The 114626-nt window shown below is 53.4% G+C and carries 108 protein-coding genes (1 of these 108 only partly in view); 58 read left to right on the top strand and 50 right to left on the bottom strand.

Features of this window, described 5'->3' with window-relative positions; all coding sequences use genetic code 11:
- On the top strand, positions 1 to 839 hold the end of the coding sequence (locus tag FIV00_RS19795; protein WP_152502369.1) for a GumC family protein. The gene continues 1648 nt to the left of window position 1, outside the view; only the last 839 of its 2487 coding nucleotides appear in the window; the start codon falls outside the window, past its left edge; it ends in the stop codon at positions 837 to 839.
- A 26-nt stretch (positions 840 to 865) separates the two neighbouring features.
- Here FIV00_RS19795 and FIV00_RS19790 read toward each other — a convergent pair whose 3' ends face one another.
- Positions 866 to 2035 carry a GNAT family N-acetyltransferase gene (locus FIV00_RS19790; RefSeq protein WP_209006630.1) on the bottom strand — a complete coding sequence of 390 codons (1170 nt, stop codon included), beginning with the start codon at positions 2033 to 2035 and terminating at the stop codon, positions 866 to 868.
- A gap of 192 nt (positions 2036 to 2227) precedes the next feature.
- Here FIV00_RS19790 and FIV00_RS19785 point away from each other — a divergent pair, with 192 nt between their 5' ends.
- Positions 2228 to 3328 (top strand): polysaccharide deacetylase family protein, encoded by a 1101-nt coding sequence (locus FIV00_RS19785; RefSeq protein ID WP_152502367.1) that lies wholly within the window; start codon positions 2228 to 2230, stop codon positions 3326 to 3328.
- Here the strand turns inward: FIV00_RS19785 and FIV00_RS19780 are convergent.
- On the bottom strand, positions 3288 to 3503 hold the full coding sequence (locus FIV00_RS19780) for a DUF2842 domain-containing protein (protein ID WP_152502366.1): 216 nt from the start codon (positions 3501 to 3503) through the stop codon (positions 3288 to 3290). The genes FIV00_RS19785 and FIV00_RS19780 overlap by 41 nt on opposite strands.
- A gap of 344 nt (positions 3504 to 3847) precedes the next feature.
- On the opposite strand from FIV00_RS19780, the gene FIV00_RS19775 reads away from it, so the two are divergent.
- The 3 genes from FIV00_RS19775 to FIV00_RS19765 all read left to right on the top strand — a co-directional run bounded on the left by FIV00_RS19775 (position 3848) and on the right by FIV00_RS19765 (position 7200).
- Entirely contained in the window at positions 3848 to 5197 is a 1350-nt protein-coding gene (locus tag FIV00_RS19775; protein WP_152502365.1) for a hypothetical protein, read from the top strand.
- Between the two features lie 207 nt (positions 5198 to 5404).
- Positions 5405 to 6511 (top strand): COX15/CtaA family protein, encoded by a 1107-nt coding sequence (locus FIV00_RS19770; protein WP_152502364.1) that lies wholly within the window; start codon positions 5405 to 5407, stop codon positions 6509 to 6511.
- 155 nt (positions 6512 to 6666) lie between these two features.
- Complete coding sequence (locus FIV00_RS19765; protein WP_152502363.1) at positions 6667 to 7200, top strand: dihydrofolate reductase family protein; 534 nt, start codon at positions 6667 to 6669, stop codon at positions 7198 to 7200.
- A gap of 56 nt (positions 7201 to 7256) precedes the next feature.
- Here FIV00_RS19765 and FIV00_RS19760 read toward each other — a convergent pair whose 3' ends face one another.
- From FIV00_RS19760 to FIV00_RS19750, 3 genes are all read right to left on the bottom strand, one after another.
- Positions 7257 to 8537 (bottom strand): O-acetylhomoserine aminocarboxypropyltransferase, encoded by a 1281-nt coding sequence (locus tag FIV00_RS19760; protein WP_152502362.1) that lies wholly within the window; start codon positions 8535 to 8537, stop codon positions 7257 to 7259.
- 389 nt (positions 8538 to 8926) lie between these two features.
- Positions 8927 to 9238, bottom strand: coding sequence for a hypothetical protein (locus FIV00_RS19755; RefSeq protein WP_152502361.1), 312 nt, complete (start codon positions 9236 to 9238; stop codon positions 8927 to 8929).
- Positions 9239 to 9242: 4 nt separating this feature from the next.
- Positions 9243 to 9773: a CoA-binding protein gene (locus tag FIV00_RS19750; RefSeq protein WP_152502360.1), complete on the bottom strand. Its 531-nt coding sequence runs from the start codon at positions 9771 to 9773 to the stop codon at positions 9243 to 9245.
- A gap of 180 nt (positions 9774 to 9953) precedes the next feature.
- Between FIV00_RS19750 and FIV00_RS19745 the strand changes: the two genes are divergently transcribed.
- Positions 9954 to 10829 (top strand): GyrI-like domain-containing protein, encoded by an 876-nt coding sequence (locus FIV00_RS19745; protein ID WP_152502359.1) that lies wholly within the window; start codon positions 9954 to 9956, stop codon positions 10827 to 10829.
- Between the two features lie 17 nt (positions 10830 to 10846).
- On the opposite strand, the gene FIV00_RS19740 is transcribed toward FIV00_RS19745, so the two are convergent.
- Both FIV00_RS19740 and FIV00_RS19735 read right to left on the bottom strand, forming a co-directional pair.
- Positions 10847 to 11281: a DUF3052 family protein gene (locus tag FIV00_RS19740; protein WP_152502358.1), complete on the bottom strand. Its 435-nt coding sequence runs from the start codon at positions 11279 to 11281 to the stop codon at positions 10847 to 10849.
- 33 nt (positions 11282 to 11314) lie between these two features.
- Positions 11315 to 12136: an enoyl-CoA hydratase gene (locus FIV00_RS19735; protein WP_152502357.1), complete on the bottom strand. Its 822-nt coding sequence runs from the start codon at positions 12134 to 12136 to the stop codon at positions 11315 to 11317.
- A 169-nt stretch (positions 12137 to 12305) separates the two neighbouring features.
- Here FIV00_RS19735 and FIV00_RS19730 point away from each other — a divergent pair, with 169 nt between their 5' ends.
- Together FIV00_RS19730 and FIV00_RS19725 are read left to right on the top strand one after the other, a co-directional pair.
- Positions 12306 to 13133: a DUF1194 domain-containing protein gene (locus tag FIV00_RS19730; protein ID WP_152502356.1), complete on the top strand. Its 828-nt coding sequence runs from the start codon at positions 12306 to 12308 to the stop codon at positions 13131 to 13133.
- Between the two features lie 203 nt (positions 13134 to 13336).
- Positions 13337 to 14458 carry a thioesterase domain-containing protein gene (locus FIV00_RS19725; protein WP_173006066.1) on the top strand — a complete coding sequence of 374 codons (1122 nt, stop codon included), beginning with the start codon at positions 13337 to 13339 and terminating at the stop codon, positions 14456 to 14458.
- A 24-nt stretch (positions 14459 to 14482) separates the two neighbouring features.
- Here FIV00_RS19725 and FIV00_RS19720 read toward each other — a convergent pair whose 3' ends face one another.
- The 7 genes from FIV00_RS19720 to FIV00_RS19690 form a co-directional block, all read right to left on the bottom strand.
- Complete coding sequence (locus FIV00_RS19720; protein WP_152502354.1) at positions 14483 to 16516, bottom strand: ASKHA domain-containing protein; 2034 nt, start codon at positions 16514 to 16516, stop codon at positions 14483 to 14485.
- 230 nt (positions 16517 to 16746) lie between these two features.
- Positions 16747 to 17709 (bottom strand): methyltetrahydrofolate cobalamin methyltransferase, encoded by a 963-nt coding sequence (locus tag FIV00_RS19715; protein ID WP_152502353.1) that lies wholly within the window; start codon positions 17707 to 17709, stop codon positions 16747 to 16749.
- Entirely contained in the window at positions 17710 to 18603 is an 894-nt protein-coding gene (locus tag FIV00_RS19710) for a methylenetetrahydrofolate reductase (protein ID WP_152502352.1), read from the bottom strand.
- On the bottom strand, positions 18596 to 18898 hold the full coding sequence (locus tag FIV00_RS19705; RefSeq protein WP_152502351.1) for a virulence factor: 303 nt from the start codon (positions 18896 to 18898) through the stop codon (positions 18596 to 18598). The genes FIV00_RS19710 and FIV00_RS19705 overlap by 8 nt, the downstream gene beginning before the upstream one ends.
- A 115-nt stretch (positions 18899 to 19013) precedes the next feature.
- A complete protein-coding gene (locus FIV00_RS19700) occupies positions 19014 to 19682 on the bottom strand; it encodes a DUF1638 domain-containing protein (protein WP_152502350.1) in 669 nt (222 codons plus the stop codon).
- A 9-nt stretch (positions 19683 to 19691) separates the two neighbouring features.
- Positions 19692 to 20393: a B12-binding domain-containing protein gene (locus tag FIV00_RS19695; RefSeq protein WP_152502349.1), complete on the bottom strand. Its 702-nt coding sequence runs from the start codon at positions 20391 to 20393 to the stop codon at positions 19692 to 19694.
- Positions 20394 to 20646: 253 nt separating this feature from the next.
- On the bottom strand, positions 20647 to 22317 hold the full coding sequence (locus FIV00_RS19690) for a formate--tetrahydrofolate ligase (RefSeq protein ID WP_152502348.1): 1671 nt from the start codon (positions 22315 to 22317) through the stop codon (positions 20647 to 20649).
- A gap of 386 nt (positions 22318 to 22703) precedes the next feature.
- On the opposite strand from FIV00_RS19690, the gene FIV00_RS19685 reads away from it, so the two are divergent.
- Positions 22704 to 23267, top strand: a complete 564-nt coding sequence (locus FIV00_RS19685; RefSeq protein ID WP_209006629.1) for a hypothetical protein — start codon at positions 22704 to 22706, stop codon at positions 23265 to 23267.
- Positions 23268 to 23312: 45 nt separating this feature from the next.
- On the opposite strand, the gene FIV00_RS19680 is transcribed toward FIV00_RS19685, so the two are convergent.
- Positions 23313 to 23555, bottom strand: coding sequence for a hypothetical protein (locus FIV00_RS19680; protein WP_209006628.1), 243 nt, complete (start codon positions 23553 to 23555; stop codon positions 23313 to 23315).
- 144 nt (positions 23556 to 23699) lie between these two features.
- Here FIV00_RS19680 and FIV00_RS19675 point away from each other — a divergent pair, with 144 nt between their 5' ends.
- Positions 23700 to 24260, top strand: a complete 561-nt coding sequence (locus FIV00_RS19675; RefSeq protein ID WP_152502347.1) for a helix-turn-helix domain-containing protein — start codon at positions 23700 to 23702, stop codon at positions 24258 to 24260.
- Positions 24261 to 24297: 37 nt separating this feature from the next.
- Here FIV00_RS19675 and FIV00_RS19670 read toward each other — a convergent pair whose 3' ends face one another.
- Positions 24298 to 24720 carry a VOC family protein gene (locus FIV00_RS19670; protein ID WP_247649260.1) on the bottom strand — a complete coding sequence of 141 codons (423 nt, stop codon included), beginning with the start codon at positions 24718 to 24720 and terminating at the stop codon, positions 24298 to 24300.
- 127 nt (positions 24721 to 24847) lie between these two features.
- A complete protein-coding gene (locus FIV00_RS19665) occupies positions 24848 to 25378 on the bottom strand; it encodes an Lrp/AsnC family transcriptional regulator (RefSeq protein ID WP_152502345.1) in 531 nt (176 codons plus the stop codon).
- Between the two features lie 80 nt (positions 25379 to 25458).
- Here FIV00_RS19665 and FIV00_RS19660 point away from each other — a divergent pair, with 80 nt between their 5' ends.
- The 6 genes from FIV00_RS19660 to FIV00_RS19635 all read left to right on the top strand — a co-directional run bounded on the left by FIV00_RS19660 (position 25459) and on the right by FIV00_RS19635 (position 31564).
- Positions 25459 to 25845: a RidA family protein gene (locus FIV00_RS19660; RefSeq protein WP_152502344.1), complete on the top strand. Its 387-nt coding sequence runs from the start codon at positions 25459 to 25461 to the stop codon at positions 25843 to 25845.
- Between the two features lie 42 nt (positions 25846 to 25887).
- Complete coding sequence (locus FIV00_RS19655; RefSeq protein ID WP_152502343.1) at positions 25888 to 26514, top strand: LysE family translocator; 627 nt, start codon at positions 25888 to 25890, stop codon at positions 26512 to 26514.
- 113 nt (positions 26515 to 26627) lie between these two features.
- Positions 26628 to 27815 carry a glycine C-acetyltransferase gene (locus FIV00_RS19650; protein ID WP_152502342.1) on the top strand — a complete coding sequence of 396 codons (1188 nt, stop codon included), beginning with the start codon at positions 26628 to 26630 and terminating at the stop codon, positions 27813 to 27815.
- Positions 27812 to 28852 carry an L-threonine 3-dehydrogenase gene (gene tdh / locus FIV00_RS19645; RefSeq protein WP_152502341.1) on the top strand — a complete coding sequence of 347 codons (1041 nt, stop codon included), beginning with the start codon at positions 27812 to 27814 and terminating at the stop codon, positions 28850 to 28852. Before FIV00_RS19650 ends, tdh begins: the two co-directional genes overlap by 4 nt.
- 167 nt (positions 28853 to 29019) lie before the next feature.
- Entirely contained in the window at positions 29020 to 30084 is a 1065-nt protein-coding gene (locus FIV00_RS19640; RefSeq protein WP_152502340.1) for an NUDIX domain-containing protein, read from the top strand.
- A 70-nt stretch (positions 30085 to 30154) separates the two neighbouring features.
- The gene (locus tag FIV00_RS19635) at positions 30155 to 31564 is read left to right on the top strand and encodes a nicotinate phosphoribosyltransferase (RefSeq protein ID WP_152502339.1); all 1410 of its coding nucleotides are present in this window, start codon (positions 30155 to 30157) and stop codon (positions 31562 to 31564) included.
- A gap of 168 nt (positions 31565 to 31732) precedes the next feature.
- On the opposite strand, the gene FIV00_RS19630 is transcribed toward FIV00_RS19635, so the two are convergent.
- From FIV00_RS19630 to FIV00_RS19615, 4 genes are all read right to left on the bottom strand, one after another.
- Complete coding sequence (locus FIV00_RS19630; RefSeq protein WP_152502338.1) at positions 31733 to 32695, bottom strand: DoxX family protein; 963 nt, start codon at positions 32693 to 32695, stop codon at positions 31733 to 31735.
- A gap of 54 nt (positions 32696 to 32749) precedes the next feature.
- Complete coding sequence (locus FIV00_RS19625) at positions 32750 to 33145, bottom strand: hypothetical protein (RefSeq protein ID WP_152502337.1); 396 nt, start codon at positions 33143 to 33145, stop codon at positions 32750 to 32752.
- Positions 33146 to 33306: 161 nt separating this feature from the next.
- Positions 33307 to 34035, bottom strand: a complete 729-nt coding sequence (locus tag FIV00_RS19620) for a hypothetical protein (protein WP_152502336.1) — start codon at positions 34033 to 34035, stop codon at positions 33307 to 33309.
- A gap of 145 nt (positions 34036 to 34180) precedes the next feature.
- Positions 34181 to 35395 carry a winged helix-turn-helix domain-containing protein gene (locus tag FIV00_RS19615; protein ID WP_152502335.1) on the bottom strand — a complete coding sequence of 405 codons (1215 nt, stop codon included), beginning with the start codon at positions 35393 to 35395 and terminating at the stop codon, positions 34181 to 34183.
- Positions 35396 to 35641: 246 nt separating this feature from the next.
- Between FIV00_RS19615 and FIV00_RS19610 the strand changes: the two genes are divergently transcribed.
- Both FIV00_RS19610 and FIV00_RS19605 read left to right on the top strand, forming a co-directional pair.
- Positions 35642 to 36415: an ABC transporter substrate-binding protein gene (locus FIV00_RS19610; protein ID WP_173006064.1), complete on the top strand. Its 774-nt coding sequence runs from the start codon at positions 35642 to 35644 to the stop codon at positions 36413 to 36415.
- A 16-nt stretch (positions 36416 to 36431) separates the two neighbouring features.
- A complete protein-coding gene (locus FIV00_RS19605) occupies positions 36432 to 37202 on the top strand; it encodes a sulfite exporter TauE/SafE family protein (protein ID WP_152502333.1) in 771 nt (256 codons plus the stop codon).
- Positions 37203 to 37254: 52 nt separating this feature from the next.
- Here FIV00_RS19605 and FIV00_RS19600 read toward each other — a convergent pair whose 3' ends face one another.
- Complete coding sequence (locus FIV00_RS19600) at positions 37255 to 38292, bottom strand: GlxA family transcriptional regulator (protein WP_152502332.1); 1038 nt, start codon at positions 38290 to 38292, stop codon at positions 37255 to 37257.
- A gap of 479 nt (positions 38293 to 38771) precedes the next feature.
- On the opposite strand from FIV00_RS19600, the gene FIV00_RS19595 reads away from it, so the two are divergent.
- Complete coding sequence (locus FIV00_RS19595) at positions 38772 to 39584, top strand: ferredoxin--NADP reductase (RefSeq protein WP_152502331.1); 813 nt, start codon at positions 38772 to 38774, stop codon at positions 39582 to 39584.
- Between the two features lie 89 nt (positions 39585 to 39673).
- Here the strand turns inward: FIV00_RS19595 and FIV00_RS19590 are convergent, their stop codons facing one another.
- Entirely contained in the window at positions 39674 to 40603 is a 930-nt protein-coding gene (locus FIV00_RS19590) for a polysaccharide deacetylase family protein (protein ID WP_152502330.1), read from the bottom strand.
- A gap of 266 nt (positions 40604 to 40869) precedes the next feature.
- On the opposite strand from FIV00_RS19590, the gene FIV00_RS19585 reads away from it, so the two are divergent.
- The 8 genes from FIV00_RS19585 (at position 40870) to FIV00_RS19550 (ending at position 49314) form a co-directional block, all read left to right on the top strand.
- On the top strand, positions 40870 to 41943 hold the full coding sequence (locus FIV00_RS19585) for a long-chain fatty acid--CoA ligase (protein ID WP_209006627.1): 1074 nt from the start codon (positions 40870 to 40872) through the stop codon (positions 41941 to 41943).
- On the top strand, positions 41940 to 43151 hold the full coding sequence (locus tag FIV00_RS19580) for an acyl-CoA reductase (protein ID WP_152502329.1): 1212 nt from the start codon (positions 41940 to 41942) through the stop codon (positions 43149 to 43151). The genes FIV00_RS19585 and FIV00_RS19580 overlap by 4 nt, the downstream gene beginning before the upstream one ends.
- 67 nt (positions 43152 to 43218) lie before the next feature.
- Positions 43219 to 43458, top strand: coding sequence for an acyl carrier protein (locus FIV00_RS19575; protein ID WP_209006626.1), 240 nt, complete (start codon positions 43219 to 43221; stop codon positions 43456 to 43458).
- Complete coding sequence (locus tag FIV00_RS19570) at positions 43458 to 43946, top strand: 3-hydroxyacyl-ACP dehydratase FabZ family protein (RefSeq protein WP_152502328.1); 489 nt, start codon at positions 43458 to 43460, stop codon at positions 43944 to 43946. Before FIV00_RS19575 ends, FIV00_RS19570 begins: the two co-directional genes overlap by 1 nt.
- Positions 43943 to 45724 carry a thiamine pyrophosphate-binding protein gene (locus tag FIV00_RS19565; protein ID WP_152502327.1) on the top strand — a complete coding sequence of 594 codons (1782 nt, stop codon included), beginning with the start codon at positions 43943 to 43945 and terminating at the stop codon, positions 45722 to 45724. Before FIV00_RS19570 ends, FIV00_RS19565 begins: the two co-directional genes overlap by 4 nt.
- An 18-nt stretch (positions 45725 to 45742) precedes the next feature.
- On the top strand, positions 45743 to 46783 hold the full coding sequence (locus FIV00_RS19560) for an N-acetylneuraminate synthase family protein (protein ID WP_152502326.1): 1041 nt from the start codon (positions 45743 to 45745) through the stop codon (positions 46781 to 46783).
- Between the two features lie 35 nt (positions 46784 to 46818).
- Positions 46819 to 48249, top strand: coding sequence for an AMP-binding protein (locus FIV00_RS19555; protein WP_152502325.1), 1431 nt, complete (start codon positions 46819 to 46821; stop codon positions 48247 to 48249).
- A gap of 36 nt (positions 48250 to 48285) precedes the next feature.
- Complete coding sequence (locus FIV00_RS19550) at positions 48286 to 49314, top strand: hypothetical protein (protein ID WP_152502324.1); 1029 nt, start codon at positions 48286 to 48288, stop codon at positions 49312 to 49314.
- A 41-nt stretch (positions 49315 to 49355) separates the two neighbouring features.
- Here the strand turns inward: FIV00_RS19550 and neuC are convergent, their stop codons facing one another.
- The 3 genes from neuC to FIV00_RS19535 form a co-directional block, all read right to left on the bottom strand.
- Positions 49356 to 50477, bottom strand: coding sequence for a UDP-N-acetylglucosamine 2-epimerase (gene neuC, locus FIV00_RS19545; protein ID WP_152502323.1), 1122 nt, complete (start codon positions 50475 to 50477; stop codon positions 49356 to 49358).
- Positions 50478 to 50490: 13 nt separating this feature from the next.
- A complete protein-coding gene (locus FIV00_RS19540) occupies positions 50491 to 51522 on the bottom strand; it encodes an N-acetylneuraminate synthase family protein (RefSeq protein ID WP_152502322.1) in 1032 nt (343 codons plus the stop codon).
- Between the two features lie 113 nt (positions 51523 to 51635).
- Positions 51636 to 53498 carry a lipopolysaccharide assembly protein LapB gene (locus FIV00_RS19535; RefSeq protein ID WP_152502321.1) on the bottom strand — a complete coding sequence of 621 codons (1863 nt, stop codon included), beginning with the start codon at positions 53496 to 53498 and terminating at the stop codon, positions 51636 to 51638.
- A gap of 316 nt (positions 53499 to 53814) precedes the next feature.
- Between FIV00_RS19535 and FIV00_RS19530 the strand changes: the two genes are divergently transcribed.
- Genes FIV00_RS19530 through FIV00_RS19520 form a run of 3 tightly spaced genes read left to right on the top strand, consistent with a single transcriptional unit; the run spans position 53815 to position 56235 of the window.
- Entirely contained in the window at positions 53815 to 54768 is a 954-nt protein-coding gene (locus tag FIV00_RS19530; RefSeq protein ID WP_152502320.1) for a Gfo/Idh/MocA family protein, read from the top strand.
- The gene (locus FIV00_RS19525; protein WP_152502319.1) at positions 54765 to 55460 is read left to right on the top strand and encodes a cytidylyltransferase domain-containing protein; all 696 of its coding nucleotides are present in this window, start codon (positions 54765 to 54767) and stop codon (positions 55458 to 55460) included. Before FIV00_RS19530 ends, FIV00_RS19525 begins: the two co-directional genes overlap by 4 nt.
- Positions 55453 to 56235, top strand: a complete 783-nt coding sequence (locus FIV00_RS19520; RefSeq protein ID WP_152502318.1) for an SDR family oxidoreductase — start codon at positions 55453 to 55455, stop codon at positions 56233 to 56235. Before FIV00_RS19525 ends, FIV00_RS19520 begins: the two co-directional genes overlap by 8 nt.
- Positions 56236 to 56283: 48 nt before the next feature.
- Here the strand turns inward: FIV00_RS19520 and FIV00_RS19515 are convergent, their stop codons facing one another.
- Positions 56284 to 56970, bottom strand: coding sequence for a class I SAM-dependent methyltransferase (locus FIV00_RS19515; protein ID WP_173006062.1), 687 nt, complete (start codon positions 56968 to 56970; stop codon positions 56284 to 56286).
- A gap of 348 nt (positions 56971 to 57318) precedes the next feature.
- Between FIV00_RS19515 and FIV00_RS19510 the strand changes: the two genes are divergently transcribed.
- On the top strand, positions 57319 to 57543 hold the full coding sequence (locus FIV00_RS19510; RefSeq protein ID WP_152502316.1) for a hypothetical protein: 225 nt from the start codon (positions 57319 to 57321) through the stop codon (positions 57541 to 57543).
- 398 nt (positions 57544 to 57941) lie between these two features.
- Here FIV00_RS19510 and FIV00_RS19505 read toward each other — a convergent pair whose 3' ends face one another.
- Positions 57942 to 59087: a hypothetical protein gene (locus FIV00_RS19505; protein WP_152502315.1), complete on the bottom strand. Its 1146-nt coding sequence runs from the start codon at positions 59085 to 59087 to the stop codon at positions 57942 to 57944.
- Between the two features lie 447 nt (positions 59088 to 59534).
- On the opposite strand from FIV00_RS19505, the gene FIV00_RS19500 reads away from it, so the two are divergent.
- Positions 59535 to 61496: a DUF4139 domain-containing protein gene (locus tag FIV00_RS19500; RefSeq protein WP_173006060.1), complete on the top strand. Its 1962-nt coding sequence runs from the start codon at positions 59535 to 59537 to the stop codon at positions 61494 to 61496.
- Here the strand turns inward: FIV00_RS19500 and gph are convergent.
- Both gph and FIV00_RS19490 read right to left on the bottom strand, forming a co-directional pair.
- Positions 61483 to 62163 carry a phosphoglycolate phosphatase gene (gph, locus tag FIV00_RS19495; RefSeq protein ID WP_152502313.1) on the bottom strand — a complete coding sequence of 227 codons (681 nt, stop codon included), beginning with the start codon at positions 62161 to 62163 and terminating at the stop codon, positions 61483 to 61485. The genes FIV00_RS19500 and gph overlap by 14 nt on opposite strands.
- 104 nt (positions 62164 to 62267) lie before the next feature.
- Positions 62268 to 64040, bottom strand: coding sequence for a methyl-accepting chemotaxis protein (locus FIV00_RS19490; protein ID WP_152502312.1), 1773 nt, complete (start codon positions 64038 to 64040; stop codon positions 62268 to 62270).
- Positions 64041 to 64272: 232 nt separating this feature from the next.
- On the opposite strand from FIV00_RS19490, the gene rpiA reads away from it, so the two are divergent.
- The 3 genes from rpiA to gor all read left to right on the top strand — a co-directional run bounded on the left by rpiA (position 64273) and on the right by gor (position 67162).
- On the top strand, positions 64273 to 64965 hold the full coding sequence (gene rpiA, locus FIV00_RS19485) for a ribose-5-phosphate isomerase RpiA (protein WP_152502311.1): 693 nt from the start codon (positions 64273 to 64275) through the stop codon (positions 64963 to 64965).
- A 54-nt stretch (positions 64966 to 65019) separates the two neighbouring features.
- On the top strand, positions 65020 to 65535 hold the full coding sequence (locus FIV00_RS19480) for a DUF2059 domain-containing protein (protein WP_209006625.1): 516 nt from the start codon (positions 65020 to 65022) through the stop codon (positions 65533 to 65535).
- 250 nt (positions 65536 to 65785) lie between these two features.
- Positions 65786 to 67162, top strand: coding sequence for a glutathione-disulfide reductase (gene gor / locus FIV00_RS19475; RefSeq protein ID WP_152502310.1), 1377 nt, complete (start codon positions 65786 to 65788; stop codon positions 67160 to 67162).
- Positions 67163 to 67205: 43 nt separating this feature from the next.
- On the opposite strand, the gene FIV00_RS19470 is transcribed toward gor, so the two are convergent.
- From FIV00_RS19470 to FIV00_RS19460, 3 genes are all read right to left on the bottom strand, one after another.
- Positions 67206 to 68798, bottom strand: a complete 1593-nt coding sequence (locus tag FIV00_RS19470) for a diguanylate cyclase domain-containing protein (RefSeq protein WP_209006624.1) — start codon at positions 68796 to 68798, stop codon at positions 67206 to 67208.
- Between the two features lie 149 nt (positions 68799 to 68947).
- On the bottom strand, positions 68948 to 70483 hold the full coding sequence (locus FIV00_RS19465; protein ID WP_152502309.1) for a diguanylate cyclase domain-containing protein: 1536 nt from the start codon (positions 70481 to 70483) through the stop codon (positions 68948 to 68950).
- 72 nt (positions 70484 to 70555) lie between these two features.
- The gene (locus FIV00_RS19460; protein WP_152502308.1) at positions 70556 to 71767 is read right to left on the bottom strand and encodes an aminotransferase class V-fold PLP-dependent enzyme; all 1212 of its coding nucleotides are present in this window, start codon (positions 71765 to 71767) and stop codon (positions 70556 to 70558) included.
- Positions 71768 to 71820: 53 nt separating this feature from the next.
- Between FIV00_RS19460 and FIV00_RS19455 the strand changes: the two genes are divergently transcribed.
- Entirely contained in the window at positions 71821 to 72411 is a 591-nt protein-coding gene (locus FIV00_RS19455) for a gamma-glutamylcyclotransferase family protein (protein ID WP_152502307.1), read from the top strand.
- A gap of 32 nt (positions 72412 to 72443) precedes the next feature.
- On the opposite strand, the gene FIV00_RS19450 is transcribed toward FIV00_RS19455, so the two are convergent.
- Positions 72444 to 73175: a VIT1/CCC1 transporter family protein gene (locus tag FIV00_RS19450; RefSeq protein ID WP_152502306.1), complete on the bottom strand. Its 732-nt coding sequence runs from the start codon at positions 73173 to 73175 to the stop codon at positions 72444 to 72446.
- 274 nt (positions 73176 to 73449) lie between these two features.
- Between FIV00_RS19450 and FIV00_RS19445 the strand changes: the two genes are divergently transcribed.
- From FIV00_RS19445 to gltX, 6 genes are all read left to right on the top strand, one after another.
- Positions 73450 to 74832, top strand: a complete 1383-nt coding sequence (locus FIV00_RS19445; RefSeq protein WP_152504340.1) for a class II 3-deoxy-7-phosphoheptulonate synthase — start codon at positions 73450 to 73452, stop codon at positions 74830 to 74832.
- Positions 74833 to 75079: 247 nt separating this feature from the next.
- A complete protein-coding gene (locus tag FIV00_RS19440; RefSeq protein ID WP_152502305.1) occupies positions 75080 to 75631 on the top strand; it encodes a response regulator in 552 nt (183 codons plus the stop codon).
- A gap of 177 nt (positions 75632 to 75808) precedes the next feature.
- On the top strand, positions 75809 to 76207 hold the full coding sequence (locus FIV00_RS19435) for a GFA family protein (protein WP_152502304.1): 399 nt from the start codon (positions 75809 to 75811) through the stop codon (positions 76205 to 76207).
- 213 nt (positions 76208 to 76420) lie between these two features.
- Positions 76421 to 78088, top strand: coding sequence for an NAD+ synthase (locus FIV00_RS19430; protein WP_152504339.1), 1668 nt, complete (start codon positions 76421 to 76423; stop codon positions 78086 to 78088).
- A gap of 34 nt (positions 78089 to 78122) precedes the next feature.
- Entirely contained in the window at positions 78123 to 79340 is a 1218-nt protein-coding gene (locus tag FIV00_RS19425; RefSeq protein WP_152502303.1) for an MFS transporter, read from the top strand.
- Between the two features lie 184 nt (positions 79341 to 79524).
- On the top strand, positions 79525 to 80886 hold the full coding sequence (gene gltX, locus FIV00_RS19420; protein ID WP_152502302.1) for a glutamate--tRNA ligase: 1362 nt from the start codon (positions 79525 to 79527) through the stop codon (positions 80884 to 80886).
- Here the strand turns inward: gltX and FIV00_RS19415 are convergent.
- Together FIV00_RS19415 and FIV00_RS19410 are read right to left on the bottom strand one after the other, a co-directional pair.
- The gene (locus tag FIV00_RS19415) at positions 80849 to 82189 is read right to left on the bottom strand and encodes a DUF2865 domain-containing protein (protein ID WP_152502301.1); all 1341 of its coding nucleotides are present in this window, start codon (positions 82187 to 82189) and stop codon (positions 80849 to 80851) included. The two genes, gltX and FIV00_RS19415, sit on opposite strands and share 38 nt — an antisense overlap.
- Positions 82190 to 82323: 134 nt before the next feature.
- A complete protein-coding gene (locus tag FIV00_RS19410) occupies positions 82324 to 82824 on the bottom strand; it encodes a MarR family winged helix-turn-helix transcriptional regulator (RefSeq protein WP_152502300.1) in 501 nt (166 codons plus the stop codon).
- Between the two features lie 370 nt (positions 82825 to 83194).
- On the opposite strand from FIV00_RS19410, the gene FIV00_RS19405 reads away from it, so the two are divergent.
- Both FIV00_RS19405 and FIV00_RS19400 read left to right on the top strand, forming a co-directional pair.
- Positions 83195 to 84451 (top strand): MBL fold metallo-hydrolase, encoded by a 1257-nt coding sequence (locus FIV00_RS19405; protein WP_209006622.1) that lies wholly within the window; start codon positions 83195 to 83197, stop codon positions 84449 to 84451.
- 130 nt (positions 84452 to 84581) lie between these two features.
- Entirely contained in the window at positions 84582 to 85097 is a 516-nt protein-coding gene (locus FIV00_RS19400) for a CreA family protein (RefSeq protein WP_152502299.1), read from the top strand.
- A 28-nt stretch (positions 85098 to 85125) separates the two neighbouring features.
- Here FIV00_RS19400 and FIV00_RS19395 read toward each other — a convergent pair whose 3' ends face one another.
- The 3 genes from FIV00_RS19395 to FIV00_RS19385 all read right to left on the bottom strand — a co-directional run bounded on the left by FIV00_RS19395 (position 85126) and on the right by FIV00_RS19385 (position 87529).
- A complete protein-coding gene (locus FIV00_RS19395; protein WP_152502298.1) occupies positions 85126 to 85467 on the bottom strand; it encodes a metalloregulator ArsR/SmtB family transcription factor in 342 nt (113 codons plus the stop codon).
- A gap of 69 nt (positions 85468 to 85536) precedes the next feature.
- Positions 85537 to 85725, bottom strand: a complete 189-nt coding sequence (locus FIV00_RS19390; RefSeq protein WP_152502297.1) for a sugar transporter — start codon at positions 85723 to 85725, stop codon at positions 85537 to 85539.
- Between the two features lie 139 nt (positions 85726 to 85864).
- Positions 85865 to 87529: a murein L,D-transpeptidase gene (locus FIV00_RS19385; RefSeq protein WP_209006621.1), complete on the bottom strand. Its 1665-nt coding sequence runs from the start codon at positions 87527 to 87529 to the stop codon at positions 85865 to 85867.
- A 277-nt stretch (positions 87530 to 87806) separates the two neighbouring features.
- On the opposite strand from FIV00_RS19385, the gene cysS reads away from it, so the two are divergent.
- The 5 genes from cysS to rarD are packed head-to-tail and all read left to right on the top strand — an operon-like array spanning position 87807 to position 92786.
- On the top strand, positions 87807 to 89222 hold the full coding sequence (cysS, locus tag FIV00_RS19380; protein WP_152502296.1) for a cysteine--tRNA ligase: 1416 nt from the start codon (positions 87807 to 87809) through the stop codon (positions 89220 to 89222).
- 2 nt (positions 89223 to 89224) lie between these two features.
- Positions 89225 to 89716 (top strand): GFA family protein, encoded by a 492-nt coding sequence (locus FIV00_RS19375; RefSeq protein ID WP_152504336.1) that lies wholly within the window; start codon positions 89225 to 89227, stop codon positions 89714 to 89716.
- Complete coding sequence (locus tag FIV00_RS19370) at positions 89713 to 90207, top strand: GFA family protein (protein ID WP_152502295.1); 495 nt, start codon at positions 89713 to 89715, stop codon at positions 90205 to 90207. Before FIV00_RS19375 ends, FIV00_RS19370 begins: the two co-directional genes overlap by 4 nt.
- Positions 90208 to 90239: 32 nt before the next feature.
- Entirely contained in the window at positions 90240 to 91838 is a 1599-nt protein-coding gene (cimA, locus tag FIV00_RS19365) for a citramalate synthase (protein ID WP_152502294.1), read from the top strand.
- Positions 91839 to 91874: 36 nt separating this feature from the next.
- Positions 91875 to 92786 carry an EamA family transporter RarD gene (gene rarD, locus FIV00_RS19360; RefSeq protein WP_152502293.1) on the top strand — a complete coding sequence of 304 codons (912 nt, stop codon included), beginning with the start codon at positions 91875 to 91877 and terminating at the stop codon, positions 92784 to 92786.
- A 23-nt stretch (positions 92787 to 92809) separates the two neighbouring features.
- Here rarD and FIV00_RS19355 read toward each other — a convergent pair whose 3' ends face one another.
- Complete coding sequence (locus FIV00_RS19355; RefSeq protein WP_152502292.1) at positions 92810 to 94063, bottom strand: diguanylate cyclase; 1254 nt, start codon at positions 94061 to 94063, stop codon at positions 92810 to 92812.
- A gap of 123 nt (positions 94064 to 94186) precedes the next feature.
- Entirely contained in the window at positions 94187 to 94822 is a 636-nt protein-coding gene (locus FIV00_RS19350; RefSeq protein WP_247649258.1) for a TIGR00730 family Rossman fold protein, read from the bottom strand.
- 198 nt (positions 94823 to 95020) lie between these two features.
- On the opposite strand from FIV00_RS19350, the gene FIV00_RS19345 reads away from it, so the two are divergent.
- From FIV00_RS19345 to FIV00_RS19335, 3 genes are all read left to right on the top strand, one after another.
- Positions 95021 to 96682, top strand: coding sequence for a LysM peptidoglycan-binding domain-containing protein (locus FIV00_RS19345; protein ID WP_152502291.1), 1662 nt, complete (start codon positions 95021 to 95023; stop codon positions 96680 to 96682).
- A gap of 138 nt (positions 96683 to 96820) precedes the next feature.
- Positions 96821 to 97216, top strand: coding sequence for a helix-turn-helix transcriptional regulator (locus tag FIV00_RS19340; protein WP_152502290.1), 396 nt, complete (start codon positions 96821 to 96823; stop codon positions 97214 to 97216).
- Positions 97217 to 97325: 109 nt separating this feature from the next.
- Positions 97326 to 99209, top strand: a complete 1884-nt coding sequence (locus FIV00_RS19335; protein ID WP_209007053.1) for an ABC transporter ATP-binding protein/permease — start codon at positions 97326 to 97328, stop codon at positions 99207 to 99209.
- Between the two features lie 41 nt (positions 99210 to 99250).
- On the opposite strand, the gene FIV00_RS19330 is transcribed toward FIV00_RS19335, so the two are convergent.
- Complete coding sequence (locus FIV00_RS19330; RefSeq protein WP_152502288.1) at positions 99251 to 99436, bottom strand: hypothetical protein; 186 nt, start codon at positions 99434 to 99436, stop codon at positions 99251 to 99253.
- Between the two features lie 229 nt (positions 99437 to 99665).
- Positions 99666 to 99854: a hypothetical protein gene (locus tag FIV00_RS19325; RefSeq protein WP_152502287.1), complete on the bottom strand. Its 189-nt coding sequence runs from the start codon at positions 99852 to 99854 to the stop codon at positions 99666 to 99668.
- 96 nt (positions 99855 to 99950) lie between these two features.
- On the opposite strand from FIV00_RS19325, the gene FIV00_RS19320 reads away from it, so the two are divergent.
- From FIV00_RS19320 to FIV00_RS19305, 4 genes are all read left to right on the top strand, one after another.
- Positions 99951 to 100901 carry a LysR family transcriptional regulator gene (locus tag FIV00_RS19320; protein ID WP_152502286.1) on the top strand — a complete coding sequence of 317 codons (951 nt, stop codon included), beginning with the start codon at positions 99951 to 99953 and terminating at the stop codon, positions 100899 to 100901.
- 140 nt (positions 100902 to 101041) lie between these two features.
- On the top strand, positions 101042 to 101746 hold the full coding sequence (locus FIV00_RS19315; protein WP_152502285.1) for a phosphatidylserine decarboxylase: 705 nt from the start codon (positions 101042 to 101044) through the stop codon (positions 101744 to 101746).
- A gap of 95 nt (positions 101747 to 101841) precedes the next feature.
- On the top strand, positions 101842 to 102627 hold the full coding sequence (locus tag FIV00_RS19310) for a phosphatidylcholine/phosphatidylserine synthase (protein ID WP_152504334.1): 786 nt from the start codon (positions 101842 to 101844) through the stop codon (positions 102625 to 102627).
- A 100-nt stretch (positions 102628 to 102727) separates the two neighbouring features.
- Entirely contained in the window at positions 102728 to 103477 is a 750-nt protein-coding gene (locus FIV00_RS19305) for an SDR family oxidoreductase (protein ID WP_152502284.1), read from the top strand.
- A 129-nt stretch (positions 103478 to 103606) separates the two neighbouring features.
- Here FIV00_RS19305 and FIV00_RS19300 read toward each other — a convergent pair whose 3' ends face one another.
- From FIV00_RS19300 to FIV00_RS19285, 4 genes are all read right to left on the bottom strand, one after another.
- A complete protein-coding gene (locus FIV00_RS19300) occupies positions 103607 to 104557 on the bottom strand; it encodes a bifunctional helix-turn-helix transcriptional regulator/GNAT family N-acetyltransferase (protein WP_152502283.1) in 951 nt (316 codons plus the stop codon).
- Between the two features lie 127 nt (positions 104558 to 104684).
- Positions 104685 to 108650, bottom strand: a complete 3966-nt coding sequence (locus tag FIV00_RS30330; RefSeq protein WP_152502282.1) for an efflux RND transporter permease subunit — start codon at positions 108648 to 108650, stop codon at positions 104685 to 104687.
- Positions 108647 to 109750, bottom strand: coding sequence for an efflux RND transporter periplasmic adaptor subunit (locus FIV00_RS19290; protein WP_152502281.1), 1104 nt, complete (start codon positions 109748 to 109750; stop codon positions 108647 to 108649). Before FIV00_RS19290 ends, FIV00_RS30330 begins: the two co-directional genes overlap by 4 nt.
- Positions 109751 to 109772: 22 nt before the next feature.
- Positions 109773 to 110324, bottom strand: a complete 552-nt coding sequence (locus FIV00_RS19285) for a PadR family transcriptional regulator (protein ID WP_152502280.1) — start codon at positions 110322 to 110324, stop codon at positions 109773 to 109775.
- 305 nt (positions 110325 to 110629) lie between these two features.
- Here FIV00_RS19285 and FIV00_RS19280 point away from each other — a divergent pair, with 305 nt between their 5' ends.
- The gene (locus FIV00_RS19280) at positions 110630 to 110998 is read left to right on the top strand and encodes a hypothetical protein (RefSeq protein ID WP_152502279.1); all 369 of its coding nucleotides are present in this window, start codon (positions 110630 to 110632) and stop codon (positions 110996 to 110998) included.
- 35 nt (positions 110999 to 111033) lie between these two features.
- Here the strand turns inward: FIV00_RS19280 and FIV00_RS29855 are convergent, their stop codons facing one another.
- Positions 111034 to 111183, bottom strand: coding sequence for a hypothetical protein (locus FIV00_RS29855; protein WP_173006059.1), 150 nt, complete (start codon positions 111181 to 111183; stop codon positions 111034 to 111036).
- 310 nt (positions 111184 to 111493) lie between these two features.
- Here FIV00_RS29855 and FIV00_RS19275 point away from each other — a divergent pair, with 310 nt between their 5' ends.
- Positions 111494 to 111970, top strand: coding sequence for a hypothetical protein (locus tag FIV00_RS19275; protein ID WP_152502278.1), 477 nt, complete (start codon positions 111494 to 111496; stop codon positions 111968 to 111970).
- Here FIV00_RS19275 and pcaF read toward each other — a convergent pair.
- Both pcaF and FIV00_RS19265 read right to left on the bottom strand, forming a co-directional pair.
- Positions 111878 to 113083: a 3-oxoadipyl-CoA thiolase gene (gene pcaF, locus FIV00_RS19270; RefSeq protein WP_152502277.1), complete on the bottom strand. Its 1206-nt coding sequence runs from the start codon at positions 113081 to 113083 to the stop codon at positions 111878 to 111880. The two genes, FIV00_RS19275 and pcaF, sit on opposite strands and share 93 nt — an antisense overlap.
- 125 nt (positions 113084 to 113208) lie before the next feature.
- Positions 113209 to 114609: a mannose-1-phosphate guanylyltransferase/mannose-6-phosphate isomerase gene (locus tag FIV00_RS19265; protein ID WP_152502276.1), complete on the bottom strand. Its 1401-nt coding sequence runs from the start codon at positions 114607 to 114609 to the stop codon at positions 113209 to 113211.
- Positions 114610 to 114626: the final 17 nt, after the last annotated feature.

Here is a 114626-nt window from a genome sequence, read left to right as displayed (position 1 = left end):
ATCGTTTCGATGGCAAGGGCGAAACGTCAGCACAGACAGACCGTGAGAATAAGCGCAAGAGGCGCAGCCTTCGTGACCGTAACAGCTATGATCATGACGTCGCGCCTGACTGGATCGGGAGCATGCGTGGCAACGAGGTGGATGAAGACCCGAAACCAGTCACTGACGATGTTCCACCGCGCGATTCGAAATCTGCCTTCGATACGGCGAAGGGGGCGATTGCAGCTGCAGCGCTTGGGAAAAAGCGTCGCCTGAAAAACGAAGAAGACGACATTACGGCAACCTATGCAGACGAAGTCGAACCAAGTGGCCGTATTGTCGTTCTGAGCGTCGACGATGACGCGTTGTCTCACGACCTGGCGTTTGATCTTGTTCGCAAAGCTGCAGGCTCCAGTCGGTCCGCATTGATCATGGAAGTCTTTCCGGAACAGTCCAATCCGAAAGCTGCTGAAGGCTTTGCCGATATTGTTGCCGGCCATGCACCGTTCGCAAAGGTCGTCTACCGGGACGCGGGATCCAAGGCCCATATCATTGAAGCGGGACGAGAAGTCATCACCGACGACATGGTCAACGCTGAGCGGTTTAAGCTTGCTCTGGAAGCGATTGATTCTACTTACGAAACCATCGTTGTTGACCTGGGCGCCATTGACGGAACCCTGGCCAGCGCGCGGATGCTGAGCTTTGCGGACAGGGTGCTGATCGCCGCCAGTGCTCCTGACCAGGGACACGAATTGCAAAGCGCCGCCAATCTCCTGGCGCACAATACCGGGGCCAAGGTGGAAGTGGTGATTGCAGGTGGCAAGGGACCACGCCGGAATGGAGACGGCCACGCGGCCTGAGGATAATATGGTTCCGAGGGAGCGGCCTACCCGCGATTGCCCAGTCCGGCTTTCAGTTTTCTTAGACGCCTGACCAGAGGCCAGAGAGCGTCCGAGTTTCGGATGCCCGTTTTGATGCGTAGCCGGAGCGCATCCTGCTTTTGCCGCAAGATCCCTTTCCAGGTAAACGCCAACGCAAGGTCTTTGAGCGGAACAGCCTTGGTCCAGGCTGTCTTGTATCGTTCCTCGCCGAGGCCAAGGTCGAGAACCTCTATTTGCGGCGATCCGCAGGCATATTCAATGATTTCCTTGATTAGCACCAGACCAGGGCTGTTCGGCAGCATGTCATCGTGTGCAACGCTGTTGCTGTAGGCGTAAAGCGTGCTGTCCTGTTCCACACACAGATAGGTCGCGCGAATGGCCCCCCCTGTTTCCAGGAACCAGATGTCCATCGATTTTGTCGCTTCACCGGACGCGGATGGTTTCAATCCCAGAAGCTGCGCCAGAAAATCCTGTGCTACGGGATTTGAAAACGCATTTGGAATTCCTGCTTCGCCAGCCCGTTTCTCACGCTGGTCCAAAAAGGCGCGAAAGGCACGATTGATCTCGTCAGGCTCGACGGCCTTTCCAACGCGATAGTCGCCGGTTGCCTGCAGATGCCTTTGCTTGCGGAGCAGGTTCTTGCGCGACGATTTGCTGTGCGTTTCCCGAAAGAAGGTGTCGAAGGTCTCAGGAAGATCCTGAACGAAGATGGGGCTCGGACTTTGTGTCGCAGCTGCGCTCAAAAATGGGTGTGGCCGTCCGTGCCAGTGTTCGGGAATGTTCGAAAGACTGAATACGTCCGCATCAGTCTGTTTCTGGACGTTTTGCAAAATGTCTTCGATCTGGGTCTTGGTCACTTCACAATAAAAGCTCGGATCCCATAAACCTGTGTTTTGATTGCCATTTTGATGACCCAGAAACGTAAGCGTATTGGCAAGTCCACCACGTTCCAGCGCAAAGGGCAGGATCGCGACAGGCTTTTCCTCTATCTGAACCACCGCGATGGCGACCTCGATCTTCCGTTCTTTGCCAATGGTTTCAAACCATGAGGAAAGCCACTCGGAAGACTGATACGGGTTTCTACAACCTGCAGTTCTTAAGTGTTGCCAGTATGGTAGCGCTTCGCTAAGGCTATTGAGAACAGTGAGGCGCCAAGGGCAGGGAGCTGAGGTCACAGGCTTTTCCTCGACCTCATCAAAGATCGTTTGAACAGGATTGTTACACTCGGATAAACCATTTTGAACGATCATGGAGCCTAGACCGTATCGCACGCTAGAAGATCAGATTAAGTCTCGATAGATTTAGCAATAATTGTTAAAGAAACCGTGCCTAAGTGGCACCTTCTTCACAAATGGGCATCACGCCAGATGAAAGTTCGGCACAAGTCAGTTTCACGCGCGTTCCGGGTCCTGAAAGGGACCGGACTTGACCGTGTGTTGGCGCCGTTCACGCAGGGCTGCGGTGCAGTCTTCATGATGCACCATGTCAGACCTACCCGCACGAATGCTTTTCAACCAAATCGGCATCTGGAGATCACACCGGAGTTTCTGCGCCAGGCTGTGGAGCGGATCAGGGCCAACGGATATGAAATCATCGCGCTGGACGAGGCTGTCGATCTTTTGAAATCAGGCTACGGCAACCATCGCTACGCCGTTTTGACATTTGATGATGGATACAAGGACAATCTTGAGGTTGCCTATCCGATCCTCAAAGAGTTGGGGGCACCGTTTACTGTCTTCATCACCAGCGGTCTGATTGATAGGACATGCGAATTATGGTGGTTGGCGTTGGAGCGGATCATCGCTGAGAACGATGAGGTGATTTTCACCCAGGCTGGTGAAGCCAGCGGCCTTCCCTGCGCAAGTCTTGACGACAAGATCGCCTGTTTCGACAAGATCGTCGACTACCTCACCTTGGAAATAGGTGAGTACGATCAGCGAAAAATCATTCGTGCCCTGGCTGAGAAATACGGACTGGACCTCGCCGCGATAGCCGATGAGCTGGTGATGACATGGGATCAGGTGCGAGAACTCTCTTCTGATCCACTGGTCTCGATTGGCGCACACACGCATGAGCACTACGCAATGGCCAGACTTGAGGCTTCTGTCGCGCGCGCAGATGTTCTCAAAGGTTTGAGCCGGCTCGAAGAAGAGCTTGGCCGGCGTCCGAAGCACTTCGCCTACCCATATGGCAAATCGCACGCGGTCAGTCTGCGGGACGCCGAAATCGTCAGGGAAATAGGCTTTGCGTCTTCGGTGACCACACTGCCCGGGGTTCTTCAGTCCGCCAATGCACGCGACCCCATGATGTTGCCACGGGTGTCGCTCAATGGCCGGTTCCAGGATCCGGGTATCGTGGATCAGTATCTGACGGGAGCGCCATTCGCGCTTTATCGGGCTGCGCGATGGGCTGCCTCTGGATTTGGCGTCAGGTCCGGTTTTTCCCGCCTTTTTCCATCCACCAGATGATGGCACCGGCCGGAACTACCCAGATCAGACCGGCAATCGCAAAGTAAATCAGTCGTACGACGGATGAGGCGTTCTGCAGCGTGATGTCACCAATCACCATCGCGACGAGTGCGTAGATCACAACGAACACGACCAGCAGCACCATGCCAACGAATTTTCTGAACGAGGGGACCATTTGCAAGGGTTTCCATTTTCTTTCGATGGATTGTGATGGCTGTCACAGACACGTCCAGCGAGTGTCCCGTAAATCTTGTTTCATAACGGAAGACATCCGGCGCAGCTTATAGCCCGGATCTGCTTTTTGCGGCAAGCGGCCCCTTGTGTTTGACCGGATCGCTCGCCGCCACATTGAGACAATTGAAATTTCTGACTTGGCGAAGGGCGATTTTGGGCCCGAGCGCGCTGACCCGCAAAACGATTTCGCGGGAGCAGATGCACTTTGATTTGCGCACAAAAGCAATGGTCATTTGATCTTGGCCTTGCGATCCGGACCAAGTCGTGAACGGCAAGGTGTTTGACATGATCAATTCTTCCATAGGCATTACAGGCTCTGTCGGGCGGTGGGGAAAGAATGACCAACTCGACGTGGTCGCGGTGCAGACGCGGCTGAACGAGCTCATGGGCGGGTCGCGCACAAACCTCGTTCCAGATGGTATCAGCGGAAGGAAGACGCGCGGAATGATCGCTGATTTTCAGATCAGCGTGGTTGGATTTCGGAAGCCCGATTCCCGTGTTGACCCGGCAGGGCGCACAATAATCGCGATGAATGATCCGAATTCTGCATCGGTGTGGCAGAGGATGAGTATTCCGGATCTGCCGGACGACAACGGTCCGTCAGGTGGCGGTTCTTCCGAAAAACCGAAAGTGGATCCCAAACCGGCAACACGCCCGACAATGGTGCCGCGCGCCTTGACCGACAAGGAAATTGCCGCGACCAAGCCAGGTGGGTTCTTGAGGTTTGCAGATGCGGCATCGCCGGGTGGGTTTGCCACCGTCAAGGCTGGTGAAACCTGGCTGGCACCGGAAGGCAAACGTCTGATCATTCATGCCATCGAATATGAGACGCGGGAGGACGGTAAACTCAAGCCCAACGGCATCATTACCTACCAGCAAATCACATCGGACATTGCGACGGCGAAGGAGGGGGTGATCTACCGGCAAAATCGGGAAGGTTTCGTCACAGATATTCTTTATGCTGGGATTGCGCATGCCGGGAAGAAACTGAAGTCCACCCAAGTTCTGATCGAGATGGAAATGGAGTTTCTGCTTGCGGTAGCTTCTGCCAATCCGTTCGTTTTTGCCGCAGATGTCGGGCTCAAGGTTGCCGAGTGGACTGCAAAGAACAAGGACAACTTTCCAAAATGGGCAAAGGCCATCAGTCTTGTTCTTGCCGCGCGAAAAACACTGAAAACCTATGCTCCAACCTTGTGGGACAAGATCGTGGACGCCGCCCTCTTTGCGGCATGGAAAGGAACAAAGGCAGCTGTTGCCATGTTCGGAGAAGACGTCGCACGCAACATTCCGGATGCGATGGCAGGGGACACCAAAAAGATCACCAAACTTGCAGGATCTCTTTTGGGCTCTATTGGCAAGAGCGGCTTTAACGCGCGTATGACGGCACTTCGTCTGGTTTGGACCATCTTGTCGACTGTTGCCATGAAGGCACTGACGTCTATTCCGGCGGCGGTCAAAATCACGGCTGCCGAAAAGAAAAAGGCCGCTCTGGATCTGGTCTTGTCCCTCAAGAAGGCAGGTGTTGCCCTGACTGAAGGCGATGCTGCGACAATCGTTGAGGAGGTGGTGAAGAACGCAGACGAGGTGAACGACGCAATCAAGAAGCTCAAAGCTGGCTACGATGCCATTCGCTAGCGGTTGGTGAACCTGTCGCCAGCCGTGGATAAATTCGGCTTGCAGAAAGCTCTAAGCGCGCGTGCCGGTTGAGCGTCAGGTCTGAACTAAATGATATGACCATTGGAATTGACACAAAGTGTCTCAGGCTCCTTGCCGACATGCTGCTACCCCTATATTTCGGCAACCAAGGGATTTTTCGGAAACGCGACGGGCCGGGGCTGGTTTATGAATGTCATTGCAGACAGCGCTAAGGAAAGCACAGGACAATTGATTCCAGCCAGAAGACAGAGGATCCAGCAAAGCCGGGCGATGATCCGGTGGTGGCTCTATGTAGTGTGCGCGCTGATCCTGGCAATGGTTGTTGTCGGCGGGGCCACCCGGCTGACGGAATCGGGTCTGTCCATCACCGAGTGGAAGCCCATTCACGGCGTCATTCCGCCCTTGAGCGAAGCCGAATGGGAAGAAGAGTTAGAAAAATACCGGCAAATTCCCGAATATCAGCTCATCAACAAAGGAATGAGCCTGGAGGAATTCAAGTTCATCTTCTGGTGGGAATGGGGACACAGGCTGTTGGGCCGCTTCATTGGTGTCGCTTTCTTTGTCCCAATGGTTGCGTTCTGGGCAGCGGGAAGAATTGAGCCGTGGCTGAAGCCGAGGCTCTTGTTGGGACTTGCTCTGGGTGGATTGCAGGGGTTTGTCGGCTGGTGGATGGTGGCCTCAGGTCTGGTTGAGCGTGTTGACGTCAGTCAATACAGGCTGGCAGTACACCTGACGCTGGCTTTGATTATCTTTGCCTATCTGTTCTGGATTGCACGACGACTGACGCCACTTTCGCAACCAACCGAAACAGAAACGGCACGTTTGTCCGGACTGAGCAAACTCGTGTTCGCGTTTGTTTTCCTGCAAATGTTCCTGGGCGGTTTGGTTGCAGGCCTGAATGCGGGACTGACATTCAACACCTGGCCATTGATGGACGGTCAAGTGATCCCGAAAGGGCTTTTCGTGATGGATCCGATCTGGCTCAATTTTTTTGAAAATGTCATGACGGTCCAGTTTCAGCACCGGGTTACAGCATATATTCTGGTCTTCATTGGCCTGGCGCTAACAGTTGCCACATTCCGCGTCAGCAGCCGTCCGGCCTTGAGACGGGCTGGCGCACATGTTGGTGGCTTCATTTTGCTTCAAGCAATTTTCGGAATATTGACTCTGATCTGGCAGGTTCCGCTTTCAATTGCACTGGTCCACCAAGGGTTTGCAGTCATCGTGCTTGCGGCCATTGTTGATCACATGGCCCTGTTGAAAGGGCCTTACCCGTTGCAAAGCAAGGCCTAGTCTGCAAAAAGTAGAACACTTGCGCTGACGGTTTGACAATCGAGTGCAGTGCAACCCAGACTTGCCCATCAAAGAGGAGTGCTCCGACAGTGATCAAGTAGAGGCCAACTGAAAAAACGCCTTCGGGCTATTTGGACTTACTTGCGGAGCACATCATGCAACCCATCATCTATGACGTGGCTGTCTCAGTTGACGGCTTCATTGCCGGTGCAGGCGACGACATCACGAAATTCGCTCACGAGGGCCAGGTTGTTGAGGACTATTTCGAGCGCCTCAACACATATGCCATCGCAATCATGGGGCGGAAAACATACGAATTTGGCTACCGATTTGGGCTCGAGCCGGGCGCCAACCCGTATGAGAACATGAAAACCTTCGTTTTTTCCAGATCATTGGAGCTTCCGGGAGAAAGCGCGGTTGAAGTGATCGACAAAAACGAGCTCTCTAAAATCAAGGATCTGAAGGCCAACGCGGACGGTCCGATTTATGTGTGCGGGGGAGGGGAGTTCGCTGGCCATCTCATGAGCAATCGCTTGATTGATATCCTTCGTTTGAAGCGGGCCCCGATCCTTCTGGGCAGCGGCGTCAGGTTGTTCGGGGATTTTGGCGACGGTCGTGAAATGATCAACACGACAACGCGCATTTACGATGGCGGTTACCTGTTTCAGGAGTTTCAGGTCAAACCTTAGAAAGACAACAAAAAAGCCCGCCAATCGGCGGGCTTTTCATGACCCGGTAGGAAAATCTATCCGGAAAGTGCCTGGTCGAGATCTGCAATGATGTCATCGACATCTTCCAGTCCCACAGAAATACGAACCACGTCAGGTCCAGCTCCGGCTGCGACCTTCTGATCATCTGACAGCTGACGGTGTGTTGTCGATGCCGGGTGGATGATCAGGCTACGGGTGTCGCCAATATTGGCCAGGTGCGAGAACAGTTCCACCTTTGATACGAGATTGACACCCGCATCATAGCCGCCTTCAACGCCGAAGGTGAACACGGCGCCAGCACCCTTGGGCAGATATTTCTGCTGCAAAGAGTGGTGCTTGTCTTCGGGTAAGGCTGCATAGGACACCCAGTTGACCTTGTCGTGACCCGACAGATGAAGCGCAACCTTCTTGGCGTTGTCGGAGTGTCTCTGCATGCGCAGTGGCAAAGTTTCGATACCGGTCAGGATCATGAACGCGTTGAACGGCGAGATCGCAGGGCCGAGATCACGCAGTCCAAGAACGCGACAAGCGATGGCAAAGGCGAAGTTGCCGAATGTCTCATGCAGCACGATGCCCTGATACTCCGGACGAGGCTGCGAGAGCAGGGGATAGTTGCCGCTGGCAGACCAATCAAAGCTACCGCCATCCACGATAATACCACCCATGGAGTTACCGTGACCGCCCATGAATTTGGTCAGGGAATGCAGCACAATATCGGCACCATGCTCGATCGGACGGCAGAGATAGGGACTTGCCATCGTATTGTCGACGACGAGCGGAATGCCTTTTGCCTTTGCAAGGGCCGCAATGGCTTCGATATCAACAACGATGCCACCCGGATTGGCCAGGCTTTCGATGAAGATCGCGCGGGTCCGATCGTCAATTGCAGCCTCAAATGAGTTGATATCGGCAGGATCGGCCCACTTTACGCCCCAGCCGAAGCTTTTGAAGGAGTGATTGAGCTGGTTGATTGAGCCGCCATACAATTTGTTGGCTGCAACGATGTTGTCGCCGGGTTGCATCAGCGAGTGGAAGCACAGAAGCTGAGCGGAGTGGCCGGACGCGGTCGCCAGCGCAGCAGTTCCGCCCTCAAGAGCGGCGACACGTTCCTCAAGCACAGCGGTGGTCGGGTTGGTGATGCGCGTATAGATGTTGCCAAAGGCCTGCAGACCGAACAGGGAGGCCGCGTGGTCAACATCATCAAAGACAAAGGATGTTGTCTGATAAATCGGTGTCGCCCTGGCACCGCTCGAAGGGTCGGGTGCAGCGCCGGCGTGAATGGCAAGCGTGGAAAAGCCCGGAATGTTTTCGCTCATTAATTAACCTCCCTTTTGGATTGGCGGCCAGTTTGACCGAAGGCCTCGGGGAGGTCAAAGCAGGATTTTCCGATTTCCGGACGAGAGCAAAAATTGTAGTTCTGAAAACGCGAACAATGCGCAATGCGGACTACTGATTAGAGATGTCATCTCCTTGGTTCAGTCTCATCAGAAAATAGACACCGAACACCAGGGCGATCGCCAAAATGGGGAGGCACAGCGCCAAGAGGACTGTATCACTTACCATAGTAAACATGAGCACCTCCTGTGCTTATGAATGCGGACCTGCAACTGCGAGTGTTGACCCGCCAATATGGAGAAACAGGAAAATCAGTTCTCTGCATTTGTGCAAAGATCAACGAAACATCTCATCAAACAAGCTTCAATCTTTAAGCGCGTTTGGTTTGCGATGAACGCCTATTCGACCCTTTGCCCTGCCTTTGGAAGCCTTTTTCAGACCAGCTTTCGTCGCGGTCGGCGAAAGGCGATCCAGGTTTTGCGCGGTTTGAGATCACAAACAAAACGAATGACACCAAGCCAGCCATCGCCATCAAAACCAGTTCAAACGCCGTAAACAGGGTCGGTTCCTGCATTCTGTCCCCCTCTTCGAACATGTTTCCGGACTTGATGTCCGGTTGAAAGGGTTTGGTCGACGAGACGCCATCCAAACCAGTCACATGCAATGTCGAAGCTGGCGGCATTTTTCTAACCGTCTTTGTCCCCGGATAGTCCACGGTGTTGGAACCCGGATTTCAGGGATGGGCGCTTCGAGGACAGAGTCCTCGAGTTGACACCCGCCCAACCGATCTCACCGGACAACCGACCATATTCGATCTTGGGACAGCGGTTCATAACCACCTTTATCCCGGCATCTTCAGCTCGTTTTGCGGCCTCATCATGGCGAACCGTCAATTGCATCCAGATTACCTTCGGCAACTTCTGGTTCGAGATCACCTGGTCGATAATTTGTCCCGCCGCTTCTGAATTTCTGAAGATGTCGATCATGTCGGGAATGGCTGGCAGGTCATCCATCGACGCGTACACCTTCTGGCCAAGAATTTCTTTGCCAGCCTGGCCGGGGTTGATCGGCCAAACGTCATAGCCTTTAGACAGCAGATATTTGAGCACAAAAAAGGACGGACGTACGGAGTTGGCACTCGCCCCGATCATGGCAACAGTTTTGACCTCGTCCAGAATGCCTTTGATGTAGGCATCGGAATATCCGTCGTGGTTCATCGTCAAAGTATCCCTTTTGTGTCTGGCGCCATCCAATGCGAAACCGGAGGATGCTGCAAGGGCGTCAGAGAGCACAAAAGGTCACAACTTTGAAAAAGCGCACGTACGGTCAGGCAACTCTGTTGGACAGCGTCTAGACAAGTTGAGTCAGAGGCAAGAGACAGGCTTGGGAAACACCAGATGAACGCAATCAAGAAGCGTTTAGAAGACACGCTGGAAAAAATCGATGCAACACTCGATGCGCCCTTGGATATTGCTGCATTGGCGACCGCTGCAGCCTGTTCAAGGTTCCACTTTCAGCGGCAGTTTTCTGCATTTGTCGGTATGGGGGTTGCCGATTATCAGCGTCTTATGCGGTTTAGGCGCGCTGGTCTGCAACTTGCCTTCCGACATGAGACACCCATCACCGAGGTTGCTTTCAACGCCCACTACGAAAACCTGGAGAGCTTTTCCCGTGCCTTCAAACGTGTCTTCGGTCAAAGCCCGAGCGCGTTCCGAAAGTTGCCCGACTGGTCACGCTGGCAAGAAACTTATCAACCGATATTGGATTTGAAAGGAGAGATTATGCGGAACGTCGAACTTAGTGCCGAAAAGGTGCGCATCGTCACATTTGAAGAAACCTTGGTCGCGGGTCTGGAGCACCGTGGACCGCCAGCACAAATTCCGGCATCCGTTCGAAAGTTCATTGCCTGGCGCAAGGACTTCGGCACACCGCCCTCAAAGAGTGCGACGTATAACCTTTTTTACGATGATCCAAAGACAGCGCCAGCCGAGGCCTTTCGGTTCGGCATTTGCTGCAAGGTCGAAAGGCCTGTTGAGAAAAACACTTTTGGGGTCGAAACCGGTATCATTCCCGGTGGGCGTTGTGCGGTGTTCCGGCATAGAGGGCCGCTTGAAAATGCCGATGATGCAATTCGCGAATTCTATAGGGACTGGCTTCCGGCAAGCGGAGAAACCCTTCGAGATTTTCCACTCTTTGTCGAACGCGTCAACTTTTTTCCGGATGTGGCCGAGCATGAGGCGATAGCAGATATCTATTTGCCGCTTCAGCAGTGAATCGGACTTTCACCTCTTCAAGAGAGATTTTCTGCCTGTTGAGCGCGCAGTTCCTTGCGGATTACCAACTTCAATCCTGACCAGGTTGCATCGACAGCGCAGACTTTTATGTCGACAAAACCGATCGGCAAGCAGACATCACGAATGACGTCTTCTGTGACGTTCGTCGGCACCTTGCTGGCTTTCTTGGGCCAGGAGATCCAGATCATGCCGTTCGGTGCAAGGGAGTCTCTGAGGTGCAAAAGTTGAGTTTCCAGGTCATCTCGTTCGGTCACGAAGACATGGGCACAATCCAGTCCTGGTTCAGCGCTTGTGAGCAGAGTTAGAGCTGGCTCCTGCGCCTTCAGTAGCTCGGCAATTTCCTGAGGCATGCCCTGTCGCCAGCAAGTCATTCCGGGCTTCAGTCCGAGCTTTGCCGAAAGGGGGCGACCGGAATAGCCAACTTGTGTCATGGTCGTTCCCACTTCACTGAAACAACTGTCACCTCAGGTGTCGGTCCATTCGGGTTTGCGCTTTTGCAGAAAGGCTGAAATTCCTTCCTCTGCATCTTTGGCCATCATGTTTTCCACCATGGTTTCGGCAGCAAAGTCGTAAGCCTCGGTAAGCGGCATCTCCAGCTGGCGGTAGAAGGCTTCTTTCCCGATCTTGAGAGTCTTTGCAGACTTGGATGCGATGACTTCGGCGTATTTCTGGACAACCTGCTCCAGATAGTCACCAGGAACGATGCGGTTGATCAGGCCGAAGTCCTTGGCCGTCGATGCGTCTATGCTTTCTCCTGTTAAAAGCATTTCCATAGCCTGTTTCGGAGCCACATTTCTCGACAGGGCAACCATGGGCGTAGAGCAGAACAGACCGATATTGACACCCGGCGTGCAGAAGGTCACCGTGTCGGTCGCAATTGCAAGATCGCACGAAGCAACCAGCTGACATCCGGCGGCCGTTGCAACGCCGGTTACCACCGCTATCACGGGTTTTGGATGTCGGACGATCTGCTGCATCAGGTCCGAACACTGCCGCATGATCACCTGGTAAGTTTCTTTTCCGCCGTCGCTTTCGGCCCGTGCCGCGGTCAGTTCCTTCAAATCGTGACCAGCACAGAACACCTTGCCTTCCGCTCCAAGCAGAACAACACGAACATTCGGATCGGCTTCTGCTTTTGTCAGCTCATCCGATAAAGCGCTCATCATCTCTTGCGAGAGCGCATTCATACGTTCCGGACGCTGCATGACAATGCGATAGACACCTTCGTGAAGAAGTGTCGAAAGCAGGGGCTTTTGGGCGTCGTCATTCGCTGCGGCTTCGGACATGGGGCACTCCGTGAACTGATCCTTTGTTGGTCTTATACCTGATACAATCCCGGCTTCCATAGTGGTGTGTTCAATAGGGCCGGCTTGCGAGGTTTCCGATCACAGATCGTTTATCAGGTCCCTGAAGCAGGCAGCTGACGGTTTGCGCCGGATCGGTTATCCTCGGTCGATGTGGAAGATTGCCCCATTCCGGTCCTGGACCGGCGCATTGCTGGGACTTCTTGCCCTTCTTGCTCCAGCTTCTGGGCAGGAAAAAGTCGATGTTGCGCTTGTTTTGGCGGTCGACGTCTCCCGCTCCATGTCTCCGGAAGAACTTGAGATCCAGCGCAAAGGCTACGCGGCGGCAATCTCTAGTCCTGAGGTCGTTCGCGCAATCGAGCTTGGAGCTCACGGTCGGATCGCACTGATGATGTTCGAATGGGCCAACGAAAATCACGCCCGCGAAATCGTCGGCTGGTCTGTTATCGAAACGCAGGAAGATGCGTTGACCTTCGCCGACAAGATTCTGAATGACAGGTCTTTCGGACAACGCCGTACGTCCATTTCGGGTGCAATTCGGCATGCAGCCTCAATACTTGACGACGTGCCTTTCGAAACGGATCGCAAGGTCATCGATATTTCAGGCGACGGACCGAACAATCAGGGGCTTCCGGTGACACCTGTGAGAGATGCCGCGGTGGAGGCGGGGCTTGTCATCAACGGGCTCCCATTGATGACCAAGGGCGGCATTGGGTTTCAGTTCAATATTCCGGATCTTGATGAGTATTATCGCCGGTGTGTAACAGGTGGGCCGGCAAGCTTTGTGATCCCGGTAATCGAATGGGCACAGTTTCCGGATGCCGTGCGCCGCAAGCTTATCCTGGAAATCGGTGGGCGGGTGCCAGCTGAAGCGCCCAAGGTTCTCAAGGCGCAGATCCGCTTTGAGGAACCCTATGATTGTCTTATTGGCGAAAAGATCTGGCGACGGTTGCGCGAGCAGTATTTTTGGGATCCGTGAAGACTGGATTTACGCAAACAACAGCGAACAAACTTCACAAATGGCGTGCTGAGAGTTGTCTTCGTTTCACGCCAGTTGCCTGCAAGCAGTGCTTGCTTGCCATTCGTTTACCATAACGGAAATTCGAGCGTCGTTTCACGCGGGGGTTGTGCTATGTATGCATCAAAGGGGTCCAGCAGGTCGTATCGGTTTCAGGGGGAAGGGTGTCGCTCGACATCGAAAAAATATTGACAAGAGAAGCGTCCAACGTACTTGGGCGCATTGTCACGTCTCGTGAAGACCTCAATGATCATTTCAACATCAACAAAGTTCTGAAGTTCGTTCAAGGTGTTTACAAGAGCACCGGCATCGAACTCGATGTGAATTGTTTTTATGTCTGGCCGAACATCAAGTCTCTCGCCAGGGCCGTTCGGCAAAGACAGTACCAGGACATTCCCAAGCTGATTTTGCTCAAGGAAGGCGACGAAAGTGTGCCGCTTTTTGTCTTCGCCGGAGGGGCAAGCTGCTTTCTGGAGTTGAAAAACATCTTGGCGGGTCTCGATTTCAGAGGTGCCATCTACGGTGTCCGCCAGACACAATTCGGAAGGCATCATACTGCGCCTGCTGTTGTTGAAGACGAAGTGGAAGCCTGCTGTCACGTCATTGAACAAAGGTTCAAGGGCGTGCCGGTTCGTTTGCTCGGCTATTCGTTTGGAGGTGTTGTTGCGCTTGAGCTGGCGCGAAAGCTAAAGGCTGCAGGCTCGGAAGTCAGTTTTCTCGGGCTGATCGATACACATCAAAGTGAACATGCGTGGCCACTCGGGATCTGGGCGCGCGTTGTCGGCAGGAAAATTCTCAGCCGTCTGGGAAAAATCAAAGCCGCCTTGACGTCAAGCCAACGCAAAACGAGCCCAGCCGTTTCCACAACGGTGTCATTGCCCAGAAAAGTCCTGGCGCGGCGGCTGAGCCCGATACTTTTCAGGTTTTACAGGCCTACATCTCTCAGGTACCCGGAAATGGCGCCGGAGTGGGTCTACGGTCACACACCAAAATATGAAAACGCCGGAAAGCAATTGCTGCGAATGCGCGGTCTTTATCAACCAGAAGCCTATGGTGAGCATCTCGTCTTCTACAGGGCAAGCGGCCTCAAACCGCAAAGCTGCGATCCATGGGACACTTGGCATCGATTTTTGCCGAAGGCAGAGTGGTCAAGCGTACGGGGCAATCATCTGAGTGCAGTTGCCGGTAAAAACGGCTTTGCCATTGGCAAGGACGTTGCCGATCGCCTGAACATGACGATGACAGAGGCTCCAGCCTGGGACGTCCGTCTGGCAGGCGCAGGATAAACCTGTTCCAACACGCGTTGCCGACTATCCTCTTCGACGGCGTCTGCGCCGCTCGCCGGTTCCGGTCTCTGGTGACGAGGTTTGCAACGGCTCAGGCAGTTCGACAGCGGAGCGCAGGTGCGGGAAGCTGTCTGCCTTGTTCGGCAATGCCATTGCGTTGACGAAATGCTCCTGAAATTTCGGTTCCAGTGCGGTTTCAATTTTCTCGATATCGCGCACCGTCTGTTCGATTTCCCGACGATAGCCGCGGTTGAGCAACGCCATGCGTGCCCCGGTGCCTGCGGCGTTGCCGACGCCGGTCACACCTTCAAGAGAGCAGTCGGGTATCAGTCCGAGGATCATCGCATATTTGGGATCGATATAGCTGCCGAAAGCACCCGCCAGGCGAATACGGTCAAGGTGATAGGTACCGAGTTTGTCCTGCAGCAGCTTTACGCCGGCATATAGAGCGCCCTTGGCAAGCTGTATCGCGCGAATGTCGGTCTGAAGGATTGAAATTTCGACACCATCTTCGGCGATCGAATAGGAAAAGGTGCGGCCTTGCGACCGAATGCGCGTTGTTCGTGCAGCCATATTGCCGTTGATGACGCCGTCTTCGGTGATCAAACCGGCAAGAAACATTTCCGCAACGGCCTCGATGATACCCGAGCCGCAAATGCCAGTGACGCCGACACTATCGATTTTCTCGGCAAACCCTTCCTCGTCGGACCACTCGTCGACGCCAATGACCTTGAAGCGCGGTTCCAGCGTCTCCTTGTCGATCCGAATGCGCTCGATCGCGCCGGGAGCAGCGCGTTGGCCGGACGAGATTTCTGCTCCTTCAAAGGCCGGTCCCGTCGGGGAGGAGGCTGCAAGCAGGCGATCCTTGTTTCCAAGGACGATTTCCGCATTGGTGCCGACGTCGACGAGCAGAGTGATCTCGTCGTGTGAATAGGGGCTTTCAGACAGGGTCGCTGCCGCAGCGTCAGCGCCAACGTGCCCGGCGATACATGGCAGCATGTAGACACGCGCCCCTGGATTGAGTTCCAGATCAAGATCACGCGCAACCAGGTTCATCGCATCGGAGGCGGCGAGTGCGAAGGGGGCTCCACCAAGCTCCACCGGATCAATTCCAAGAAACAGGTGATGCATCACAGGGTTGCCGACAAAGGTCGCATCAAGCACGTCGGAACGGTCAGCGCCGACATCGCCAACAAGTTTGCCAACAAGCGCGTTGACCGCCTCGCGAACCGCCTTCGTGAGGTCGGGTAGTTTCGCCGGGTTCATCTGAACATAGGACACCCGGGACATCAGATCTTCACCAAAGCGGATCTGCGGATTTGATGTGCCGGCTGAAGAAACTGTTCGACCGTTTTGCAGATTGCACAAATGAGCTGCAATGGTCGTGGAGCCGATGTCGACCGCGAGACCGTAGACAGCTTTCTTTTCACCCGGCCAAAGGGCAATCAGTGTTGGTAAAGTTCCAAGATCCTGATGAATGGCTGCCGTTACGTTCCAGTTTGCCTTGCGCAACAGGACTTGAACGCCAGGAAGCAGGGCGGGATCAAAGACGAGGTCAGCAAGGCCAGTTGCAGCGATCAGCGCATCGCGAAGGCGGTCGATGTCTCCTCGTGGTGTTTCCATGTCTGGTTCGTCAATGGAAACGCTCACGAGCGAAATTGCGCTATCCGCCTCGATCTGTTTGGCTTCGGCGCGCTTACGGACCACCTGCCGGTTCGTTTGCGCGTCGGTCGGAATGTCGACCACCAGGTCCCCGAGAATTTTCGCCTGGCAGGAAAGACGCCGATCCTCGGGCAGTTTGCGCAAGGTGGCATAGCGGGTTTCGGCCTCAGTCGCACCTTCCAGGTGTTCAGCCGAGCTGATGACGTTTTCCTTGGCAAATTGCCCTTCGGACACGGCCACCTGGCACCGCCCGCAAATGCCACGTCCACCACATACAGATTCCACATAGACGCCAAGTGAGCGAGCTGCATCAAGCAGGGGGGTGCCGACGGGAAAAGTGCCGCGTCGCCCGCTGGGCTGAAAAACAACTTTGGCGTTTTGAGGTGTCTCGGTCATGGCTTTGGTTCAGTCACCACAGGGATTTCTCAATTCTCAGTAATCGTTTTGCCTATCCACTCACTGCGGGAGAGGGAACGCATATCAGTAGCAGCAATTCTTCGCCACGGTCGTGAGCGGCTGCGCCTATTTCAACGGCTCCGCGATGCACAAAACCCCTCCCGTTAGCGGGAGGGGACTGACGCAGCGATTCGACCCGGTCACTGACCTCATCTGGTCTTTCTGATCCCTCAGCCTGCAGACCGCCGAGCCGCGCGACCTCCACGGCGACGTCCGCCGCCGGCAGATGCTCCGCCATCCGCTGGAGTTGAAGATGCGGCGCTCGCTGCCGCCGGCTGATGGTCCCTGTAAGTCATGATCCATTCCTGGCAGTTAGGATCCGTTCCATTCAGAACATTGGCAGCGCGCACGGCTTCCATTTCCTGTGGGCGGCAGGGGTTCATGATTGCTGAAGTCATGCCGGCGCCGATCACCATCGGAATGAAACCGGCATTGATGCCGTGTCTGTGTGGCAGACCAAAGGAAATGTTGGAAAGGCCGCAGGTCGTGTTCACCTTCAGCTCGTCGCGCAAGCGGCGTAGGAGTTTGAACACTTGCTGACCGGCAGTTCCCATTGCACCGATTGGCATGACCAGAGGATCGACGACAATGTCATGTGACGGGATGCCAAAATCAGCCGCCCGTTCCACGATCTTCTTGGCAACGGCAAAGCGCACATCCGGGTCTTCGGATATCCCGCTTTCGTCGTTTGAGATTGCAACAACCGGGACGTCGTACTTCTTGATTAGCGGCAGGATCGCTTCAAGCTTTTCTTCTTCACCTGTTACCGAGTTGACAAGCGGACGGCCCTTGGCGACCTCCAGCCCGGCTTCGATTGCCGCGGTTACAGATGAATCAATTGACAAAGGAACGTTCGTAAGCTCTTGAACAATCTCAAGAGTTTTAACAAGAAGCGGAGGCTCGGTCTCGTTCGGGTTAACTGCGGTAACGCCAGCATTGACATCGAGCATCGTTGCACCGGCTGCAACCTGCGCCAGTGCATCGGCCTTGACGGTTTCGAAATTGCCTTCGATCATTTCCGCGGCCAGTTTCTTGCGGCCGGTCGGGTTGATCCGTTCACCGATCACACAAAACGGCTGGTCGAAGCCTATGATGATTTCCTTGGTGGCGGAGGCGACAACAGTGCGGGTCATTTAGGCGCTTTCGTTGGCTGTCAGTGTGGAGGAGGGGGATTGAAAGGACCAGCTCCCGCGGTTGTGGAGCCAATCCGCGGTTTTCTGGACCCCGCCAAACGGATAAACATGGATTTGAACGAGCTGACAGGAGGGCTGACTGACAACACGGTTCTCAAGCGGCTCAACCATGGTGTCCGGGTCATAGCCGGAGAGCATGGAGACGACTGCACCACCGCGTTTTTTCAGGAAATTGAGTGAATTCTCGACACCGGCAAAGGCTGCGTATTTCAAAAGCGTCGTCATCTTTGCAGGGCCGGCCACCCCTATATGTACCGGAAAGAGGTTGCCCCAGTCGCGCAACTCGTCAAGCCAAAGGCTGACCCGGTGAGGGTCGAAACCGAACTGGGTGACGATGCGGAATTCCGCATCGCTTTGAGCAGCAAGTTCATGCTTGCGGTTCAAAAATTCCCGGATGACATCAGGTGAGATGTCGGGAGCGCCTTCCGGGTGACCCGCGACGGCAATTTTTTTTATGCCAAGCTTGTCGAAAAGACCGGTTTCCAGAAGGGAGACTGATGAAGTCAACGGGCCGGACTTTTCGGCTTCACCCGCAATCGCCAAGACTTCTGTGACGCCTGCCTCTTGCGTGAGCCGGTGGATGCGTCGCTCAAAGGCTTCATAGGAGGGGTACCGGCGTGCCGCCATATGCGGAACTGGCGTCAGCTTGTGGCTGGTCAGTGTGCGGGCAGCGGCAACAATGGTGTCTTCCGATGCATTGCCGAGGTCTGTCACATAGACCTGTGTTCCGGTGGGAATGCTGGCAAGCAACTCCGTTTTTTCGATCACCTGTTTGGGTGACATTTCGGTCGAGGCGGGAAGCCGCCCATTCGCCAAAAGACGCTGTTCAGTCATTCTCGCTGCCTCCACTTGCCAAAAGGGTTTTCAGACGGTCCTTCGGATAGGCCGTTACCAGCTCACTCAAGGCTGTCTCTGCTTCAGATTCCAGGTCGTCAGAAACCTCAACCGGGTCTGCACGGCGCCACTCGGCCATATAGGCCTCGCTGTCTTTGGCCCCGACCCTCATGGCGCAGGCGTCGATTGCCTCCATGAACATGGCTGGCAGTTCCCTGCGGGCAGATTTCCGTCCCTTTTTCACCAGGATCTGTGCCGGGATATCCCGCCAAAATACGATGATCTTCTGCGCCATGGCCTCTTTCTCCACCTGACAATCTATCTTTGAAGGAAGGGCTGATCTTCAGGCCGCCTGATAGCGGCATCATCACGTGAAAAACCGACTTATCCCACGGTGGGAACGACGGAATTCATTTTGGAAGATCTTTGCCGACAAAAGGTGCCAGCATTCCATAGCCGGTCTTTTTGATTTCGAACGGTAGGTCCAGGCGTTCCGCGGCGCGCCTAGCGGCTGCTTCCAGGTCCGGATCGTCGGTCTGAGCAAGGTAAAGCAGGCGCGTATAGTGCGCGAAATACATGTCTCTCAAATGCGGATGCCAGTCGAGGCCAAGCGGTTCGATAACCATTGTCTGGAAGTGTCTTGCAAGAAAGTCAGTCAGGTAGAATGTGCCCAACTGGTCCTCCTCCATCTGATCAAAGGCCTCCAGACCGGAAAAGAAGGCATAGCAATGCGCGCCTTCGATACGACGGGCACCCGTTTCTTTTAGTACTTTGTCCAAAAGGCCGCCGGTTCCACAATCGCCATAGGCGACCAGAATCTCGGAATAGACATCGTTGTTCATGAGGATGGTCCTGCGAACCTCCTCAGGAATCTTGTCCGGCGTATTGTGCAGCTTGGCGGGTAAGCAAGTAAGATCGATATGATCGAGATTGTTCTGGTCTCTGATCGCTATGATTTCACGTGCCAGAGCTCCGCAGGCAATAACGAGCACGCGGCCGATCTTGTCGCCCGCGTCGCCTTCCGTCTCGATTGGGAAGAGAGGCTCGCCCGCCTGCATATCGGCAGCCTCCTTGAACATGTCTCAGCCTCAGCCTTTAGCCAGCTGGTTGTGGCGCCGGGCGATCAGGTCCTTTGCCATTTCCACGGCAACGGCTGCGTCCCGGCAATAGCCGTCAGCTCCGACCGCCTCGCCGAATTCCTCGTTGAGAGGCGCGCCGCCGACGAGCACAATGTAATCGTCCCGAATGCCCTTTTCCTTCATCTCGTCGATCACGACTTTCATGTAAGGCATCGTGGTCGTCAGCAGTGCTGACATGCCGAGAATATCCGGTTGATGCTCTTCGAGGGCAGCCAGGTAGTTTTCGACCGGATTGTTGATACCGATATCGATCACCTCAAAACCGGCACCTTCCATCATCATGGAAACGAGGTTCTTGCCGATATCGTGGATGTCGCCCTTCACCGTGCCGATCACCATCTTGCCAACCTTTGGAGCGCCTGTTTCGGCGAGCAACGGGCGTAAAATGCCCATGCCGGCTTTCATGGCGTTGGCGGACAAAAGCACTTCCGGCACGAAAAGGATGCCGTCCCGGAAATCTATGCCGACGATACGCATGCCTTCAACGAGGGCTTTGGTCAGGACGTCGTAGGGTGTCCAGCCGCGACCAAGAAGGATGTTCACTCCTTCTTCGATCTCTTCCTGCAGACCGTCATAGAGATCATCATGCATCTGTTCGACAAGTTCGTCGTCGGACAGGGAGGCGAGATCGATATCGTCTTCATCGGACATAAGGCAGCTCCAACCTGGCGCTAAGGGCCAACAACTTAGTGAAAAACCTTATGCCCCAAGGTGGAATCGTCGATATCTCCAATGCGACACGGCAAGTCGTTTACGCGACAGCCGTGCTTGGAAGGGCGCATCTCGAGTTGTTTTGCATGCCGGATTAGCCTTTAGACACCGCAGTTTACCCTAGGTATCGCTTCAAAAAGAAAAGGCGGATCGAATGATCCGCCTTCAGTTTGTCGTTCCGATCCGGACGTGGTCAGAACAACCCTTCAATCTGTCCGTTGTCATCAAGGCGGATATGGTTGGCCGAGGGCACGCGTGGCAGACCCGGCATAGTCATGATCTCGCCGCAGATAACGACAATGAAGCCGGCACCAGCGGACAATCTGACTTCACGAACCGGCAGACTGTGACCGGTCGGTGCACCGCGCATTTGCGGATCCGTTGTGAAGGAATACTGTGTCTTGGCCATGCAGACCGGCAGATCACCGAAACCGTCGGCCTCCCAGCGCTTCAACTGGTCGCGCACGGACTTGTCGGCGAGTACTTCATCAGCGCGGTAGATCCGCTTGGCGATGGTCTCGATCTTTTCAAAAAGAGACAGGTTGTCGTCATAGAGCGGGGCAAACTGTGCCGCGCCGCTTTCAGCTAGTTCAACCACACGGTTTGCCAGTTCTTCCGTCCCGGCAGAACCATTGGCCCAGTGCGTAGCCAGGATGGCATCGACACCGAGGTCTGCGCAGTAGTCTCTGACCGCCTGAACTTCCGCGTCTGTATCAGCAGTGAAGTGGTTGATCGCAACAACCGCTGGAACGCCGAACTGCTTCACGTTCTCAATGTGCCGGCCAAGGTTTGCGCAACCCTTGGCGACGGCATCGACATTCTCGGCACCCAGGTCTTCCTTGGCGACGCCGCCATTCATCTTCAGGGCCTTGATCGTAGCAACGATGACGACTGCATCAGGGGAAAGACCGGCTTTGCGGCATTTGATGTCGAAAAACTTTTCTGCACCGAGATCCGCACCGAAACCGGCTTCGGTCACAACGTAGTCGGCAAGTTTGAGAGCTGTCTGTGTGGCAACCACGGAGTTACAGCCATGCGCGATATTGGCGAACGGACCGCCATGGATGAAGGCCGGGTTGTTTTCCAGTGTCTGAACCAGGTTCGGCTGCATCGCCTCTTTCAGCAACACGGTCATCGCGCCGTCCGCTTCAAGGTCGCGTGCCCGGATTGCCGTGCGGTCACGGCGATAGGCCACGATGATGTTGCCAAGGCGCTTTTGCAGGTCGTCCAGATCAGTTGCCAGACAGAGGATCGCCATGATCTCGGAAGCAACGGTGATGTCGAAACCACCTTCCCGAGGAAAGCCATTGGCGACGCCGCCGAGCGAACAGACGATGGAGCGCAGAGCACGATCATTCATGTCGAGCACCCGGCGCCAGGTGACACGGCGCTGGTCGATGCCGAGCTCATTGCCCCAGTAGATGTGATTTTCAATCAGGGCAGCCAGCAGGTTGTGAGCTGAGGTGATGGCGTGAAAGTCACCTGTGAAATGCAGGTTGATATCTTCCATCGGCACGACCTGTGCGTAACCGCCGCCTGCTGCGCCGCCTTTCATGCCGAAGCATGGGCCAAGCGAAGGTTCACGCAGGCAGATCATGGCATTCTTGCCGATCCGGTTCAGACCGTCGCCGAGACCAACAGTCGTTGTTGTCTTGCCTTCACCGGCCGGCGTCGGGTTAATGGCCGTGACCAGGATCAACTTGCCGCTGTCGCGCCCATCCAGACTGTCAATATAGTCAGCTGCGATCTTGGCCTTGGTGCGGCCATAGGGCAGCAGGGATTCGTCTGGAATGCTCAGCCGCTCGCCGATGTCCTGAATAGGTTTCATCTTGGCTGCGCGGGCAATCTCAATATCGCTGGCCATCTTCATGTCTCCGGGGCGTGTCCAATATTGCGGTCTGCTCAAGCAGACGGTTGCTGCTCAAGTCGTTGAGGGAACGCTATTTGAGAGCGCGGTACCTGAACTGTTCCGAATACGACAGGATGCGCCCCGGAAGCGACGACACATTCAGTCCCTTTGAACAGGAGGGCACGAGAGTGGAAAAACAGCAGAAACTGAGCAACGATTGTCGGCAATGGCGACACTCTCGGCGCACGTGCTACCGCCGCTTGCTATTGACTGCGAGAAGTCGAGCGCCAGGTCAGCACTAACAACTCAGCAAGTAATTGCAGGGTGCTATCCGGTCAACGCCAGCAAGTTAACACGGACAAAGGCCAGTTGGTGCCTCTACTTTTTGAAAGGCCACTAGTGTGCAAAGGGCAGACAGGACTTTTGATGAAAGCGCGGCCGCCACAACGGATTTCGGCCCCTATTTCCTTCTTGCTGATGCCGATCTCAAAATCTTTTCCGTATTCGATGATCTGAAATACGACCGCTCAGATGCCGAGATTATGAGCCCCGCAATGCGGCGCCACGCTGTTGCAAAACTGGCAAATCTGGGCTTCAGGCAGACGTCTGGTTCTGTGTTGCACAACAAGGCAAAGGACGTTTCTTGCTACATTCCAAAGCCCCAGGTGCTGGGGGCCTCTCCCTTCGATGTGACGCGCTATACGCCCAAAAGGGACAAAGATTTCTACATCCTCACGCCAACGCAGACAGCTTGCCAGTTCATTGATACCTATCCTTATGATCTTACCGTCGAAAAGGTGATTTCACTTATTCAGAAACAGCCAATCAATCTCTACCGAATTCTTGACTATCTGGAACACAAGCCGGCTCACGAGGCTATTCGCCCGGCATTGGGTTACTTCAAGTCGGTTCAGCGAAAGGCGGTCCAGTCAGAACCATTGTGTCGAAGGCGAGCGCTTGGGTAATGGAGCTGTGCAGATGCGGCATAGACCGCCTTTGAGGGCAGGGCGTCAGTGCAAACTCAACAGAACTTCAATGTCTCTTTGAGAGAGAGGTTCCAGCAAGGCTCTTTCTTCAGTGTTCAGCTTGGCATCGCCTTGGATGTAGTCCTTGATCTGAAGAGCGATTGTGCTGGTTGACTGGTAGTATAAATCACCGTGCGAACGGCTGATCTCGAGAAGCAGTCGTTCGATCAGCTTCTTGCGTTTGACTGAATCAAGGTCAATTCGCTTCTCTCTTAGCACTTGCTGCACGTCCGGTGTTTTCGCGTTGAACCGCTTCCACTCGGTTAGGTAGGTCAGGAGCGTCTCACTTCCAGAGGCAATGCTCGCTCAATCTCCTCCTGCTCCAAAACCAGACGTGACAAGGCTGTATTTTCGGTAGATCCTCTCAACACCATGACTGATTCAGAAATTCTCTCACGTTTGCCGGAACGCCTGAAGAAAGCGCGCCGCGCCCAAGGACTTTCGCTTGAGGCTGTTGAAAAGATCTCGGGTGTTTCTCGATCCATGGTCAGTCAAATTGAACGCGGAGAATCAAATCCAACCGTTGCGACATTGCTTAACCTGACCAGGGCCTTGAATGTCGATTTTGCAGGGCTTTTGGGCGAGGACACGCCAGAAGATCGGGTGGAAATTCTGCACGAGCATCAGACACCCGCGCTTGATAGGGCAGGCGACGGGTGCAAAATCCGAATACTGTCGCCGCCGCAGGACACCGGCCGGTTTGAAGTCTATGAGCTTATTTTCGCAAAAGGCGGCAAACTGGAGAGCAAACCTCACGAACGCGGAACCCGCGAGCAGTTGATCGCGGAGGAAGGACGGCTTGAGGTAACATCTGGCGTTGCCAAGGGTGTCATCGATAAGGGCGATACTGCACGCTATGCCGCCGACGTTCCCCATTGCATAGAAGCGATTTCAGGTCCGGCCCGTGCAATTTTGATGGTCGTGAAGTTCTGAGGTTTGACGATCAGCAGCGATAACGCGTGTCGACCTGTCACGGACGGCGCTGCTCAATCTCCAGTATGTTGCCTTCCAGATCGCGCATATAGACCAAGAGAATTGGTTCTTCAGTTGATCCGAAATTCGTCACTTCGCCAAGGCGCGTGCCGCCAGCCCGGACAATTGTGTCCATCGCCGAATGGATATCAGCTATTTTGAAGGCGAGGTGCCCAAGTCCGGGTTCATTCACTCTTGGGACCTGCCGCTCTAGGCCATTGCTGTATTCATGAATTTCCAAGAACGGTCCATCGTCGCCGGGAAACTGCAGCCAGATAGATCTTATTTCGGACGAGGGAAGACCATTGCCTTTTGAAACTCTTTCACCCGAGAGCAGACGAGGAGGTCTTAGAAAGACCAAGCCAAACGCTTCCATATAAAACGCCGCCAACGCGTCTGCGTCTCGCGCGACGATGTTCACATGGCTTAACCTCGGCAAATGCATGACGGTACGAAGCACCCCTATTGAAAATGAGCGTGGTGTTTGTCCGCAATGGAAGCCGCATCAGCATAGTCCCTCAATCCAGACATACACATGTTTTGCGCGCCTACTCCTTTGGCATCGGGACGTCTGGCCATTCTTCGGTCACTTCGGCCTGAACAGGACGGTCCAGATATGTCGTCAACACAACGTAGCTTCGCGTCGCCCTGACGCCGGGGAGGGCATAGACCTGGGCCAGGAAGTTTTCCATTGCGTCCGCGTTGGCCGTCCTGACCTTTAAGATCACGCAGGTGTCGCCTGTGACGGAATGGAGCTCTTCCACTTCTGGAAAGTCCCTGAGGCGCATCATTCGCTCGCTCTTGCCCCAGCCGCTTGCATCAACATGAACAAAGGCCAGGAAAGGCTTGCCGACGGCCATGGCGTCAATATCGGCGTTTGTGCCTTTGATGATCCCCGAGGCGGTCATGCGTTTGACCCGTTCATGCACCGCTGGTGCCGACAAGCCGACTTCACTACCGATTTCAGCATAGGTCTGGCGCGCGTTGCCGACCAGTTTGCCTAATATATTTCGGTCGAAGGCGTCCAATGGCTTCTTCGGCAGCCTGTTTTTCTGAATGTCTTCTCTATTTGATATCATTCGGCTCTTCATGGATTGATCAAAAGAAAATTCAGCATAATGCTCTCATGAAAGAAGAAATTCGGCAAGGAGAGTTTGTCATGCATGAGCGAGTGATCAATCCGGCAACCGGAATTTATCCGGCAACGCCAGACTACATTCACGCGCTGGAAGTTCAGCAAACAGGCCGTCTGCTTTTTGTCAGCGGCACGATGGGGCTCGACACTTCCGGCCACGCTCCTGAGGGACTGGACGAGCAGCTTGAGCTGATCTGGAACAATCTTCGGCACATCCTGAACACTGCCGACATGACAAGCGACAATATCGTGCGCGTCACGAGCTATCTGACAAGCGTCGACTTTGCAGAAAAGAACCAGAACGCGAGGCTCAAGGCCCTCGGAGACCGGCGTGTGCCGACAACTGCCATCGTTGTGAAGACCCTCACACCTGAATGGCTGGTTGAGATCGAAATCGTGGCAGCTGCCTGACGGCATCCAATACGCATTCCATTGCAGAAATCGGAGACCGAAATGCAATTCGATGTCTTTTTGGTTTTTTTCATCACCACGGTCGTGGTCGTTTTCACACCAGGCGCTGCAGCGATAGCCGTTGCCTCGCAAGGCGCGGCAAACGGCGGCAAAAGGGCGCTTGCAGGTGTTTTCGGGATCGCCTTTGCCAATGCGCTTTACTTCGTACTATCGGCGACCGGGATCGCATCCTTGCTCGTCGCATCCAACCTTGTGTTTTCAATCATCAAATGGGCTGGGGTTACTTATCTGGTATGGCTCGGACTGACGTCGCTTCTGGCTCCTTCTGGTGCTCTGAGCGTAAAGCGCGACGGACAAATGTCGAGTTTGAAGAGCTTGTTTGCAAAAGGCTTTGTCATCGAGTTCGCCAATCCGAAAGCGCTCTTGTATTTCGCAGCAATACTGCCTCAGTTTCTTAACGTCGATCAGCCTCTTCTGCCCCAGATCCTGATCATGGGTAGTATGACCTTCCTTATCGACCTGACATCCTACACCGCTTACGCCTTCCTCGGAGACAGGCTGACAAGGGGCGGTGTTCAAAACTGGATTGTCTCTCTTTTCAACAAATGTGCTGGAGGTGCGTTGATTTACGCAGGCATTCGAATGGCCAGCGTAAGCACGCCCCGGTGAGTTGGAATACTCGTACGAACGTCAAAATTTCCGTGATATCGGAGGCAGCCTCTTCTATTTCGAATAAAAATCCGGCATAGTGGATGAAATATCCATTTTGCCGGAGAGATGCCGTGTCCGAGGCCTTCCTGTTACATATCCGTGAGACCTTGAAAGAAATTGAAGCAGAAGGGCTTTATAAGCGCGAGCGCCAGATCACGTCGCCGCAGGGCGGTTTGATAACGGTTGGCGGTCGCGATGTGATCAACCTGTGCGCCAACAACTATCTTGGCCTGGCTGACCATCCAGCACTCGAAGAAGCTGCCAGAAAAGCGCTGGAACCCAAGGGGTATGGCATGGCATCGGTGCGCTTCATTTGCGGAACTCAGGACATCCACCGTCAACTCGAACAGCGCCTGGCCGGGTTTTTGGGTAAAGATGACGCCATCTTGTTCGCAGCCTGTTTTGACGCGAATGGCGGCTTGTTTGAGCCTCTTCTCGGGCCTGAGGATGCGATTATATCGGACGCGCTAAATCATGCGTCGATCATTGACGGCATCCGCCTTTGCAAGGCCAGACGCTTCCGTTATGCAAATTCCGATATGGCGGATCTGGAAGCGAAGCTTCAGGAAGCTCGCGAGGGTGGCGCGCGGCACCTCATGGTCGCCACTGACGGTGTCTTCTCTATGGATGGCTATCTGGCCAAGCTTCCCGAAATCACTGCTTTGGCGAAAAAATATGGCGCTGTCGTCATGGTGGACGATTGCCATGCAACTGGTTTCATGGGTCCAAAGGGCGAGGGCACCCCAGCTCATTTCGGCGTGGATGTCGACATTCTGACCGGAACGCTAGGCAAAGCGCTGGGCGGTGGCATTGGCGGATATATTGCCGGACCGCAGCCCGTTATTGACTTGCTGCGTCAGCGGGCGCGGCCTTACCTGTTTTCCAATTCATTGCCGCCGGCGGTCGTAATGAGCGGACTGGAAGCCATCCGCCTTGTCGAAGAAGGGGATGATCTGCGCCAGGCTCTTTTTGACAATACCAGCTATTGGCGAGCGGGCCTTGAAGGTCTCGGCTTCAGGCTGCTCCCGGGCGAGCATCCAATTGTGCCGGTCATGCTGGGTGACGCGAAGCTTGCTCAGGCTATGGCCGCAGAACTCTTTGAAGAGGGCGTTTTTGTTTCCGGTTTCTTCTTTCCAGTCGTTCCACGGGGACAAGCGCGCATCAGAACCCAGATGAACGCCGCTTTGTCCCGCTCCGACCTTGATCGGGCGCTGGAGGCCTTTGCCAAAGCTGGCAAAGCAACAGGGGTTCTGTCATGAACAGCAATCAGATGAAGGCGTTGTGCAAGGCCGAGCCGAGGGAAGGGCTCTGGATGACCCGAGCACCCGTTCCCGAAATCGGTCCTGATGATGTTCTGATCCGCATTAACAAGACAGGCATTTGCGGAACGGACATCCATATCTGGAATTGGGATGACTGGGCATCTAAGACTGTTCCCGTGCCGCTGATCACCGGACACGAGTTTGCCGGCGAAATCGTCGAGATCGGCAGCGCTGTAACGGATCTTGAAATTGGCCAACGCTGTTCAGGTGAGGGACACTTGATCGGCAAACACTCTCGGCAATCGCGGGCTGGCAAGTTTCACCTTGATCCCGAAACCCGTGGCATAGGGGTCAACGAACAGGGTGCCTTTGCGGAATACCTGCGTCTGCCGGCTTTCAATGTGGTGCCTCTTCCTGACGAGATAGACGATGAAATTGGCGCTATCTTAGACCCGCTTGGCAATGCCGTGCATACGGCGCTGAGTTTCGACCTTGTCGGCGAAGACGTGCTTATCACGGGCGCAGGACCCATTGGCATCATGGCTGCCGCCGTTGCGCGCCATGTCGGTGCCCGCAATGTGGTGATCACGGACATCAATCAGGCGCGCCTGGACCTCGCGACACGGGTAGCCGACGTGGTTCCGGTGAATGTTGCCGAGGAAGATCTCAAGGGCATCGAACATAAACTCGGTATGAAAGAGGGCTTCGATGTCGGTCTGGAAATGTCCGGCAACCAGATAGCCCTCGACCAGATGGTAGAAAATCTTGTGATGGGCGGGCGCATTGCGCTTCTGGGAATACCGCCGGGAAAGTCTCCAGTGGACTGGTCTCGAATTGTCTTCAAGGCGATCACGATCAAGGGTGTCTATGGCCGCGAGATTTTCGAGACCTGGTATAAGATGATTGCCATGCTTCAAAACGGTCTCGACGTCAGGAATGTCATCACTCACCGGTTCACGGTTGATGAGTTTCAGCAAGGCTTTGCGGCAATGAAATCGGGGGAGGCCGGGAAGGTCGTCTTGAGCTGGACCTGAGTCGGAGCTCAATTCGCGAGTTGTGCTGGAGCTGGGCCTGAAACTCTCTCTCCTTTGACAATCTACCCAAAAATTCTTATTGCATCTTGAATATACTCAAAATGAGTATTAATATCGGATCAGTCGAGGAGTTCGACTGACCATCCATCAATTCGAGGGAGACTCGAATGTCCAAATTTGACTACGGTGTATTTATCGGCCGTTTTCAGCCGCTGCATATCGGCCATGAGGCTGTGATCCGCTCGGCGCTTGAAAAGGTCGATACCTTGATCGTGCTGATCGGCTCCGCACGACAGGCACGCACCCCCCGCAATCCGTTCACGTATTCCGAGCGCGAAGACATGTTCGCAAAGGTCTTCAAGCACGAATTGACGACCGGGCGACTTGTCCTGAAACCTGTTCAGGATCATCCTTATTCCGACACAGCGTGGTGCACGGAGGTGCAACGCGTTGTTAACGAAACCGTTCTTGAGCACTACAACAAGGGCGGGGTCGTTTTGCATGGATTGCAGGACCTCCGGATCGCCTTGGCCGGCTATGGCAAGGATCGGAGCAGCTACTATCTGAAACTGTTTCCCGAGTGGGGCAATGTTCAGCTTGCGAGCCAATACGGCACGTTTTCCTCAACAGATGTCAGGAAACAGCTCTTCCAGCGCATTCCCGTGATTTCGCAATCTGTCCTGTCCGACGAAGTAGCGGAATGGCTGAAAGCCTTTGCTCTGTTAGATCCTTTCCGAGAACTGCTGGAAGAAGCCGAATTTCTGGATGCCTACCCGGATGAGTGGGGACGAGGTCCCTTTGTGACCGTCGATGCTGTGGTCATACAGTCTGGCAATATTCTGCTGGTGGAGCGTGGTGAAGCGCCTGGCAAGGGGCTGCTGGCTTTGCCTGGAGGTTTTCTCGATCCGCGAGAAAGCATTCGCGACGCGGCTATTCGGGAGCTGAAGGAAGAAACCAGGATCAGCGACCACAAGGGCGAGATACCACCCGCGATGCTGGCCTCTTTCATCGATGGTGCGAAAACGCGGGTTTTCGACCATCCCGAAAGATCTTTGCGTGGCCGCATCATCACCCATGCCTATCTTTTCAGGCTGCCCGAGCGGCGTGAGCTGTTCTCGGTCACGGGCGGAGATGACGCCAGAACGGCGAATTGGCATCGCCTGGGGGATCTGAAACCCGAGCAGTTCTTCGAAGATCACTGGTCCATCATCGATCTGATGGCAGATCTGTGACGCGAGACCGTTCACAAGCCTGAGGGGGAGCCCCTCTGGCACGTTCACCTTGTCGCGTGAGGAGTTCACAATGACAAATCCACTGTTGGCAACCGACAGCTACAAGCAATCTCACTTCAGACAGTATCCGCCTGAAGCACGTCAGATCTCGGCCTATGTCGAGGCGCGCACCAATCCATTTTCGGATGATGTGTTGTTCTTCGGCCTGCAGGCCTATTTGAGGAAGGTGCTTCAACGACCGATATCGGACAAGGACATTGAGCGGGCCGCTCAAATCTGTTCGGCACACGGCGTCCCGTTCAACCGGGAAGGCTGGCAGCAGATCGTTGACGATCACGCTGGCCTGCTGCCATTGGAAATCAAGGCACTGCCTGAAGGTTCTCTGGTGCCAAGTGGTGTGCCGCTGGTCCAGCTGGAAAACACCGATGACCGCATGCCCTGGTTGACCACGTGGGTCGAAACCGCGCTGCTCCGCGCAGTCTGGTATCCCTCAACGGTCGCTACAATGTCCTTCAAATGCAAACAGGTCATCTATCGCGGATTGCAGGCGACATCCGAAGAACCGGACCAGCAAATTCCATTCAAGTTGCACGATTTTGGCGCTCGCGGTGTTTCGTCGTCCGAAAGTGCTGCTCTTGGAGGGATGGCACATCTAGTGAATTTTGCGGGAACCGACACGATGGAAGCCCTGGAGGCTGCCTCGGAATTCTATGATGCAGAGGTTGCCGGCTTTTCCATTCCAGCTGCCGAGCACTCGACAATGACAAGCTGGGGCCCTGAGCGGGAGACGGCTGCTTACGCCAACATGCTCGATCAGTTTGCGCGAAAGGACAAGTTGGTCGCGGTTGTCTCTGACAGTTATGACATCCACAACGCCGTAAGGAATATTTGGTGCGGTACCCTGAAGGATCAGGTACTGGCATCTGGTGCAACGGTTGTCATCAGGCCGGATTCCGGCAGTCCTGTTGAAACACCCCTGAAGGTTCTTGAGACGCTTTGGCAAAGCTACGGCGGTACGGAAAACGCCAAGGGAGCACGGTTGCTCAATCCTGCTGTCAGGGTCATTCAGGGTGATGGAATGACACTGGCGACGATCGAACAGCTTGTCGCCGAAATGGTCCGTAAACGCTGGTCTCTCGACAACATCGCCTTTGGCATGGGCGGCGGACTGCTGCAGCACGTCAATCGGGACACGATGCGTTTTGCCATGAAAGCAAATGCGATGAAAACTGAGGACGGCCAATGGAAGGACGTTTTCAAGATGCCGGTTTCCGATCCGAACAAGGCCTCCAAGGCCGGGCGCCAAGCGGTAGTCTTCCAAAACGGTCAGCTCGTTGCCAGAAAATTTGACGAAGTGGACCCGGCGGATGACCAGTTGAAAGTGGTCTACCGGGACGGGAAGCTGCATGAATCGTCAAGTTTTGATGACGTGCGTGCACGCGCGAATGACGGTCTGAAACAAAGTCTGTCCTCAGGATAGCCGAAACGAGCCGATGTCTCGAACTGAGTTCTCGTTCGGCCGTGCAACCTGGGAGTCTGCATCAAATCTGAGGAGACGCCGACTGACGGCGTCTCCTTTTTCATGATCCTTTGCTGAAGCGAAACACCAAGCTTTTCAGCATCCTGAAACCACTCGGTGTGTTGATGATCAGTTGCGCAGTTTTCCGAAAAACACTTCTCGCGGTGCGGACAGCAAGTCAGAAACTCTGAAGCCTGCGCCACCTGCGTAGCGGATCAGGACCAAAGAGGCCGCCAAAAAGGCAAACTCACGTTTGATGGCGTTCAAATTGTCCCAAGGTGTCTTGTCGAAACTGATCTTGCCGACGCAATAAACCACGAGGATCAAAAAAGCTGATGCCGCCGCGATCCGAACCCCGTGTCCTGAGGCAAGCATCAAGCCGACAAGAATGAGCAGCAAGGGCATGCCGGACCAGCTTTTGACATGGTCGAGGCCATAGAAAAATCCACCTGCCAGAAAGGCTATGGCGACCGAGAGACGAAGCAGCAGGCCAAGTGACGACCAGTCGGCCTCTTGTGCGCCGGCTCCTCGTCCGGTCAAACGTTCATCGAGGCTCCAGCTGCCAGACCCGAGAACTGCAAGTGTGAAACACATTCCGGACAGACCGATGTCACGGATTTGGACAATCATCGCCGGGGTAAAGAAGGTGCTGGCCGAAGTGTCTTGACCAGGTACTGTTGCAACGGGAAGGGCGGCAACGAACGACCACATCATCAGGCCAAAGACAATAGCAAGGGGCCGGACAAGAAAGCCGGCTACAAGCGCTGCTCCCGCGACGAGTTCAAAGGCAGAGAGTGCTGTCAGGAACCCCCAGGCGGACAGCCAGTTACCACTGAACAGGTACGACTGGAAAAAGTCATTTATGTAGCCGTTTGAAGCGGTATATTTTTCAACGAGATCGCTCGCTCTGCTGGCGTCGATCGCCCGTTGAAGTTTCCACCAGCCACCGACAACAAAAACGGATCCAAGCCCGAGCCTGAGAAACAAGGCGACTTGGTCACTTTGACGGACAGTCAAATGATCAGGTCCAGCGAAAAAGGCAGGTTTAATTTGCGCGGCAAAACCGCTTGCATGTGTAGAATTGGAAGACATTCGTCTTACTCCGGAGTTCATTAAACAAGATCCCGGTTTGGCCGGGGGACGGAGTTAGATGAAAGCTTTGGGTGGTGTGGGGTCGACAGGCACTTCAACACCGTCGAGCACATTCGGCAGGTCTCTGACAGCGCGCTGAATTCTCCAGTCGCGAACCGTGTCTGCAGGGTATATGGCAAGTGTCGCCGAACAGTGGCTTGAACAAAAGTCAGTATCGGAAAAGCAGGTCAGAAAACAGGCCCTGTTGTCTTGCTGTTCCGAAGTTCCTGACGTCATGTGCATTGCGGCCGAGTCACGAGAAGCACCCGGAAGCGACGATGTTTCAGCTGTTGAGTAGGTGAGCGTTACGTTGCCGACCGACAAGGCGAACGAAACGGTCTGGGCTGAGGTCCAGAACGCCAACAGGACAATGGCAAGCACAGGCAGGTGACTGTTAAAGAAACGGGACATGTTTCGACTCGATCAGCTTCTTGCGATGCAGCATGCATTTCGCGCTAAAGGCGATCAAGAAAAAAATGCAATCTAAAGTAAATGTGTTCTCTTTTCAAAACCGCTCGAGAACGATGCGTCGGCGACTTGCGTTTTCGGAGTTTCAACTTAAGCAGCTGTCCTTACGACATGACCGACTTACGAAAGAAATTGGACTTTTCTGGGTCTCTCAATGTGTTGAAAAACTGCTCAATCACAGGTTCTGACACTTTGATCGGCGAAGGTCCGTAGGTCTCATATTTGTCCGACAGGGCTTTGTTCACGGCATTCGAGAAGTTCACAAAGTCAATGTGTTCTGATGGAAACTGCTTTGAAGCCCTGCCGACGATTTCTCTGATGAGCTTGTCGTTGGCAATGGTAATGGCCGTAATTTCGTTGCCATGAGACTTGGCAAGTTTGCGATAGGCTTCAGACAATTCGTCAATGAATTGAGCATCCGACGTTCGGCAGATATAAGCAGCGAAAGCCTGAAGAAATTCGATTTCCCAAGAAGGATCCGCGCGCTTGATCTGTGGTTCGAAAACTTTTCTGACGACATCAAAGCACAGGAACCTCAGCACCGACATTGCGAAGAAGTCCTTGTTTGCGCCGACAAATGGCTGCTTCTTGTGAATGCGGCCGCAAGCCTCATAATTTGAACGATAGATGTCGAAGAGGTCCTGCGAGGCTGACAGAAAATCAAACACGGCCTCGATGTCAGCTTTGCTGAGCTTGCCGTCACGAAGTTCCGCGGCACTAACAAGGCTTTTGCGCGCAAGATCCATCGCCTTTTGTCCAGCCCCCACACAGATGTGCGGTCCACTGAGTTTGGGCCATGTCACAGCCGATTTCTTGTCTGGCAAACGCATCATCAACCTCGTGGCTCGATGGCAAATGATGCACTTTATTGGTTAGTTTATTTTTAACTTTCTTGTCAGGGAAAATACTGAAAACGCAACAAAAAGCAGGGAGATCTTAATCAGCAATGTCTTGCAAGCATCGGACTGCGACGAGCCGTTAGCGAGTCCTTTGCCAGTCGGGTTCGTAGCTGACTTCCGAACACCCCGCAAAGCGGGCGATGCGATTGAGTTCTGCCGCAAGTTTTTCCGTTCGAGCCTTTGAGGCGCGAACACCTTTCTCCGGCCAATAGGCACGAACATGCAGCCTGTCTTCGTTCCGAAGCGCTTTCATATCAATGCGCCCGATAAGGCGTGAGCCTTCGAGCACCGGAAAGACGTAATAACCATATTCGCGCTTGGCTTCCGGAACGAAAATTTCAATCCTGTAGTTGAAGCCGAACAGCCGTTCGCTTCGCTTCCGGTCTCTGAGCGCCGGGTCAAAGGGCGATAGGACGCGCACACGGGAAGGCGGTGTTTCGAGACTGTCGAGCGTCTCAATCGTTTCCGGAAAGGCATACACACGCCGGAAGGACCCGTCGGCACATTCAACCTCTACTTCAGTCAGAACGCCACTGCTATGTGCCCTCTGACACCAGTTCTTGGCTTCTTGAGAAGTAATCAGGTCCCAGAAAGCCGCAATTTCACCCGAGGTTGCAAAGCCAAGACGTTCCATGGCCGAGCGCGCGGCCCAGTCAATGGTTTCCTCGGCATCGAACCGGGTGTTCAGGTTGTTATGTGGTATGACGCGTTCGGTCAAATCATAGACCTTCTGGAAGCCTGCGCGGTGGCAAACGGATAGCTCACCCGTTCGCCAGAGAAATTCCAGAGCGGTTTTGGAAGGGTGCCACTCCCACCAGCCACCGCTGCTGCGTTTTTCATCCTCGCCGACAGTTGCCGAGGTTGCCGGACCGTGATCGCTGATTTGCTTGAGAACGTTCTCGACCTTGGCTTCAAATCCGTTTGCATGCCAGTTGCGCCAACGCCCGATCAAAGCCTCCCGATCTCGCTGGAAGCGCAGTCGCCAATGCGGAAAGAACTGTGTCGGAACGACGGATGCATCATGCGTCCAATGTTCAAAAAGAAGCCTGTCCCGTTCCAACAGAAGTTTGAGATTCTTCTCTTTGTAAGCGGGTCTGCGCGCTGCAAGGATCATGTGGTGCGCACGTGCGACGGTGTTGATGCTGTCGACCTGGGTAAACCCGAGTTTCGTGATCAATGCAGCCAGGTCTTCACCCTTGCCACTGCCTCTGGGTGGTTCGCTAAGTCCATGTTTTTGCAGAAAGAGATGTCGAGCCACCGGGTTCGGCATCTTGAAAATCGAAGAAGACGTCATGGAGAAAGGTTAGCATCACGCAGCACACCATGACCAGACATGGGTGCTTGAATTGGTGTTTATGACAATGGTTTTTATGCAATCCTGCCACGCACCGCCAATTGGTTGGGCAACCGGGTTCGCATTTACCGCTTTTGCATTGACCGCAGAACCGCTAGCGGCTTGATTGGTTGGTATGTTTAAGGGCAAACATTTCAAAGCTGTGGTCGAATGTATCTGAATTTTTGCAGCAGGGCTGCTGTTTGTATGTCGTTGGTTTTGGTTTCGGTCCTGGCGGTCACACCGAATGGTTTTGCAGGTACGCGAAGCTGCGATCAAATCAGGATAAACGGGTCAAATGTCTGGTTCCCGATCTCGATCAGGCACGAGGGAGCTGAAAATCTGAGCGGTGTCTTTCCAGACCTTGCGCAAAAAATCTTTCGATCGATGCAGGTTGATGTTGCGTTTGGCGCTGAAGTGCCCTGGAAACGTGTATTCGTTCAACTCGAGAGCGGTGAAATCGACATGGTCGCCGGCGCTTACCACACCAAGGATCGGGCTCGTAACTATGTTCTTAGCTCACCTGTCATCAAGGAGCCGGTAGCAATTTTTGTGCGCGCCGACATGACAGATCGCCCGGGGTCACTTGATGAGCTGATTGGTTTGCAAGGGTTGGCACCTTTTGGTGCGACCTTCGGAGAAGAGTTCGACAATTTTGCCAAAGAACACCTGACCATCAACCGTCAGTCCTTTGATGATTTTTCGACCAACATGGAACTCCTTGTCGATGGCAAGGCGGATTATCTGGTCATAGCCCGTCACGCCGGCGATATGATGTTGAAAGATCTCGGGGTGGAAGGTCAGGTCGAAGCGCTGCCATGGCCGGCACTCGAAAACTCTTTGCACTACATGTTTTCAAAGAAGTCACCTTGCCTGAAGCACATCAGTGCCTTTCAAAAGGAGCTGGAAAAACGTGTCGAGGCAGGAGAGGCCGCCAACATGATGAAAGCCTTCAACACATCTACACGCGGGCAGGAATGACACGGGGAGACTTGTCTTGACCGGACTGGCGAATGCAAGCCCGGAATTGATACTGGTCTCAATCACGGCGTTCCTGGTTGCCGGATTCGTCAAAGGGCTTGTTGGGTTTGGCCTGCCGACAATCGGGCTGGGTCTGATGACCGTTTTTGTCGGAGTTGAGAAGGCGATGGTGTTGGTCCTGTGGCCGGCGTTTTTGACAAATCTCTGGCAGGGGCTTCTGGGTGGTCACCTGCGGGCTTTGCTCCAGCGTTTGTGGCCGTTTTTGAGTGCCGCCGTCCTTGTCCTCGGTGCAGGCACTCTGGTTCTGACCCGTCTTCCGGTAGGGGCTGCTGATCTGGTCTTGGGTATATTGATGGTGGCTTATGCCGTGCCATTGCTGGCGGGAGTTGTTCTGACAATACCGGCGCGCCTTGAGGTGCCAATCGGTGTCGGGCTTGGTCTGGTCAACGGGGTCTTTTCAGGTCTGACCGGATCCTACACTGTTCCGGGCGTCATGTATCTTCAGGCGATTGGGTTGCCGAGAGATCAGCTGATCCAGGCTATGGGGCTCTTGTTTCTGTTTTCAACGGTTGCACTCGGTATCTCTCTCGGCAGCTTTGGACTGGTGAGCGGGCGCGAAACCCTGGCGTCCATAGTTCTTGTGATACCGACGCTGCTTGCGGTCTGGGCAGGCCAGAAAGTGCGCAAAAAGGTCTCCGAGGCAGCATTCAGACGCTTGGTCCTGGCAGCGATTCTGGCGCTTGGCCTCTATCTGATCCCACTCGGTGTCTGGCGACTGGTGCAGTAACAAAAAACGCCGCGATTTCGCGGCGTTCATGTTCAGACGGTATGTGCATGCATCAGGACTTTGCGACGAGCCTCATGGGTGTTGCTGTTCCGACACCGGATGTGGATTTGGTATTGGCCCATTGATAAGACTGCCGCTCCTCCGTCGGTGTGCACAGGAAACGTTCCCGATAGCATTTGGTGAAGTGTGACGTTGAAGCAAAACCACAGGCAAGGGCAACATCCAGCACCGGACGGCTTGTCCGGCGCAAAAGGTCCCGCGCGGTTTCCAGACGCAGACGCAGATAATACTGGCCGGGAGTGCAATTGAAATGACGACGGAACAGGCGCTCCAGCTGACGGGGCGACAGGCTCACGGTCATGGCCAGTTGCTGGCAGCTCAGCGGATCTTCGATGTGCAGATCCATGATGCGAATGGCGTCGAGGATTTTGGCATTGGAGATGCCGGTCCGTGCCTCAATGTCATGGCGCTGCGCAGATTCGCCTGAGCGCATGTTCTGGTAAAGTGCGACTTCGGCAACCTCATGAGCAAGATATGCTCCGTGCTGGATGGCAAGTAGCCTCAGGATCATGTCGAGCGATGCCATGCCTCCGGCACAGGTGATGCAATTGCGATCAATTGCAAAGATATCCGATGTCACTTCAACATCAGGGAACTCCTCACGCAGCGAACGCAGGTTCTCCCAATGGATTGTGCAGCGCCGGCCATCGAGCAGATTGTATCTGGCAAGGAGATAAGCGCCTGTGCAGATGGCACCGAACGTGCGGCCCATGGCATTCAAGCGTCTGAGCTTGTTGCCGAGATCCGGATCGAGCGGCAGGCGTTCCACGTCAATGCCAGTACACAATAGTGTAATGTCAGCGTCGTGAAGCTCACGAATAGATTTTTTTACTGCAACCTCGCATCCGTTGCTTGCCACGACTGAATTCCCGTCAAGGGAATAAGTCGTCCATGCGTAAAACTCCCGACCAAGCAACCGATTTGCTATACGCAGTGGTTCAATGACGCTTGCGAATGCGTTCATGGAGAACCGGTCCAGCAGAACGAATGCTATCGTCTGACCTGTTTCTTCGTGTGTGCGTCCGGACATTTACTTCACCTCGTTGGAAGGTATTATTGAGGTTTATCTTTGTTTATCTATAGATTTTTCAATTTGTCTTGATCTGTCAAATAAAAAACGACATTGACTGTCGGATTCGTTGAATTGTCACAAATGATTGCAAATTGTGATCGACTGCGTGATCGCCAGATGGAGATGGCAAGGGCGATGTTTTCCGTTTTTCAGGCGTTGAAATTCTCCGGCCGCTTTGAGGGCAGGGCGACAGCTTCCGTCCCTCGGCACAGTCTCTTGAAGGGGTGCTATCGCAGGCATCATGAAATGTCTGGCACAGCCGAAAATGGCTGCGCCTCCTCAAAAAGGGGACACGGACCCTGAAAGTTGAACGAAATTAGAATGTTTTTTTTGAATTTTGGCTGTTTCGTGGATGCGGGTTGCTTCAAGTCAATGTAGGAGTGGTGCTACATGGGGCACAAATCCACCAGTGCGATGACCTACGGACCTCAATTCAAATGAATGTACTTGCCAAACCCGCTGACCTTGAAGCTGCCGCTCCGGCGGGTGTCTTCGTCGAGGAAGTGAAAACTGTACAACATTATACGGACCGCCTTTTCCGGTTCCGCATGACTCGCCCGGCGAGCTTTCGCTTTCGTTCCGGCGAGTTCGTCATGATTGGCCTTATGATCGACGGCAAACCCCTTTACCGGGCCTATTCGATTGCCAGCCCTGCCTGGGATGAAGAACTGGAGTTCTTCTCAATCAAGGTTCCGGACGGTCCACTGACTTCGCATCTCCAGAAGATTCAGCCGGGCGATGCGGTGTTGATGAAAAAGAAGCCGACCGGCACACTCGTCAATGACGCGCTCGTACCAGGCAAAAGGGTCTATATGTTTTCCACCGGCACGGGTATCGCGCCTTTCGCGAGCCTGATCCGGGATCCCGATACATATGAAAAGTTCGATCAGGTCATCCTGACCCATACCTGCAGGGAAGTGGCGGAGCTGAAATACGGTGAAGAGCTGGTGCAGGAAACAATCAACGATCCGCTGATCGGGGAATATGCGAAAGACAAGCTGGTGCATTACACCTCTGTCACCCGCGAAGACTTCCCGCGTCAGGGCCGCATTACCGATCTGATCCAGTCAGGTAAACTGTTTGAAGATCTCGGCGTGCCTGCACTCGACCCCGCGATCGACCGCGGCATGATTTGCGGCTCCATGGACATGATCCGCGACACCAAACAACTGCTCGAAGCCGCCGGCCTCACCGAAGGCGCCAACAACAAACCCGCCGAGTTTGTCGTCGAACGCGCATTTGTGGGTTAGAAAACTGCTATCGTTTCCAAAGTGAACCCGTCTGTTTTTAGACGGGTTTTTCGCTATTTGATGCGGTGCCGACGGTGGGGCTGCAAACCCTACAACAGCGGTAAAATATTTGCGTGATCTTCACGCGCGTACTCGAGTTCAGATCGGTTTTCAACCGAAAGCCGGTTTGCTCGGAAGCCGATTTGCACACCAAGCGAATCTAGAATTGCAAGCGTCTGGCAATTATAGGAGTTGCAGGGGTGTGAAACTGTGTCTGGTCGACAACCGAGTAAAGCATTGAGACTGTCGGAGTTTAGCTCATATTCAGTTTTTTGTTCGGCAAAGGGAAGTTCAGCAAGCGTGGTTGGATGCGTGTGAGAATGAAGTCCAACAACATGGTCTGACTGCGACAAATGCTTGACTTGTGAAGAGGTTAACCAGAGCTTGTCTCTTGCGACATCAATCGAAAAGCGTTTTTCTTTCATCATAAGTTCTATAATCGATCTGTAGCTTTTAGATGTGAGTACGTTGTCTCGCAGATATCGGAACCATCTGTCATTGCGTGAATAGTAGCTGGCGTGCGCAAGATAACTGGCATGTTCGAACCGGTATTCTGCTGTGCAATAAGCTTCCAACAGGAATTCATTTGAGAGCTCGAAGAAGCGCTCATAAAACTGATCAACGGTTTCAAAACATGTTGTGCGGAAATAGCGAAATATTTCCAGTGGTTCCAAACCGCCTTCGAGAATTGAGGTATAAACAAACCAGAAACCCGTAAGGTCAAGCTTTTCAAGAACAGGCAGGGCCACATCGTATTGGCATGCGAGTGTATCATCGAACGTCACACAAACATCTTGTCGTTCCAACGAGCCAGCTTTCGCCCGGTCTAGCCAGTCTTTCGCTTTGAGAATTCTATGATCTTGGGAGATGAACTCAAGAATCGATTCGAAGGTATTGCCACTGATGCTGCCTTGGGTCTGCGGATGGTCTTGTCCATGAAAATGATGGAACATCAGACCGGTGGGGCGTTCGAACCGCAATTTCACCTCTTCACTGTTCCAAGGGCGGAGAGAACCTAAGGCCGACAAAGGGACGCGCGCCTAATTGAACTTTTGTTTCGCCATTCGACTGAATTCAAGTCCTGGCATTGTATCCTGGAAGCATCTGGTTGGAGAGGGGGGGCAGATTATTTCTGTTGATAAGCAATTCACAACAAGTCCGGGAAACGCGCGCAGTTTAAGTCTTTTGTTTAGATTGCGGAAGGTGGCAATCATTCCCCGAGTCCATCAATGGTAAGCCCAAGCAAATGACCGACACGATGGATAATATTTTTGAAATCGCTCCATATTCTATGACGCGTGCCGAAAAGGGCACGTTCCTGCAACGTAATTTGAGTGAACTGACCCAATTTCACTACGACCGATGCAGCGAATATAAAGCGATGATCAATGCATTGTTCGGAGGCCGCAATTTTGGAGCCAGCATAGGAGAGCTTCCGTATTTACCGGTGAGCGTGTTCAAAGAACACAGGCTCAAAAGCATTCCGGATGAAGACGTTTTCAAATACATGCGCTCGTCGGGAACTTCAGGTCAAATCCCCTCGGAAATAGTGTTGGATAAAAAGACCGCCAATTTGCAGACGAAGGGGCTCACGAAAACGCTTAATAGCGTTTTAGGCGGGCAGCGCCTGCCAATGCTTGTTGTCGACAGTGAAGGTGCAATGGGAGCAAATGCGAATTTTTCGGCACGAGGTGCTGCGATTCGCGGGTTTTCGATGTTTGGACGCCGACCTGTTTTTGCTTTGGACCACGACCTCAAACCAGACCTTCCGAGGATCAAGAGATTTTTCGATCAACACAAAGACAAAGCCGTTTTTGTTTTTGGTTTTACCTTCCTGATTTGGACCTCTCTGTGTGAGGCCTTGGCAGAGTCAGACCTAAAAATTGACATGTCTAACGCCATACTTTTACACGGCGGTGGTTGGAAAAAACTGATCAATAAAGCTGTGCCTCCCACCGCTTTTAAAGAACGGCTTAAGCAGCAATTCAACATCTCACGCGTCCACGACTATTACGGCATGGTAGAACAAACAGGTTCAATTTATGTCGAATGCAACGCAGGCCACCTACATTGCAGTGTATTCAACGATATTCTGATCAGAGATACCATCTCGCTTGAAAACAAAAACTTCGGCGAAGAAGGGTTCATTCAAACTTTGTCGATTTTCCCCTACTCCTATCCTGGTCATTCACTTTTGACCGATGACTTGGGCATGTTACTCGGAGAGGATGATTGTCCTTGTGGACGGAAAGGCAAATATTTTCGGGTCCTGGGTCGTTTGGCAGAAGCTGAAATAAGAGGCTGTAGCGATACACTTTGACCTTCCAAGACCTCAATCATAGTCGCATAGCCGGCGCTAGAAGCTTTGACGAACTGCTGAAAGAGGGATCGAGAAAGATATTCGATCCACTGGTGGTCGATATGTTGTCTGCATTTTCAGAGAAACTCATGAAGGGCGAAGCTCGCGCCTATCCGGATGTCGTTAGTCTTGGGTTTTTCTGCCGGCGCGCCAATCTCTCCATAGTTGCTCGAAGGTACGCCAGCAACGACGCAATTCGTATTGGTCGGGGCCACTCCATTCACTACACGCCATCAAACGTCCCATTGAATTTCTGCTACAGTCTGATTGTTGCACTGTTGGCCGGCAATTCCTGCGTCGTGCGCCTTTCGAACAACACAAATGCTGAGACCGACTTTGTAGTTGAGAAGCTGGATACTATCTTGTCATGTTCCGAGTTTGAGGCTCTTCATAATAGGGTTTATTTGTTTCGGTCTAAAGCTGACGAAACACTAAACCAAGCACTGGGAGATATTGCCGACATTCGAGTAATTTGGGGGGGCAATCAAACCGTAAGAACCATTCGCAAGGCTCCGTTGAAACCACATGCGTACGATATCACTTTTCCCGATAGGTATTCGATCTGCCTGATCTCTGCAAAGGAATATCTTGAGGAGAAGGACAAAAGAGGCATTGCGACAGCTTTCTACAACGATACTTTCGTCTTTGATCAAAACGCATGTTCTTCACCGAAAGCAGTCCTTTGGATCGGAGATCAGGGTACAGTTTCACAAGCTCAAGAGCTGTTCTGGAACCAACTGGATGAACAAATGCAACGTAAGGGCTACAAATGCCCTGCTTCAAAGACGAATGAGAAGCTTACGAAGATTGCGGGTCTGGCTGTCAGTGGATTTGAGCCGAAGGTGTCGCGAAGCAAAATGACGGGCAACGTGACCGTAACCACGACGGCAGAAGCGCTTGAGAATGCTGATAATTTTGCTGCGGGCGGATATTTTTTGCAGGTGCAAGTTGATAACTTGGCGGCCTTGCCAGTGATAAATGACCATCAATTACAGACTGTAACGCACTTTGGGTTTGCGCAAACAGAGCTGGAGGCACTTTTGCTGAGCACACCCACAAAACTCAGTGCGGACAGGCTGGTAAAAATAGGAAACGCAACGGCGTTTGATGTCATCTGGGACGGATACGATTTGATTGGCCAGATGTCAAAATTCGTTTTGGTTCAATAAGTAAGTGCCAGAAACGCATTAAGAATTGAACTGGCTCAAACGAAGGCAGTGAGCGGAACAACCAGAAATGTCGGAAAACATTGAAAAGTATCAAAAATGCTTCATGGAAGCATTTCCTGTCCAAAAACAAGAGCTGGAGGGGTTGAAGTACCAGGATATACCGGAGTGGGATAGTATAGGCCACATGAATCTTGTAGCTGCGCTAGAAGATGAATTCGGTATTGAAATGGAGATTGACGATATCACGGATATCTCGGACTTCCGCAAGGGCAAGGAAGTTCTGTTAAGATACGAAATTACAATTTGATGACCGGGAGTCCCAAGCTCAATTTCGATATCAATGGCATCAAGGAATGTCAGAGAAATCGGCATCCGATCCTATTTCTCGATAAGGTTGTCGATGTCGTGCCCAAGCAACGCGCAACCGGGGTCAAAGCATTTTCTTATAATGAGTGGTTTTTTCCAGCACACTATGAGGATGAGCCCACTGTGCCTGGATTCATCTTGGTCGAAACGATGGTTCAGACTTTTATTATGACGTTTCTGACCATGCCTGAGCATAAAGGCAGCAAAACAAATTTCCTAAATATCGGCAATGGTAGTTTCCGTAGGCAGATTGTCCCTGGCGATACCCTTGTGGTGAATGCTGAACTTGCCTCCTTGAAAAGAGGCATAGCGAGAGGGAAAGCCGATGCATATGTCGGAGACGAATTCGCTTGTTCGGCAGATTTTGTCGTTTCAATCAGGAGCGCGACTGATGCCATTTTCCAAAAAATGAAGGAGAAGCATAGTTGAAGCGCGTCGCTGACTACGTTTTCGATTATTTTGCTTCCCTTGGTGCACGGCATGTCTTCCTTGTCACCGGCCGTGGCGCTTTGTTTTTGACGGATGCTGTTGAGAAAAACGATGCGTTGCAAGCTGTGTGTCCGCACCATGAGCAAGCAGCTGCCTTCGCTACGGTTGCCTATGCTCAAGCTTCTGATCGGCCTGCTGTATGTCTTACGTCGACCGGTTGTGCGTCTACCAACGCTATTACCGGCGTACTGACGGCCTGGCAGGACGGGATTCCTTGCTATTTCGTTTCCGGTCAAAACACCCTTGCTGAGACCAGGCGCCATACCGGTGAACCGATCAGAACCTACGGGCAACAGGAAGCGGATATTGTAGAACTAGTAAGCCCGATAACAAAACACTGCGCTTTTGTCAGTGACCCCACCACTATCCGTTTTGAACTGGAAAAAGCGACAGCGCTCGCGAACAAAGGAAGGCCTGGTCCCGTTTGGATTGATATTCCGCTGGATGTTCAGAATATGCGTGTCGATCCGGATACTCTGCTAGGGTTTGAACCGGACGAAGAACAAAATGCTAAAGTTTGCGGGGATGATCTTGCATTTCTTGAGGAGAGCCTCAAGAGCGCAACGCGTCCTGTCATCCTGGTAGGCGGTGGTGTCAAGCTCGACAACGCCGCGGAAAGCCTCAAGGCATTTGCGGAACGCAACGATATACCGGTGACCTTTACGTCATCAGCAACTGATGTCTACGGTACGGCAAATAGTCATTCTATAGGATCAGTTGGAGCAATGGGCTGTTCCAGAGCTGGTGCATTTGCAGTCCAAAACTCAGATCTACTGCTTGTACTGGGCTCCAGATTGCCTTCTTCCGTCGTTGGGGCAGATGCGCACAAATTTGCCCGCAAGGCCGATATTATCGTCGTGGATGAGAATATCGAGGAGTTCGAGCGAAACAAGGACCTGTTCAATAGGATAATACATATCCGGCCGGGGCAGATGCTTGATATCTTGTCTTCAAAGAAATTCAGAACGAACAGTGATTGGCTCAAAAAGTGCCTACACTGGAAAACACTGTTTGCCGACTACGATGTGTGGGAAAATCAAAACACAGCGATTGACCTGCATAATTTCGCTAGAGTTTTGTCAAATGTGCTGCCCGAGAGGGCGAATTTCATATGTGATTCAGGATTCATCGATGTAATCCTACCAACAAATATGCGCTTTTCTCTGGGGCAGAAATGCGTGCATCCAGTTTATCAAGGCGCAATGGGATTTGCTCTTCCTGCGACAATGGGTGCGTGGCTGGCAACGGAAAAACCGACAGTTGCCGTCATTGGCGACGGCTCGATAATGATGAACCTGCAAGAACTTCAAACCATCGTCCACAATGGGCTGCCGGTAAAAGTCATCGTCGTCAACAATGGTGGCTATGCAATTATCAAGCGGCGTCAAAAGGAACTTTTCCGCAAGCGGACAATTGGCACGGATCAGTCAAATGGTGTTGGAGTGCCAAGGTTTTCCTCGGTCGCCGCTGCCTTTGGCATCGCGTATACCAAACTCGAGAACCTTGACACCTTGGAACAGGATCTTGGTGGGTTGCTTCAACGACCTGAAGCCATATTGATAGAGATCGATGGTCTGGCCGAACAAGTTTATCTTGAGGTCTCTTTTGCCAAGACCCAGGAAAGAAGGTTTGTGCGTCGGCCATTGGAGGACCAATTTCCCTTCATGGAAAGGAGCGTGCTCAAAAACGAAATGATCGTTCCAGTTATTGATCAATAAGGAAAAGCGTCTGCTGCCATGAATAACAACGCCTCTGCTCGATCCATCTTTGAGAACAGTCCATATATTGTCGCCGAATTGAACACCAGTCACTTTGGAAAGGTCGAGACGGCACAGGAGATGGTTCTCAAGTGTAAGGAAATTGGCGCGGATTGCGTGAAATTTCAATCCTGGACGGAAGAAAGCCTTTATGCAGATGCCTATTTCAAAGAAAATCCAATCGCAAAGCGGTTCTTTAAAAAGTATTCAATGGGTTCCGGAGAACTCAGGGAAATCTCAAGTTATTGCAGGTCTATCGGAATTGGATTTTCTTCAACGCCGTATTCAATAGATGAAGTCGATTTTCTAATTGAACAGTGCGATGTCGAATTTATCAAAATTGCGTCTATGGATTTGAACAACATTCCTTTTTTAGAATACATTGCCAGCAAACATGCAACGACGATTCTTTCAACCGGTATGGGAAGCATGCAGGAAATTGAAAGAGCTGTAGCTGTCTTTGAAAAGGCAGGCCACAATGACCTATGCCTTCTACACTGCGTGTCCGTCTATCCTTGCCCACCTGAGATTTGCAATCTCAACAACGTTGCGATGCTGGCGAAACGCTTTCCCAATGCGACAGTTGGGTATTCGGACCACACGAAAGGACCGGAGGCCGCGGTAGCAGCGATAGCTTTAGGTGCGAGGGTCATCGAAAAACACTTCACGCTCAATAGCAGTCAGATCGGCATGGACAATCAAATGGCAACCGAGCCTGACGAGTTTTCTCAAATGATCTCCTATTGTCGCAGAATAGCTGATGCCCTTGGAAGTTCAGAAAGGCAACTGACAGAAGTCGAACTCAAGCAACGGCTTCAAATGAGACGAAGTGCAGTTGCAGTCCGAGATCTAAAAGTTGGTGAAAGTCTCAAGCGCGAGGATGTTGTTTTCAAGCGACCTGGAACAGGCATTCCGCCGGATAGGATTGAAACCTATATTGGAATGGCCCTCTCAAAGGGCATAGAAAAAGGGAAGGTTATTAAAGAGGCCGACATTCAGCACCAAGGTTTGTCAATGTGAGCACAGAGCGGATCCTGCACAAATGAGGCGGCGAAATGATTTTCAGCATTGACCAATTTGCTGAAAAGGTCGCGATTCAAACGGATGATGGCGACCGTTATCGATATGCCGAGCTCGTCAGCATGGTGGACGAGTTTTCGAACAAGCTGGAAAATCACAGAACGCTCGCGATTTGCTTTTGCGAAAACACCGTCGCTTGTGTGGTGGGTTACCTCACTTTCCTGAACACCGGCATTGTGCCCATCATGTTGGGAACACAAATCGAACCCTCATTCCTTGTCGACTACGTTAATGAGTATCGGCCATACTACCTTTGGAAGCCACGAACGCTAAAAATCGATGTTACCGGCTTCAAGCTGGCAGCATCTCTGAACGATTATGATCTTTGGGTCACAAGCAAGTTCGCCAGATTGGATTTGCATCCTCAGCTAGCACTTCTCGCAACGACATCCGGGTCGACAGGAAGCAAAAAACTAGTGCGTCAGACACGGGAAAATTTATCAATAAATACTGTTGGGATCGCTGAGAGTCTTAGCCTTGATGAAAGCCTGTCGACGATCACGACACTACCGTTGAATTACACCTTCGGCATGTCCGTTTTGCATACCCATTTATCTGTTGGATCTACGATCCACTTGACATCTCATTCGATCATGCAAAAGGATTTTTGGCTAAGGATGCGTGATGGTGAAGTCGGAGTTCTGTACGGTGTTCCTTTCACATTTGAAATGTTGAAAAAACTCAAAATCCACCACCAGGAATTGCCGTACTTGCATGTACTTGCTCAAGCTGGGGGGAAACTGTCACCGGAGTTAAGTGATTTTTTTTCAGGCTGGTGTCAGGAAGCAGCTAAGAAATTCTATATTATGTACGGTCAGGCTGAAGCTACGACCCGAATCAGCTGTTTTTGCCTAAACGAATATCCAGAAAAAAGCCGGAGTGTGGGCTATCCGCTCAAAGGTGGTGAAATCGAAATAAAATCCGAAAAAGCCGCCGGGTCTTCAAGTAACGTCGTGGGCGAAATCGTCTATCGCGGACTGAATGTCTGTATGGGATATGCGGAAAATACCGATGATCTTGTGCTTGACGATAGCTGGTGCGGAGAGTTGTCGACTGGAGATACGGGTTTTGTGGATGAAGATGGTTTTATCTTTGTTACTGGCCGGAAAAAACGGATGGTCAAATTGTATGGTCATAGCGTTTCGCTGGACGATATCGAAGCATCACTCGCTGCAGAGTGGCCAGGTCAATTTGTTTGTATCGAATGCGACGAGAAGGTCGTGGTATTCTATTCGAAAGCGCATGACACAGTTTGTTTGTCTCGTTTTCTCGCAACAAAACTGAAATTTCAGACTAAGGACTTCAGTTTTCACAGACTGGAAAAATTCCCGCGAACAGAAAGCGGTAAAATAAACTACCACCAGTTGGGTGCGGTTTACCGATCTTCCATTGTGGCAGATTCATAGTTGACGGCTCCAAATATTGGGAGGAAACGATCTCGGGTGAAACGCAATCTAAGTCATCGGCAGCTCCTTGCGAGTGAACTATCGCGATTTGTAGACTTTGTTCGTGACAACTACGGGGAAACGCATTCTTATGTAATTCATCCGGAAATGGTGCGCCATTTCTATGAAGTTGGCAGGCATCTGAATATTTATGCTGCTTTCGAAGACGATGAATTAATCGGTGTATGGCCCTTTCTCTTTTACAACCGCCAACAAACGGACGCTGCGGGCTGCCTATTTTTGTTCAAGCCTATGGAGGGCCTTCCGTTTGTCGGTCAGGCCTTCATGAAATCATTTCTCGAAAGTGTCGCGCCTGAAGGGTATTTTACAGCCGGAATTATCGAGCGCCTCTTGCCATTCTACCGTAGAGTAAAACATCGATGCGGGCTCTTTAGCCAGTTTTACTGGCAACCACGAAAATCGACACCGCAAGAGTCAACAGAACCCAGCTTGGATTTTTCCGTTCGATTGATCTCTACCAAAGAAAATCTGTTAAATTTGCAAGAACGTTTTCCACATTCAGATTTTCTACCACGTAAAGATTTTTGGTTCTTGAAGAAGAGTTATATAGATAATTTTTCGCAAGTATTCGAAGTATTCGAGGGAGTTTACGGTGAAGAGTCGTTCGTACTTGTCACTGCTTCTTATGAAACACCGATAGGTCGAATTCTGCGCCTTTATGATTACTTTGGTAAGCTTGAGGGAATTGATTTCGTTCTCAAATTTCTTAAACGAAAGGCTTTCGACGAAAACTGCCGACACGTTGACGTCATGGTCGCTGGGATTGATGTGGAGGTATTTGAGCGCGCTGGATTTGAAGCTCTTAACTGCGATAGTAATGAGACGATTGTGCCGAACAACTTTTTCCCGTTTCAAGCCGTGAATTCAAAAGTTCATTTTGGGGTTCGGCTTAACAATTCTGATCTAGCTGAGGAGCCAGTTGTACTCTTCAAAGGTACCGGAGATCAGCTAGTTCCAAGACAGATTGTGGACTGGGGTAAGTCAAGTGATGTCAATTTTTGCTAAACGCAAGTTAATATGAAAATTTTCAAAGCTTGCGTTAAGGCTTAAGGAGTCTGGAAAAAATATTTCTGCTGACTAACTCTCCAAAATTCATCGTTTTCAAGAACTTCGACAAAGCGTGTTGCTGCGTTTCCGGTTCCAAAAGATGGATCCGCATCGAGGCGTTTTCCCCACTTGTCAGTCAGAAAATCTCTGATTACTTCGCAATCAAAAGCGGTCACGTCTGTGATTGTGTTGGATCTTGACCTGAGATGCTGCCGGGATCCAACGTTGAGGCTTGGAAGTCCTAGAAAAGGAGCTTCTCTAACTCCGGCGCTGGAATTTCCAACCATCACGCTTGCATGTTTCATCAGTGAGGAGAAATAGGAAAACCGCATGCTCGGTAAGCAGCGAAAACGTTCACTTGGCAGTTTGTCAATTTCATGAAAAATCTCTTCGCTACCTGGATCATTGTTAGGCATGATAACAACGAATTGCCGACCACTCGCTTTCAGGTTTTCAAATAGCTTTCGTGCTTGTGCGCCAATCGTGTCACGCTCCGAGGTAACTGGATGAAATACAGCGATGCCGTAGTCGGCGAACTCGATCTCGTATCGTTTTCTGACTTCGGCAATAGGAACGCCATTGCCGTGTAAGTGGATGTCCAGTTCTGGCGAACCTATGGTGAAAACGGTCTTGGGATCTTCGCCAAGCGTAATGACACGTTCGCGCGCATCTTGCGAACTCACAAAGTGATAAGTGCAGAGTTTGGTATTGCAGTGTCGATAGATTTCATCAATTGTTCCGGATACCTCACCGCCTTCAATATGTGCACACCTGATATAGTTAGTGGCGCACACAAGCGCTCCGGCCAGTGCCTCTATTCTGTCTCCGTGAATAATGGTTAGGTCTGTGGGGTTTTCGTGCAGCCAGTCAGAAAGTCCGATTATTGTCTTAGATAAGATAATATCCTGCGCATCGCCAACGCGTTGGTTAATATACTCCTGTCTGCGCACGCCTTGAACCCTTTCAACTTCAATTCGAGTTGCCCCATAGCGTTCCAGCATATGCATACCGGTTACAAAGAACGTTACGTTGTGACCGGCATCTCTCGCGGCCACTGCGAGGGGTTCAAGCTTTCCAAAATCTGCTCGTGTACCAGTAAGAAACAGAAGATTGCGTTTCATGCAGAGCTCCGCCTTACTTTTCTAGATCGTCCCAGCGCAACTGATCGTTCTGCTTCGCTGCTCGCCTTAGGGATCTGCCGATCACTCTGTCAAAATCATGTACGGGAATTTCACCATTGCCAGGGCGCCGCGCCCAAATGTCCTCTTCGGTGATGATGTGGCCTGCCGGTAAGTCGCGGTCAGCAACCACAGAACCGCGGGCAAACCGGTAAACATCATCTTCCGGTTTGGTTCTTTGCTTTCTATTGTGGAGTGCGACATGGATTTCGCGAGAACGATCAATTAGGTGACGCAGCTCAGAAGGGTCCATGGAGCATGAAATGTCTGGACCTTTCCGATACCTGGTGTCTGTGAAGTGTCGTTCCAAGATACATGCGCCAAGTGCAACGGACGCAAGAGCCATTTCCGGACCGATGCTATGGTCTGAAAAACCTATTACAGCCTTAGGAAACGCAGCTCTTAGTTCACGAACGCCTTGCAACGAAACGATTTCAGGAGGTGAGGGGTAAAGGTTTGTGCATTCTAAGAGGGCGTATGAATTACCCGATTTTTCCAATACTTCGACCGATGGGCGTATGCTCTCAAGCGTCTGCATTCCAGTTGACATGATGATTGGTTTACCGAAACGTGCAATATGCCTGATTAGGGGCAGGTGATCGCATTCACCGCTTCCGATCTTGAAGCCGGGAACGTCGATTGAGGCAAGAAAGTCTGCAGCAGCACGAGAAAACGGTGTGGAGATATATATCAGTCCAAGGTCTTCGGTGAACTGCTTGAGTTCCTTTTCAGCTTCAGGCAGCAAAGCGCACTTGCGCATGACATCATAGATCGAGACATCCGCGTTGGGCGGAAAGATTGACTTTGCCTCATCTGTCATTTCGTCTTCTACGAAATGGGTTTGATGTTTGATCATCTCGCAGCCGCTGCGTGCTGCTGCTGCGACCATGGACTTTGCGACATCAAGGCTTCCACCATGATTGATCCCGATTTCGGCAATCACGAGCGGTGGCTGGTCCGGGCCTATTTCACGATTGGCAATGCGCATACATTTAATCCTTTAGTGCTGCCGGACGGGCAAAGTTGCATGTGTGCAATGATCTGGCGCGAAAAAAGGCTCATGGTAGAAGTAGCAGCTTATTAGGCTGAGCATCCTCACCCTCACAATCCAATGCGCTTCAGCCGCGGTTCGGGTGAGAAGTTCTTTTTCCAAGTTTCCAATCGGTCGATAATCTCCGGTACCAGGTCCACTACAGTTTGGTCCGGCGTTATCGCCGTGTGATTCATCGATGGGTACCAAGGAGAAACTTCTTGTCCGAGTTTGAAATGGGCTTGTGGGTCTCCAAAGCTCCAGCAAGGCACATTGTGGAGCGCTGCCATATCCGACACGCTGGTGGGGGCTGTTACAACGAGATCGCAAAGCTCGGTCATAGCTCCAGCGTCCAAAAGATTGTTGAACTGATCAACGTCACGAAAGTGAAAAAACTGGTCTCGGTTGGCTTTGTGCTCCAGGTATCGGATTTCCTTGTCCAGACTGGCGTATTGGAGATTTAGAAAAATGCACTCATCAGTCTCCAGGATGGGCGCAAAATCGATGACCGAAAAGTAGTTGCGCACTCTGGCTGAGCCCAGGTTCCGTGACCGCCAAGAAATCCCAATGATCGGCTTTTCGTCCGCTTCCGGCAAACGACCATACAACTCTTGAACACGTTCAGGGCGCGCTTTGAGGCATGGAAACCTTGCTTTTTTAAAGGACTCAACCGTCGGTCGAAGGAAGCACTGTAGATCCGCCATCGCCGTGTGACAGTCATAGTCGTCAATAGTGGCTTCCATTGTATCGGCTTCAAAGCTTGCCAATCGAACGACTGCTTCTGGAAAGCTGTAAGCAAAGGGTTCCAGGAGTTTCTGAGATCCTTCGATGATAACCTTGTCTGCTTCAGCAATGACTTCCGAAAAGAGTGTGGAGGCTCGCAAAGCATCGCCAACACCCTGGTCAGCGTGTACGAGGATCGTTTTGCCTTTGAGGCTTTCGCCATCCCACGCTGGTTTATTGAATTTGCGACAGATCACTGGGAGATTGTCTGCCGAAAAACGAGCCCTATGGTGCTCCCAGCCTTTGGTCAAATTGCCGGCACCAAGATAGGCCAAACTCAGGTTCCATTCTGCTGTCGGGTGATTTCCACCAACCAAGTCTATGCTTTTTTTGAATGCATCAATTGCATCTTCGTGGCGTGTATGCGCCAGCAGACAAACACCGAGTGTAACTTGTCGATCTGGATTCCTTGGGGCGACTGTAGAAGCAAATTCAGCCGATTCAAGGCCGTCAATCGCGTTCCCATCGCGAAAGCATGATTTCGCAAATTCGTGGTGCAAGTCATCGTTTTCAGGAAAGCGTTTCAGCGCTCTTTCCAGAAAATCGCGTGCTTTGTCAAAGTCTCCGTTGTCTTGCAGGGACTTGGCTAACAACACGTAGGCTTCCGAGCCATTCGGGTCCATCAAGATGCACTTGGAAAAAAACGTGATAGCTTTTTCGTGCTGCTTAGCCTCCCGCAACATGACACCGTAGTTCCGATAACCGTCGGGATGGTTCGGGTAGCGTTGAATAAGGCGCTGAAAGATGAGTTCGGCTTCGTCTTCCATATCGCATTTGGAAAGACTGATTGCATGCAGGTTCCAGGCGTCAATAAGCGAGGGATCAAGATCCAGTGCTCGTCTGGTCAATGCCAGTATACTCTCATTGTCCGCATTGGGTATGTCTGACATTGCGCGTGCCAGATTGGCATAAAACGGCGCTCGATCGTTGGCAATATTGATTGCTTTCTGGATCTGTTTGATCGCCATCATGGGATCGCCGAGCTGCCGGTAAGTCACACCAAGAAGATGATTTGCATCAGGATGATTGGGCGCTTTTTTCAAAACTTGTTTGTACAGGCGCTGCGCCTTTTCAAAGTCGCCAGCTTTTTGGAGGACCAAAGCTCGCTGCAGCTTTTCAAGCGCCGGATTTGAAGCTGTTTTTAAAGCCATGTAGGAGACTTGTCCGTATTTTTTACGAAACACTGATTACCGGTAGAAGCTTATCAGTGCAGGAAAAACAAAAACAGATTTCGAGCAGGTTTCACTCGTCTATCCGCAGTTTTCTTGGAGGAAGGGTGTTTTATTGCTGCCAGTATTAGTTCGCCACTAACTTTAACAGTCGGAGTGAAGTGCTTCAGATATGCATTTTGACGAAAAAATCTGTGGCACGACCGAATGGATAGCTTCGAACCATACTTCATTGATGAAATGATCCGTATGTGAAGCATCGATTCTGCCCAGGACCGAATCGAATTGGGAAAAGACAATGGAATTTACCTATGTCGTCGTCGGTGCGGGATCCATCGGCAAAAGGCACTTCGACAACCTAAAGGCGCTTGGTAAGCAAGCAGAGCTGCTCCCTTGGCGTCGATTTGATAGCCTTATGTTTGATGCGATGCTGAAGCAAAAGAAAAGTCGCGTGGCGGTGGTGATAGCAACAGGAACACGCATCCGCTTCGAACTCATATCGCGATGCGCTGAATATGATGTGCCTCTCTACATCGAGAAGCCCCTGGCATACACAAGGGATCAACTAGACCAGATTTTTTCCATTCCGGAGGAACTGCAGCGGCGGTCCGTAGTCGGTTTCATGATGCGATACCATCCAATTGTTCAAAAGCTGGCGGAATTCAAACTGTCGAACCCCTTTCGGTCCACTTTTACAATCGGCCATGATGTCAATCAGTGGCGCAGTGAGTGGTGTTTTTCGGAAAGCTATGCCTCCGATCCCGAGGGTGGTGGGGTACTATTGGACCTGTGTCACGAAATCGATATGGCTTGTATTCTGGACCCTGAGCTTAGTGTGACCAGCGTTGCTTGTCTTGAGCATCCAACCTTTAAGGGGGTGGATGTTGCGTCTTCTATTTCGGCGCAAGGCAAAAAGGTGGGGCTATGTACAATTCAAATGGACTACCTTGCTCCGCATCTTGTCAGACGTGGAAATTGCGAAGGGCTGCATGAGAGCTTGGAATACGATTTTGAGACGAACACGGTTGTTGTTTCTGGCATTGGTCCGAAGGACACAAAAACATTACCGAAGGAAAGAAACTCTCTTTTTCTCAATTTAATGAAAGATTTCATTGGTTTGGCTGAAGGACAGGACAGGCCTTTCTCTAAGCAGATTCCACGGATGGACCTTGTTCGAGGTTCTTGCGATGCGATAGTCGATGCGTGGGAACACCGGCGGTTCGTCGGCCAAATAGAGGCGAATCTGACATGATACTTGGCCATATCGGCGCGCGAAAAGGCTCCAAAGGCGTGCCTGGAAAAAATGTTCGCGTACTTTGCGGGAAACCACTGATCGACTGGTCCCTGGAACAACTCCTGCGAAACAAAAATGTCGAACAAGTTGCAGTTTCAACGGATGATCGAGAGCTCTACGAATACGCAGTTGGAAGAGGTGCATTGGAAATTGGACTCCGTCCCACGCATCTTGCAACTGACGGTGCTTCGAAATGGAATGTCTGGCAGGATGCTCTCAAAAAATCGGAAGATCTGATCGGTTCAACCGATGCATTTGTCGACTTGGACTGTACGTCTCCGCTACGTATACAAAAGGATATTGATAGCGCGTTAGAGCTGTTTTTTCGGGAAATGCCTGATATGGTAATGTCCTGCTGTGTTGCTCGAAAGAACCCCTATTTTAATCTGCTCGAACTCGATACGGACGGCTCACTTCAAGTGTCCAAACCGTTGGCAGAAAAAATAGTAGCGCGACAACAAGCTCCATTGGTTTACGAACACGCTGCCTCGACCTATGTCGTTTCACCTGCCTATTTGCGGTCTGCATCATCACTTTTTGAAGGTCGCGTAATCCCGTATGAGATGCCCCCAGAACGCTGTGTGGATATTGATTCTGAATTTGATTTTAAGCTGGTTGAGCTGCTGATGAAGGAAAACTCAAATGGCTGACAAGAAAACAGTCTTTCTCACGGGCTCTGGGGGCGTTCTTGGTACAGTCTACATCGAGAAATTTCTGAAAAACGGCATGGAAGTTATTGCCTCGGAACTACCAGGTGAGCGTTATGATGGCTTGATGGATCGGTATGGCGATCACGACTGTTTTCACTGTATTGAACTGGATGTCGGCAGCGAGGAACAAGTCGCAGGAGTATTCAAGTCACTGGCGACGAAAAATTTATTTCCAAATGTTGTCATCAACAATGCGGCCGTTACAGGTGAGTTGTTGATGGGGAGAGGGGAGCCTTTTCCAGATTTCGCTAACACCAAATTAGAAACTTGGGAAAAGACGCTGAAGGTCAATCTGACGGGGGCTTTCCTCGTCGCGCGCCAGATGGACGTCGACATTGTGGGTAGGTATCCAGCCAAACTTATCAATGTGGCGTCGATGTATGCCCTGAATGGGCCACACCATGACATATATGAAGGGATGCCCTTCAAGTCCTTCAGCGCCTATTCTGCGACAAAGGCCGGAATTCACGGACTAACAGTCTGGCTGGCCGGTTATTGGGCTAAACGGGACTGCACGGTCAATACGATTGCTCCTGGCGCTGTATTCAATGATCACTCAGTAGAATTTCAATGCAGGGTGGGTAAGCTGATCATGCTCGATCGGATGGCGGAACCTGAAGAAATTGCTGACGCCATGACATTTCTTGTTTCAGACAACTCACGATACATGACCGGGCAGATAGTCAATGTTGATGGCGGTTTTAGCGCCTGGTGAGATCTTGCACCGGACAAATTCACCCAAAATTTATTGTAGCCAATAAGACTATTTAGTTGCCGTACAAATAAGCATTACTTCTTTTGAGAAGCGAATGAACTTGTTTTTGGGTTTCATGAAATCTGGTGTAAAATTTCGCGCCAACCAAATCAAAGCGCCAGTCCAAGGATGCTTCCAATAGACAGGTAGCTGAATGAATCTGTCGCCAGCGACGTTCTTGAAACCAGTAATTTTGTGGATGTCTTCTATCGCCTTGATCGTAAATGCGGTGCGATGAGTGAAATCACTATGGAAATCGATAACATTGTATTTCCAGTCGGGGGTCATCGTGATGATCGTTCCACCGGGTTTCAGTATCCGATGGGCTTCCGCGAGGATTTTTTCCGGATAATAAAAATGTTCAACAACCGACTTACTGTAAATAACGTCAAAATAGTTGTCTTCATAAGGCAGGGCCGCTTCTAAATCGCCCACACGAATGTCAGCCTCAGGACACTGCTGCTTTGCCAAGTCAGATTGGTCGAAGCCGTAACCCGAAGCTCCCTTAGCCATAAAACCTTTGAGAAATTCGCCGCGCCCGCACCCAAGGTCGAGCAATTTGGTGCCCGGGCGCAGACCGCACTTTTCCCACAAATGAGCTGTCATCACAAAGGGATATTCGGTGAACGCTTTTTGACCATAGGTCACGTCTAAATACTCATTGTGCGGCTGCGAACCGTCTTTCAAATCGCTCATTTTGCCGCTCATTCCTTCCGAACCCGGACAGGCTAACTCACGCAGTGGCTGAGCGCCGCTTGACGCTGGGCAGCCAAAGTCCTTCGACTTATCGTCGAGTTAGTAGTCGCTTTCGAAGCAACACCAATTCACACATCAAACTACATCGATCAACAAGATCGTGGGCAGGTGCTCTATTTAGTTCGAAGAGTAGTTTTCTTTCGCGATACCTGCAATGACAGCTCAGACGCCTGTTAAAGTTGTCCGCAAGTTATTGCGCTTGTAAACGCCAATTGGAAACAGATCGAAAACATACGACTGTCACTGCCTCACAAATCCCTGGTTCTGGAATTGTTGCCGGCGATACTGTTGGGGGCGGTTGCGGACGCGGCGGTATTGTTGAGAGCGGTATTGCTGGCGCTGGTAGCTTTGACGGTTCTGCGCGGCCCGGCCTTGCCTTTGACGCTGTTGAAGCTCACGCTGTTGCAGGCTTTGCTCGCGTGCTCTCTGGTTGGCTCGTTGTTGTTCGAGGCGCCGCCGTTCCTGCTGTATCCATTGACGCTGCAGCTCAAGCAGCTCTTTTTGCCGCTTTAGTTCTTCGCTTTGCGCAAATCTTAAGGGTGTTTCAGACTGTGAGCGGTTTGGCCAAATGGGCAAGATCTCACGAAGCGCGTCGGCATGCGTCTTGTCCATTGAAGTTGCGTCGGTCTGTTGACGGGCTTCAGCGGGAAACACAATTGCGAGCGTCGCTATCAGGCATGTCGCCAGCGTGGTGGATTTGAGGAAGGTTATGAACATGTGATGCCGGTTCTTGGCCGGTGACTGTGAAAGGCATTTCGCCAATCACTCAGCTCTACCGGTGACTGAGTCGTTCTTCCTGTAAGTTTCAACTTAACAGATCGCTTACAGTCGCGGTCTTTCTTAACGATTTGATTAAGAAATTATGCCCAGTTTTCTTGAAATCCGAGAGATACACGGCCAGCGCCGCAATGCTATGTTTCGATTGTACATGCGCCGCCATTGGCCGAGTTAGCGCCGTGTCCCCAAGTACCCTCGATTTTGTTTTCCGTGATGGAGTTGAGCAGGAACTGGCGCATTTCACCCTGAAACTGAATGTTTCCCTTGAGCGTGATGCCATTCACCAGGCCGGTCTGTCTGGCAACTTTTGAATCTCTGCGGGTTGAGAGATCGAAAGAGCCACTCGCCATGGCTTTGGCAGCGGGACCGACAGAAACTTTGAATCTGGTACCGGTTCCGGAAAACTGACAATTTTCAACGAGCTGTGATTTCACTTTCCCCTGATCATAGAGCGTCATTTTCCAGTTGCGCATGACGAGGATATTCGGCCAGACGGTTGCGGCAAGTTCTTGAGTGTAGAGGCTGGGATTGTATCTTTCGCTCCAGTCTTTGGTGACGAATTTGCTGAAGCTGAAGCGTTGGCCGGGAACGCTTTTTTCTAGGTCCTTGTAAAACTGGGCTCCCGCATTGTTGGCGCAAATATCTGCCTGCGAATAGACACCAGTGTTTGCTGCGCCGAAGCTGTTCATCTCGGAGTTCTGATTGTAGCCCTTCTGAGTGAACTTGAACGCGTTTGGATATTTCGCCGTCAGAATTGCCTTCGCAAAGTGCCCCCTCGGATCCTTGTATCTTTTGCCCGTGCGCGAATGCAGCCAGTTGTTGAAGACCTTCACGGCCCCGTCTGCAACGTGATCAAAAACGACGCCGCTGGTTGACCCATTCAGGCGGCTATAAATGGTGTATCCGAGTTGAAAGAAGTGCCCAACCTTGTCGATGCCGATTACGATCCCGTTGCAATTGATAACCGGCGACAGAAGCGTAACAGTGCCTTTTGCGCCATTGTATTTTGAATTCTTGACATCAAGCTCACACTTTCGACCGGAAGCTCCCTTTTTGGGATTGTGAAACTCCTGGATCAGTTCATCTTCGATGCTCGCCAGATGCGGCTTGTTCACCAAAGTGTCTCCGAATTGGTCAAAAACCAGTTCCGGCAAATCGGCCGACGCGTAACCTTCGCGGCGCTGGTTTGCGATAAAGTTGTTTAATTTGGCGTCCAGCACCTGGCAGCAATCCGAAAGTTGAGTGCCCGCAGGTACTGCTGTTTCGTCTGTTTCGGCCATAGTTAATCCAAAGGACTTGTTTAAAAGAAATAGCAACGAACAGCATTATTGAAATTTTTCATTTGAAGATTTGCCATGTACCGGCGATTTAAAGCTTGAAGAATTGGCTTAAATTGCCCGTCATGGTTGATTTTCTGACAGAATTTGCCTGATCGAAGATGGAAAACGGCATCTGATTGCTCTGTGGTATTGTCAGATATGACAGTAACCCAAAAGGAGGATCGGTCGTCAGTGTTGCGAGTGAACCATGACCCTTCTGGGATATTTCAGGATCTTTCCGTTGAATGATCAGCTTGAAATCTCGTGTTTGAACCGAACTTCGTCCTTGAAGCTACTCAAGCTTTGGTAAGTGTCATTTGGTGACCTGCGGCACATGGATTTCCCACAATGGCCGTATTGTCTGCCTATCGATTTTGCCTCTTGCCGTCTGACCGGAGTTTTTCAATCATGTTGTCTCGACTTACTTCAACTGTCGCTTTTTTTATTGCTATTCCAGGTGTTGTCCTTAGTGCAGAAAACGGTCCGATTACCAGCATAACACTGTCTTCCGGTGGCCTGGCGGAAGTCGTTCGCAAGGCGGATATCGATAGCACAGGTCTGATCAACATGACGGTGCCGCTCGATCAGGTGAACGATGTTCTGAAGAGTATTGTTGTTTTTGATGAGAAGGGAGTCGTGGAAGGCATCACGTTACCGGGGCCCAATCCTCTGGCGGAGACGTTTAAAAACCTTCCCTTTTCGGTTGATGACCTTCAGTCTCCGGCCCGTTTGTTGGCCGCCCTGCAAGGGACCAATGTGCTCATCGAAAAGGCGGGGTCCAGTGTTGAAGGATTGGTATTGGGCGTTTCCACAAGGGACGAAGGAGACAGCGGGCAGCGCAATGTCGTTTCTGTCTTGAGCACAGGCGGCATCAAAAGTGTCGATCTGACAGCCGACACGGAAATTCAGTTCCTAGACGAAGACATACAGCAGAAAGTTGCCAAGGCACTCGGAGCCGTTGGCAGAGGCAAGTCCGACGGCGCACGCGCTGTCGCGCTGAAAGTTGCGGGTGAGGGGGCTCGCGAAGTCGCGGTTTCCTATGTGGTGCCAACCCCCATTTGGAAAACGGCCTACCGCGTTGTAACGCTTGCTGACGACACGGCCCGCCTGCAAGCCTGGGCGGTTTTGGAGAACGCCAGTGGTGAGGATTGGCAGGATGTCACGGTCACCTTGTCTTCAGGTGCACCGGTCACTCTCAAACAGCGTTTGCATGATCTATATTGGAAACAGCGACGTGAAGTTCCGATCGACGTTTCTGCTGGATATGTTCCACCGGCGGACACCGGCGCTGAACCAAGATTTGAAGTGGCGGAAAATGAGGCCATGTTTGACGGTCGCTCAAGGATTGCCGCATTGTCGGCGGCAGCTCCTGCACCGGCACCCATGGCGCGCAAGATGGCCAACGCCAATGTTGGCGAGGCAAGTGAAGGTGCTGTGACTGCCTCTTTCACGCTGCCGTGGCCTGTGAGCCTTGAGAGCGGTGAAACACTATCAGCTCCGATTGTTGACAAGGTCGTATCCGCAGAAACTGTCTCCGTTTTTCGGCCCGAAAGCGGATTGCCGCATCCAGTTGCCGCAATCTTGATCAAGAACGAAACCGACACAAGTCTGCCCAGGGGCATCTTGACAGTCTATGACGAAAGCGAAGGATATGTCGGCGATGCCCAGATCAATGGCATGCCGTCTGGTGAGAGCCGTATGGCGAGCTTTGCGACCGACAAAAAGGTCAGAATTGCGCAGTCGGCCAAATCCGACAATCAGATCACGACAATCAAGGTAGCAAACGGTCTGCTAACGGCATCTGTGCTCCAGCAGGCTGAAACGCGCTATGTGATCAAAGGTGCGCCTGATGATGCGCGCACGGTTGTCATCGAACACCCCAGACGGCCGGGCTGGGAGTTCTCTTCATCTGAACATATGGACGATACCGCCACTCACAATCGGCTAAAGATCGAAGTTCTGGAAGGAGCTACCCAAACTGCAGCCGTATTGGAACAACGCACGCTTTCAGAAACATATTCGCTGATCACGACCGATGCTCAAACCCTTGTCAGTCTTGCATCACGTGCCCCTGAAAGGCAGACAGCAACCAAATTGAGGGAACTGGCGAAGCTGCAGTCCGAGATCACCCAGGTCGAGCGACAGATCAGTCTGCTGCGCGCGCGCAAGGACGAAGAGACCTCAGATCAGGACCGGCTTCGTGCCAACTTGTCTGCCGTTCAGACAGGTGCTGATCTTTATAAGCGCACGGCCCGCAAGCTTGCCGAGTCGGAGACCCGCATCGAGGCGGTCGACACGGAAATAGCCGCCCTGAAAGAACGGGGCGAAGAAATCAGAGCAACGCTAGGTGAGGCGATCAGGACGTTCTAGGCGGCGTGTCGGCCAAGGCCGCAACAGCGCCCGCCAATTCGTCAAAATGGGAAATGATCCTGTCGGGTCCGAGCTGCTCGACAGGGACAGGCGTGTAGCCGAAATCAACGGCAATGACCGGAATACCGGCATTGCGGGCTGCATTGATGTCGGTAACGCTGTCTCCGATCATGATCGAGCCGGTCACCGTACCGCCAGCTCTGCTGATTGCACCGTGGACCGGTTCAGCATCCGGCTTTGAAACGGAAAAGGTGTCGCCGCCGACAACAGCATCGAAATATTGCGACAGATCCAGCTCTGTCAGCAGCGGCAGCGTCAGGCGCTCTGCCTTGTTGGTGCAGACTGCCAGCTTCCATCCGTCCTTCCGAAAGGCCTCAAGTGCGGTAACGACACCATCGAAGGGCCGCGTGTGCACAGCGATATTCGCCGCATAGTGTTCCAGGAAGTGTTCGAAGAGCGGTTCGATGTCTGCGTCCGTCCAGTCAACGCCATTAAACTCCAGACCCCGTTGGATCAGCACCTTTGCGCCCATACCAACCATATGTGCGACATCGTCCTGGGGAATGGCTGAATGTCCGGCAGCTGTCATGACAACATTGAGCGTGACAACAAGATCTTCCATGGAAGACACCAGTGTGCCATCCAAATCAAACACCAGAACAGACATGAGACCCTCAGCTGAGTTACAGAACGCCAATGCCTAACGGCTTCGCATGTATGCTGCAAGCCAATCAACCGGCATGGGAGACATCGTTTTGGGGCTCATTGGTGTCAGAGCTTGTAGGCAGTGCGGAAACCGCCCCAATGTCGACCTTGCACGATAATGGGAGCATCGACTTCTTTCATCCAGACGATGTTGCCGCCACCCATGTCCCTTGCGTAGGACTGGATCAGGAAAGGGCGGGTGTTGCGCGCAGCGCTCAGACCGGCACGATCGTCGAAAATGCGTTTGTTTCTGCAGTTGGCCGCGTTCCAGACGGGATCATCCGGGTTTTGGGGTTTCGAATAGACAAGGTTGTGAACCGGCAGGTAGCCATTCCGGTCAACGGTGGCGCAAAAGGCCAGTCCTTTACAGTTTTCAAGAATGTCTTCCTGGATCTCGGGCAATATGTCTTCCAGTTTGGCGAGCGCGCGTGTCGAGACCTGTTGCGGATTGGTTCCGGCAATCGGTTTGTAGACCGTGTCAAAAAGATCGTCTTGAGTAAGTGTGCGCGCAGCAAGCAGATTTTCCATTGCGGCGGCGATCCTTGCAGCACCGGATTGTGCGCGTTCGACTTCGGCTGCATGACTTTCGTGTATGGCCGCGATCTTTCGCTTCAAACCAGCCTTGAATGCGTCATTTGGATCACTGAATGCGCAATGACAGCCGCTTTCCGAAACCGCGACAATTTTCATTTCGGTCTGGCCAATGCCATTCAGGTCCAAGTGTAGCGTGAAGCCTTTGGAGAAATTGCTATTTTCATCCGGCTTGAACAGCAAACCACCTTCGGAAATATCAAGCGTTTCGATACGGACGTTCTTTGAGCCACTTGATACCGTACCCGAAATCTTGACGGGCAATCGGTCGGATTGTCGGCGGTCACCCATCCCGGTTTGACGGATCATCATTGTGAAACGAGATTGCAGAGAACGGGTTGCAGCACTCATCTCAACGCCGGTTTCGCGCGCCAGCGTACCACCTTCCTCTGCCTTCGCTGCGGAATTGGTGATGGATTGGGCCGTGTGGACGACTTCCTGCACAAAGTCGGCGGTCTTGTGCGCCTGACCACCGATAACGTTTGTTGTTTCGATCTGGGTCTGAACGGCTTCCTCAACGGCTGCAAAGCTCGGACGAATTTTGCCGATCACGTCGATGATCTGTCCGACAGACCCCAAGCTTTGCTCTGCAGACTGATTGAGCCGATCGATATTGGCAACGATCTGTTCGGTCGCCGATTGTGTTTCAACCGACAGGGCTTTGACCTCGCTTGCCACAACGGAGAAGCCTTTTCCTGCTTCACCGGCCCGGGCAGCCTCAATCGTCGCATTGAGAGCCAGAAGGTTGGTTTGCTTGGCGATGTCCGAGATCAGGCTGACAACATTCGCAATGTCATCAATCGCCTGCTTCAGATCCATAACGCCTTGATTGACTTCGTCGGCAACATCCCGGGCTTCATTGGCAAGCTCATTGGACACGCCGACCTGGTTGCCGATTTCTCCGCTGGATGCCGTCAGCTCTTCGATGGAAGCTGCAAGCCCGGTGGCGTTTTCCTCGGCAATTGCTGATTGGTCGGCGAGTGACTGACTGCCGCTGCGAATTGTCGCGAGCGTTTCCATCTGGCTGTCGAGGCGGCTCTGCACCTTTTGTGCTGATGAATCGATCGACTTGGCTGCGACTTGTAGATCGTCCTCAAGGCTGTCGAGCACAAAACCCATCTGGTCGGCGTGAGAAGGATCATTTTTTTCAGCCGAAAGTTCAATTTCAGTGGTCTCATCGCGAGCTAAGTCGTCCGACAAAGCAATATTGTCCTGATCGCGTCGCGGTTTCAGTCGAAAGATGTTCATCTGATTCTGTGCTTCCCGAACACTGAATAATTTCAAGTATTATCGAGTGTCGGTCTAAAATGATGGTTAACAAATTAACCATACGGAACTGTTCGTGGTCGGCGGCAGTTTCCCTTTGAAAAGGGGAATGTCACTGGACCGGCGGAGGCTGGCCATGTTAAGCACCCGGCGGCCAGAAAAGAGACGGCCGGTCGACATGCACCGCAACGGGCGTTGACCGGAGGAACAGGTAATGAGCGATCAGTTTAAACAGGAAGCTGCCGAACGCGCGGCAGAAGACGTTACCGATGGAATGCGGCTTGGCATTGGAACGGGCTCAACGGCAGAGTTTTTTGTTCAAGCGCTTGCAAAGCGTGTGGCTGGCGGCCTCAACATTGTCGGTGTCCCCACGTCCGAACGCACGCGAGATCTTGCAACCGAGCTGGGCATCAAACTGACCACTCTGGATGAAATGCCTCAGCTCGATCTGACCGTTGACGGTGCTGATGAATTCGATCCGGAACTCGCGCTGATCAAGGGCGGGGGAGGCGCATTGCTGCGTGAGAAAATCGTGGCGGCAGCGTCCGAGCGCATGATTGTGATAGCCGATGGCAGCAAGGAAGTTGACGCACTTGGGCGTTTTCCGTTGCCGATAGAAGTGGTCCCGTTTGGACTGGAAGCAACGCGGCGGGCAATTGTCACGGTGCTGAGTGATCTGGGACTTCCGGACGTATTGGTGCTGCGAGGAGGTGCTTCACAACCTTTCGTGACCGACGGAGGCCATTTTATCCTAGATGCGCACCTTGAAAAAATCTCCGATGTGAAGGCTCTCGCCACGCGCCTGGTTGCCATACCAGGCGTGGTCGAACATGGTCTTTTCATCGATCTTGCAACAAAGGCTTACGTGGCAGGCACAGATGGGGTAAAGACCGTCTTGCCCATCTAAGTAGTATGGAAATGGCTTTCCAGGCTCATGAGGAAGCCGCCTAGGAGTAAAAAAATGAAGCTAATCAAATCATTCCCGCGGGCAGCTGTTCTGGGCGCAGTCATGATGGCTACCGGTTGCCTGTCGACGGCCGCGCTTGCACAGGATGGTCCGTCAGAGAGCCATCTGGCAGCGGCAAAAAAGGTGACAATCGCCACCAGGATGCTGGAGCCGTTTGATGACATCCTGCCGTTGCTGGCGGAGCAGACCCGAACTGCCTTCATTCAGGCGCAGCCGACGCGTGCAGAGGACGTCATCGACGTTACCCAGAAGATCGCACTGCAACTGGCACCAAAACGCGCTCTGTTGAACGAGAGAGTTTATACGCTGTGGGCCGAGAGCTTCACGGAAGAAGAACTCAATCAGCTTGCTGAATTCTACAGCACTGATCTTGGACAGAAACTGACCCGTTCGATCCCGGTTGTCACGTCCAAGTCGGTTGCTTCTGCTCGCGAATGGCAGGACGCTCTGTCCACCGAAATGGTGACACTGGTCCAGCAAGAGCTCGAGCGTATCGACAGCGCTCAGTGAGCCCGTGTGCCCTCGAGTGCCGGCCGGCATCGAGCGGACACATGAACTACACGATGATTTGACGTCTGCCTTCTGGCTGACGTGAAGGGCCGCGAACGCGGCCCAAATCGTTTGGGTTTGCGGGCAACTCTCTTCGTTGGCATTTGTCCGTTTCTGCGCCGGGGCTTGTTTGAAAAATCCGACCGCTTATCTGCGCACCGAATGAAACAAAAGAGCAAAAGCCGACAAGGCTGAGAATGAAGAGGCTGTGATGACTGAATACAACTACGATCTGTTTGTCATCGGGGGCGGATCCGGCGGTGTGCGCGCGGCGCGCATCGCGGCGACCCATGGTGCCCGTGTCGGGATCGCAGAAGAGTATCGCTACGGCGGCACATGCGTTATCCGCGGCTGTGTCCCGAAGAAACTCTTTGTCTATGCCTCGAAGTTCTCTGAGGAGTTTGAAGACGCGGAAGGCTTCGGTTGGTCGGTTGGCGAGCGCAGTTTTGACTGGACCAAATTGATTGCCGCGAAGGACCAGGAAATTTCCCGGCTTGAAGGCATTTATCGGCGCAATCTGGAAAGAACCGATGTGGACATACACGACAGCCGCGCGGTTGTCGAAGATGCTCACACGGTTCGTCTGCTCTCAACCGGTCAGACCATCACGGCCAAGTATATTCTGATCGCCGTTGGGGCATCACCCAATGTTGATACCAGCCTTCCGGGTGTGGAACATGTCATCACGTCCAATGAAGCCTTTCACCTGAGTGAATTGCCGGACCAGATCGTGGTTGCGGGTGGTGGCTATATTGCGGTCGAATTTGCCGGCATTTTCAATGGTCTTGGTGTCGACACCACATTGATCTACCGCGGTGAGGAGATCCTTCGTGGATTTGATCGTGACTTGAGAACGACTGTTCGTGAAGAGATGGAAAAGAAAGGTATCAACGTCATTTTGAATGACACCTTTTCCAAGATCGAAAAACAGGCTGACGGCTCGCTGGTCGGCGAAACCAAGGGCGGGCGCAGCCTCCAGGCCGGTCAGATCATGTTTGCAATCGGACGTCGTCCGCACACCAGCGACCTCGGCCTTGAAAAGGCTGGCGTTGAAATGGACAAGATCGGCGCCATCAAAGTGAGTGATGACTCGCAGACAAGCGTCCCGTCGATTTACGCTGTCGGCGACGTTACCAACCGGGCCAACCTGACGCCGGTCGCTATCCGGGAAGGTCATGCTTTTGCAGACACCGTTTTCGGCGGCAATGCCTGGACGGTCGACCACAGCCTGATCGCGACAGCCGTGTTCTCCCAACCCGAAATGGGAACCGTTGGACTGACACAGGAACAGGCGCTCGAGAAAACGCCAGATCTTGATATCTACAAATCCAGTTTCCGGCCGATGAAGCACACTTTGTCCGGGCGCGACGAGAAGATGCTCATGAAGATGATCGTCGATGCAAAGACACAGAAAGTGTTGGGAGTGCATGTGGTTGGACCGGACGCTGGAGAACTGGCTCAGATTCTCGGCGTTACACTGCAAATGGGGGCGACAAAGGCTGATTTCGATCGGACTATTGCCGTACATCCAACCGCAGCGGAAGAGTTGGTCACCATGCGTGAGCCGACAGAACAGCTCCGGGGCTGATCGCGTTCTGTCATAGTTTTGAAAAGAGAAGTCCCGGCGGTCTTCACGCCGCCGGGCCGGTTCCGGATCGCCGAACCTGACGGCGTGCACGCTCCTGACCTGTCGCTTGACTGGTCTCTTCTTCCTTGAGGAAAGTTTCTTCAAAGAACGAGTATCTGCCGCGTCCCAGTTTCTTGGAATGATAAAGTGCGGCATCGGACCTTGCGACGAGCTGCTCAAATGTCGCGCCATCTTCAGGCGCAATCGCAATCCCAACACTCATGCCGATCTGAGCAGATGTTGTGGCGTCCAGGGAAATCGGCTCATTTCCAGCCCTGATCATTGCCTTCGCACAACGCGTCAACTCAGCGCGAGTGAGCGTTCCCTTGTAGAGCAACATGAACTCGTCTCCGCCGATGCGGCAGGCAAGTCCACGTTCTGCAATGATGTCCTGCAGACGCTCTGCAATGGTTCTGATGACCTTGTCACCCGCGGCATGACCGAAGGTGTCGTTGACCGCCTTGAACTTGTCGAGGTCACAATGGACAACGGCAAAGGGTTGATCCGGTAAGGCCTCGACGGACGCTTCGAGCGATCGGTTGAACTGCAGCCTGTTCCCAAGCCCGGTCAACGTGTCATGCAAGGCAAGAAACCGGTTCTGCTGCTCACTGGCTTGAAGGGAGCTTGTCAGCTGTCCGATGCGCCACGCGATTCCGAATGCAAGTGCGGCAAGAGCAACGCTCAGAACAGCAATCACCGGAATGACCGTTGGCCAAATGGACGTTCCTTCGGTCTGGCTAGCCCACTTGAAGGTGCCGACCGGTTCACCGTTAGGGTCTGAGACCAGGTGAAAAGGTTCCCGAGCGCCCGGGTCACTGCCTTCAACGAAGGAAAAGGATTCAAACCGGAGTTGGGCATTCAGCTGTTTTAACAGCAAACTGTCCAGATAGCGGGCAGAGAAGAGGATCGTTGGAGGACCGTCCGGCAGAGTTTGCGCATGTTTGTCCGGAACAATCGGCATGGCTCCAAAAATGGCCGGTTTGCCGTCGATCCGTGTGAAACCCATGAGCGCATATTCGCTCGGGTCAACACCTTGCAAGGATCTGTGTCCGAAACCGCCAGGGACACGGACACGGTTTCGCTGATAAAGCAGTTTCAGCTTTTCATGAACAGTTTGGAGTGCGGGCGTTTCTGCAACGGGGCGCCGGATAATGTGGATGTAGTCATCAAAGGACTCTGCCAGAACCTCACCGCCACCGGAGATCAGCACCACCTTGTTGTGCCGATAGTCGGTCCAAAGCGTATCGAAGCTGTGCTGAATATGAACCGGATCCAGAGAGTTGACGAGACGCGCCACAGCTTCGTCCGATGAGGCAACACTGATCTGTTCCCGTACAATTGTCCGCAATTGGTAAGCAAGAGCGCCGTCGAACAATTGCTGTTCATTGTCTATGGCCTGCCGGTTCGATGCGTGAGACGCGACCAGCCCTACGAACACGAGCGACGCCGCAGTCACAGCGATAAGCAGCCCGGCCAGCAGGAAGGCCAGTCGCGATATCTGCTGCCGCGGAACTTTCCAGGTCCGGTCGCTGTATCTATTGGCAGGCTCGCTCACACCTTGATCCTGTTTGGCACCATCAACCAAGATGAACGCCATGGGTTGCTGTATGTGATGAAATTCTAAGCAGAGATTGCTTAATAAGACGTGCGGAAAAATTGAAATTTACAAGTAGTATCAATGGGTTTATGCAATTTTCGGTTCTGATCACATTGCCAGTATTACGGATAAAGGTGGACGGATTGAACTTAGTGCAGCTTTGATTGGGTGGTGAAACCCGACATGTCTCCCGCGTCAGGCGCGGATGGAGCCATGGCAAACTCAAAGGCATTTCGGCCGTTGTCTTTCGCGCGATAGAGAGCCATGTCCGCGAGACGGATCAAGTCTTTTTCGGTAGCGCCGCAGTCCGGCGCCGTCGCAATACCGATAGAGATGCCGATTTCCACTTGCTGTCCATTGCCGATATCAAACGGTTGCGCAACGGCGGATCTGAGCTGATTTGCCAAGAGCTGCAGCGGGTGTTTGTCAGAGAGGCTCGTCACCAGAATGATGAATTCATCACCGCCGATCCGGCTGACAACACCTTTGTCTGCGACGAGACCTTGAAGGCGGTCTGCGACGGCACAGATCACTTTGTCGCCGGCCTCATGGCCGTAAGTGTCATTGACCGGTTTGAAGCGATCCAAGTCGCACGTGAATATCGCGAACGGACGGTCGGGCAAGTTGTCCAGGGCAAAGGCAAGGCAATCGGAAAAATGATGTCGGTTCGGCAGGCCGGTCAAGGCGTCATGCCTGGCAAAATAATGGTTTTTCCGCTCGCTTTCCTCCAGCGACGTCGACAATCTGCTGATCTTGCTCGCCGCTGCGAAAGCGACAACGGCGATCAGAGTTGCAAGAACGAAAATCAAGGGGAGGGCAGCCGCCCATATTTCGCGACCCGGCTTGGCATGATCCCATCGAAAGTATCCGAACACCGAACCGTCGGCTGCCACTACCAGATGATTGCGCACATCATCCTGTGACGGCATCCCAAGCTGAAAATGCAGATCCTTGAAAGAGAGCTGGTCGTTGATTTCCGCGATCCAGTCTTCATCGAAATAGGCGGCATTCACCAAAACGAGTGGATAGTCCTCATTGAGCTGCACCTGGCCGTCATCTGGTAGAATGGGCATGGCGCTCAGGAACGCGGGCGTGCCGTCCACAAGGGCAAATGTTGCAGCTGAAAGGTCCAGAAGAACCGATTGCGGCATGTACCAGTCTGAAAAGACGGATCCTGACTCACCGCGCTTGGCCTCAAAGTCAGCTCGTGTTTGATCTGCCAGCTTTCTTATAAGGTTGTCGGGGGGCAGCTGTTTGGGTTCGAACCTGGTTTCCAGTTCAACAGCCTCTGCAATCAACATCCCGTCTTTGCCGACGATAAACGTACGATCCAGCACATAGTCTTCCCAAAGGTATTCGACGAGTTCGTCTTTGATGAATTCCTTGTCGAGTGGGGCCTGCACGGCGTTGAAGGTCTTGTCCCACTGCGCCAAAGACAGTTGATCGCGCCCAATCTGCCAGTGAATGTCCTTGAGCATTGCGTCCATGCGCATTTGCTCGCTTTCCAGCGCCTTACGATCGGCTTCACGCCAGGCCATGTGGGCAATAAATGTCAGCGAGGCTGCAGACAGCACGATGAGCAGTGCTGCTAACCCGTAAATCCAGACAGTTATTTTCCGCCCGGCATTTAATCCGGTGGAAGAAAGGCTGTGCGGAGCGCTGTCATTTTTGCGTTTGCCAAGCAAAGGCAGGTCACCTGTTACGTTAAAAACGAAACAACACTAGCCTCCAAGACTTAAAACTGTCTGCCCTTGAGGTTATTTTCTGGGAGACTTCTCCCCAATTCTTCGAAGAGCCTTAACAAAGAGTTCGATTTCATCTTCAGTATTATAAGCATGCAGGGAGGCGCGCACGACCGAATCCAACCCTCGTTCGGGCAGGTCGATGCGTGCCGAACTCGCGGTGCTGACCGAGACGTTGATCGATGATTCAGACAGTCGGGATTTGGTTTGCTCCGCTGGTTCGCCTTCAAGCGTGAAGGTCACAATACCGCCCTTTCTGGCACCTTTGTCATGGAGGTTGGACCCGGTGATGCCTTTAAGTTCAGAGCGCAATTGTGCGCCTAAAGCACAGATGCGATTGCCAATACGCTCCATGCCGAACCCAATGGCATATGTGGTGGCAACTCCCAGACCGATTTGCCCTGCGACATATCTTTCCCAGGTTTCGAACCTTCGAGCACCAGGTACGAGCCGGTACGATTTTTCGTCGATCCATTCAGCCGATTGCAGGTCGACGAAAGGTGGGTCGAGTTGATCAAGCACCTGGTCGCTGACGTAGAGAAATCCTGTGCCTCGAGGCCCTCGCAGATACTTTCGACCGGTACCGGACAACATCTGACATCCGATTTCACTGACGCTGAGCGGTATCTGGCCAGCCGACTGGCACGCGTCCAGCAGATACAGGACACCGGCCTTGCGCGCGATCTCGCCAACGTCTTCGGCTGGATTGATCAGGCCGGAAAAGGTCGGGATATGAGTCAAAGCGATCAACCGGGTTCTCGGCGTGATGGCAGACTGAAGCTGCTTGAGGTCGATCTGCCCGTCTGCGTCATCTTCTACAATGTCGATCTCGATACCTTTGCGGCGCTTCATCTGGAGAAAGGCAACGTAGTTGGACACATATTCCGCACGCCCGGTCACGATGCGATCGCCTTCCCGGAAGTCTATGGCATAAAAGGCCATGTCCCAGGCGCGGGTTGCGTTTTCGACATAGGCAATTTCATGCGGCTTGCTGCCGATCAGCGCGGCAAGTGCCGTATAAAAACCGTCAAGGTCAGCCTTTGCCGAGGCCGCAGCTTCATAGCCACCGATCTTAGCCTCAAGGTCGAGATGCTGTTTGACAGCATGCAGTGAAGTTTGCAGGGCCAGACCCGTACCGGCATTGTTAAAGTGGATTAGCTGGCCTACACCGGGTGTGTCTGCCCGCAAGAGCTCGACATCTTGTTGAGACAGAGAAGGGACAATCATGGCAACCCTCATGCAGCATCAAGAGTAATCTGGAGACTCAAGACCGGTTCATCATGACAATCACTTATTTTGGTTATGGCTCTCTCGTCAATGTTGACACCATTCCCGCTGCAATGGACGTAACGCCTGGTCGTCTGAGCGGCTGGGTCCGCGAATGGCGTGTTTGCGGCATTGGTGAAGATGGCCAAGGTCGATGTGCCTTGAGCGTTCGCAAAAAGGAAGGTAGCGAAATCTGGGGCGTAATGGCGCGTGAGGCAAAAGCGGGCCTAGCTCAACTGGAGCATCGCGAACGCCGCTACGAAAAGGTCGAGGCAATCGGAACCGCTTTTGCCTGTGAGGCAAAGAACGAGCCTGGCCCTGCCGATCTTTTTCTCTTCAAGGCGACACCGGAGCATCTGAGGTGGGGTAACGACACTCATCCCATTCTGCAGAGCTACCTGGATTGTGTGCTGGCAGGCTACTACGGGATCTGGGGTGAAGAGGGGATCGACCACTTCCTGGAAACGACTGACGGATGGCAGGCCCCTGTGCTCTACGACCGGCACAAACCGCATTATCCGCGTAGCATCCGGCTTGAGAAGGACCTTGCGCTTCTCGTGGACGAGAAGCTGACCAACAAGGGCGTTGAATATATGCAGTCCTGAAACGGGCCTGTTAAACACCTTTTGCGCCCGGCCTAGCCAAGCCAGGTCTGCAGACCATGACCTGCAAGGTAGGCGATACCAGCCGCCAACATGCCGATCGCCATTGTTTCCACTCCACAGGACATCCAGTGCCTTTGAGACCACTTCGCCCGGAAAGACCCGATCGCGAAGAAAGCTATCGCCGTTAGGATCGTTGCTGAAACGGCATCGGCTGGAAACGGCAGGACAAAGGGAACCAGCGGGATCGAACCAAAGAGAACAAACGCCGCAAAGGTATAAAGGGCTGCCTTGAGCGGGTTGCGCATGGCGTCCGACATTCCGTATTCGGCCTGCATCATGGTTTCGATCCATGTGGTCCGGTTTGAGGAGATTAGTCGCACGATCTCTTCAAGGTCATCACCGGAAAACCCCTTGCCGGAAAAGATCTGTCGCAGTTCTTCCCTTTCACCGTCCGGTTCAAACTCGATGTGTTTTTCCTCGATGGCTTTCAAGCGCTGAAAGTCCTCGTTTTCGGACTTGGAACCACTGTAATTGGCAGCGGCCATCGAAAACCCGTCTGCAAGCAGATTTGCAATTCCAAGGATAAGGATGACTTTCGTTGAGAGGTTCGCGCCAACGGATCCGGCAACGATTGCAAAGGTCGTTACGGCACCATCAATCCCGCCATAGATCCAATCCCGCAAATAGCTGGTGTCTGGACCGGCTGCGAGGCGGACGGAGATATCTGAGGGCCGGTGGCTGTGTTCGAGACTTGGCTGCGGCATGGAAGTGTCCTGAATTTTGCTCAGGTTCTGCGCTATTTGGGTGCCGCGCCATGATCCGCCTCAAGGCTCGCGATAATTCAGGCCAGGATTTCTTGGAAAATCGAACCGGAATTCCATTGAAATTTGGCGGAATGCCCTGTGGCATAATCAGCACTTGGCGTGTATAAGGCCGCACGTTTGCACGATTTGGGCAAGCGAAAACGAACGAATTTGTCGTGGACTGTCAGGTTGGCCAAATGGAACGAACCTGCAGGTCCAATGAGGAGTAGGAATGATGGCGGAGAAGTGGAGCCCGGACAGCTGGAGATCGAAGCCGATCTTGCAGGTGCCGGAATACCCGGATCAAGAGGCTTTGGCGGATGTTGAACAGCGCCTGTCGACTTATCCGCCGCTCGTTTTTGCAGGTGAAGCGCGTGCACTGAAGCAACAGCTCGCAGATGTCGCGGCCGGTAATGGTTTTCTTCTTCAGGGCGGAGACTGTGCGGAGAGCTTTGCTGAGCATCATCCAGATCACATCCGTGACTTCTTCCGCGTTTTTCTGCAGATGGCAGTTGTTCTGACCTATGCCGCCGCTCAACCTGTCGTGAAGGTTGGACGTATTGCAGGACAGTTCGCAAAGCCGCGTTCGTCGAATATCGAGAAGAAGAACGACATAGAGTTGCCGAGCTACCGTGGAGATATCATCAACGATATCAACTTCACGTCCGAAAGCCGGATCCCGGACCCGACGCGTATGGCCATGGCCTACCGGCAGTCAGCTGCTACGCTGAATTTGCTACGCGCATTCGCGCAGGGTGGCTTTGCCAACCTGGATCAAGTGCATCAATGGACGCTGGGCTTTGTCTCCGACAGTCCGCAAGGGCACCGTTACAAGGAACTGGCTGACCGGATTGCGGAATCGCTCGCGTTCATTCGCGCTTGCGGTATCAGCGGCGATACGGTTCCTCAAATGCGTGGAACGGATTTCTTCACCAGTCATGAGGCTCTGCTGCTTGGTTACGAAGAAGCGCTGACCCGTGTCGATTCCACGTCTGGCGATTGGTACGCTACATCCGGTCACATGATCTGGATTGGTGACAGGACCCGCCAGCCGGATCATGCCCATGTGGAATTCTTCCGCGGCATCAAAAATCCGATTGGCCTGAAATGCGGCCCGTCCCTGACGCCGGATGGATTGCTGGAACTGATCGACGTTCTGAACCCGGACAATGAACCTGGCCGTCTCACGCTGATCGCCCGCTTCGGTGCCGACAAGGTGTTCGACCACCTGCCTCAGCTGGTGCGGGCAGTGGAACGCGAAGGCAAATCCGTTGTCTGGTCGTGTGACCCGATGCACGGCAACACTGTGTCCGCTGGCGGCTACAAAACCCGTCCATTCGACCGGATTCTGAAAGAGGTGGAAGCGTTCTTTGCCGTTCACCGCGCTGAAGGCACCCACGCAGGCGGTGTCCATGTCGAGATGACCGGCCGGAATGTGACCGAGTGTACCGGCGGTGCGCGAGCGTTGACGGAAGAACAGCTTGGCGATCGCTATCACACACATTGCGACCCGCGGCTGAATGCTGATCAGGCTCTGGAATTGGCTTTCCTCATTGCGGAAAACCTGAAGAAGGAACGCGACGACAAGCAAGCCGAACCGATTGCGGCAAGCGCCTGATCGGACCTGTTCCTTAACGCAACGTTATCACGAGGCGGCTTCGGCCGCCTCTTTTCGATTCCAAAGCACAAAAAACGCGGCAGGGCACAGATTTGGTAAGCCTCATTTAACGCTCCAGGGGCATACCTGCATTTGAGGCGTTTCTCTCGTTGCCACGTTCCGGCGAGGAGACAGGGCGCTTCAGGGATTGAGTACAACCGGGTGGATTTTGATTGCCGGTTGGGTTGATTGTCGAGTTTCGGGGGAGATGGCTTTGCGCGAACGGTGGGATCTTTCAAAGATTTCCTGTCTGATTGCTGAAGACAATGCCCACATGCGTGCAATCATGCGTTCAATCCTGACTGGGTTTGGAATTCGCGCCACCTTCGAAGCAAGTGACGGTGCAGAGGCCTTGGAACTGGTCGTGGATCGGAAGCCCGACATTGTTCTGTGCGATTGGGTCATGTGTCCCTTTGGCGGCAATGAATTTTTGCGCATCCTGAGAGGTGACAGGGATCCGCTCATCAGCACGACACCGGTTTTGATTGTGACCGCTCATGCCAAACGCGCTACGATCCTGGAGGCGGTTGGTATCGGTATTCATGGATTTGTTGCCAAGCCGGTTTCACCCGCCGTTCTGTACAATCATATTGGCGAAACACTGGAACGCCAGGATCTGAACGGTCGATCCAAAGGAGTTCTTGGACCGGGTCACCAAAAACTCCACCGGAAACTCAATCTGTCAGATACTCCTGAAGCCGAAGCGCCGCCGGCACAGCCCTATGAGGATTTTGACGCCTCTGGCTTGGCACTGCTTTAAGCAGAAGCCGACATCCTTTCCTCACATAGCAAAACGCAACCATCTTCTCGCAATCACCTAGTTTTAGGTTCGAGAAATCCGGTGCCAACGGAGCATGCGTTCTTGCGCTGAGTTCCGGAAAATCTACATCCGAATGTAGCCCCTGGAGTTTGATATGGGCCGGAAAGGAAAAAGTAGATGGCAAGGGCAATTGTGCATACCGGGGGCTGCCTGTGCGGCAATATCCGTTTCAAAGTCACTGGTCCGGCCTTGAACCCTCATACCTGTTCTTGCCAAATGTGCCGCAAGCACACTGGAGCTCTCACCGCGGCGTGGGTCGAATTTCCAAGTAAGGCAGTCGCTTGGACAGGACCGGGTGGTCAACCGGCCACGTATCGATCATCAGAGATTTCTTCCCGGGCATTTTGCCAAAAGTGCGGCAGCACATTAGGTGCTATCGATGACGCGCCGACAATAGCTCTGCTCCTCGGGGCCTTTGACAAACCCGCCAAACAAGACCTCGTTCCAACCGGCCATTCGTTTCGAATCGGTCGGCCGAAATGGTGGTGTGTCGAAATCAAGACCGATCAGACGTGACGCGAGCAAGCCAAGAGGCCTGCGGAAAACGTCATTCTCTTTGTTTCACGCCGAGGATGCAAAGGTCAGAACTCTTTCAATGCATCTGCAAGAGTGATCTGCTTGTCGGACGTCTCAGGACCAAAGAACATATCAAGGTTCGCGAGATCAGATAGACAGGTGGCGTTCTTCAGGCTACATCTTGGGTGAATGACACTTCCTGGCATTGCTCCCATGATATCTGATCGTTTTAGACTGGCTGTCGCGCAGCTGAACCCGACCGTTGGCGATGTGGCCGGAAATACGGACCTTGTTCGAAAGGCTCGAGCCGAGGCCGCTGCAAACAAGGCGGATATCGTTCTGACCTCCGAGTTGGTTCTTGCCGGATATTTGCCTGAAGACCTTGTGTTGAAGCCTGCATTTGTCAGCCGATGCATGGAATCTGCGGAGGCGCTGGCAAAGGAAACAGCTGACGGTGGGCCAGCGCTTGTGGTTGGTACACCCTGGAGAGCTGACGACGGTAAGGTTTACAACGCAGTCGCGCTTCTGGATGCGGGCGAAATCAAGGCCGTCCGTTACAAATACGACCTGCCGAACTATAGCGTTTTTGACGAAAAACGCGTCTTTGCAGCAGGTCCATTGCCGGGCCCGGTCGATTTTAGAGGTGTTCGCATCGGCTTGCCGATCTGTGAAGATATCTGGAACGACGAAGTCTGCGAATGCCTCGAAGAAACGGGCGCTGAGCTTTTGATGGTGCCAAACGGGTCTCCATATTGGGAGAATCGTGCCGAAGAGCGTATGCAGGTAGTCGTTGCCCGCGTTGTCGAGACTAATTTGCCACTGATCTATTGCAATCAACTCGGTGGGCAGGACGAACTTGTTTTCGACGGCGGATCTTTTGCTTTGGCGGCGGACAGAAGTCTTGCGTTTCAAATGCCACAGTTTGAACCCGGCATCGGCATCAGCGACTGGACGAGGACCGGTAACACCTGGGCTTGTGAAAAAGGCGAATTTGCCAAATTGCCGGATCTGGATGAGGCCAATTGGCGTGCCTGCGTGATGGGTCTTGGTGACTACGTGAACAAGAATGGCTTCCCGGGCGTCGTTCTGGGACTGTCAGGCGGTATTGATTCCGCCATTTGTGCAGCCATGGCGGTGGATGCGCTGGGAGCTGACAGGGTGCACGCGATCATGCTGCCTTATCGGTATACGTCCGAGGAAAGCATCGAGGACGCAGCCGCATGTGCCAAAGCACTCGGTATCCGCTATGACACCGTCCCGATTGCAGAGCCCGTGGAAGGGTTCACGTCTGCTCTTTCCGGCCTTTTCAGCGGAACCCGTGAAGACACGACAGAAGAAAATCTACAGTCACGGGCGCGTGGCGTCATCTTGATGGCCGTCTCCAACAAATTCGGCAACATGGTCATGACGACTGGAAACAAGTCGGAAATGTCGGTCGGCTATGCGACCCTTTATGGCGACATGAATGGCGGCTACAATCCGATCAAGGACCTTTATAAAACGCAGGTTTATCATTTGTCGGCCTGGCGCAATGCGCACCTGCCGAAAGGGCTGCAGGGGCCCGACGGGGAGGTCATCCCCTCCAATATCATCACCAAGGTTCCAACCGCTGAACTTCGTGAAAACCAGACCGATCAGGATTCCTTGCCGCCTTATGACGTCCTGGATGACATTCTGGAGTGTCTGGTCGAAGAGGAAATGTCTGTTAGCGACATTGAAAAACGCGGTCATGACAGAGCGTTGATCCACCGGATCGAGCACTTGCTTTATATCGCCGAATACAAACGGCGTCAGGCGCCTCCCGGCGTCAAGATCACGGAGCGGAATTTCGGCAAGGACCGCCGCTACCCAATTACCAACAGGTTCCGAGACCGCACCTGAGGCCGGTTCCGCACCTTTCTGCCTGGCAGGCTTCATGAGCTATTTCAGTTTCCTGCGTGACAACGCGCGTTGGCTCTCGGCTTCCTATTTGCTGGCTGTGTTTTCCGGTTTTGGGCAGACGTTTTTCATTTCCCTGTCAGCCGGTTCTTTGCGGGAAGAATTCAGTCTCAGCCACGGTGACATCGGTCTTTTGTACATGTTTGCAACATTGGGCAGTGCTCTGACACTGCCTTATGTGGGCAAGAGCCTCGATCATTTCCCGGTTCAGCGGATTGCCGCCGTCGTGATGGTTGGTCTTGCGCTTTTTTGTGTCCTGATGGCGAATACAGCGACTGTCTGGATGATCTTTGTTGCGTTCTACGGGCTTCGCCTTTGCGGGCAGGGAATGATGACGCACACGGCGATCACAGCTTCGGGACGCTGGTTCTCCGCACAAAGAGGCAGGGCTGTTTCAATCGCCACGATGGGGTTCCCGACGGCAGAAGCGCTTTTTCCGATCTGTTTTGTTGCCTTGAGCGGTCTGTTCGGTTGGCGCGGTGCATGGACTGTTTCCGCGCTCGTGCTGATCGTAGTTTCCATGCCGGTGATACTGACACTGCTTGCAAAGGACAGAGTGCCGAGCGCCAAGGAAGTTGCCGAAAAGGGGCCGGAAGGGCGGCAGTGGACACGACCTGAAGTCCTTCGGGATCCCAGGTTTTGGTTGGTTTCTTTCGGTGTCAACGCACCCGCGTTTATTGGCACGGCAATTTTCTTTCACCAGATCTATCTGGTGGAGCTGCGTGGCTGGTCTCTTGAGGTGTTCGCCAGTGCCTTCGTCATCATGGCTTTGGGCGTTGTCTGCGCGGCGCTCGTCATCGGTCCGCTGATAGACCGCTATTCCGCACGCCAGCTTTTGCCATTCACGCTTATGCCGCTGACAATTGCCTGTGCTGTGCTTGCGTTCTTTCATGCGCCAGCAGCAGCCTTTGTCTTTTTGGGTCTGGTCGGGATCTCCAACGGCTTCAACGGCACGTTGGTCGGGGCACTATGGCCCGAAGTCTATGGAACCACTCACATGGGTGCGATCAGGTCTGTGGCGTTCGCCTTTATGGTGTTTGCATCGGCTGCCGGTCCCGGGCTGATGGGATGGTTGATCGATCGAGGGATTTCCTTCGATCTGCAGATCATGGCGGCAGGGCTCTACTGCATAGTCTTTTGCGGTGTTCTGGCCACCATGGCGAAGGCCTACCGGCCGGAACGCACGGCGATCTAAACTTAGTAGGGCCAAAGAACCTCAACGGCCTTCTGAAGCGGTCCTGTGATCGGTTCAACAACGCAAATCTTGCACGAAAGTTGCGGATTTGGTTGCCACAACACGATGCGGCAAGGGCCTCATTTATGTGGCTTGCACCAGTTAGGGGTTGCCGCCGGGAAGCTGCCAAGTTAACTCAGTCCGCATGACTGTAACTGTTCGTTTTGCGCCGTCCCCGACTGGCCACATTCACATCGGCAACAGCCGTCCCGCCCTTTACAATTGGCTCTTTGCCCAAAAGATGGGTGGCCAGTTCATACTGCGATTTGACGATACCGATACGGTGCGATCAAAGCAGGAATATGCGGAGTCGATCGAAAAGGACCTTCGGTGGCTCGGTATAGATCCGGACCGCATCGAGCGGCAATCCGATCGCCTGTCGACCTATGATGTTTCTGCGCAAACGCTGAAAGACGCGGGCCTACTCTATCCCTGTTACGAAACGCCAGACGAGCTGGAACGCAGGCGTTCGCGGCAGCGCGCACTTGGAAGACCGCCGGTTTATGACCGTTCTGGACTGAAACAGAGTGCTGAAGAACGGGCAGCCCTGGAAGCGGAAGGACGCAAGCCGCACTGGCGCTTCCTGTTGCCAAATTACGATGGTGACCCGTTCTCAACCAAGCGGACCGATGTTGCCTGGAAGGACTTGTGCAGAGGTGACCAGGCTGTTGATCTTGCATCCATGTCCGATCCGGTTCTGATCCGTGCAGACGGCTCTTACCTTTATACGTTCACATCCATTGTCGACGATATCGAAATGGGCGTCTCTCACATACTCAGAGGCGAGGACCATATCTCGAACACTGCCGTTCAGATTGCGATTTTCAGGGCTTTGAAAGCCGAACCACCAATATTCGGTCACCACAATCTATTGACCACGCAGGATGGGGAAGGCCTGTCCAAGCGAAAAGGTGCACTCTCTATCGGGTCTTTGCGGGAAGAGGGCCTGGAACCAATGGCAGTGGCCTCTCTTGCTGTTTTGACCGGCACCAGCCAGGCCGTTGAACCGGTCCCGACAATGGAAGCGCTTGTTGAGAAGTTCGATCTTACCAGTGTGTCTAGGTCTTCTGCGAAATTCGATCCCGAGGAGCTAAAGGGACTGAATGCCAGACTGGTCCATGAGCTGCCGTTTGAGGCTGTGAAGGATCGATTGGCAAACCTGGGTATTCGCCCAAGTGCGGTCTTTTGGGAAACTGTGCGCGGAAACTGTGAAACTGTTGGGGATGCCCGTCACTATTGGCAGGTTGTTGTCGGTCCCGTTGAAAGCCGGGTCGAAGACGATGATGCTGAATTCGTTGCGAAAGCGAAGGAGTTCTTGCCCGACGGCGACATCACGGAAGACAGCTGGGGCGCATGGACGTCAGCCCTGAAGGCGGAAACGGGCCGAAAGGGGCGTGGACTTTTTATGCCGCTCCGCCGCGTGCTGACGGGGATGGATCACGGTCCAGACATGAAGGCATTGCTGCCGCTTATTGGGCGACAAAATATTCTGGACCGACTACCCTGACAGCTTCCTTGCGACTGTCCTGAACCGGCCTGAAACCGTCGTCATGTGTTCTGAACACAGGCGACGTGCCGTCATCTTCATCGTCTTCGCCCAAACGGGCCCGGATGGAGAGCACCGGCAACCCGTCTTTGGTTTGGATGGCGTTGGCCAGTTGCTCGCCAGCCGTGCCTTGTGCGTCAGACAGACGGTTTAGAGAAACGGTGACGTCAAAGCCCTTTTCCAGATTGAAAAGCGTATCCGGATCCTCAAAGCGAGGCAGGTGGGCTCTGCGCAGCGGCGTACGGGCAAGCGGAGAGGGGGCGTTTGCGTCTTCCTCATAGGTTCCGCCACGGCTCGGCTGTAAGGTACGGCGTGGAAGACCCGCACTGATGTCGGACAAAAATATGCGGTTGCCAGACCCGGTAGACAACTCTGTCCAGGAAGATGGCGTTTTGGCTTGTCCGGTCGCACGGCAACTGCAGCCCTCGACATATTCGGACTTGTAACGGTAGGCGAAAGGCTGTTCGGCATAAAGATCGCCGGCCAATGACATCATTTGCGCCTGATCGCCGCCCGGGTTTCGGTAGACGTAAAGTTCGGTTTCGGCCGCAGGACAGATCTCAGAGCATCGGGCCTGATCATTCACAAACTGGTTCTTTCCTGTCGAAAAACTGACCGGAAAGAAATAACCGTCGCAGGTTCGCACACACAACGTCCGGAATGTGCCGCCGGTTGGAATGCGCGAGCGGCTCAAGTTGGTGCTCGCTTTGCGGCGCACGGCACGGATGTCACGGTCGCCCGAATGGGACGCGACAGGTTCTGCTCGTGTCTGTGGATTGAACAAACGCGAAAACAGGTTCCTGGGCTTGTTTTCACCAGCATTCGTATTTCTGTTGGCTTCGCGAGAATTGGCGGGTCGATTGCACTTGGTGAGTGCGGCCTTGATTTGCCGAATGCGTTTCGTGTTCTTCACCGAACCACCACCGGACCTGGACAGTTGCCTGTCGATCTTGGCCAGGTTGGATTTCATGCGTTTGATCTTGCTGTTCAAACCAGCGCAATTGGGGTTGTTGCCCCGGGCGCAGTTGAAATATCGGGCATCGCGTTCGGCTGCGGAAATTGCACTTTGCTGTTGCTGCTTCGCCGCGCTCCATTTCCGTGCGGCAGCGCTCTGGTTGCCCGAGCCGGACTCCAGACGCCGCAGTTCCGATTTCAGGCTTGCGCAACTGGCGGCAATTGCATCATGTGCTGGCAGGACGAAGGCTGCGCACACAATCAGCGTGCGCAAAACGTTTCCGGACTTGGCGTTTCGGCAAAGTCTCATGACCCATCCCCAGCAGCGTTCAACCTCACGCCGTGTCAGCTATTGCCTACGGCAACACTATTGCTGCAACACCAATCAATAGCAACGAAAGCTCTCACGTTAGGTTAATGCTTGAGGCGGTTTTTGATCGATCCTCAGTCCACTGAAGTTGGATCGGCAGCGAGCGCGAGCCGGTCGAGAATATCCTCAAGCATCGCTTTCTGGTCCTCAGTCAGCGCATCTAGGAGACCTTTTGAATAGGAAAGTGCTTTGGGGACGATGTCTTCATAAAGTGCCAACCCCTTTTTGCTCAATTGCAATGGGTGTTCCCTTTGGTCGCCGCTGCTTCGGTTGCGTTCCAGGAAGCCTTTTTCCGCAAGCGCGGAAACGGCCCTGCTGACCTTGGTCTTGTGCATTGAGGTTTCGCGGCCGATATCCCGGGCCGCCATGGATCCGTGTTCGCCCAGTGTGGCAAGCACGCGCCATTCGGGGATTCCGATCCCATACTTGTCCGCATAAATCTTCGAAAAGGATCGACTGACCGTCTCGGCAAGGTGGTTGAGACGATAAGGCATAAACTGACGCAGCTTCAGAACCGGGTGATCCTCATCAGGTGGAGCCGGATCATGCTGCGGTTGCTTTGATTGGTCTGACATGATCGCGATATCACCCTGCGAAATTCGTTAAGCCTGTTTTGCGGCCAGAATTGGTTTGCCGTGATCCGGCCATTTTCTGTGTCTAGCAAGTATAATCAATTGAAGTTTCCGGCAAAGACAGTCGAAGCTTCTTCAGAAAATTACAAGTTGCGTAAGCAAGTGTGGCGGAGAGCTTGCGCGAACGAAGTGAAAATGCGGCAAATGCGTGGAGCTATCTGTTGATAAAGAGGGAATAGTTAAGGATTCGGTGGGGGCGAAATTGCGAATCAGAGACGTAAGCTGAGACGCTACAGTCAATAGTTAAAGCGCATGATCGGATGCGGGAAGTCCGCAAGCGCCGACACTCAGCTGGCAGGAAAGCGAGGCCGCTATGGTGGAAATCAGGAACCCTTCCGAGGCTGTTCCGGGGAACAATGACCGGTTCGAAGAGCTCGGAAAAGGCTGCTATGCATTTAGCGCCGACGGTTGTTCCAACACGGGTGTAATCATTGGTGAACGCGGTGTTCTTGTCGTGGACCCACAGGCGACACCTGCACTGGCCGAGAAGGTACTTCAGAAAATTCGGGAGCTGACGGACAAGCCTATCAAGCAGGTTGTTCTGACCCATTTTCACGCCGATAGCACGCTTGGGGCAACAGCTTTCGAGCCGGCGGATGTTGTTGCATCCGACCTGACAAGACGGATGATCGATACGCGGGGATCAGATGATATCCGCGTATTGCGCGACCGTGACGCTGCTCTGTTTTCAGACTTGCCAAAAGACAGCACGGTCATCCAACCCAGTATGACGATTGCGTCTTCAATGACGATCGACCTCGGCGGTATGGAAGTCCGCCTTATGCATCTTGGCCGCGGTCATACCATGGGCGACATGGTCGTCTGGGTCCCGCAGAGTTCAGTCATTTTTGCAGGTGATTTGGTCCAGAAAACAAGCGTGCCGTATTGCGGGGATGCCCACCTGACGGATTGGCCACGTGCGCTCGATCGTGTGACGGCGTTCCGACCGAATGCTCTGATGCCCGGACGAGGAAAATCTGCCAAGGGTGGTCCTGCTGTTGCAACCGCCGTAGAAATGACGAGGGATTTCGTTATAACACTTCGCGATGCAGCGTCCGCATGCGTTGAGCAAAGCCTGGGCCTTCGGGACACATATCTCGCCGTCAAAGACGCGCTGGCGCCTCAGTTCGGGTCGCGTGAAAACTTTGAGTTTCACCTGCCATTCAATGTTGCGCGCGCCTATGACGAGGCGTTGGGGCTCGATCAGCCGCAAATCTGGACACTTGAGCGTTGTGCGGATCTGGTCGATGCTTTGGGAGGCACGCAACCGGCAGAGGGCGCCGCTGCTTCCGATGAGCAGGCGACGGCCACTGAGCAGTCTGATGCTGCTGACGAGGATCAGACCACCGAACAGCCTTTGGAAGACCAAGCAGCCGAAGAGGGGCAGTCCGAGCTTGTGACCGACAATGAGTTTGCGGCGTCTCTGGTTCTTGAAGCTGCCGAAGACACCGATGGCGAAGATCTGGACCTTTCTGCGGACGACATTGTTGAAGAAAACGATGAGGCACCAGCCGTCTCACAGCAAGGCGATGGTGAAAACCAGGAAAAGGTTCTGGAAAACGTGCGCTGAAATCGGCAAGAGAAACTGTCTCATTGAGTGTGACGCGCGCTTGGCCAAGCGCGCGTTTTCTCTGTTTAGCGCTTGATCATGTTTGTGAGACACCCACATGTGAGGCGTTCCTAGGATCTGGAGAATATCAATGCGTTTTTTGACAGCCGCCGCGTTTGCACTTGCCGTTTGTGTCTACGGCGCGGGCTCGGCGTTCGCTGACGACGACCCCGATTTGATCTTCAAGAAATCGACCGTCTGGAAATTTTTGACCCCGGATCACAAGCTTGCGACCTATGCAATCGACGATCCTTTGGTGGATGGCGTTGCCTGCCACTTCACGGTGCCGGAGAAGGGCGGCGTGTCAGGCTGGCTGGGTGTTGCGGAAGAGGTTTCCGATGTTTCTCTGGCCTGTCGTCAGGTTGGACCGGTAACGATCAAGGAAAACTTCGAGCAGGGCGAGGAAATGTTCCGTCAGCGTCGATCATTCATGTTTAAGAAAATGCGTATCGTTCGAGGGTGTGACACAAAGAGAAACGTTCTGGTCTATCTGGTCTACTCAGACAAGCTGATTGAAGGCAGCCCGAAAAATTCCACATCGACGGTGCCGCTCATGCCCTGGGGGGATCAAACGCCGCCAAACTGCGGTGATTACCTGAACGACTGACATTGACAACAGTTGGCTTTGGCGCGGATCAGTCTGCGTCAAGCGTTTCAAGATGCTTGGCGACCGGAAGGTCGGCATCGGCGCAAAAATGCTTGTAGAGCATGGCCATGATGTCTTTGACCGGTTCGCTTGCCAGCCGATAGTAGATCGTAGTGCCTTCGCGCCGGGTGGTTACCAATCCTTGTGTGCGCAGCAAGGCCAGTTGTTGTGAGACCGTGGGCATTCGCAACCCGGTCTTTTCCGCCAACTCGCTGACGCAACGTTCCTCTTCCAGGACCAGGCACATCAGCAGCAGGCGCGGCGCGGATGCCATCATCTTTAGAAATTCCGCCGCAGATTCCGCTTTGTCTTCTAGTGCCTTGTATTCCATGAGATAACCTTGCCAAACAAAGGATCGCACTGCAAGCGAGGAGCTCGGCCAAAGCAGTGCAGGTGCTTTTTATATGCGGCTGGCTACCGTGACAATGATATTGCCGTTGCCGCAACCTGTGCCCGTCATCCAGCACATGCTTTTCTGCTGCATTTCCTGACCGAATGCTTTGGTGCCGTCAGTGATTACAACGATGGCTGCAAATGGGCCGCCAAAAACAATGGCCAGAAAGATGATGACAAAGAGGCGGTTCAACATGGGTATCTCCTGATGGCAATCCGTATCGATTGACTGGAGATTAGGCGTGTGGCCTTGAACCCATGCTGAGTGTCACATTCAGCTACCGTTCAGTTTCGTAAACACTGAATTAGTTTTTTCTTTTCAGTGGCTTAAGCACTTAGAGGTTCTTTGTCATCGCTGTTCGAAGCGCTTCCAGCAGAACCTTGTCGCGGTCGTAGATGTCCTTTCTGAAATGCGTTGACCCGTCTTTGTTCATCCAGGCCGTCAGATAGGTCAGATGCACTTCTATGGGCACCTTCGGCTTGATGACAGTTCGTTTTTCACTGTCTCTCACGGTTTCCCAGTGTCCCGGATTGACGGCGCTGTCGACGAGCAGCACATCGGCTAGTCCGAAGGGGTTGGAGACCCGGATGCAGCCGTGACTGAACGCGCGCTCGGACCGTGAGAACAACGACTTGGACGGCGTGTCGTGGATATAGATGTTGAACCGGTTCGGGAACATGAACTTTATCCGGCCGAGGGCGTTTCCATCGCCTGGGTCCTGCCGCAGCCGGAATGGAAAGTTGCCGCGCGAATAGCCATTCCAGGCAATTTGCGTCGGGGCTATTTCAGTACCATCCCGAAATATCCTGATTTTCTTGCTGGTCAGCGCAGAGGGGTTCTGCTTCAGCTTGGGGAGGTATTCCTTCGTTGCGATGGAATAAGGCACATTCCAGAACGGGTTGATCTCGATATATTCCAGCTGGTCGGAAAAGACCGGCGTTGCGTGATAGGGCTTGCCGACGACCACCCTGGCGGTGTGGATTGTCTTTCCATTGCGCACCACTTTCAGATTCTGGTCGGCGAGGTTTGAAAAGACATAGAACTCGCCAAGATCGTCCCGCATCCAGCGACGGCGCTCCATGTTGAGCTCCATCTGGATCAGCTTTTCCTGAATTGGCGTGTTGAGCCTGGCAAGCGTGTTCTTGCCGATGACGCCATCCGTATCGAGGCCGTGATATTCCTGAAAGGTTTTGACTGCGTCGACCAGCACCCCTTCGTAAAGATCTCCAGTATGCTCTTCAGCGCCGGGAACATCCTCTTCGATCAACCTTTGACGAAGAGCTTCGAGACGAGGGTCAGTCATTCCCGGCTTCAGGACTTCACCATCCGGTATCTGCGTGAAGCCTCCATTTGCGGCTTTTTCCCTGTATTGAGCGAGCCGGCGTTTCAATCGGGCATAATTATCTGACTGGGGCGCAAGGCTCTCCAGAAAAGCGCTGAAGTCGACTGCCTTCTCGGCATTTTCAAAAAGGTTTTTTGAATCCGGTTTGTCTGGAAACAGGTTCAGCGCCTTGTTGATTGCATTGGGCTGCACTCTGCCCGAGGACAAGTGGGTGGCATATCGCAGAAACTGACGGGAAAGGTCCAAGTCGAACGCGGCCCATTCATCTGCAGTCTGAGAGGTTTCAGATCGTTCAATGAGCTCAATAGGGCCGTAATTGTTTGGATTGAGCGCATGGTCATTGGCCTCGGCCATCGCGGCGATGACGAGATGCGCATTCTCGGTCAGCCCGTTTTCGGTGAACCAGACAGGAGCGAACGCACGTTCTCCGTAGTAGAAAAACAGACCACTTTCATCATCATCCACCATGGCGGCCTGGATGGCCTTGGCAATCGGCGTTTGAGGATCAAGCACCTGAGGCTGCGGGACAATCTGCGTCTCTTCGGCTGCCGGTGCCTCGGCATTTGCAAGAGCCTCTTGAACGCCGTGCGGCAAGCCCAGTCCCAGAACCAATAACAGGACTTTGAAGTCAAATCGAAATGATGAAAAGCTTTCCAAAGGAATACCCCCTCTGATTCCCGGTAGGTTCAGTCTAAAACAAGTCAGGTGATGCGCCAACGTCACGGTAGTCACGTTTTGGAGGTCCGCGATATTTGCTGCCTTGACCGGCTCGCGATTTCCGGTCCATAAAGCTGGCCATGATGACGGCCACACGGAACATCATTTCGATCACCATTATTTGCAGCTAGCGACACCGCTGGCTGTGGCCGTTCCCTCTTGGCAAAAATTCCTCTGAGACGGATCGCCCGGCCAGCCGGCCAGGAGACCGTTTGACATGAGCGCCGCTGAAACAGCGATATCCGGCACTTTCAAGGGCTTGAAGCTCACCAATACATTGACGCGCCAGAAGGAGGACTTCCGGGCGATCGATGACGGCAACGTGCGGCTCTATGTCTGTGGCCCGACGGTTTACGACTTCGCTCATATCGGCAACGCGCGTCCGGCCATTGTGTTCGACGTGCTTTATCGTCTGCTGCGCCATCTTTATGGCGAGAACCATGTCACATATGTCCGCAACATCACCGACGTGGATGACAAGATCAACGCCAGGGCATTGCGGGACTATCCCGATCTACCCTTGAACGAAGCCATCGCGAAGGTGACAAAGAAAACATCGGATCAGTATCACAAGGCTATTGAGGCGCTCTGCGTTCTTGAACCCACCTTTGAGCCTCGCGCCACTGAGCATATCGACGGAATGGTCGAAATGATCGGCGTTCTGATCGACAAGGGTCACGCCTATCAGGCCGGCGGTGAAGTCCTTTTTGACACGTCTTCAATGGACGGTTATGGCGGCCTCTCCAAGCGCAAGCTGGACGAACAGATGGCCGGTGCCCGCATCGCCGTTGATGAGCACAAGAAGAACCCGGGCGACTTCGTTCTCTGGAAACTGTCCAGCGAGGAAGAGCCTGGCTGGGAGAGCCCTTGGGGCAGGGGGCGGCCTGGCTGGCATATCGAATGCTCTGTGATGAGCGAGCATCACCTGGGCAAGGTCTTCGACATTCATGGTGGCGGTCTAGACCTGATCTTCCCCCACCACGAAAACGAGATCGCACAGTCATGCTGCGCGCATGGCACTGAGCTGATGGCCAATTACTGGATGCACAATGGCTTCCTACAGGTCGAAGGTCGCAAGATGTCCAAATCGGAAGGAAACTTCTTCACAATCCAGGAACTTCTGGAAACGGAGAGTTTTGGCGACCGAACTTGGCCGGGTGAAGTTCTGCGTCTTGCCATGCTGATGACCAATTACCGCGAGCCGATCGATTTCTCGAAACGTAAGCTCGAGGAAGCTGAGAACCTGTTGTCCAAGTGGCCAGAGCCTGTCGAGACGGATGCTCTACCTGCCGCAGAGGTTGTCGATGCATTGCTGGACGATCTGAATACGGCCTCTGCCATTCAGGCCCTTCATGTGCTTGCGCAGGAAGCCTCAAAGGATCCTGAAAAACTGCAGGTCTATTCCGCTTCTGCGGTCCTGCTTGGTGTTTCGCCGGTCAAGGTTGACCTTTCGGGATTTGATGAAACCTCAATCCTGTCTTCCATAAGTCGTCGTTTGGAGGCGCTGAACGCCAAAAATTGGGCAGAAGCCGACCAGATACGCGATGAACTGACGTCTCAGGGAATTCTTCTAAAGGATTCAAAAGACTCAGAAACAGGAGAGCGGGTCACGACCTGGGAGGTTAAGCGGTGAGCGTGGTTGAGCAGCGTTCTTTGACCGGCGGGTGCCAGTGCGGAGCTGTGCGCTACCGTGTCACTGGTAAAGTCGACTATCCGCATCTGTGCCACTGCCGGATGTGTCAAAAGGCGTCGGGCAATTTCTTTCTGCCTTTGATCGGGGCAGAGAAAAAGGATTTCGAATGGACCCGGGGAGAACCGACCTGGTTTCATTCGTCCAAGCCTGTCCGACGCGCGTTTTGCAACACCTGCGGCACTCCGCTGGCCTTTGATACAGTTGGAGACACTGTCATTTCCTTTACCCATGGCAGCCTGGACGATGTCGGGGCCGTCACACCTGTTGAGCAATCCGGAGTGGAGGGGCGCGTTCCCTTCTATGACAAACTCTTCGCGCTCACTGAAACGCGGTCAAATCGCGACGATCTCCCTGGGGGCATAAGCGACGTCGCGTCGACCAATTGCCAGCATCCGGATCATGACACCACACACTGGCCGGAGGAACATCCATGACCGGGTACAGCGGTGGTTGCCAATGCGGTGCGGTTCGATTTCGCGTTACCAGCAAGCTGGGCAAGGCGTCGATTTGTCATTGCCGCATGTGTCAAAAGGCTTTCGGTGGTCTCTATGGTCCACTCGTCAGCGTGCTGGATGAAAAGGACCTCAGCTGGACGCGGCAGGAACCGAAACGGTTCCAGAGCTCAAACGCGGTGAAACGTGGGTTCTGTGGTGAATGTGGTACGCCTCTGACTTATGAAGCTCCCGATGGCATCGCGTTGGCGATTGGTGCATTTGATGACCCGAGCGCAATAGCGCCCGTCATTCAATACGGGGTCGAGGGCAAATTGCCGTTCACGGACCATATGGCGGACATTCCGGCGCGCTCGACTGAAGATGATTTTGAGGCACTTGCCTTTCTGGCCTCGATTGTTTCGAACCAACACCCTGATCACGACACTGAGACCTGGCCGCCGGTTAAGTCCGGACAAACGGAAAACACATAATAAGCAGCGAACGCGCTGGGTAGGAAATGCATATGACCAAGGATCGCCTTTATCTATTCGACACAACACTGCGTGACGGCGCGCAGACGAGCGGGATTGATTTTTCGGTCAACGAAAAGATTGTTATTGCCGGACTTCTTGAACGCCTCGGTGTCGACTATCTGGAAGGAGGTTATCCGGGGGCCAATCCGACCGACACAGAATTCTTCAGCGAAAAGCGCACGGAAAAGGCGATTTTTACAGCGTTTGGCATGACCAAGCGGGCAGGTCGTTCCGCTGCCAATGACCCGGGTCTGCAGCAGATCCTGTCGTCAAAATCAGATGCATGCTGCTTTGTCGCCAAGGCCTGGGACTATCACGTCAAGATTGCACTTGGATGCACCAATGAGGAAAACCTGGATTCGATCCATGAAACAGTGACCGCTGCAGTGGCCGCCGGAAAAGAGGCCATGATCGACTGCGAGCACTTTTTCGATGGATACAAGGCCAACCCGGACTATGCTGTCGACTGCGCCCGGACCGCTTATCAAGCCGGTGCCCGTTGGATAGTGCTCTGCGACACCAATGGCGGCACGCTGCCGGACGAGATCTACGATATCGTGACACGTGTTCAGGAAGTCGTGCCGGGTTCACACCTCGGCATCCACACCCACGATGACACGGGCCACGCCGTTGCCAATTCGCTGGCGGCCGTTGATGCGGGCGTCCGTCAGGTTCAGGGTACGCTTAATGGGCTTGGAGAACGCTGCGGCAACGCAAATCTGATCACTCTGATCCCGACTTTGAAGCTCAAGCCCGCTTTCAATGAGCGTTTTGAACTAGGTGTCAACGATGATCAGTTGAAGGACATTACGGCGATCTCTCATGCCTTTGACGAGATCCTGAACCGGTCCCCGGATCGTCAGGCTCCTTATGTCGGTGAAACGGCATTTGCCACGAAGGCCGGTATCCACGCGTCTGCTATTTTGAAAGATCCGCAGACCTATGAACATGTTGCGCCTGAAAATGTTGGTAATCAGCGTCGCGTTCTGGTGTCTGACCAGGCTGGCAAAAGCAATTTGCTTGAGGAACTTAGTCGGGTCGGCATTGAAGTCGACAAGGCCGACCCAAAGCTTGATCGGCTGCTTGCACTGGTCAAGGAACGGGAAGCTGAAGGCTACGCTTATGAGGCAGCGGATGCTTCCTTCGAACTTCTGGCCCGGCGTGAACTTGGAGAAGTCCCGCGCTTTTTTGACGTGAATTCCTTCCGGGTGATGGTCGAACGCCGCTTCAACGCCATCGGCGATCTGGTCACGGTGTCGGAAGCGGTCGTCAAGGTGGATGTTGAAGGTGAAACCCGCATGTCGGTGGCGGAAGGAAACGGTCCGGTCAATGCACTCGACATGGCTCTGCGCAAAGATCTGGGCAAGTATCAGTCGGACATTGCAGGTCTGGAGCTGATTGATTACAAGGTGAGGATCCTCAATGGTGGAACGGGCGCTGTAACGCGCGTTCTCATTGAAAGCCATGATACCAAATCCCACCGCCGCTGGTTCACGATCGGTGTTTCTTCAAACATTGTCGACGCCTCATTCCAGGCTCTGGTCGACTCCATCACATTCGCGCTTTTGAAGGCAAACGGGTCTGACTAAGCACCGTCCGCGGGAAAGCGCCAGAAAGGCAATCTGATGTCGCAGACGGTGTCTGACGCCGAAGCGCATGCGGAGTTCCGCAGGGGACTGATGTTCGGTTTCGCAGCTTATGGCATGTGGGGGTTTTTTCCCGCTTACTACAAGCTGACCGACACGGTTCCAGCCGACATTGTTGTCTCCCACCGCATCCTCTGGTCGGTTCTGTTCGTTGGGCTGTATTTGTACCTGCGGGGCCGTTGGCCTGAAGTGCGCGAGGTCTTCAGACAACCCAATGTGCTAAAGGGCCTGTGCGCCTCGGCAAGCTTTATTGCTGTCAACTGGCTCGTGTTCGTGTGGGCGATTGCCAACGAACAGGTGCTCGACGTTTCACTTGGGTATTTCATCAATCCCCTTGTGAGCATTGTCGTCGGTCTGGTGGTGCTGCATGAGCGCCTGTCGATAGGGCAGGGCATTGCGGTCGGGATTGCTGCCCTTGCTGTGTTGATGCAGGCAGTGCTTGCCGGCGGATTGCCCTGGGTGTCCCTGGTACTGGCTTTTTCCTTTGCCGGCTATGGCTATGTCCGCAAAGTGACGCCCGTTAAGGCGACGCCGGGAATGTTCGTCGAAACACTTTTGCTGATGCCGCTGGCAAGCCTCTATGTAATTTTGTGCATCAGTTGGGGTGAAGATGCCTTGGTGCTGAACGACCTGCCGGTTCTCCTGGCACTCGCCGGGACTGGTATCGTCACCGCTTTGCCGCTGATCTTCTTTTCTTCTGCGGCGCGGCGCTTGCCGCTCTTCATGCTTGGCTTGATGCAATATATGGCACCTTCCATGCACTTTCTGATGGCGGTCTATGTCTGGGGCGAACCCCTCGATCCGACAAAGCTGATGGCTTTTGCACTTATTTGGCTGGCGCTCGTGGTCTTCACGTTTGACAGTTGGCATCGCTACAGAAAGGCGCATTGAGAGAAGGCCAGACTGGTTTTCGCTTAGTCTGCGGCTACCAGCTGGCCGCGTCCGGTTCTTTTGGCCGTGTAAAGTCTTAAATCAGCGGTTTTGAGGGCCGTATCGAACTTGTCCTCTTCAAGCACGGACGCCCCGATGCTTGTTTGAATGTTGTGTTCCTGACCATCGAATTTGACGGGTGAGGCTTGAAGGGTTTCAAGCAATCCCTGCAGACTTTGAGCGACCTCGTCCTCCGACCTGTTGCAATAGACTATGCAGAATTCATCTCCTCCCAGTCTGGCAACAATGTCGTTTTCTTTGGTCAGTCCGGCCAGGTGCCTTGCAAAGCTCTTGAGGACCGCGTCCCCGAAATCGTGGCCGAGCGTATCATTTATGTCCTTGAAGGAATCCAGATCCAGCAAAGCCAGCCAGTGGTTGCGGCCTTCGGTTACAGCCCAGCCCTTCATGACCTTTGCCGTCTCGTCGAGAAGATAGCGCCGATTGTATAGTCCTGTCAGAGCATCACGCATTGCCATGTTGTTCAGTTCTTCAATGCGATAAATGTAGTCCAGGTTCTGCGATACTCTGAGAAGCAGTTCCTCCGGCGAACAGTTTTTGTCGACAAAGTCCGCGGCACCATACTTCAAAAACCGAACCCGATTGTCCGGGTTTGCAAAGGAGGACATGCCGATGACGCCAACCTTTTCAGCGTCGTGCAATCGCCTGCAGGCTTTCAAAAAGGCAAATCCATCTTTGTCCGGCATGAAATAGTCGGCCAGCACCAGTTTGATATCCGGATTGGCCGCCAGACATTCCAGAGCTTCATCCGTGGAACCGGCCTGATAGACCTTGTAAAGGTGTTTGGAGATTATCTTGGAAATCGCGTCGCGTTCGACTACAGCATCATCAAGAACCAGAATGCCGATGCTCGGATTCTTCGCGAGTTTGCGGATCAGGTCGGCAACGTAGTTCAGACTGCCCGGTGAATCCTTCAAGACATAGTCGATCACACCCTTTTCCAGCATTTTGCTTCGGGTTTTGGCGTCGAAACGGCTGGTAAAGACGATTGTCGGAATTTTCCATTTTTCACAAAGGTCGACGATCTCGCCATCGGGTGCGTCGGGCAAGGTCAGATCGACCAGGGCAAGATCCGGCTCGCCGATGGGCAGATTAAGGCAGCTCTCGGCTTCCGCATAGTTTCGGGCCACCATGATCTGGTTTCTGCCGACCTCATGCAGTTTTTTAACGATCGCTTTTTCAAAAAACGACGCGTCTTCAACCAAAAGGGTCGTTTGCATGGAGGGACCTACTGCTACCGAATCTTACGAGACGGTACTATTCAATGGCACCAACTGCAATTTATACTGTTGTTGTTTTTTCGGTGACCTAGAGAGAATGAACGTTCTACCTGAGTGCTCTGTTCATAGCTCTCTGACATCCGCCAGGTGATCTGAAACCTGATGCGTAGTGCCGGAGACTTGTTGGCGCAGCAACGGCAAGATGTCTTCTATCTTCTTGGCAACCAGATAAGGGACTTCGGTATCTGGGCGGATGTAGCCTTGAGCACGCATATGGTCCAGCAGTTCCAGAAGCGGCGACCAGAACCCGTTGATGTTTGCAAGGACGACAGGTTTGCGGTGCTGACCAAGCTGGGCCCAGGTCATCATCTCCACGGCCTCCTCCAAGGTGCCGATGCCGCCGGGAAGCGCGATGAACGCATCCGATTTTTCGAACATCAGATGCTTGCGTTCGTGCATGTCGTTGGTGATGACAAGGTCTTCCAGCGTGTCCAGCATCACTTCGCGTTTTTCCAGGAACTTCGGAATGATCCCGGTAACGTCGCCGCCGGACTCCAGCGCAGATTTTGCAACCGTGCCCATAAGGCCAACCGAACCGCCGCCGTAGACAAGACGCAGCCCCGCGTCGGCAATAAGTTGACCAAGACGGGTTGCTGCTGCTTCGTGAGTCGGGTCCGAACCAAAGCTGGAACCACAATAAACGCAGACGCTTTTAAGCTGATTTTGAGAAACCGTATTCATGACGCAAAGATGTGGCATTCAGATTGCCATGTGGTCAAGCATTCTGTTTGAAAGGCCTTGGTTCTGAAGCGGGATTTCTTGCCGCGCTTGGAAAGAACAGCTATGCATGAACCCTGACAGGACTTTTCTGACGGTGGTTGAAGCTGCGGGGCCTGTGGCAGGGAACAGACACGGAAATGCCGCGAACAAGAATTCGCGCTTCCGACAGGAAAAAAAATGAACAAGCTGACATTGATCTGGACTTTGATTGTGGGTGTACCGGTCGGGGTTGCTGCGGTCGTGACAGGGTACACTTACAACACGACTGGACGGTTGCCGTTTCAGCAACCTGCAGAGGTTGTATCTGCACCCGCCACGCAGGAAACGGACGAACAATCTGTCTCGTCGCTTCAGCAACCCTCTGCATCAGATGGTCCGGTTGAGACCAAGGCGGCCGAAGAGAGCGTGGAAGTTGAAGGTGGAACACCGCCAAAGGGTCCCAGCTTTGATGTTGTCGGCGTAGAGCCCACGGGTGAAACAGTTGTTGCGGGTCGTTCCGATGCCGGTGCGATTGTCGCGCTCCTGGCCAATGGCAAGGTTGTCGGAACAAGCATTGCAAACGAAGCCGGAGAATGGACAATCATTCTCGATGAACCCTTGAAACCGGGCGATTATGACGTCGGCCTCGAGGTCCATGACGAGAAAGGTCAGCCCGTCGAGCAATCGACTGAAAGGTTGGCTGTGTCCATTCCTGAAGGCGGAAAGGAACAGCCGCTGGTCGTGTTGAATACGCCGGATGGCCCCTCTGACGTTCTTCAAAAGCCGGCGACGGAAACCGTGGTTGCCGCGGCGCCGCAGTCCAGTGAGAACACGCAAGTTGCTGGCGATGGGTCTTCCGCCGATACGGTCCAAACTCTGCCAGCGGAAACAGCAAAAGCTGCGGCCGAAACGACGGGCGAGGAGGTTGCCGCCAACACTTCTGAAGTTGCAAAACCAGCCGCTGAGGTTGCCGCTACTTCGCCCGCTGCACAGGAGACACCGTCGCAGACTGCCGACGAACAGACTGCTGCTGCATCAGAGGACACAACTCCCGCTCAAGAGGCTGGCGAGGCACAAGTTGTCGCCCAAAGCTCCAATGCACCGAATGGAGAAACATCGGCTGTTGTTGAAAACAGCAATGATGCGACACCCGACGTGACAACTGGGGAAACGCAAACAGCAACTGCTCAGAAAGACAGCCAGGGCACCACCGAGCCGCAAAGTGCAGATGCGAGCAAAGCAGAAAAAGCTCCTGCGGAAACAAGTGTCGCCGCTTCAACAGGGCCCGAGCCGTCGTCCGAGGCAGCCCCGACTGTAACTGTGGAAGCGGTTGAGTCCGAAAAAGACAAGGTCTTTGTCGCGGGCACCGGCGAACCCGGGTCATCAGTGCGTGTTTATGTTGGCGACGAATACCAGGGCGAGACGCAGGTCAACTCCAGTGGAAAGTGGCTGGTACAAGGCAGCAAGAATATCGCCGAGGGTGACGTGGAAGTTCGGGCGGACCTGATTGCCGGCGACGGCAGTTCCGTGGATGCCCGTGCAGCGGTGACCTTCGAAAAGGAAGAAGACAAGCAGATCGTCCTGACAAAGGTTGTTGCCACGGGCAGCGGCGACACGGGTGACGGGCAGGGTGCTGAAGTGAAGAAGTCGCTGCCTGTGGTGATCATCCGCAAGGGGGACAACCTTTGGCGGATTTCGCGCAGGCTCTACGGCGATGGTGTTCGCTACACCACGATTTACAAGGCAAACACCGACCAGATTCGCAATCCCGACCTTATTTATCCTGGCCAGGTTTTCTTGACACCTGAGGGAGATCTCAACTGGTCCGATGGATCGGATGACGACGGACGCAACGGATAAGTGGGTCAACTTTAGTCAACGCAAAGAAGGCGGGAGAGGAACGCACTCTCCCGCCTTTTTTCGTTTCCCGTCTTGTTTTTGAATTGATTCATCGCATATTCACGATGGAACACGCGGATGTGAGCCGGGATATGCTCGATGAGCGAAACGGATGTGAAAACCAAAACCTGCCTTGAAGCGTCGCGTGCGTGCTTGCAAAGCTGTGAGGATCTTGCTGGAATTTTTCGCGCGCTGGGGCATCCTGCGCGCCTTGCGATTATCAAGCAGCTTGCTGTTCGCAACGAGGCCTGCTGCGGCGAAATCGTGGATCATCTGCCTCTGGCGCAATCAACCGTATCCCAGCACTTGCAGGTCCTGAAGGATGCCGGCCTGCTGACTTGTGACACCCGTGGCAGAAACTGTCATTACATTTTGGATTGGGACAAGCTTGCACAGGCCGAAAGGTGTTCTCAGGACTTTTGGACGTGCCTCAATGCCGCTCAGCCCGATCAGGGGCCGGTCATCAAGAAACCGGCGACCGCCACCGGCGAATAAATAAAGAACGGTTGCAGCCGCGGCCCGGAGAGAATTTGTGACAGATCAATCAGCCACCTCGCCGCACACGTCTGGTGCGGACGCAGGCAGCCAGTCAGACCGACCCAAGATACGCAAGGCAGTTAATGCCGATGAAGGCAGCACGCTCACAACACTGGCCAATCTCTGGCCTTTTATCTGGCCTTCGGATCGGCCGGATCTGAAAAAGCGCGTTTTGTTGGCGATCTTTGCGTTGATCATCGCAAAATTCGTTACAGTGCTCTCACCTTATTTCTTCGCCTGGGCGACCGACGCATTGACCGGGGAGGTGGCGGACCTTCCGGCATTCCTGGTCGCGCCGGTCATGCTTGTCCTTGCCTATAATGCTGCGAGAATTCTGTCGGTCGCCTTCAATCAGCTTCGGGACGCACTGTTTGCGCGGGTGGGTCAGCATGCTGTGCGAGAGCTTGCGATCCTGACGTTTCGCCATTTACACCAGCTTTCACTGCGTTATCACCTTGCACGCAGGACCGGCGGGCTCAGCCGTGTCATCGAGCGTGGGGTGAAGGGCATTGAGTCCATAGTCCGTTTCACGATCTTGAACGGACTGCCAACCATTCTCGAATTCGCCATCATGGCGGCTGTGATCTGGTACCAGTTCGGCTTTTTTTATGTCGTCGTCGTGGCAGTCATGATTGCAGGCTATGTCTGGTTCACGATCAAATGCACCAACTGGCGCATCGGTATTCGACGCGAAATGAATGAGAGCGACACGGAAGCCAATTCCAAGGCGATCGACAGCCTGTTGAATTTCGAAACAGTGAAGTATTTCGGTAATGAGAAGATGGAAACCGAACGCTTTGATGTTTCCATGGCAAGATACGAATCCGCGGCAACAAAAACCTGGACATCGCTTGCCTGGCTCAACCTCGGACAAACAGTCATTCTTGGGATAGGGATGGCCGTCTGTATGGCGCTCTCGGCCCAGGCTGTTCTGGCGGGCGAACAGAACATAGGCGACTTCGTTCTCATCAATGCCCTTTTGATGCAGATTTCCATCCCGCTCAATTTCATAGGATTTCTCTATCGCGAAATTCGGCAAGGATTGGCGGATATCGAAACCATGTTCGACCTTCTGCTGGTGCCGGCTGAGATCAAAGACTTGCCTGGAGCCGCACCGCTTTCAGCCGTTGCGGGCCAAATTGTCTTCAAGGATGTCAGGTTTCACTATGACGAGGACAGGCCGATCCTGAAGGGAATTGATTTCGAAGTACCTGCCGGCAAGAGCGTTGCCATTGTCGGTCCATCCGGGGCGGGGAAATCGACGATTTCCAGGTTGCTATTCCGTTTCTATGACGTAACTGGAGGCGCTGTAGAGATCGATGGGCAAGACGTTCGGAACGTGACTCAGGAAAGTGTTCGCCACGCGATAGGCATGGTTCCGCAGGACACCGTGCTTTTCAACGACACGATTGCATACAACATACGGTACGGCAGACCGGGCGCGAGTGAAGAAGACGTCAGGGAGGCTGCACGCATGGCGCAGATCCATGACTTTATCGAGAACCTGCCGAAGGGGTTTGACACAGAGGTTGGCGAGCGTGGATTGAAACTGTCCGGCGGTGAAAAACAACGCGTTGCAATTGCCCGGACAATTTTGAAGTCACCTCCAATTCTGATCCTGGATGAGGCGACATCCGCGCTCGACACCCATACGGAACGGGAGATCCAGTCGGCGCTGGATCAGGTTTCGAAAAACAGGACCACGCTTGTGATTGCGCACCGTCTGTCAACGGTCGTCAATGCAGATCAGATCATTGTGCTTGAGGCCGGAGAGATCGCAGAACGTGGCACCCACATGGAGCTTTTGGATAGGGGAGGCCTCTACGCTTCCATGTGGGCACGTCAGAGAGAAGCGGACGAAGCTGAGGAGCGACTGCGCGCTGCACGAGAGCACGACGATCTTGGCGTGGTGACGCGTGGCAAGACTGCGGACTATATTCCAGCAAAATAAGGATACATTGGAATCACTTGGCGAGAGCCACCGCGCAGCGATCAGGCTGCGCGGTGAACTTCAACGCTAAGGTCGTTTGCGCCTTGCAATTCTTCGAACCGCTTGTGGGCGCGTTTCGAAGAGGTGGAGCGGAACAAGAAGCGCGAGAAAACGTCTGTCAAACGACGCAGTTCCTGGTTGCGGAGCGAACGAGCGCGGAGTTCGTAACTATCGCCGGTGTGCAACATGATGATCTCCTTTGTGTTACTGATCCCTGTATCTCATATTGAGAAAGTTGGGAGAATTAGGCTTATTTGGAAGGTTTTGTTCCAAAAAGTCGAATAATTGAGTGTCGCTTCTGAAGAATGGTGCTCCTGGTTGGGTGACCGGGCCTGTGTCAGGTACGCCACGTCTTCCCAATGGTCTGTTGCGCCGAAGCGAGCTGTTGAATGCTGGTGCGAGACCCAATTCGAGTGCTTATGCAACGCGCTTGATCTCAACTACGCTGTCATTGGCATTCTCGAATTTGAAAGACCTGTCGGCCCGGTGTGTTTCCCTGCTTGTCGAACGAACCAGGAATCCGGTCAGCGCGCTTACCAACTGCCGCAGTCCTTCGTTCCGTGCGGCGCGGGCTCTGATTTCGTAGATATCGCCTGTATGCAACATGGTGGTCTCCTTCGTGTTGGTAGAGACGTTATTTCATATTGCGATCCTTGGAAGAATGTGGCTTGAATAGAAATTATTATTCTAGAAAGTCGAAGAATGAGACTGGAAGATCTGAAGTTCTTTATTCGCATTGCTGAACTGGGCAGCATGGCAAGTGCGGGCCGGGAAATCGGTTTGTCACCATCTGCTGCCAGTACAAGGTTAACCGGACTTGAAAAAGCCTTTGGTGCTCAGTTGTTTGCAAGAACTACGCGAAAGACGACTTTAACGGAAGCCGGCCGCGTCTTGTTGGACCACGCGCGCGCTGCCGTCGGAGAAATTGATCAGGCCAAAACAATCCTCGAGGCATCCAACGAAGCACCACGCGGGTCATTGCGGATCTCCTGCAACACGTTTTTTGGCAGAAAGCATATTCTGCCTCATCTGGTAGAGTTTCGTGCCCTTTATCCGGACATCCAACTGGAAATGGACATATCGGACCGGATGGTGAGTGTCGTCGACGAAGGCTATGACATTGCGGTCCGCGGGGCGCCACTTGCTGATTCATCTCTTCTTGCAAGGCGACTCGGCGGCAATCCGAGGGCTCTTTGCGCATCGCCGGACTATCTGGCCCGCAAGGGCGTGCCCAGTACCCCGGAAGATCTGGCCAATCACGACTGCATCAGCATGGCGTCCGTGCCCATCTGGTATTTCAACGGTCCTGAAGGTGAAACGGCATTCGAACTGAAGAAGCCGGTTATCAAGGGAGACAGCGGCGATCTGACTTATGATGCCGCTATCCATGGTCTCGGCCTCAGTCTGAAATCGCTTGCACATGTTTGGGAGGACTTGCGCGACGGACGGCTGGTTGCGGTCATGGAAGACTACGCCATCGCCCGAACCGGGGCTATCTGGGCGGTCTATCCGCCCAGTCAGTTCGTTCCACCGAAAGTGACGGCATTTGTGGACTTCCTGATCAGTAAATATGGCAAGCCGCCTTATTGGGAGACCGACTACAAGCTTCCCTCGGCCGCAAGTCTTGGGGAGAGACCGGCAAGATTCGAATGAATAACGGGATTTGCCGGTTCTCTTGATAGTAAAAAGCCTCTAGAAGCGGGGAAAGACAAGCGCAACAGGTGCATTTCAATTTGGGACGAGAACCGGCAACGCCGGGCCCCTAAAAGCCTGTTCAGTGAAGCGGATGAAAAATGTCGATTGTTGATAGCGTTACCAAGTCCATGGTCCCGATCCACCGGGAAGGGTGGCCGTTCGTTGCCATCGCACTGGTCGCAACTCTGGTGGTTGGGTGGTTCATCGATCCGCTGTTCTGGATTGGGCTCTTTTTTACAGGATGGGTCTGTTACTTTTTTCGCGATCCGAAGCGGGTCACCCCTGTCAGTGAAGGATTGGTCATATCCCCGGCGGATGGCGTCGTGAGTCTTGTTGGCCTGGTGCGTCCACCGGCTGAACTGGAGCTCGGCAACGAACCTTTGATGCGCGTCTCCATCTTCATGAATGTCTTCAATTGCCATGTGAACCGCGCACCTATCGGTGGCAAAATCACGCGCGTGGCCTATCGTGCAGGCAAGTTCTTGAATGCCGAACTGGACAAAGCCAGTGAAGACAATGAGAGAAACGGGCTTGTCATTGAGACGGGAGGCACCCGGATTGGCGTGGTTCAGATTGCAGGACTTGTTGCACGCCGGATCGTGTGTTTCGTGCGCGAAGGGGAAACGCTCAACACGGGTGAGCGTTTCGGCCTGATCCGCTTTGGCTCTCGTCTGGATGTTTATTTCCCGGCGGATACACAGCCGAAAGTGGCACTTGGGCAGACAATGATAGCCGGTGAAACGGTGCTGGCGGATTTGAATGCTCCCCAGGAAACCGCACAAACGCTGACCAGAGTAAGCTGAGGCCAGATGTGACCGAGGCTCCTGAAACAGACACTGACCAGAACCGCTCGGCGCCGCGTTTCCGCCGCGTTCCTTTGCGGCTGATTGTGCCAAACATGGTGACGCTGCTCGCGCTGTGTTCCGGGCTGACAGCGGTACGTATGGCTTTTGAAGGCCGTTGGGAGTTTGCTGTCGGGGCCGTACTGGTGGCAGCTGTTCTTGACGGGCTGGACGGGCGTGTCGCACGCATGATGAAGGGAACCAGCCGCTTTGGTGCAGAACTGGATTCACTTTCCGATTTCGTCAACTTCGGTGTGACGCCCGCGCTGATGCTCTATCTTTGGATCCTCAAAGATGCAGGAAACCTGGGTTGGATCTCTGCGCTCATTTTCGCGATTTCAGCCGCGCTGCGGCTGGCAAGGTTCAATGTCGCGCTTGACGATCCCGATAAGCCGGCATGGGCCTCGCGTTTCTTTACAGGCGTTCCAGCGCCAGCTGGGGCGCTGACGGTTCTTCTGCCTCTTTATCTGGACTTTCTAGGCCTGTTTCCGCATTGGTTTGCCGACGCCGCGTTCGTCGCCGCATATACGATCTGCATTGGATTTCTGCTGATCAGCAGGTTGCCGACCTATTCCGGTAAAACGCTCGGCACGCGCGTCCGGCGCGACTACGTCTTGCCCCTGTTCGTTTTCGCCGTCCTGATCGTGGCTCTGACCGTTAGCTATCCATTCCGCATGCTTGCTGGTGGGGCAGTTCTTTATCTCCTCACGATCCCGTTTTCCTGGCGCGCTCACAGAAAGCTGGCCCTTGCAGATGCATCGATCCATCTCGATGACGATGGAGACGAGTGCGACACTGACCTCGACAATATCGCAGACCGGGACAAGGATCACGGCGGCTGACGACCAATGGTCAGCTGTCGGCATGTGATCTCGCAAATCGGGTTTCAACACCTCAAAATTCGGTTCACTTAAAGCGCCTCGTTCAACTGAGGAGCTGAAAATGTTGCATGAAAAATCAATAATCATCACTGGTGCCAGCAGCGGAATTGGCGCTGCCGCGGCACGCCTGTTTGCCGGCTCTGGTGCGAACCTGATTCTGACGGCACGTCGCAAGGAAATGTTGGAAGAAGTGAGGGCGTCGATACCTGATGCTGCCCGCAAGGTGGAAATTTTGGTTGGAGACGTGACTGACCCGGATTTCGCGAAAGCGGCGGTGTCGATGGCCATTGAAAGGTTCGGCGGTCTGGACGGTGCCTTCAACAATGCCGGAATGCTTGGTGACATGGGGCCGGTTTCGGAAATGAGCCTCGGCAGCTGGCGGCAGGTGATGGACACAAATCTCACCAGCGCATTCTTGCTCGCCAAACATCAGGTGCCGGCCTTGAAGGCACGCGGTGGCGGCGCAATTGTCTTCACCTCATCGTTTGTGGGCCAGACGATCGGATTGCCGGGCATGGCCGCATATGCGGCATCGAAAGCAGGGCTGGTCGGGTTGACGCAGGTTCTTAGTGTTGAGCATGGCCCCGACAACATTCGGGTAAACGCGCTTCTGCCTGGCGGAACACGCACCGAAATGGCAGGAGATGATCCGGCATTTCACGACTATGTCGCCGGTTTGCACGCGCTGAAACGCATGGCTGAGCCTGAAGAGATTGCCAACGCAGCTTTGTTTCTTTTATCCGATGCCGGTTCCTTCGTAACCGGCTCCGCGATGCTGTGTGATGGCGGCAATTCAATCACCAAGGCATAAGGGAATTCGGCAACAGGCATTAGGTAATGACAAGGTCGTGCTGAGTTCCCGCAAGGTGAGCCGCAATGGCGATGTCGAGAAACCGTCGTGTCTGTTGCCAGTCCGCGCACGCTGAAGGTTCAGCGTCCCTCACTGGCGCTTTCGAATGAACTTTTGCTCGGTGACTGCCTTACCCCATTGGTCACCCACATATTCCTCGGCAAGGTCGAAGCCGTTGGTTTCATAGAGTGCCCGTGCTGCTTCGAGCCCTTTGAGTGTCCAGAGATGTATTTCATCGAAGGCGTGACGATCACAATGCTCTAGAGCGCATTTCAGGAGAGATTTTCCAAGCCCTTTCCCGCGAAGACGTTCGGACAAAATGAACCAGCGTAGATGTGCGGTGTTGTTTCCAAGATGCTCTCCATCAATGCTGATGGAACCAATTACTTCGCTGCCGTCGAGCACGCTCCAGCTGTTGTTAAGCGGGTTGCCGATCCTGGGCATGAACTCGGCCATAGACGCTGAAACTACGCTTTCGAATGTTGCACCCATTCCGACTATCGGACCGTGGGTCCGAGCGTGCATTGCCGCAATGTCACCGATCATTCCAGTCTGATATCCCTCGACAATCGGGTATTTTGTTTGCACCGCCTCACGATCTGCGTCGGATCCTTGCAGAGCCTCAGCATACGAAGACATGGCCTTTGCGACATTTTCAGGGTTTTCACCACTAAGACGGGAGAGGGCGTCTTGCGCTTGATTGTTTCCGAAGCGGTCAATTTCAGAATAGGTAAGCTGGCCCTTCTTAGTAAGGCTCAGGCCGAAGGCCCTGCCATCGGATGTTGAACGGGTTTGTTCAATGTCTCCACGTCGCTCCAAAGACTTGAGAAGCCTGCTGATCGTGGATTTTTCAAGTTTGAGCCGGGCGGAGAGGTCTTTTGCAGTGAGTCCAGGGTTCAGCCCGATCTCTAGGATCGCATGAACGCCGGAGCCGGAAAGGTCAGTGCCGGCGATTGCCTTGTCCAGGAAACCGAATTCACGCACGAGTTGACGGGAAGCGGCACGAACGGACTGAACAACGGACGGGGAAACAAGTGTCATACGCGAGTTCCAATATAGTTGTATTGAACAACTATATTGGAAGGGATGCAAACAGCAAGTAGTTTTTGGTCTTGCGGTCGACAAAGGAAAGGCCGCCAAAGTGGCGGCCTTTCGTCTTGCTTGGAGGTCACTCCGCCGCGTGCGGCAGTTCCTCTTGCGGGGGGACTTTGGGTGGAGCCGGTTTGGGCATCGACACGACCTTGGCGGCCGGACGTTCCTTTTCCTGCTGCGGATCTGTCCATTCGACATCCTGATCCGCCTCCGTTTCCACCTCAACCGTTTGCTGAAGTTCCTTGCGCGCTCTTCGGCGAGCCATAATTTCCGCAGGCCAGACCCAGACGGCTTTGGCGGAGCGGACAAATGTGCTCGGCAAGGCGATCATCACCGGGATCATGACCAGTGTCAGGATCGTCGAGAACGCGAGGCCGGAGATGACCGCTGTCGAGAGCTGAATCCACCAGATAGCCGTAATACCCCCAACCGCGACAGTCTGCGTAAAGAAGTCGAGATTGACGGCTGTTGCCATCGGAATCAGGCCGACAATCGTCGTCACAGTCGTCAACAGGATCGGACGCAGACGCTGGCTTGAGGTCTTCAGGATAGCATCCAGCGGTTCAAACCCGTCGTGCCTGAAGCGGTTATAGGTGTCTATGAGAACAATCGCATTGTTCACCACGATACCCGCGAGCGCGACAATTCCCGTCCCGGTCATGATGATCGAGAATTTCTGCCCCGTCAGCATCATGCCCAGCAGAACACCCATGACCGACATGACAACGGTCGAGAGCGTCAGGAACGTCTGGTAGAACGAATTGAACTGCGTGAGCAAAATGAGGAACATCAGGAAGAGCGAAGCAACCATTGCCTTCATCAGGAACTCACCAGACTCCTTCTGATCTTCATCAGCCCCACGGAACTGCAGGAAGACGTTGTCAGGGAAAGTCTGTGCATCCAGCCATTCACTCAGCTCTTGAACCTTCGCGTCAACCGTCACCGGCTTGCCTTCTGCAACAAGCGCTGTCTGGTCGACGGTTGCCTTCAGCATCATGGAATAAAGGCCGTCCCGGCGTGTGATTGCCGAAACCTTCTGTTCCGGTGCCCGGTCAATGAAGTTGGCAATCGGCACCAAACCGAGATCGGTTTGCAGACGCAACTGGTCAAACCGGTCAAGCGTGCGCTCATCGGCTGGCAATCGAACACGAATATCAACTTCGTCTTCTGAATCTGTCGGACGATAATTGCCGATCAGAACACCGTTGGTCACGAGCTGAACCATGTTGCCGACAGAGCCGATACCTGCCTGATAACGGCCTGCCTGTTCGCGGTCGATGGTGATCTGCCATTCGATGCCGGGCAGGGGGCGACCGTCTTCCTGATCAAGCAGGTTTTCCATCTGGTCCAGTTTGGACCGGATCCTTGCAACCTGTTCAACCATTGTGTCGTAATCGGTCGACTTGACTTCCAGCTGCAGATCCTTGCCGGTCGGGGGACCGCCTTCGATCTTGCGGGTTTCTACTTTAATGCCCGGGATCGAGGCCGTACGCTGACGGATCTCCTCAAAGATCTCGGCAGCATTGCGCCGACAGCAATATTTCGCCAGTTCCAGCGACATTTCACCGATCACGTCAGCAGGCTTGTCTTGCACCCCGCCAATGAACTGAGGGCCGCTGCCGCCGCCCGGAGGGAAGGCAGACGTGATGACATTCTGGATACCGGCTGTCTGAAGAACTTCAGCCTCAACCTGCTGAACGATGGTCAGCGACTCGGCAGCAGACATGTTGCCGCGCGCCGAAACCATGACAACAGCCTGATCAGGTTCTTCATCAACGAAGAACTCGACCCCAGTCGGATTGGACGAAAACGACGTGAAGATAAGACCACATGTTCCAAGAACGACCACAATCGTCAAAATGTTGCCGATCGGATTGCCTGCCAGGAGCTTCAAATGGCGGACATAGAGACCGGTGAACCCCTTGACTGTTGTGGCGTCGAACGTGAGCTCCGCAGGTTTTTCGCTCTGACCACCGCCATTGCGGGTGCCGAAACCAAGACGCTTGCGCACGCCGTCAAAAACCCACTCAAGCAAGTGAACAAGCGGGGAGATTGTCTTGTAACCCGCCCAGACGGCAACAACTGCCAGACCGCAAACCGTCAGGTAGAAACCGACATCAAGGGCAATCGGGTGCGAGAAGATTGCAAATGGTTGAGCCAGACCGGAAAGGTATGTGAACACCGTTGCGATGGATCCGGTGATAATTTCCGGTCTTGATGTGACCAGGAAAAAAGCGAAATACGCCGCAAAACCAACAGCCATCATCTCAAACATCAAAGAGACGAATGTAACAGGCCGGAAGCTTTTGGAGGGCTTTTCGTTTTCAAGCTCAACCTGCTTCGCAGCGCGCTGCCGGCGCCAACGAACGAAGGGGCGCAATACCAGGAAGGAAAGCACACCTACGACAATGAACGACAGGGCGGCTACTGGGACAGCCAGCGGAGCTTCTCCAATTCGCGCGGCAAAATCGGGCGACCCGATCATGGCACCGAACATGGCAAGGGCCGATACAGCCGAGATGACGCCGAACAGGAATGCAAGCACAATGGCAGCGTTCCGCTCGACCCAATGCGTGGTAATCGCAAAGACGCCGCCGGTCACAGGTAGGAACACCATTGCCGTCAGCAGGGCTGCGGTCAGAACGATGATGACCATGATCGGCAGGTAGCTCATGAATTCACCGGCAACACCCGGCCAGAGCAACATCGGTAGGAAGGCCACCAGGGTTGTGGCGGTCGAGGAAACGATTGGCCAGAACATCAGCCTGGCGGCACGGATATAGGCCTCCCGGTCTTCCATGCCTTCGTGAACCTTGCGGTCCGCATATTCGACCATGACGATCGCGCCATCGACGAGCATACCAACCGTTAGTACGAGGCCGAACATCACCATGATGTTCACCGTGTAACCCAGACCGGACAGGATCAGGAAGCCGACCATGAAGGAGGTCGGGATGGCCAGACCGACGAGGAGGGCGGATCGCAAGCCGAGAGCAGCCAGAACAAGGATCATCACGAGAAAGATCGCTGTCAGGATCGAAGACTGCAATGAGCCCAGCACTTCGAAGATATTCGAAGACATGTCGAGCATGTAGTCGACCTGGATGGTTTCGGGCCAATCCTTGGTGGCTTCATCGACAACAGCCCGGATTGCCAGATTGTTCTCGATGATGTTGGTGCCAATCCGCTTGGTTACATCCAGGGCAATGGCTGGCTTGCCGTTAACTCGGGTATAGGAGTCCGCGTCCTTGAAGGTACGACGGATCTCGGCAAGATCGCTGAGTGTAACAACGCCTTCTCCGGACTGCTTGATCGGCAGTGAATATACGTCGAGGGAGTTTTCGATCAGACCCGGAACCTTGACGTTGAAGCGTCCCTGGCCACCGTCAATGTACCCGGCAGGTACAAGCTGGTTGTTGTTGGACAGCGATGTCAGGAGTTCCTGCTGCGTGACCGAATAGGATTCCAGCTTTTCAGAATCGATCAGGACCTCAAGGAGTTCCTCTCTGTGGCCCTTCAAGTCGGCGGAGCGAACCGTATCGATTGCCTCGACTTGATCCTTCAAGCGCCGCGCATGCTGATACAGCGTGCGTTCCGGCACGTTTCCGGACAAGGCGATTGTAATCGTCGGGATAAGCGCAAAGTTTGTTTCAGAGATCGTCGGCTCTTCAGCATCCGCAGGCAATTCACCCTTTGCGGCATCGACCTTGTCGCGGACATCGGCAAGCGCTTCGTCCTTGTCGAATGAGATGTCGAATTCCAGGACGATACCGGCATGGCCTTCAGACGCAATTGCCGTGATTTCCTTAAGTCCGTCAAGGCCGCGGAGTTCTGTTTCCATGGGCCTGACGAGCAGGCGCTCCGCGTCTTCCGGTGAAATGCCCTGTTGGGAAATGGAGACGTAGAACACCGGAACATCGATGTCCGGACTGTCTTCCTTTGGAATGCTGATATAGCTGAATACACCTGCGACGAGCAGGGCGACCATGAGCACGAAAACCGTTTTGGGACGTCGGAGGACGCCTTCGAGCATGTCAATCACTGGCTGACCTCCGCAGTTTCAAACACTGGTTCGACAGTTTCACCATCGCCGACATATTCCTGTCCGACGACAATCACCGTAACGTCTCCGGGCAATCCGCCGACCCACAGGCCGTCAGTTTCGCCCCCGAGCACTTTGACTGGGTAAAAAGCAGTTTTGTTGTCTTCACCAACCGTACGCACACCGACCTGCCCATCGTCATTTAGGGTCAGGATTGCAGGTGAAATCTTGTGAGCTTTTTCCACCGGAAGCGGAAGGCGGCTGACAGCAGTGACACCGTCACGGGCCTTGCCGTCCTTGTTGGGAAGCTCGATTTCGATCCGGAAAGTCCGGGTGTCAGGGTCGGCAGACGGAGAGACGTAGCGCACGACGCCGTTGATTGTCTCGCCGGTGACCAATTCCACTTCGGCTTCCATGTCGACGGTAATCTTGCCGATGTTGACCTCCGAAACCTGGCCAATCGCAATCATCGGGTCGGAATTCACAACGGTGGCACAGATGCCTCCACTTTCAAGCTGCGCACCAACTTCAGCCATGGGGCTCTCAATAACACCATCAATTGGCGAACGGATGATCGTGCGCTCCAGCTCGAGCTTGGCTTCCTTCAATCTTGCGGTCGCTGCGTCCTGAAGGGCCTGGGTCGCAGCAGCCCGGGTCTGCGCCGTGAAGCCCTTTGTTGCCAATTGCGTTGCTGCGCTGTGGTCCAGTTCTGCCTGTGCGAGTGCGGCTTTGGCTTCAAGAACGCGTGCTTCGCGTGTGCCGCTGTCCAGCTCGCATAGGATATCGCCAGCAGAAACTCGCGCGCCTTCGCGTGCCGGCCGCTTGACAACATCGTCCGTCGTCGCCGACCTGACAGCGACCTTGGCTTCAGCCTCTGTCCGGCCACGAACTTCAAGGACGGCCTGCCGGTCTTGAGCTTTCAGCCGCGCGACCTGAACACGGAACGTGTCGCCGGTAGTGGCGGCCACTCTCTCAGCGGGGGCTGGTGTGGCGTTTTCACCGTCGCCGACACCTCCGACCACTACAGAGCCACTCGACATCCAGATCCCGATACCAGCCGCCAATGCGACTGCAAGGATGTATGAAAGCTTCACACGCATTCTTAAACTCCGCGATATTCGCTCACTCGGCAGCCGCAAGCTGCTCGGCGCTGTCTTCAGCTATCTTGATCAAGGCCTCGCCATGCTCTTCCAGGTAGGCGAGGGTGACATTCATGCAGGCAATGCCATAGTTCCGGGTCCAATCAGAACCGGGATGGCGGCATTCCTCATTTTCGCATTCCGTCAAAAGTCTCAATTCTTCATGCACCTGGGCCTTGCGGCGCTCCAAAGCGCGACGAATGACCTCTGGAGGCAGTTGCGCTGCGTTCAAGGCAATGAGGAGAAACGGTGATTTGAAAGTGTCTGCAGCTTGCGGTTCACATAGAGAATTGATGAACTCGGTTCTGCCTGCCTCGGTTATTGAGTACACTTTCCGGGCCGGTTTGCCTGCTTGGGGTTCTTCGCGCACAGTCACGAGGCCATCTGACTCCAGCCGGGCGAGTGCCGGATATATCGATCCGAAACTCGCATCGTCAAAATAGCTGAACCTCCCCTCGGTCGATTCCTTCCGAATTTCATATCCGGTGGCATCGCCGAATGACAGGATCGCAAGACAAAGGCTGCGCACACTCATTGATTTCTCCGTACCCGGAAGCGTCCTCCCGGTCTGACGGTTGTGAGACGAACCACCACATTACGACGGACAAGACATTCCGGATGACTGCTTGTAGCCTGTAAAAAGTATCATATGCTGGTTCGATATATCGACTAGTTATATATCAATTCGAAACTAATCAAGAGTGCGCTGCACAATTTTTTGAAGCGAAAAAGCAGAAATTAAGCCAGATGCGCCCGACTTGGCGGAATTGACACCTTGTTGACACAAGTCGTGGCGACATAACGTTAGGACGTCATCGTTGTCATTTGAAAGAGTCAGGTATGACCGGCCCGTTTTCTCGGTACCTAAAGCTGCCCAAAGATCCCCTGTTTCGTTTGCTTGTAATAAACGGCGCTGCGGGGCTCGGTATTGCCGCTCTCGTTCTGGGGGGCATCTTTCTTGCAAACATCGGAAATCTTCGTGAACTTGTGCTTGCTGCCGACGATCCATTCCTTCCAGTGATCATGCTCGCATTTGGTCTGATAATTACCCTCGTATCGGTGGTTATGGGATCTGCAATCATGTTGCTTGGCGATAAATCACGAGAAGGAGGCGGAGGTGGAAAGCCAAAAGCTTTGCGCTTCAGCGCTCCATTGAATCCCATTCCGGTGACGGTAGCGGGGCGAGGCATTCGCAAAGATCGCGATTAATGCCGATCACGGCTGATAGTCTGACAAGTTCAGGCTTATCTATGCAAGCCATAGAAAGAGCTTTCTGCCTGTGCACCGCCTGAAGGACGGGGTCCGAAATCGGCAAAAAGGGTCATGGCGGCAGCAGCAAGAAGAAGCAGCAATCCTGCAGATGAAAGCCTCATCTCTCCGGTCCTGTCGATCATCGTGCCCTCCCAATTCTCAACCGTCTTATAAGCGCCCAGCATCTAAGGTCCCGGTAATAGGTCCTGTAAAATTTTACAGGAACTGATTTTGAGTCAGGAAAACTCTGTTCGGTTGACCTGGCCGCGGCTGGGTTCTTGCGGTCAAGGGGTGGAAAATGACTGCCTCGTACCCTTGGAACGGCAATTCGCACCCATTAACTATGATCGTTAAAATACAACTTAAAACTGAATGTATCAGGTTGCACCCCAAGTCTATGGCAGCTACGAGTCTGGTAAGTTAACGATTTGTTAATGAGTGCTTGGGGTTGCAATGCGATATTTCTTCAAAAATCTGCATATATTTGTTTTTACGTTCTTATCTGTCTTTGCAGCGCTCTGGGTGGCTCAAAATACGGACCGGACAACTGCGGGAATTCGACCATTGGTTGAGGATGCTGTTGAATTGAGCGACGTTGCAGAAGGGGCTTATCACGAGATCAAGTCCGTCAGTTTGAGTGAAATCGCAGACGAATTTGTCTCGATATATGTCGACACGATGAGACTGCCGACAACGCTGTTTGAAAGACTGTCGGACCGTCTTGGAAACGTGGAGGCAGACCTCAAGCGCAAACGCGCGTCAACGCGGACCGAAGCCAATGAGCCGGTGGTCGAGACAGAATATTTGTTGCGCACTCATCCGTTAGGGTGGGAGGCCTCACACAGAGGCAAGGGAAAGGGCAATTCCCTGACCGACGCCGATGCACATGGTGGCGAGCGCCAGTTTGCCACCCCGCTTACGCAACTCTAGCGCAGCTGAACCGATGATCCTTGCGCCCGACATGCCCAAGGGATGGCCAAGAGCAATAGCGCCGCCATTCGGGTTCAATACATCACTGTCTTCAGGAAGGCCAAGGTCTCGCATCACCGCGATTGCCTGAGCAGCAAATGCCTCATTCAGCTCGATAACATCAAACTCCGACAGTGAAAGTCCGAGCCGGGCGCAGAGTTTGCGGGTGGCTGGGGCTGGTCCGATCCCCATGATCCTTGGCGGGACACCTGCCGTTGCACCACCGACAACGCGCGCAATCGGGGTGAGTTTGTGCTTGGCAACGGCTGCTTCTGATGCAATCAAAAGGGCCGCAGCCCCGTCGTTGACACCCGAAGCATTTCCGGCGGTCACCGTACCTCCGTCACGAAAGGGCGCTTTGAGAGCCGACAACGACTCAAGCGTGGTTCCTGCTCGCGGATGTTCGTCCGTGTCCACGAGGATGGGGTCGCCTTTGCGCTGGGGGATCATGACCGGAATGATTTCCTCTGCGAAGCGGCCGGACAACTTGGCGGCTTCGGCTCGCTGCTGGCTCCGTAGCGCAAACGCATCCTGGTCGTGCCGGGAGATCCCGAAGTCCTCAGCTACGTTTTCGGCCGTTTCCGGCATGGAATCGATACCGTACTGGTTTTTCATCAACGGATTGACGAACCGCCAGCCAATGGTCGTGTCGAAGATTTCGGCGTTTCGCGAATAGGCACTCTCGGCCTTTGGCATCACAAAAGGTGCCCTGGACATGCTTTCGACACCGCCTGCAATCGCAAGATCCATCTCACCCGCCTTGATGGCCCGTGCGGCCGTCATGACCGCGTCCATGCCGGACCCGCAGAGCCTGTTCAGCGTCATGCCCGGGACTGTCTCCGGCAGGCCTGCAAGCAACGACGACATTCGAGCAACGTTGCGATTGTCTTCGCCAGCCTGGTTTGCGCAGCCGAAAAAAACGTCGTCAACTTCTGTCCAGTCAGTATCCGAGTTTCTTTCCATCAGGGCCTGTATCGGGATTGCGCCAAGATTGTCGGCCCGCACTGAGGACAGCATCCCACCGAACCGACCGATCGGTGTCCTGACGAAATCACAGATATAGACATGATGCATAGGCAAGTTCCCGCAGTGGCGCATTCTGGGCGCACAATGATTGGAAAGTGCGCGATGGTTGGGTCAAGTCTTGCCGGATTTCCGCATTGATGGCAAGAAAGCGTCACAAATTTCCTCGAAAATGATCAAGTTTGTGATGTTTGATCGTGGCGAATTATGTCGTCTTCGCTGAGATACGTTCCAGACTGCACTTCGATCATGCGCACCGGAATTTTGCCCGGATTTGTGAGCGTGTGGCGGGCACCGAGAGGCACATAGGCAGACTGGTTTTCCGTCAAAAGTCTTTTATCGCCATTGATTGTGACTTCCACCGTACCTGAAACAACAACCCAGTGCTCTGCTCTGTGCAAATGGCTCTGAAGGCTGAGTTGTTTGCCTGGCTTGATGAGCATTGATTGTACGGAAAACCTGTCTCCCGCGTTGATCCGCTCCGTATAACCCCACGGTTTATAAGCGCGAGGGTGCTTTTCAGCTTCTTCACGGCCTTCAGCCTTCAACTGCTCAACCACATCCTTGACGTCTTGAGCCCGGTCCTTGTGTGCAACAAGTACACTGTCGGCAGTTGCAATCACCATCACATTTTCAAGGCCGATGACCGAAACAAGGCCCTTGTCGGCAAAGGCAAGGCAATCCTTGGAACCGAGAAACCTTGCGTCGCCCAGTGCGGAGTTGCCATCAGCATCTTTGTCCAGAACAGTCCAGATGGCAGACCAAGAACCCAGATCATCCCATTCCGGTGCAACAGGAGCGCAAACGACATTGCTTGCCTTTTCCATGATCGCGTAGTCGATCGAAATGTTGTCGAGTTTTTCGAACGTGGCAGTGTCCAGGCGGGTGAAGTCAAGGTCGGCATGCCGTGTTTTCATGACCGCGCTGACGTCTTCAAAAAGCTCTGGCTGCAGCGACTTGAACGCATCAATCATCGTCTTGGCCGAATAAAGAAAGATACCCGCGTTCCAGAAATAGTCGCCGGCCTGCAGGAATTCTTCGGCTCGGGCGTGGTCGGGTTTCTCAACGAATGCGTCCACTGGTCGTACAGGGTCATTGCCCGAGGCGACCTTTATGTAACCGTATCCGGTATTGGGCTCCGTCGGAGTAATGCCGAAGGTAACGATTGCACCGTTTCTTGCGGCACTCCCAGCGTTCAGAACAGCAGCAATAAAGTCATCTTCCTTTCGGATCAGGTGGTCTGATGGCAATAGAAGAACAAGGGCATCCGGGTCGGCTTCCGCCGCAGTCATCGCCGCCATTAAGGCAGGGGGGGCTGTGTTGCGACCAACAGGCTCTAGCAGAATGGGCTGGGCTTCAATGCCAAGTTCCGCAAGCTGTTCTCCGATCAGGAAGCGGTGACTGTTGCTCCCGATGACAATTGGGTCTGCAAAGCCGGGCGCCTGAACTCGTTTGCAGGTTTTCTGAAACAGGCTGTCACCATCGAATATGGTCAAAAACTGTTTGGGCCTGTCCTTGCGTGACAAGGGCCAAAGGCGCGTTCCAACGCCTCCTGATAGAATGCATGGATAAATCATCGGTTGATCCTGAAGCT

It is taken from the genome of Labrenzia sp. THAF82 (assembly GCF_009363435.1).
Lineage (GTDB): Bacteria > Pseudomonadota > Alphaproteobacteria > Rhizobiales > Stappiaceae > Roseibium > Roseibium porphyridii.
The sequence above is the reverse complement of the archived record's forward strand: the minus strand, read 5'-3'. Positions and strand labels throughout refer to the sequence as shown.

Excerpts from the sequence above, each read along its gene's own strand:
- FIV00_RS19520 (WP_152502318.1), top strand. The coding sequence starts at position 55,453 with ATGGCTGACAAGAAAACAGTCTTTCTCACGGGCTCTGGGGGCGTTCTT.
- gor (WP_152502310.1), top strand. The coding sequence starts at position 65,786 with ATGACTGAATACAACTACGATCTGTTTGTCATCGGGGGCGGATCCGGC.
- FIV00_RS19395 (WP_152502298.1), bottom strand. The coding sequence starts at position 85,467 with ATGGAATACAAGGCACTAGAAGACAAAGCGGAATCTGCGGCGGAATTT.
- FIV00_RS19390 (WP_152502297.1), bottom strand. The coding sequence starts at position 85,725 with ATGTTGAACCGCCTCTTTGTCATCATCTTTCTGGCCATTGTTTTTGGC.
- FIV00_RS19445 (WP_152504340.1), top strand. The coding sequence starts at position 73,450 with ATGGCGGAGAAGTGGAGCCCGGACAGCTGGAGATCGAAGCCGATCTTG.
- FIV00_RS19345 (WP_152502291.1), top strand. The coding sequence starts at position 95,021 with ATGAACAAGCTGACATTGATCTGGACTTTGATTGTGGGTGTACCGGTC.
- FIV00_RS19770 (WP_152502364.1), top strand. The coding sequence starts at position 5,405 with ATGAATGTCATTGCAGACAGCGCTAAGGAAAGCACAGGACAATTGATT.
- FIV00_RS19450 (WP_152502306.1), bottom strand. The coding sequence starts at position 73,175 with ATGCCGCAGCCAAGTCTCGAACACAGCCACCGGCCCTCAGATATCTCC.
- FIV00_RS19775 (WP_152502365.1), top strand. The coding sequence starts at position 3,848 with ATGATCAATTCTTCCATAGGCATTACAGGCTCTGTCGGGCGGTGGGGA.
- FIV00_RS19780 (WP_152502366.1), bottom strand. The coding sequence starts at position 3,503 with ATGGTCCCCTCGTTCAGAAAATTCGTTGGCATGGTGCTGCTGGTCGTG.
- FIV00_RS19320 (WP_152502286.1), top strand. The coding sequence starts at position 99,951 with ATGAGACTGGAAGATCTGAAGTTCTTTATTCGCATTGCTGAACTGGGC.
- FIV00_RS19700 (WP_152502350.1), bottom strand. The coding sequence starts at position 19,682 with ATGTTCAAGGAGGCTGCCGATATGCAGGCGGGCGAGCCTCTCTTCCCA.
- FIV00_RS29855 (WP_173006059.1), bottom strand. The coding sequence starts at position 111,183 with ATGATCGACAGGACCGGAGAGATGAGGCTTTCATCTGCAGGATTGCTG.
- FIV00_RS19630 (WP_152502338.1), bottom strand. The coding sequence starts at position 32,695 with ATGTCTTCCAATTCTACACATGCAAGCGGTTTTGCCGCGCAAATTAAA.
- FIV00_RS19470 (WP_209006624.1), bottom strand. The coding sequence starts at position 68,798 with ATGGCGTTCATCTTGGTTGATGGTGCCAAACAGGATCAAGGTGTGAGC.
- FIV00_RS19715 (WP_152502353.1), bottom strand. The coding sequence starts at position 17,709 with ATGACCCGCACTGTTGTCGCCTCCGCCACCAAGGAAATCATCATAGGC.
- FIV00_RS19765 (WP_152502363.1), top strand. The coding sequence starts at position 6,667 with ATGCAACCCATCATCTATGACGTGGCTGTCTCAGTTGACGGCTTCATT.
- FIV00_RS19750 (WP_152502360.1), bottom strand. The coding sequence starts at position 9,773 with ATGAACCACGACGGATATTCCGATGCCTACATCAAAGGCATTCTGGAC.
- FIV00_RS19540 (WP_152502322.1), bottom strand. The coding sequence starts at position 51,522 with ATGCGCATTGCCAATCGTGAAATAGGCCCGGACCAGCCACCGCTCGTG.
- FIV00_RS19755 (WP_152502361.1), bottom strand. The coding sequence starts at position 9,238 with ATGCCGCCAGCTTCGACATTGCATGTGACTGGTTTGGATGGCGTCTCG.
- FIV00_RS19525 (WP_152502319.1), top strand. The coding sequence starts at position 54,765 with ATGATACTTGGCCATATCGGCGCGCGAAAAGGCTCCAAAGGCGTGCCT.
- FIV00_RS19440 (WP_152502305.1), top strand. The coding sequence starts at position 75,080 with ATGGCTTTGCGCGAACGGTGGGATCTTTCAAAGATTTCCTGTCTGATT.
- FIV00_RS19350 (WP_247649258.1), bottom strand. The coding sequence starts at position 94,822 with ATGCCACATCTTTGCGTCATGAATACGGTTTCTCAAAATCAGCTTAAA.
- gph (WP_152502313.1), bottom strand. The coding sequence starts at position 62,163 with ATGTCTGTTCTGGTGTTTGATTTGGATGGCACACTGGTGTCTTCCATG.
- FIV00_RS19705 (WP_152502351.1), bottom strand. The coding sequence starts at position 18,898 with ATGGCGCAGAAGATCATCGTATTTTGGCGGGATATCCCGGCACAGATC.
- FIV00_RS19720 (WP_152502354.1), bottom strand. The coding sequence starts at position 16,516 with ATGACCGAGACACCTCAAAACGCCAAAGTTGTTTTTCAGCCCAGCGGG.
- FIV00_RS19290 (WP_152502281.1), bottom strand. The coding sequence starts at position 109,750 with ATGCGTGTGAAGCTTTCATACATCCTTGCAGTCGCATTGGCGGCTGGT.
- FIV00_RS19625 (WP_152502337.1), bottom strand. The coding sequence starts at position 33,145 with ATGTCCCGTTTCTTTAACAGTCACCTGCCTGTGCTTGCCATTGTCCTG.
- FIV00_RS19585 (WP_209006627.1), top strand. The coding sequence starts at position 40,870 with ATGACCGACACGATGGATAATATTTTTGAAATCGCTCCATATTCTATG.
- FIV00_RS19355 (WP_152502292.1), bottom strand. The coding sequence starts at position 94,063 with ATGCAAACGACCCTTTTGGTTGAAGACGCGTCGTTTTTTGAAAAAGCG.
- tdh (WP_152502341.1), top strand. The coding sequence starts at position 27,812 with ATGAACAGCAATCAGATGAAGGCGTTGTGCAAGGCCGAGCCGAGGGAA.
- FIV00_RS19660 (WP_152502344.1), top strand. The coding sequence starts at position 25,459 with ATGCATGAGCGAGTGATCAATCCGGCAACCGGAATTTATCCGGCAACG.
- FIV00_RS19515 (WP_173006062.1), bottom strand. The coding sequence starts at position 56,970 with ATGAGCGATTTGAAAGACGGTTCGCAGCCGCACAATGAGTATTTAGAC.
- FIV00_RS19300 (WP_152502283.1), bottom strand. The coding sequence starts at position 104,557 with ATGACACTTGTTTCCCCGTCCGTTGTTCAGTCCGTTCGTGCCGCTTCC.
- FIV00_RS19285 (WP_152502280.1), bottom strand. The coding sequence starts at position 110,324 with ATGAGTGTGCGCAGCCTTTGTCTTGCGATCCTGTCATTCGGCGATGCC.
- FIV00_RS19310 (WP_152504334.1), top strand. The coding sequence starts at position 101,842 with ATGGTGACGCTGCTCGCGCTGTGTTCCGGGCTGACAGCGGTACGTATG.
- FIV00_RS19570 (WP_152502328.1), top strand. The coding sequence starts at position 43,458 with ATGACCGGGAGTCCCAAGCTCAATTTCGATATCAATGGCATCAAGGAA.
- FIV00_RS19595 (WP_152502331.1), top strand. The coding sequence starts at position 38,772 with ATGAATGTACTTGCCAAACCCGCTGACCTTGAAGCTGCCGCTCCGGCG.
- FIV00_RS19535 (WP_152502321.1), bottom strand. The coding sequence starts at position 53,498 with ATGGCTTTAAAAACAGCTTCAAATCCGGCGCTTGAAAAGCTGCAGCGA.
- FIV00_RS19425 (WP_152502303.1), top strand. The coding sequence starts at position 78,123 with ATGAGCTATTTCAGTTTCCTGCGTGACAACGCGCGTTGGCTCTCGGCT.
- cimA (WP_152502294.1), top strand. The coding sequence starts at position 90,240 with ATGACCAAGGATCGCCTTTATCTATTCGACACAACACTGCGTGACGGC.
- FIV00_RS19405 (WP_209006622.1), top strand. The coding sequence starts at position 83,195 with ATGGTGGAAATCAGGAACCCTTCCGAGGCTGTTCCGGGGAACAATGAC.
- FIV00_RS19410 (WP_152502300.1), bottom strand. The coding sequence starts at position 82,824 with ATGTCAGACCAATCAAAGCAACCGCAGCATGATCCGGCTCCACCTGAT.
- FIV00_RS19315 (WP_152502285.1), top strand. The coding sequence starts at position 101,042 with ATGTCGATTGTTGATAGCGTTACCAAGTCCATGGTCCCGATCCACCGG.
- FIV00_RS19610 (WP_173006064.1), top strand. The coding sequence starts at position 35,642 with ATGTCGTTGGTTTTGGTTTCGGTCCTGGCGGTCACACCGAATGGTTTT.
- FIV00_RS19640 (WP_152502340.1), top strand. The coding sequence starts at position 29,020 with ATGTCCAAATTTGACTACGGTGTATTTATCGGCCGTTTTCAGCCGCTG.
- FIV00_RS19745 (WP_152502359.1), top strand. The coding sequence starts at position 9,954 with ATGAACGCAATCAAGAAGCGTTTAGAAGACACGCTGGAAAAAATCGAT.
- FIV00_RS19325 (WP_152502287.1), bottom strand. The coding sequence starts at position 99,854 with ATGTTGCATACAGGCGATATCTACGAAATCAGAGCCCGCGCCGCACGG.
- FIV00_RS19490 (WP_152502312.1), bottom strand. The coding sequence starts at position 64,040 with ATGAACATCTTTCGACTGAAACCGCGACGCGATCAGGACAATATTGCT.
- neuC (WP_152502323.1), bottom strand. The coding sequence starts at position 50,477 with ATGAAACGCAATCTTCTGTTTCTTACTGGTACACGAGCAGATTTTGGA.
- FIV00_RS19675 (WP_152502347.1), top strand. The coding sequence starts at position 23,700 with ATGACTGATTCAGAAATTCTCTCACGTTTGCCGGAACGCCTGAAGAAA.
- FIV00_RS19730 (WP_152502356.1), top strand. The coding sequence starts at position 12,306 with ATGTGGAAGATTGCCCCATTCCGGTCCTGGACCGGCGCATTGCTGGGA.
- FIV00_RS19655 (WP_152502343.1), top strand. The coding sequence starts at position 25,888 with ATGCAATTCGATGTCTTTTTGGTTTTTTTCATCACCACGGTCGTGGTC.
- FIV00_RS19330 (WP_152502288.1), bottom strand. The coding sequence starts at position 99,436 with ATGTTGCACACCGGCGATAGTTACGAACTCCGCGCTCGTTCGCTCCGC.
- FIV00_RS19435 (WP_152502304.1), top strand. The coding sequence starts at position 75,809 with ATGGCAAGGGCAATTGTGCATACCGGGGGCTGCCTGTGCGGCAATATC.
- FIV00_RS19785 (WP_152502367.1), top strand. The coding sequence starts at position 2,228 with ATGAAAGTTCGGCACAAGTCAGTTTCACGCGCGTTCCGGGTCCTGAAA.
- FIV00_RS19455 (WP_152502307.1), top strand. The coding sequence starts at position 71,821 with ATGACAATCACTTATTTTGGTTATGGCTCTCTCGTCAATGTTGACACC.
- FIV00_RS19600 (WP_152502332.1), bottom strand. The coding sequence starts at position 38,292 with ATGTCCGGACGCACACACGAAGAAACAGGTCAGACGATAGCATTCGTT.
- FIV00_RS19280 (WP_152502279.1), top strand. The coding sequence starts at position 110,630 with ATGACCGGCCCGTTTTCTCGGTACCTAAAGCTGCCCAAAGATCCCCTG.
- pcaF (WP_152502277.1), bottom strand. The coding sequence starts at position 113,083 with ATGCATCATGTCTATATCTGTGATTTCGTCAGGACACCGATCGGTCGG.
- FIV00_RS19710 (WP_152502352.1), bottom strand. The coding sequence starts at position 18,603 with ATGACTGAACAGCGTCTTTTGGCGAATGGGCGGCTTCCCGCCTCGACC.
- FIV00_RS19695 (WP_152502349.1), bottom strand. The coding sequence starts at position 20,393 with ATGTCCGATGAAGACGATATCGATCTCGCCTCCCTGTCCGACGACGAA.
- cysS (WP_152502296.1), top strand. The coding sequence starts at position 87,807 with ATGAGCGCCGCTGAAACAGCGATATCCGGCACTTTCAAGGGCTTGAAG.
- FIV00_RS19430 (WP_152504339.1), top strand. The coding sequence starts at position 76,421 with ATGATATCTGATCGTTTTAGACTGGCTGTCGCGCAGCTGAACCCGACC.
- FIV00_RS19400 (WP_152502299.1), top strand. The coding sequence starts at position 84,582 with ATGCGTTTTTTGACAGCCGCCGCGTTTGCACTTGCCGTTTGTGTCTAC.
- FIV00_RS19665 (WP_152502345.1), bottom strand. The coding sequence starts at position 25,378 with ATGATATCAAATAGAGAAGACATTCAGAAAAACAGGCTGCCGAAGAAG.
- FIV00_RS19690 (WP_152502348.1), bottom strand. The coding sequence starts at position 22,317 with ATGGCCAGCGATATTGAGATTGCCCGCGCAGCCAAGATGAAACCTATT.
- FIV00_RS19505 (WP_152502315.1), bottom strand. The coding sequence starts at position 59,087 with ATGGCCGAAACAGACGAAACAGCAGTACCTGCGGGCACTCAACTTTCG.
- gltX (WP_152502302.1), top strand. The coding sequence starts at position 79,525 with ATGACTGTAACTGTTCGTTTTGCGCCGTCCCCGACTGGCCACATTCAC.
- FIV00_RS19415 (WP_152502301.1), bottom strand. The coding sequence starts at position 82,189 with ATGAGACTTTGCCGAAACGCCAAGTCCGGAAACGTTTTGCGCACGCTG.
- FIV00_RS19575 (WP_209006626.1), top strand. The coding sequence starts at position 43,219 with ATGTCGGAAAACATTGAAAAGTATCAAAAATGCTTCATGGAAGCATTT.
- FIV00_RS19760 (WP_152502362.1), bottom strand. The coding sequence starts at position 8,537 with ATGAGCGAAAACATTCCGGGCTTTTCCACGCTTGCCATTCACGCCGGC.
- FIV00_RS19265 (WP_152502276.1), bottom strand. The coding sequence starts at position 114,609 with ATGATTTATCCATGCATTCTATCAGGAGGCGTTGGAACGCGCCTTTGG.
- FIV00_RS19740 (WP_152502358.1), bottom strand. The coding sequence starts at position 11,281 with ATGACACAAGTTGGCTATTCCGGTCGCCCCCTTTCGGCAAAGCTCGGA.
- FIV00_RS19275 (WP_152502278.1), top strand. The coding sequence starts at position 111,494 with ATGCGATATTTCTTCAAAAATCTGCATATATTTGTTTTTACGTTCTTA.
- FIV00_RS19500 (WP_173006060.1), top strand. The coding sequence starts at position 59,535 with ATGTTGTCTCGACTTACTTCAACTGTCGCTTTTTTTATTGCTATTCCA.
- FIV00_RS19635 (WP_152502339.1), top strand. The coding sequence starts at position 30,155 with ATGACAAATCCACTGTTGGCAACCGACAGCTACAAGCAATCTCACTTC.
- FIV00_RS19735 (WP_152502357.1), bottom strand. The coding sequence starts at position 12,136 with ATGTCCGAAGCCGCAGCGAATGACGACGCCCAAAAGCCCCTGCTTTCG.
- FIV00_RS19620 (WP_152502336.1), bottom strand. The coding sequence starts at position 34,035 with ATGATGCGTTTGCCAGACAAGAAATCGGCTGTGACATGGCCCAAACTC.
- FIV00_RS19370 (WP_152502295.1), top strand. The coding sequence starts at position 89,713 with ATGACCGGGTACAGCGGTGGTTGCCAATGCGGTGCGGTTCGATTTCGC.
- FIV00_RS19530 (WP_152502320.1), top strand. The coding sequence starts at position 53,815 with ATGGAATTTACCTATGTCGTCGTCGGTGCGGGATCCATCGGCAAAAGG.
- FIV00_RS19560 (WP_152502326.1), top strand. The coding sequence starts at position 45,743 with ATGAATAACAACGCCTCTGCTCGATCCATCTTTGAGAACAGTCCATAT.
- FIV00_RS19555 (WP_152502325.1), top strand. The coding sequence starts at position 46,819 with ATGATTTTCAGCATTGACCAATTTGCTGAAAAGGTCGCGATTCAAACG.
- FIV00_RS19480 (WP_209006625.1), top strand. The coding sequence starts at position 65,020 with ATGAAGCTAATCAAATCATTCCCGCGGGCAGCTGTTCTGGGCGCAGTC.
- FIV00_RS19460 (WP_152502308.1), bottom strand. The coding sequence starts at position 71,767 with ATGATTGTCCCTTCTCTGTCTCAACAAGATGTCGAGCTCTTGCGGGCA.
- rarD (WP_152502293.1), top strand. The coding sequence starts at position 91,875 with ATGTCGCAGACGGTGTCTGACGCCGAAGCGCATGCGGAGTTCCGCAGG.
- FIV00_RS19340 (WP_152502290.1), top strand. The coding sequence starts at position 96,821 with ATGAGCGAAACGGATGTGAAAACCAAAACCTGCCTTGAAGCGTCGCGT.
- FIV00_RS19615 (WP_152502335.1), bottom strand. The coding sequence starts at position 35,395 with ATGACGTCTTCTTCGATTTTCAAGATGCCGAACCCGGTGGCTCGACAT.
- rpiA (WP_152502311.1), top strand. The coding sequence starts at position 64,273 with ATGAGCGATCAGTTTAAACAGGAAGCTGCCGAACGCGCGGCAGAAGAC.
- FIV00_RS19305 (WP_152502284.1), top strand. The coding sequence starts at position 102,728 with ATGTTGCATGAAAAATCAATAATCATCACTGGTGCCAGCAGCGGAATT.